At 59.7% G+C, this 109,926-nt stretch carries 119 protein-coding genes and 1 tRNA gene (2 of these 120 only partly in view); 21 read left to right on the top strand and 99 right to left on the bottom strand.

Going from position 1 to position 109,926, the window contains the following annotated elements; genetic code table 11:
* On the bottom strand, positions 1–466 hold the 5' portion of the coding sequence (locus MTP39_RS02140) for a Cof-type HAD-IIB family hydrolase (RefSeq protein WP_005922828.1). The gene continues 356 nt to the left of window position 1, outside the view; the window shows 466 of its 822 coding nt (coding positions 1–466); its start codon is at positions 464–466; the stop codon falls past the left edge of the window.
* 57 nt (positions 467–523) lie between these two features.
* Here MTP39_RS02140 and MTP39_RS02135 point away from each other — a divergent pair, with 57 nt between their 5' ends.
* Complete coding sequence (locus MTP39_RS02135; RefSeq protein WP_249241255.1) at positions 524–691, top strand: hypothetical protein; 168 nt, start codon at positions 524–526, stop codon at positions 689–691.
* Positions 692–1,007: 316 nt separating this feature from the next.
* On the top strand, positions 1,008–1,151 hold the full coding sequence (locus MTP39_RS02130) for a hypothetical protein (protein WP_179859742.1): 144 nt from the start codon (positions 1,008–1,010) through the stop codon (positions 1,149–1,151).
* Between the two features lie 147 nt (positions 1,152–1,298).
* Here MTP39_RS02130 and mscL read toward each other — a convergent pair whose 3' ends face one another.
* The 5 genes from mscL to MTP39_RS02105 all read right to left on the bottom strand — a co-directional run bounded on the left by mscL (position 1,299) and on the right by MTP39_RS02105 (position 6,399).
* A complete protein-coding gene (gene mscL, locus MTP39_RS02125; protein WP_249241254.1) occupies positions 1,299–1,748 on the bottom strand; it encodes a large conductance mechanosensitive channel protein MscL in 450 nt (149 codons plus the stop codon).
* Positions 1,749–1,963: 215 nt separating this feature from the next.
* The gene (locus tag MTP39_RS02120) at positions 1,964–3,013 is read right to left on the bottom strand and encodes a hypothetical protein (RefSeq protein WP_249241253.1); all 1,050 of its coding nucleotides are present in this window, start codon (positions 3,011–3,013) and stop codon (positions 1,964–1,966) included.
* A gap of 87 nt (positions 3,014–3,100) precedes the next feature.
* Positions 3,101–3,328, bottom strand: a complete 228-nt coding sequence (locus MTP39_RS02115) for a DUF1653 domain-containing protein (protein ID WP_044960207.1) — start codon at positions 3,326–3,328, stop codon at positions 3,101–3,103.
* Between the two features lie 73 nt (positions 3,329–3,401).
* Positions 3,402–5,219 (bottom strand): molecular chaperone DnaK, encoded by a 1,818-nt coding sequence (dnaK, locus tag MTP39_RS02110; protein ID WP_249241252.1) that lies wholly within the window; start codon positions 5,217–5,219, stop codon positions 3,402–3,404.
* Between the two features lie 82 nt (positions 5,220–5,301).
* Positions 5,302–6,399, bottom strand: coding sequence for an SseB family protein (locus tag MTP39_RS02105; RefSeq protein WP_249241251.1), 1,098 nt, complete (start codon positions 6,397–6,399; stop codon positions 5,302–5,304).
* Between the two features lie 311 nt (positions 6,400–6,710).
* On the opposite strand from MTP39_RS02105, the gene MTP39_RS02100 reads away from it, so the two are divergent.
* From MTP39_RS02100 to tatC, 5 genes are all read left to right on the top strand, one after another.
* The gene (locus tag MTP39_RS02100; protein ID WP_330221066.1) at positions 6,711–8,450 is read left to right on the top strand and encodes an ABC transporter ATP-binding protein; all 1,740 of its coding nucleotides are present in this window, start codon (positions 6,711–6,713) and stop codon (positions 8,448–8,450) included.
* Positions 8,447–10,222, top strand: a complete 1,776-nt coding sequence (locus MTP39_RS02095; RefSeq protein WP_249241250.1) for an ABC transporter ATP-binding protein — start codon at positions 8,447–8,449, stop codon at positions 10,220–10,222. Before MTP39_RS02100 ends, MTP39_RS02095 begins: the two co-directional genes overlap by 4 nt.
* A 257-nt stretch (positions 10,223–10,479) precedes the next feature.
* Positions 10,480–11,055 carry a twin-arginine translocase TatA/TatE family subunit gene (locus MTP39_RS02090; RefSeq protein ID WP_249241249.1) on the top strand — a complete coding sequence of 192 codons (576 nt, stop codon included), beginning with the start codon at positions 10,480–10,482 and terminating at the stop codon, positions 11,053–11,055.
* Positions 11,056–11,156: 101 nt separating this feature from the next.
* Positions 11,157–11,354 (top strand): twin-arginine translocase TatA/TatE family subunit, encoded by a 198-nt coding sequence (gene tatA / locus MTP39_RS02085; RefSeq protein ID WP_015537270.1) that lies wholly within the window; start codon positions 11,157–11,159, stop codon positions 11,352–11,354.
* Between the two features lie 2 nt (positions 11,355–11,356).
* Positions 11,357–12,166 (top strand): twin-arginine translocase subunit TatC, encoded by an 810-nt coding sequence (gene tatC / locus MTP39_RS02080; protein ID WP_249241248.1) that lies wholly within the window; start codon positions 11,357–11,359, stop codon positions 12,164–12,166.
* A gap of 154 nt (positions 12,167–12,320) precedes the next feature.
* On the opposite strand, the gene MTP39_RS02075 is transcribed toward tatC, so the two are convergent.
* A complete protein-coding gene (locus MTP39_RS02075; RefSeq protein WP_249241247.1) occupies positions 12,321–14,582 on the bottom strand; it encodes a glycogen/starch/alpha-glucan phosphorylase in 2,262 nt (753 codons plus the stop codon).
* Between the two features lie 186 nt (positions 14,583–14,768).
* On the opposite strand from MTP39_RS02075, the gene MTP39_RS02070 reads away from it, so the two are divergent.
* Together MTP39_RS02070 and MTP39_RS02065 are read left to right on the top strand one after the other, a co-directional pair.
* Complete coding sequence (locus tag MTP39_RS02070) at positions 14,769–15,626, top strand: AraC family transcriptional regulator (protein WP_249241246.1); 858 nt, start codon at positions 14,769–14,771, stop codon at positions 15,624–15,626.
* A gap of 120 nt (positions 15,627–15,746) precedes the next feature.
* Positions 15,747–16,004, top strand: coding sequence for a heavy-metal-associated domain-containing protein (locus MTP39_RS02065; RefSeq protein ID WP_249241245.1), 258 nt, complete (start codon positions 15,747–15,749; stop codon positions 16,002–16,004).
* Between the two features lie 279 nt (positions 16,005–16,283).
* Here the strand turns inward: MTP39_RS02065 and MTP39_RS02060 are convergent, their stop codons facing one another.
* The 5 genes from MTP39_RS02060 to MTP39_RS02040 form a co-directional block, all read right to left on the bottom strand.
* Positions 16,284–16,991, bottom strand: coding sequence for an LrgB family protein (locus MTP39_RS02060; RefSeq protein WP_249241244.1), 708 nt, complete (start codon positions 16,989–16,991; stop codon positions 16,284–16,286).
* Positions 16,972–17,304 carry a CidA/LrgA family protein gene (locus MTP39_RS02055; RefSeq protein ID WP_256468840.1) on the bottom strand — a complete coding sequence of 111 codons (333 nt, stop codon included), beginning with the start codon at positions 17,302–17,304 and terminating at the stop codon, positions 16,972–16,974. The genes MTP39_RS02060 and MTP39_RS02055 overlap by 20 nt, the downstream gene beginning before the upstream one ends.
* Positions 17,305–17,554: 250 nt before the next feature.
* Positions 17,555–17,779, bottom strand: coding sequence for a hypothetical protein (locus tag MTP39_RS02050; protein ID WP_249241242.1), 225 nt, complete (start codon positions 17,777–17,779; stop codon positions 17,555–17,557).
* Between the two features lie 10 nt (positions 17,780–17,789).
* A complete protein-coding gene (locus MTP39_RS02045; protein ID WP_249241241.1) occupies positions 17,790–18,320 on the bottom strand; it encodes a hypothetical protein in 531 nt (176 codons plus the stop codon).
* An 81-nt stretch (positions 18,321–18,401) separates the two neighbouring features.
* Positions 18,402–18,833, bottom strand: coding sequence for an RrF2 family transcriptional regulator (locus MTP39_RS02040; protein WP_005922796.1), 432 nt, complete (start codon positions 18,831–18,833; stop codon positions 18,402–18,404).
* 236 nt (positions 18,834–19,069) lie between these two features.
* Between MTP39_RS02040 and cysK the strand changes: the two genes are divergently transcribed.
* The gene (gene cysK, locus MTP39_RS02035; protein ID WP_005922795.1) at positions 19,070–20,002 is read left to right on the top strand and encodes a cysteine synthase A; all 933 of its coding nucleotides are present in this window, start codon (positions 19,070–19,072) and stop codon (positions 20,000–20,002) included.
* Positions 20,003–20,489: 487 nt separating this feature from the next.
* On the top strand, positions 20,490–21,440 hold the full coding sequence (locus MTP39_RS02030; RefSeq protein ID WP_249241240.1) for a tRNA dihydrouridine synthase: 951 nt from the start codon (positions 20,490–20,492) through the stop codon (positions 21,438–21,440).
* A gap of 177 nt (positions 21,441–21,617) precedes the next feature.
* On the opposite strand, the gene MTP39_RS02025 is transcribed toward MTP39_RS02030, so the two are convergent.
* Positions 21,618–21,863, bottom strand: a complete 246-nt coding sequence (locus MTP39_RS02025; protein ID WP_005921243.1) for an IreB family regulatory phosphoprotein — start codon at positions 21,861–21,863, stop codon at positions 21,618–21,620.
* Between the two features lie 164 nt (positions 21,864–22,027).
* On the opposite strand from MTP39_RS02025, the gene MTP39_RS02020 reads away from it, so the two are divergent.
* Positions 22,028–22,435, top strand: a complete 408-nt coding sequence (locus tag MTP39_RS02020) for a holo-ACP synthase (protein ID WP_249241239.1) — start codon at positions 22,028–22,030, stop codon at positions 22,433–22,435.
* Positions 22,436–22,575: 140 nt separating this feature from the next.
* Complete coding sequence (locus MTP39_RS02015) at positions 22,576–22,926, top strand: type II toxin-antitoxin system PemK/MazF family toxin (RefSeq protein ID WP_005921241.1); 351 nt, start codon at positions 22,576–22,578, stop codon at positions 22,924–22,926.
* A gap of 214 nt (positions 22,927–23,140) precedes the next feature.
* Here the strand turns inward: MTP39_RS02015 and MTP39_RS02010 are convergent, their stop codons facing one another.
* The 4 genes from MTP39_RS02010 to MTP39_RS01995 form a co-directional block, all read right to left on the bottom strand.
* Positions 23,141–24,514, bottom strand: coding sequence for a sigma-70 family RNA polymerase sigma factor (locus MTP39_RS02010; protein ID WP_249241238.1), 1,374 nt, complete (start codon positions 24,512–24,514; stop codon positions 23,141–23,143).
* A gap of 51 nt (positions 24,515–24,565) precedes the next feature.
* The gene (gene ymfI / locus MTP39_RS02005; protein ID WP_249241237.1) at positions 24,566–25,573 is read right to left on the bottom strand and encodes an elongation factor P 5-aminopentanone reductase; all 1,008 of its coding nucleotides are present in this window, start codon (positions 25,571–25,573) and stop codon (positions 24,566–24,568) included.
* A gap of 242 nt (positions 25,574–25,815) precedes the next feature.
* Positions 25,816–26,316, bottom strand: coding sequence for a nucleoside deaminase (locus tag MTP39_RS02000; protein WP_249241236.1), 501 nt, complete (start codon positions 26,314–26,316; stop codon positions 25,816–25,818).
* 13 nt (positions 26,317–26,329) lie between these two features.
* The gene (locus MTP39_RS01995; protein ID WP_249241235.1) at positions 26,330–26,719 is read right to left on the bottom strand and encodes a CPBP family intramembrane glutamic endopeptidase; all 390 of its coding nucleotides are present in this window, start codon (positions 26,717–26,719) and stop codon (positions 26,330–26,332) included.
* A gap of 200 nt (positions 26,720–26,919) precedes the next feature.
* Here MTP39_RS01995 and MTP39_RS01990 point away from each other — a divergent pair, with 200 nt between their 5' ends.
* Positions 26,920–27,777, top strand: coding sequence for a DegV family protein (locus tag MTP39_RS01990; RefSeq protein ID WP_249241234.1), 858 nt, complete (start codon positions 26,920–26,922; stop codon positions 27,775–27,777).
* 73 nt (positions 27,778–27,850) lie between these two features.
* On the opposite strand, the gene MTP39_RS01985 is transcribed toward MTP39_RS01990, so the two are convergent.
* From MTP39_RS01985 to MTP39_RS01950, 8 genes are all read right to left on the bottom strand, one after another.
* Entirely contained in the window at positions 27,851–28,624 is a 774-nt protein-coding gene (locus MTP39_RS01985) for a TSUP family transporter (protein ID WP_154252098.1), read from the bottom strand.
* 159 nt (positions 28,625–28,783) lie between these two features.
* Entirely contained in the window at positions 28,784–29,773 is a 990-nt protein-coding gene (locus MTP39_RS01980) for a dipeptidase (protein ID WP_249241233.1), read from the bottom strand.
* A 15-nt stretch (positions 29,774–29,788) separates the two neighbouring features.
* Positions 29,789–33,085 (bottom strand): DEAD/DEAH box helicase, encoded by a 3,297-nt coding sequence (locus MTP39_RS01975; RefSeq protein WP_249241232.1) that lies wholly within the window; start codon positions 33,083–33,085, stop codon positions 29,789–29,791.
* Between the two features lie 279 nt (positions 33,086–33,364).
* Positions 33,365–34,543, bottom strand: coding sequence for a GGDEF domain-containing protein (locus MTP39_RS01970; protein ID WP_249241231.1), 1,179 nt, complete (start codon positions 34,541–34,543; stop codon positions 33,365–33,367).
* Between the two features lie 189 nt (positions 34,544–34,732).
* Positions 34,733–35,122: a metal-dependent transcriptional regulator gene (locus MTP39_RS01965; protein ID WP_249241230.1), complete on the bottom strand. Its 390-nt coding sequence runs from the start codon at positions 35,120–35,122 to the stop codon at positions 34,733–34,735.
* A 206-nt stretch (positions 35,123–35,328) separates the two neighbouring features.
* Positions 35,329–35,883 (bottom strand): Fe-S-containing hydro-lyase, encoded by a 555-nt coding sequence (locus MTP39_RS01960; protein ID WP_249241229.1) that lies wholly within the window; start codon positions 35,881–35,883, stop codon positions 35,329–35,331.
* Between the two features lie 13 nt (positions 35,884–35,896).
* The gene (locus MTP39_RS01955) at positions 35,897–36,736 is read right to left on the bottom strand and encodes a fumarate hydratase (protein WP_118658383.1); all 840 of its coding nucleotides are present in this window, start codon (positions 36,734–36,736) and stop codon (positions 35,897–35,899) included.
* A 15-nt stretch (positions 36,737–36,751) separates the two neighbouring features.
* Complete coding sequence (locus MTP39_RS01950) at positions 36,752–37,924, bottom strand: NAD(P)-dependent malic enzyme (protein ID WP_249241228.1); 1,173 nt, start codon at positions 37,922–37,924, stop codon at positions 36,752–36,754.
* A gap of 263 nt (positions 37,925–38,187) precedes the next feature.
* Here MTP39_RS01950 and MTP39_RS01945 point away from each other — a divergent pair, with 263 nt between their 5' ends.
* Positions 38,188–39,351: an FKBP-type peptidyl-prolyl cis-trans isomerase gene (locus MTP39_RS01945; RefSeq protein ID WP_249241227.1), complete on the top strand. Its 1,164-nt coding sequence runs from the start codon at positions 38,188–38,190 to the stop codon at positions 39,349–39,351.
* 664 nt (positions 39,352–40,015) lie between these two features.
* Here MTP39_RS01945 and pgsA read toward each other — a convergent pair.
* From pgsA to MTP39_RS01680, 53 genes are all read right to left on the bottom strand, one after another.
* Positions 40,016–40,615 (bottom strand): CDP-diacylglycerol--glycerol-3-phosphate 3-phosphatidyltransferase, encoded by a 600-nt coding sequence (pgsA, locus tag MTP39_RS01940; RefSeq protein WP_249241226.1) that lies wholly within the window; start codon positions 40,613–40,615, stop codon positions 40,016–40,018.
* 20 nt (positions 40,616–40,635) lie between these two features.
* Positions 40,636–41,961 carry a 30S ribosomal protein S12 methylthiotransferase RimO gene (gene rimO, locus MTP39_RS01935; RefSeq protein WP_249241225.1) on the bottom strand — a complete coding sequence of 442 codons (1,326 nt, stop codon included), beginning with the start codon at positions 41,959–41,961 and terminating at the stop codon, positions 40,636–40,638.
* Between the two features lie 506 nt (positions 41,962–42,467).
* The gene (locus MTP39_RS01930; protein WP_249241224.1) at positions 42,468–42,971 is read right to left on the bottom strand and encodes a regulatory protein RecX; all 504 of its coding nucleotides are present in this window, start codon (positions 42,969–42,971) and stop codon (positions 42,468–42,470) included.
* On the bottom strand, positions 42,972–44,147 hold the full coding sequence (gene recA / locus MTP39_RS01925) for a recombinase RecA (protein WP_249241223.1): 1,176 nt from the start codon (positions 44,145–44,147) through the stop codon (positions 42,972–42,974).
* A 115-nt stretch (positions 44,148–44,262) separates the two neighbouring features.
* Positions 44,263–45,234, bottom strand: coding sequence for a N5-glutamine methyltransferase family protein (locus MTP39_RS01920; RefSeq protein ID WP_249241222.1), 972 nt, complete (start codon positions 45,232–45,234; stop codon positions 44,263–44,265).
* Positions 45,228–46,175: a DUF1385 domain-containing protein gene (locus tag MTP39_RS01915; protein WP_249241221.1), complete on the bottom strand. Its 948-nt coding sequence runs from the start codon at positions 46,173–46,175 to the stop codon at positions 45,228–45,230. Before MTP39_RS01915 ends, MTP39_RS01920 begins: the two co-directional genes overlap by 7 nt.
* A 131-nt stretch (positions 46,176–46,306) precedes the next feature.
* On the bottom strand, positions 46,307–47,731 hold the full coding sequence (locus tag MTP39_RS01910) for a sensor histidine kinase (protein WP_249241220.1): 1,425 nt from the start codon (positions 47,729–47,731) through the stop codon (positions 46,307–46,309).
* Between the two features lie 144 nt (positions 47,732–47,875).
* On the bottom strand, positions 47,876–48,580 hold the full coding sequence (locus tag MTP39_RS01905) for a response regulator transcription factor (RefSeq protein ID WP_249241219.1): 705 nt from the start codon (positions 48,578–48,580) through the stop codon (positions 47,876–47,878).
* Positions 48,581–48,597: 17 nt separating this feature from the next.
* Positions 48,598–49,911, bottom strand: coding sequence for a hypothetical protein (locus tag MTP39_RS01900; protein WP_249241218.1), 1,314 nt, complete (start codon positions 49,909–49,911; stop codon positions 48,598–48,600).
* 670 nt (positions 49,912–50,581) lie between these two features.
* Complete coding sequence (gene rplQ / locus MTP39_RS01895) at positions 50,582–50,923, bottom strand: 50S ribosomal protein L17 (RefSeq protein ID WP_005934891.1); 342 nt, start codon at positions 50,921–50,923, stop codon at positions 50,582–50,584.
* 27 nt (positions 50,924–50,950) lie between these two features.
* A complete protein-coding gene (locus tag MTP39_RS01890; protein ID WP_249241217.1) occupies positions 50,951–51,907 on the bottom strand; it encodes a DNA-directed RNA polymerase subunit alpha in 957 nt (318 codons plus the stop codon).
* Between the two features lie 111 nt (positions 51,908–52,018).
* The gene (gene rpsD / locus MTP39_RS01885) at positions 52,019–52,621 is read right to left on the bottom strand and encodes a 30S ribosomal protein S4 (RefSeq protein WP_112121783.1); all 603 of its coding nucleotides are present in this window, start codon (positions 52,619–52,621) and stop codon (positions 52,019–52,021) included.
* Between the two features lie 20 nt (positions 52,622–52,641).
* Positions 52,642–53,052, bottom strand: coding sequence for a 30S ribosomal protein S11 (gene rpsK / locus MTP39_RS01880; RefSeq protein ID WP_005921825.1), 411 nt, complete (start codon positions 53,050–53,052; stop codon positions 52,642–52,644).
* Positions 53,053–53,066: 14 nt separating this feature from the next.
* Positions 53,067–53,438: a 30S ribosomal protein S13 gene (gene rpsM, locus MTP39_RS01875; RefSeq protein WP_005921827.1), complete on the bottom strand. Its 372-nt coding sequence runs from the start codon at positions 53,436–53,438 to the stop codon at positions 53,067–53,069.
* A gap of 82 nt (positions 53,439–53,520) precedes the next feature.
* On the bottom strand, positions 53,521–53,634 hold the full coding sequence (rpmJ, locus tag MTP39_RS01870) for a 50S ribosomal protein L36 (protein WP_005921832.1): 114 nt from the start codon (positions 53,632–53,634) through the stop codon (positions 53,521–53,523).
* A gap of 35 nt (positions 53,635–53,669) precedes the next feature.
* Complete coding sequence (gene infA / locus MTP39_RS01865; protein ID WP_005937979.1) at positions 53,670–53,921, bottom strand: translation initiation factor IF-1; 252 nt, start codon at positions 53,919–53,921, stop codon at positions 53,670–53,672.
* A 496-nt stretch (positions 53,922–54,417) separates the two neighbouring features.
* Positions 54,418–55,209 carry a type I methionyl aminopeptidase gene (gene map, locus MTP39_RS01860; protein ID WP_097782922.1) on the bottom strand — a complete coding sequence of 264 codons (792 nt, stop codon included), beginning with the start codon at positions 55,207–55,209 and terminating at the stop codon, positions 54,418–54,420.
* A gap of 2 nt (positions 55,210–55,211) precedes the next feature.
* Positions 55,212–55,844 (bottom strand): adenylate kinase, encoded by a 633-nt coding sequence (locus MTP39_RS01855; protein WP_249241216.1) that lies wholly within the window; start codon positions 55,842–55,844, stop codon positions 55,212–55,214.
* 122 nt (positions 55,845–55,966) lie between these two features.
* Positions 55,967–57,262: a preprotein translocase subunit SecY gene (secY, locus tag MTP39_RS01850; RefSeq protein WP_249241215.1), complete on the bottom strand. Its 1,296-nt coding sequence runs from the start codon at positions 57,260–57,262 to the stop codon at positions 55,967–55,969.
* A gap of 1 nt (position 57,263) precedes the next feature.
* Positions 57,264–57,704 carry a 50S ribosomal protein L15 gene (gene rplO, locus MTP39_RS01845; protein WP_005921848.1) on the bottom strand — a complete coding sequence of 147 codons (441 nt, stop codon included), beginning with the start codon at positions 57,702–57,704 and terminating at the stop codon, positions 57,264–57,266.
* Between the two features lie 20 nt (positions 57,705–57,724).
* Entirely contained in the window at positions 57,725–57,910 is a 186-nt protein-coding gene (rpmD, locus tag MTP39_RS01840; RefSeq protein ID WP_005921851.1) for a 50S ribosomal protein L30, read from the bottom strand.
* A 14-nt stretch (positions 57,911–57,924) separates the two neighbouring features.
* Positions 57,925–58,425 carry a 30S ribosomal protein S5 gene (gene rpsE / locus MTP39_RS01835; protein WP_249241214.1) on the bottom strand — a complete coding sequence of 167 codons (501 nt, stop codon included), beginning with the start codon at positions 58,423–58,425 and terminating at the stop codon, positions 57,925–57,927.
* A gap of 19 nt (positions 58,426–58,444) precedes the next feature.
* Positions 58,445–58,804 (bottom strand): 50S ribosomal protein L18, encoded by a 360-nt coding sequence (gene rplR, locus MTP39_RS01830; protein ID WP_005921856.1) that lies wholly within the window; start codon positions 58,802–58,804, stop codon positions 58,445–58,447.
* Positions 58,805–58,822: 18 nt separating this feature from the next.
* Positions 58,823–59,374, bottom strand: coding sequence for a 50S ribosomal protein L6 (gene rplF / locus MTP39_RS01825; protein ID WP_212791861.1), 552 nt, complete (start codon positions 59,372–59,374; stop codon positions 58,823–58,825).
* 17 nt (positions 59,375–59,391) lie between these two features.
* Positions 59,392–59,790 carry a 30S ribosomal protein S8 gene (rpsH, locus tag MTP39_RS01820; RefSeq protein ID WP_005921861.1) on the bottom strand — a complete coding sequence of 133 codons (399 nt, stop codon included), beginning with the start codon at positions 59,788–59,790 and terminating at the stop codon, positions 59,392–59,394.
* 112 nt (positions 59,791–59,902) lie between these two features.
* Entirely contained in the window at positions 59,903–60,088 is a 186-nt protein-coding gene (locus MTP39_RS01815; RefSeq protein ID WP_005921866.1) for a type Z 30S ribosomal protein S14, read from the bottom strand.
* Positions 60,089–60,105: 17 nt separating this feature from the next.
* Positions 60,106–60,651 carry a 50S ribosomal protein L5 gene (gene rplE / locus MTP39_RS01810; protein WP_112090933.1) on the bottom strand — a complete coding sequence of 182 codons (546 nt, stop codon included), beginning with the start codon at positions 60,649–60,651 and terminating at the stop codon, positions 60,106–60,108.
* Positions 60,652–60,668: 17 nt separating this feature from the next.
* Positions 60,669–60,983 carry a 50S ribosomal protein L24 gene (gene rplX / locus MTP39_RS01805; RefSeq protein ID WP_015537247.1) on the bottom strand — a complete coding sequence of 105 codons (315 nt, stop codon included), beginning with the start codon at positions 60,981–60,983 and terminating at the stop codon, positions 60,669–60,671.
* 13 nt (positions 60,984–60,996) lie between these two features.
* Positions 60,997–61,365: a 50S ribosomal protein L14 gene (gene rplN / locus MTP39_RS01800; protein ID WP_005921875.1), complete on the bottom strand. Its 369-nt coding sequence runs from the start codon at positions 61,363–61,365 to the stop codon at positions 60,997–60,999.
* A 43-nt stretch (positions 61,366–61,408) separates the two neighbouring features.
* A complete protein-coding gene (gene rpsQ / locus MTP39_RS01795) occupies positions 61,409–61,666 on the bottom strand; it encodes a 30S ribosomal protein S17 (protein ID WP_005921877.1) in 258 nt (85 codons plus the stop codon).
* Positions 61,667–61,678: 12 nt separating this feature from the next.
* Positions 61,679–61,864, bottom strand: a complete 186-nt coding sequence (rpmC, locus tag MTP39_RS01790; RefSeq protein ID WP_005921879.1) for a 50S ribosomal protein L29 — start codon at positions 61,862–61,864, stop codon at positions 61,679–61,681.
* Positions 61,854–62,294 carry a 50S ribosomal protein L16 gene (gene rplP / locus MTP39_RS01785; protein ID WP_005921880.1) on the bottom strand — a complete coding sequence of 147 codons (441 nt, stop codon included), beginning with the start codon at positions 62,292–62,294 and terminating at the stop codon, positions 61,854–61,856. The genes rpmC and rplP overlap by 11 nt, the downstream gene beginning before the upstream one ends.
* Positions 62,294–62,998 carry a 30S ribosomal protein S3 gene (rpsC, locus tag MTP39_RS01780; protein ID WP_005921881.1) on the bottom strand — a complete coding sequence of 235 codons (705 nt, stop codon included), beginning with the start codon at positions 62,996–62,998 and terminating at the stop codon, positions 62,294–62,296. Before rpsC ends, rplP begins: the two co-directional genes overlap by 1 nt.
* A 12-nt stretch (positions 62,999–63,010) precedes the next feature.
* Positions 63,011–63,346, bottom strand: coding sequence for a 50S ribosomal protein L22 (gene rplV, locus MTP39_RS01775; protein ID WP_097785327.1), 336 nt, complete (start codon positions 63,344–63,346; stop codon positions 63,011–63,013).
* An 18-nt stretch (positions 63,347–63,364) separates the two neighbouring features.
* Positions 63,365–63,631: a 30S ribosomal protein S19 gene (gene rpsS / locus MTP39_RS01770; protein WP_005921883.1), complete on the bottom strand. Its 267-nt coding sequence runs from the start codon at positions 63,629–63,631 to the stop codon at positions 63,365–63,367.
* A 17-nt stretch (positions 63,632–63,648) separates the two neighbouring features.
* A complete protein-coding gene (gene rplB, locus MTP39_RS01765) occupies positions 63,649–64,479 on the bottom strand; it encodes a 50S ribosomal protein L2 (RefSeq protein WP_112090935.1) in 831 nt (276 codons plus the stop codon).
* A gap of 77 nt (positions 64,480–64,556) precedes the next feature.
* Positions 64,557–64,853: a 50S ribosomal protein L23 gene (gene rplW, locus MTP39_RS01760; RefSeq protein WP_005921885.1), complete on the bottom strand. Its 297-nt coding sequence runs from the start codon at positions 64,851–64,853 to the stop codon at positions 64,557–64,559.
* Complete coding sequence (gene rplD, locus MTP39_RS01755; protein ID WP_005921886.1) at positions 64,853–65,476, bottom strand: 50S ribosomal protein L4; 624 nt, start codon at positions 65,474–65,476, stop codon at positions 64,853–64,855. Before rplD ends, rplW begins: the two co-directional genes overlap by 1 nt.
* Before the next feature lie 14 nt (positions 65,477–65,490).
* Positions 65,491–66,123 (bottom strand): 50S ribosomal protein L3, encoded by a 633-nt coding sequence (gene rplC / locus MTP39_RS01750; protein WP_005921887.1) that lies wholly within the window; start codon positions 66,121–66,123, stop codon positions 65,491–65,493.
* A gap of 97 nt (positions 66,124–66,220) precedes the next feature.
* Positions 66,221–66,532, bottom strand: a complete 312-nt coding sequence (gene rpsJ / locus MTP39_RS01745; protein WP_249241213.1) for a 30S ribosomal protein S10 — start codon at positions 66,530–66,532, stop codon at positions 66,221–66,223.
* Between the two features lie 1,102 nt (positions 66,533–67,634).
* Positions 67,635–69,389, bottom strand: a complete 1,755-nt coding sequence (locus MTP39_RS01740; protein ID WP_055185966.1) for an Rqc2 family fibronectin-binding protein — start codon at positions 69,387–69,389, stop codon at positions 67,635–67,637.
* A 131-nt stretch (positions 69,390–69,520) separates the two neighbouring features.
* Positions 69,521–70,297: a Nif3-like dinuclear metal center hexameric protein gene (locus MTP39_RS01735; protein WP_249241212.1), complete on the bottom strand. Its 777-nt coding sequence runs from the start codon at positions 70,295–70,297 to the stop codon at positions 69,521–69,523.
* Between the two features lies 1 nt (position 70,298).
* A complete protein-coding gene (locus MTP39_RS01730) occupies positions 70,299–70,958 on the bottom strand; it encodes a class I SAM-dependent methyltransferase (RefSeq protein ID WP_249241211.1) in 660 nt (219 codons plus the stop codon).
* The gene (locus MTP39_RS01725; protein WP_249241210.1) at positions 70,959–71,213 is read right to left on the bottom strand and encodes a DUF1858 domain-containing protein; all 255 of its coding nucleotides are present in this window, start codon (positions 71,211–71,213) and stop codon (positions 70,959–70,961) included.
* A 105-nt stretch (positions 71,214–71,318) separates the two neighbouring features.
* Entirely contained in the window at positions 71,319–72,197 is an 879-nt protein-coding gene (locus MTP39_RS01720) for a YitT family protein (RefSeq protein ID WP_249241209.1), read from the bottom strand.
* Between the two features lie 112 nt (positions 72,198–72,309).
* A complete protein-coding gene (locus MTP39_RS01715; protein WP_154252122.1) occupies positions 72,310–72,990 on the bottom strand; it encodes a P-II family nitrogen regulator in 681 nt (226 codons plus the stop codon).
* A gap of 30 nt (positions 72,991–73,020) precedes the next feature.
* Positions 73,021–74,571 (bottom strand): DUF1538 domain-containing protein, encoded by a 1,551-nt coding sequence (locus MTP39_RS01710; protein WP_249241208.1) that lies wholly within the window; start codon positions 74,569–74,571, stop codon positions 73,021–73,023.
* 441 nt (positions 74,572–75,012) lie between these two features.
* Complete coding sequence (locus tag MTP39_RS01705) at positions 75,013–76,503, bottom strand: lipopolysaccharide biosynthesis protein (protein WP_249241207.1); 1,491 nt, start codon at positions 76,501–76,503, stop codon at positions 75,013–75,015.
* Between the two features lie 28 nt (positions 76,504–76,531).
* The gene (locus MTP39_RS01700) at positions 76,532–77,086 is read right to left on the bottom strand and encodes a M48 family metallopeptidase (protein ID WP_249241206.1); all 555 of its coding nucleotides are present in this window, start codon (positions 77,084–77,086) and stop codon (positions 76,532–76,534) included.
* 1 nt (position 77,087) lies between these two features.
* Positions 77,088–78,005 (bottom strand): DMT family transporter, encoded by a 918-nt coding sequence (locus MTP39_RS01695; RefSeq protein ID WP_249241205.1) that lies wholly within the window; start codon positions 78,003–78,005, stop codon positions 77,088–77,090.
* Positions 78,002–78,544 carry a hypothetical protein gene (locus MTP39_RS01690; RefSeq protein ID WP_249241204.1) on the bottom strand — a complete coding sequence of 181 codons (543 nt, stop codon included), beginning with the start codon at positions 78,542–78,544 and terminating at the stop codon, positions 78,002–78,004. The genes MTP39_RS01695 and MTP39_RS01690 overlap by 4 nt, the downstream gene beginning before the upstream one ends.
* Positions 78,545–78,692: 148 nt before the next feature.
* Positions 78,693–79,976, bottom strand: a complete 1,284-nt coding sequence (locus MTP39_RS01685; protein ID WP_249241203.1) for a glycoside hydrolase family 10 protein — start codon at positions 79,974–79,976, stop codon at positions 78,693–78,695.
* Positions 79,973–80,473 (bottom strand): conjugal transfer protein TraD, encoded by a 501-nt coding sequence (locus tag MTP39_RS01680; RefSeq protein ID WP_249241202.1) that lies wholly within the window; start codon positions 80,471–80,473, stop codon positions 79,973–79,975. Before MTP39_RS01680 ends, MTP39_RS01685 begins: the two co-directional genes overlap by 4 nt.
* Positions 80,474–80,599: 126 nt before the next feature.
* On the opposite strand from MTP39_RS01680, the gene MTP39_RS01675 reads away from it, so the two are divergent.
* Both MTP39_RS01675 and MTP39_RS01670 read left to right on the top strand, forming a co-directional pair.
* Complete coding sequence (locus tag MTP39_RS01675) at positions 80,600–81,019, top strand: hypothetical protein (RefSeq protein WP_249241201.1); 420 nt, start codon at positions 80,600–80,602, stop codon at positions 81,017–81,019.
* A gap of 77 nt (positions 81,020–81,096) precedes the next feature.
* A tRNA-Ile gene (locus MTP39_RS01670) sits at positions 81,097–81,170 on the top strand.
* A gap of 50 nt (positions 81,171–81,220) precedes the next feature.
* Here the strand turns inward: MTP39_RS01670 and MTP39_RS01665 are convergent.
* From MTP39_RS01665 to MTP39_RS01650, 4 genes are read right to left on the bottom strand one after another with little or no spacing between them, the layout of a single operon-like run.
* Positions 81,221–83,011, bottom strand: a complete 1,791-nt coding sequence (locus MTP39_RS01665) for an ABC transporter ATP-binding protein (protein WP_249241200.1) — start codon at positions 83,009–83,011, stop codon at positions 81,221–81,223.
* A gap of 13 nt (positions 83,012–83,024) precedes the next feature.
* Positions 83,025–83,750 (bottom strand): YggS family pyridoxal phosphate-dependent enzyme, encoded by a 726-nt coding sequence (locus MTP39_RS01660; protein ID WP_249241199.1) that lies wholly within the window; start codon positions 83,748–83,750, stop codon positions 83,025–83,027.
* Positions 83,751–83,755: 5 nt separating this feature from the next.
* Positions 83,756–84,316: a TIGR01440 family protein gene (locus MTP39_RS01655; RefSeq protein WP_249241198.1), complete on the bottom strand. Its 561-nt coding sequence runs from the start codon at positions 84,314–84,316 to the stop codon at positions 83,756–83,758.
* Positions 84,317–84,331: 15 nt separating this feature from the next.
* Complete coding sequence (locus MTP39_RS01650) at positions 84,332–85,645, bottom strand: SMP-30/gluconolactonase/LRE family protein (protein WP_249241197.1); 1,314 nt, start codon at positions 85,643–85,645, stop codon at positions 84,332–84,334.
* Positions 85,646–86,001: 356 nt separating this feature from the next.
* Here MTP39_RS01650 and MTP39_RS01645 point away from each other — a divergent pair, with 356 nt between their 5' ends.
* Both MTP39_RS01645 and MTP39_RS01640 read left to right on the top strand, forming a co-directional pair.
* Positions 86,002–89,760: an Ig-like domain-containing protein gene (locus tag MTP39_RS01645; protein WP_249241196.1), complete on the top strand. Its 3,759-nt coding sequence runs from the start codon at positions 86,002–86,004 to the stop codon at positions 89,758–89,760.
* Between the two features lie 32 nt (positions 89,761–89,792).
* Complete coding sequence (locus MTP39_RS01640; RefSeq protein WP_249241195.1) at positions 89,793–91,034, top strand: leucine-rich repeat domain-containing protein; 1,242 nt, start codon at positions 89,793–89,795, stop codon at positions 91,032–91,034.
* 123 nt (positions 91,035–91,157) lie between these two features.
* On the opposite strand, the gene MTP39_RS01635 is transcribed toward MTP39_RS01640, so the two are convergent.
* Positions 91,158–91,922, bottom strand: coding sequence for a glycosyltransferase family 32 protein (locus MTP39_RS01635; protein WP_256468831.1), 765 nt, complete (start codon positions 91,920–91,922; stop codon positions 91,158–91,160).
* Positions 91,923–92,156: 234 nt separating this feature from the next.
* Here MTP39_RS01635 and MTP39_RS01630 point away from each other — a divergent pair, with 234 nt between their 5' ends.
* Together MTP39_RS01630 and MTP39_RS01625 are read left to right on the top strand one after the other, a co-directional pair.
* Complete coding sequence (locus MTP39_RS01630) at positions 92,157–92,843, top strand: response regulator transcription factor (RefSeq protein ID WP_097779093.1); 687 nt, start codon at positions 92,157–92,159, stop codon at positions 92,841–92,843.
* A gap of 19 nt (positions 92,844–92,862) precedes the next feature.
* Positions 92,863–94,395, top strand: coding sequence for a sensor histidine kinase (locus tag MTP39_RS01625; protein WP_249241193.1), 1,533 nt, complete (start codon positions 92,863–92,865; stop codon positions 94,393–94,395).
* Positions 94,396–94,468: 73 nt separating this feature from the next.
* Here MTP39_RS01625 and MTP39_RS01620 read toward each other — a convergent pair whose 3' ends face one another.
* The 16 genes from MTP39_RS01620 to MTP39_RS01545 form a co-directional block, all read right to left on the bottom strand.
* Complete coding sequence (locus MTP39_RS01620) at positions 94,469–94,630, bottom strand: hypothetical protein (protein WP_005921947.1); 162 nt, start codon at positions 94,628–94,630, stop codon at positions 94,469–94,471.
* Positions 94,627–95,592: a pectinesterase family protein gene (locus MTP39_RS01615; protein ID WP_249241192.1), complete on the bottom strand. Its 966-nt coding sequence runs from the start codon at positions 95,590–95,592 to the stop codon at positions 94,627–94,629. Before MTP39_RS01615 ends, MTP39_RS01620 begins: the two co-directional genes overlap by 4 nt.
* 93 nt (positions 95,593–95,685) lie before the next feature.
* Positions 95,686–97,980: a serine/threonine-protein phosphatase gene (locus MTP39_RS01610; RefSeq protein ID WP_249241191.1), complete on the bottom strand. Its 2,295-nt coding sequence runs from the start codon at positions 97,978–97,980 to the stop codon at positions 95,686–95,688.
* Positions 97,981–98,162: 182 nt separating this feature from the next.
* Entirely contained in the window at positions 98,163–98,441 is a 279-nt protein-coding gene (locus MTP39_RS01605; RefSeq protein WP_005921956.1) for a DUF4160 domain-containing protein, read from the bottom strand.
* Entirely contained in the window at positions 98,425–98,697 is a 273-nt protein-coding gene (locus tag MTP39_RS01600) for a hypothetical protein (RefSeq protein ID WP_005921958.1), read from the bottom strand. Before MTP39_RS01600 ends, MTP39_RS01605 begins: the two co-directional genes overlap by 17 nt.
* 35 nt (positions 98,698–98,732) lie before the next feature.
* Positions 98,733–100,202, bottom strand: coding sequence for a glutamate--tRNA ligase (gltX, locus tag MTP39_RS01595; RefSeq protein ID WP_256468830.1), 1,470 nt, complete (start codon positions 100,200–100,202; stop codon positions 98,733–98,735).
* A 157-nt stretch (positions 100,203–100,359) separates the two neighbouring features.
* On the bottom strand, positions 100,360–100,803 hold the full coding sequence (locus tag MTP39_RS01590; RefSeq protein WP_249241190.1) for a DUF6773 family protein: 444 nt from the start codon (positions 100,801–100,803) through the stop codon (positions 100,360–100,362).
* Positions 100,804–100,806: 3 nt separating this feature from the next.
* Complete coding sequence (locus MTP39_RS01585) at positions 100,807–101,004, bottom strand: helix-turn-helix transcriptional regulator (protein WP_015537233.1); 198 nt, start codon at positions 101,002–101,004, stop codon at positions 100,807–100,809.
* Between the two features lie 157 nt (positions 101,005–101,161).
* Complete coding sequence (locus MTP39_RS01580) at positions 101,162–103,471, bottom strand: ATP-dependent Clp protease ATP-binding subunit (protein ID WP_249241189.1); 2,310 nt, start codon at positions 103,469–103,471, stop codon at positions 101,162–101,164.
* Positions 103,472–103,492: 21 nt separating this feature from the next.
* Positions 103,493–104,188, bottom strand: coding sequence for a hypothetical protein (locus MTP39_RS01575; protein ID WP_055186650.1), 696 nt, complete (start codon positions 104,186–104,188; stop codon positions 103,493–103,495).
* Between the two features lie 60 nt (positions 104,189–104,248).
* Positions 104,249–105,469, bottom strand: coding sequence for a DUF5711 family protein (locus MTP39_RS01570; protein WP_249241188.1), 1,221 nt, complete (start codon positions 105,467–105,469; stop codon positions 104,249–104,251).
* Positions 105,466–106,227 (bottom strand): tRNA pseudouridine(38-40) synthase TruA, encoded by a 762-nt coding sequence (truA, locus tag MTP39_RS01565; protein WP_249241187.1) that lies wholly within the window; start codon positions 106,225–106,227, stop codon positions 105,466–105,468. Before truA ends, MTP39_RS01570 begins: the two co-directional genes overlap by 4 nt.
* 270 nt (positions 106,228–106,497) lie before the next feature.
* Positions 106,498–107,313 (bottom strand): energy-coupling factor transporter transmembrane component T family protein, encoded by an 816-nt coding sequence (locus MTP39_RS01560; RefSeq protein ID WP_249241186.1) that lies wholly within the window; start codon positions 107,311–107,313, stop codon positions 106,498–106,500.
* The gene (locus MTP39_RS01555; RefSeq protein WP_005921980.1) at positions 107,313–108,227 is read right to left on the bottom strand and encodes an energy-coupling factor transporter ATPase; all 915 of its coding nucleotides are present in this window, start codon (positions 108,225–108,227) and stop codon (positions 107,313–107,315) included. The genes MTP39_RS01560 and MTP39_RS01555 overlap by 1 nt, the downstream gene beginning before the upstream one ends.
* 14 nt (positions 108,228–108,241) lie before the next feature.
* Positions 108,242–109,081 carry an energy-coupling factor transporter ATPase gene (locus MTP39_RS01550; protein WP_249241185.1) on the bottom strand — a complete coding sequence of 280 codons (840 nt, stop codon included), beginning with the start codon at positions 109,079–109,081 and terminating at the stop codon, positions 108,242–108,244.
* Between the two features lie 111 nt (positions 109,082–109,192).
* Positions 109,193–109,926, bottom strand: partial view of a class I SAM-dependent methyltransferase gene (locus MTP39_RS01545; protein ID WP_249241184.1) — the 3' portion only. Its footprint extends 142 nt past the window's final position; the window shows 734 of its 876 coding nt (coding positions 143–876); the start codon falls outside the window, past its right edge — the gene reads right to left on this strand; the stop codon is at positions 109,193–109,195.

The raw sequence follows: 109,926 nt of genomic DNA, 5'->3' as shown, positions 1-109,926 counted from the left end.
TAAGCATCTTGCACACAGGGTAGTTCACATAGGACGCCAGATCGTCCACATGGATCATGGGCAGCTTGGTGGTAAAGCACTCCTTGTTGGCCCACTCGTCCTTGTCTCGCTCGCAGACGATGCCTTCGCGGTTATAGGTCAGGATGGCAATATCCTGCGCGGCGGCAAAGGCGCACAGCTCGGGCACAAGGGCGGGGTCCAGCGTCTTTTCCACCAACGTTTCGCCGGTGCGGCAATCCACGATCTTGCCGCCGTTGTAGGACAGGATGCAGCCGCCCTTTTTGTCCAACCCCAGCTCCTCAGCCAGCGGCTGGATGCCGGCGGTGGGCCGGCCGGACGCCAGCACGATGGTGACGCCTTTTTCAATGGCGGCGTCCAGCGCGGCGCGGGTGCGCGGGGTGACGAGTTTCTGGTCGTTGGTCAGGGTGCCATCCAGATCCAACGCCAGCACTTTGATATCAGACATATTTAAAAGATCCTCTCATTATAGAAGTATATCTCAGCTTGCTCTTTCTATTGTACAATGAAAAGCCCCCTGCTTGCAACCCTTGCGGGGCGGTTCGGTGCAAAAAGTGGCCCTGTGGCGGGCGTTACCGGCAGATTTTACCCGCTTTGCCCGGATTCCGCTTCCACCACCACCTCCATCCACGAGATCTACCACAAGCTGGCTGAGCTGACCAAGGTCCAGTAAGCGTTCCTGATTTTCCGTTTCCCTTCCCACTCCACTTTTCCACAACCAAACCGCAAAATGTGCAAAACCCTCCCTGCCGCAAGCGCAAAGACTGCGCCCGGCAGGGAGGGTTTTGTTGTAATGCGGCGAAAAATGTGTTACAATGGATTTACCGCCGTAAGGCGGTGAAAAGGTGCTGTGTCGAAAACGCAGGCGGCTGCTCTTACCGACAGGAGTTTGTTCCACGGAGACCCATGGAATGAACGGAATGCCGAGGGGCAGGCTTATTTTGAAGTCATCCCCTTACTTGTAGCATTACGAGGAAGGGGGGAGTTGCATGACCTTGTCGGAAGTGATGCTGTTGCTGACTTTGTTGGCGACAGTGGCAGCGTTGATTGTTGATGTAGTAAACACTACATTTGACATCGCGTGGAAGATTTCTCATGACAAATCGAACGATGACAACAAGAAAAGCAAGTAACCGCCTTCTGCTTCCCCAAGCGAACGGTCACTTGCTTTCTTTACTCTTAGGAACAAGCGATCGCCGGTAACGGGTAGCCGTTTGCCGACCAGCGCCTTTTCTACTCCTATTATAGCGCATCTGCGCCAATTGTCAATGCTGAAAGCTTCAGGCCTTCATTTCGGGAAAGCCCTCCAGCTTGGAGGTGCAGTGGGGGCAGCGCACAGCCTTGATAGAGATCTCACTCTGGCAGTAGGGGCACACCTTGGTGGTGGGCTCCTCCGGTGCGGCGGGCTCTTCGGGCTTTCTGTGCAGGGAGTTGACGAACTTGATCACAATGAACAGCACAAAGGCAACGATGAGGAAGTTGATGATGGAGTTGACGAACTCGCCGATCTTGATGCTGGAGCCGCCCAGACCAATGACCACATCGGAAAAATCCGCCTTGAAGAACAGGCCGATCAGCGGGTTGATGATGTCCTCCACCAGCGCGGTGACAATGGCAGTGAAGGCACCGCCGATGACAACGCCCACGGCCATGTCCAGCACGTTGCCGCGCATGGCAAACGCTTTGAATTCTTCAAAGAACTTTTTGATGCCGCTTTTTTTCTCTTCCATAGATAAGCTGCTCCTTCTTTTCCCCTTTTTTACCGCAAGGGGTTCTTTTATTTTTATAATAGCGTATTGCGCGTCGATTTGCAAGAGTAAAGCAGCCCCTTTTAAAGCAGCCCCTTTTATAGAAAATAAAAAGCAGCCTCTGTTGTGAAAAAACGCTCCCGGAAAGTCTGCGGACTTTCCGGGAGCGTCCTATTCAAAAATAGTTTTCCGCTGATTTATGCTGCGGGCTGCTCTGCCGCTTGTTCGGCGGGCTGCTCGGCTGCGGGCTGGGGGTCAGCGGTCACCGTAATGGTGCGGCTGATGCTGCCGCAGGAGTAGTTGCCCCCTGCCTTGGCGGTCTGGGTGTAGGTACCGGGCTCGGTGGGCACACTGCTCATTTTGCTGCTGAACCACAGGAAGGTCTTTTTCTTATAGGTGTAGCTTACCTTGCCGTTTTCAGCCACCTGTCCGTCCGAAATGACCTTGGCGGTCAGGTCGGCGTTTTGCAGCTGGGAGACGGTCATGCTGGACGGGGCATCCGCTGCCCAGCTCAGGCTGACGTTTTCGGTCTTGGGCTTGATCTTGAACATGGCAAAGCCGGCGGCGTTGATATCGCTGCTTTCCAGCGCAATGGCACTGGCAAAGTACTTGCCGCTGTCCTTGGGCTGCTCGTCCAGATAGATGCGGCTCAGCGCGCCCTCGGGCAGATACTTGCGGATCAGGCTCAGCGCAAGCTTCATACCGTTGGAAACGTTCTTCACGGTGGTCAGATAGCTGGCCGGGATAAAGAAGCTTACGGTGTCCAGCACCGACACTACCTCGTCCGCGACCCGCAGCAGTACGCTGACATCGTTGCCGTCGATCAGCTGCTTGAGGTAGCTGTATACGTTGAATTCCTCGGTCTGATCCGGGGTCTGGGACATCTTTTTGGGCAGAGGGATCAGCTTGAGCAGGGTGCGCAGCTTATCCGAGATCATCAGGGTCACATAGCCGTAGGCTTCGCCGCTGGTGCCCAGCACCACAGCGATATACTGGGTGTTTTCGGGCCGGGTCTCCACCTCCAGCTTATAATCGGAACCATAGACAAGGTTGCCGGTCGCCCGGATGCGGATGCTGACGATATCATTTTCATCCTCTGCCGCGCTCAGCGCTGCGGCATCGGGCAGTTCCTCGCTGACAACAGCGGTGCTTTCCGGCTGCTGCGCTGCCGCCGAGGCGGGCATTGCCAACACACCAAGCATCATGCTGACCGCGAGCAGGAGCGAGATCCATCGTTTGGCCTTCATACGAAAACCTCCTTTGTTGTTTGGTATCATACTCACATTTTACCGCAAAATAATCCTAGGGTCAATAACGGGATTCAAGCCGGGACCTCACTCTCCGATATAGGTAAAGCGGGGCTGGGTAACGCCATCCCGGGTCACGGTCTCCAGCCACATGGCGGCGGGGCGTACCCACAGCCCGCCCTCGCCGTACAGGGCGCGGTACACCACCATTTCCTCCTCGGTCTCGCTGTGGCGTGCTACGCCCAGCACCTGATATTCGTTGCCTTTAAAGTGGCGGTAGCGCCCGGGGCGCACCGGATATTGCAGTTCCTTCATGATCGTTCCTTTCTGTTTTTGCAAAAAAGGCTGCTGCGCCGGGCGGGTGCAGCAGCCCACAAACCTTATTATATTACAGCGTGCTGTCCGTTCCATCGCCGGGGGTCTGCTCGGCAGAGTACAACAGCATCAGGTGGTTGGCCGAGGCTTCCAGCTGGCTCTTAGCCTGCCGCAGGGCGGCTTCCTCGGTCTCGTTCATCTTTTCGGGCTTATCCTTGCGCAGGCAGTGGCGCAGGTTGGCAAGGTCGGCCTTCACGCGGGACTTTTCGTCCTTGTCCAGCTCCTTTTTGCACTTGGAAAGTGCTTCATCTACCTTGTACGCCAGCACCTCGGCCTGATTGTGCAGCTCCAAGCGCTCCTTGCGGCGGCTGTCCTCGGCCTCGTAGGCGGCGGCGTCTGCCATGGCGCGCTGGATCTCGTTTTCGGAAAGGTTGGTGCTGCCGGTGATGGTGATGTTCTGCTCCCGCCCGGTGGCAAGGTCCTTGGCAGATACCTTCACCACGCCGTTCACGTCGATATCAAAGGTGACCTCGATCTGGGGCTTGGACGAAAAGCTTGCCCGGATGCCGTTCAGCTTGAACTTGCCCAAAGACTTGTTGTCCCGCGCAAAGTGGCGCTCGCCCTGCAAAACGTTGATCTCCACGCTGGTCTGCATGGGACGGGCGGTGGTAAAGATCTGGCTCTTGCGGGTGGGAATCATGCTGTTGCGGGTGATCAGCGGGGTGGCGACCCCGCCCAGCGTCTCGATGGACAAAGTCAGCGGGGTCACATCCATCAGCACCAGTCCCTGCGCTGCCGCGCCGGTGGCACCCGCCAGCTTGCCGCCGCCCTGCAGCAGTGCACCCTGCACCGCTGCGCCCATGGCGACGCATTCGTCCGGGTTCAGGCTGTGGCTGGGTTCCTTGCCCAGCAGCTCCCGCACCTGCCGCTCCACGGCGGGCATCCGGGTGCTGCCGCCCACCAGCAGCACCTTGCCCAGCTGGCTGGCAGAGATGCCCGCATCCCGCAAGGCATTCTGCACCGGGGTCACGGTGCGGGACAGCAGATCGCCGGTCATCATCTCGAACTGCGGGCGGGACAAAGCGATATCCAAGTGATGCGGCCCGTCCTTGCCCACCGTGATAAAGGGCAGGTTCAGCTGGGCAGAGGGCGCACTGGAAAGCTCCTTCTTGGCTTTTTCCGCTTCCTCCTTCAGCCGTCCCATGGCGGCGGGGTCGCGGGTCAGGTCGATGCGGTCAGACTTTTTGAACTCTGCCACAGCGTACTCCACGATGCGCTGGTCAAAGTCATCGCCGCCCAGATGGGTGTCGCCGCCGGTGGCAAGCACCGTAAAGGTGCCGTCCTCGATCTCGATGATGGACACGTCAAAGGTGCCGCCGCCAAGGTCGTAGACCAAGATCTTCTGCGCAGCTTCGTTGTCCAAGCCGTAGGCCACAGCGGCGGCGGTAGGCTCGTTGATGATGCGCAGCACGTTCAGCCCCGCAATGCGGCCTGCATCCTGTGTGGCTTTGCGCTGGCTGTCGTCAAAGTAGGCGGGCACGGTGATGACGGCCTCGGTGACGGGCTCGCCCAGATAGCTTTCGGCGTCCCGGCGGATCTTGGCAAGGATCATAGCGCTGATCTCCTGCGGGGCAAGGTCCTTGCCGTCAATATGCGCCCGGTAGTCCGAACCCATGTACCGCTTGATGCTGGAGATCGTGCGCCCGGAATTCGTGGCGATCTGGCGCTTTGCCGCGCCGCCCACCAGACGCTCGCCGTCCTTGGTAAAGGCCACCACGCTGGGGGTGGTGCGCTCGCCCTCTGCATTGGTGATGACCACGGGCTTGCCGCCCTCCACCACTGCCACACAGGAATTGGTCGTACCCAGATCAATGCCGATCACTTTGCTCATACTGTTTCCTCTGTTTCTTGTCCGCCGTGTCTGCGGGCTGATTTTTCTCCAGTCTATCTTACCGGACGGCTGTGACCATTTTTTAGTCCAATTGTAAAGATTCTATGTTATATGCCGCCGGAGCCGCGGGCGGCTCGTGGGTCAGCTCGTAGAGCAGCTGTTCCGCTTCCTGTAACCAGCGGTCGGCGTCCGGCTCGTGCTCCCGCTGCAAAATGGTAAAGGCCTGCTTTGCTTCTGCCGCCTGCGCCAGCGCCTTTTTGCGGGAGGTGTAGCGGGTCTCGTACTGCGCCAGCCGCAGACAGACCCGGGGCGTGTACTCGATATCCGGCACCGCTGCCGCGTTCTGCCGCGCCCGGCGGTACCACAACAGCGCCTTGCCGTTGTCACCCCGGGCGGCGCAGTCGTCGCCAAGGTTCAAAAGGGCGATGGGTTCTCCGCTTTCGGCAGCAGCTTTCCACAGCTTGCGCGCCTGCGCAGCGCTTTTGGGCACGCCACGCCCCTGATACAAGCACTCGCCCAGCAGCGATAGCCCGGCAGAATTTCCCTGCTCGGCGGCTTTCTGGTAGCACTCTGCCGCTGCCGCCCAGTGTCCGGCGCGGGCGGCCTCCTTACCGGCTTCGGCCTCCTCTGCGCCGGGACCCTCCGGGGTGTGGCCTGCGTGCAGCAGACCGTTGAGCAGTGCACCGTCCAGCGAGGCGGAATTGCTCCACGGGTCCAGCACCACGCCGTCGATGCCCGGGGTGTCCAGCGCCAGCTGCATGGCTTGTTCTAAGGTGCGGTCAGCCATGGGGCGGCTGCCGGTGCTGCGGTCTGCACCGGCAGCTGCCACCGAGGTAAACAGCGGCAGCCAGCAGCGCCCCTTATCGTTGCGCAGCGTCCACAAGGCAAGGCCATCGGCCTTTTCTGCCGGGATGGGGTGCTCCATCCACGGGGCGGGCGCGCCCTGCGCCGAAAGCGCCGTCTGCAGCGGCACCAGTACATGGGTCTCCAACTCCAGCGCATAGTTCAAAGCGCTCATCAAAGACCAGAAGCTTTCCTCGTTCTGCCCCTTGTACAGCCCCTGCACTGCCTGCTCGATGGCCGGGCAGCCGGTGCCGCGCGGGCTGTACACCGGTGCGGTGCGGCTGCGGCGGCTGCCCACCGGGCGGAAGCGTACCCCGCCGTCTGTTCGTCTTGCCATTGTTTTCACCATACTTCCCTATCAATCTCAGCCCTAAGGTGTATCTGAAAACAAAGAAAATGACGAATATTTCGCAAGCACAAGCGGGATTTAAGGCAAACAGCCGCAGGAATCCTTTGTGGATTTCAAGGCTGTTTAACGCAAAATCCAGCTGTGTTTGTAGAAATAGACTAAATTTTCGACTTTTCAGATATACCATAGTATAACAGGATTTGGCAGCTTGTACAATGCAAAACACAGCTGCGGCACTGGATTTTCAGTATACATCGCGTTATAATAAGGTGTATTTTGACCCCGAAGGAGGAATTTTTTTGAACCGGATGCTTGGCTACCTGAAGGGCTACAAGCGCGAAAGCGTGCTTGCACCGCTCTTTAAGATGCTGGAAGCCACCTTTGACCTGTTTGTGCCGCTGGTCATGGCGGATATCGTCAATGTGGGCATTGCAGCACATGACCTGCATTATATTCTGGTGCGGTGCGGCCTTTTGCTGCTGCTGGCTTTCATCGGCCTTACCTGCAGCCTGACCGCACAGTATTTTTCCGCCAAGGCGGCGGTGGGCTACTCCACCGCGCTGCGGCATGCTCTGTTTGCCCATATCCAGAGCCTGAGCTTTTCAGAGATGGATACGCTGGGCACCAGCACCCTCATTACCCGCATGACCAGCGATGTCAATCAGGTGCAAAGCGGGCTTAACCTGTTTTTGCGCCTGTTTCTGCGCAGCCCCTTTGTGGTTCTGGGCGCTATGGTCATGGCCTTTACGGTCAACGCCCGGGCGGCAATGATCTTTGTAGTCACCATCCCGCTGCTCAGCGTGGTGGTGTTCGGCGTGATGGTGATCACCCGGCCGCTGTACAAGACGGTGCAGACCCGGCTGGATCGGGTGCTGGGCCTGACCCGCGAGAACCTGACCGGCGTGCGCGTGGTGCGCGCCTTTGATAAGGAGCAGAGCGAGATCGACCGCTTTGAGGACGCCAACGCCCTGCTGACCGGGATGCAGCTGCACGTCGGCCATCTTTCAGCGCTGATGAACCCGCTGACCTATGTGCTCATCAACCTTGCCATCGTGGCGCTGCTGTATGTAGGCAGCATCGAGATCAACGTGGGCGGCATGGCCTCCGGTGATGTCATTGCGCTGGTAAACTACATGAACCAGATCCTTGTGGAACTGGTAAAGCTGGCGAACCTCATCGTGCAGATCAGCAAGGCGCTGGCCTGTGCAGGCCGTGTGCAGGCGGTGCTGGATACAAAACCCGGCATGACCTTCCCGGCCGAGCTGCTGGGCGAAGTGGCTGAGGACAAGACCGGCGATGCCGTGCGCTTTGACCATGTAGGTCTGACCTACGCCGGGGCAGGCGCACCCAGCCTGACCGATATCAGCTTTACCGCCAAAAAGGGCCAGACCATCGGCGTCATCGGCGGCACCGGCAGCGGTAAATCCAGCCTTGTGAACCTCATCCCGCGCTTTTACGATGCCACCGAGGGCAGCGTGGAGATCTTTGGCCGCCTGGTGCAAAGCTACCCCCGGGACGCTTTGCGCGGCAGGGTGGCGGTGGTCATGCAGAAGGCGCAGCTCTTCGGCGGCACCATCCGCTCCAACCTTTTGTGGGGCAACAAGGACGCCACCGATGCCGACCTGTGGGCAGCGCTGGAAACGGCACAGGCCGCAGACTTTGTGCGTGCAAAGCCCCTTGGGCTGGACGAGCCGGTAGAGCAGGGCGGACGCAACCTTTCCGGCGGACAGAAGCAGCGGCTCACCATCGCCCGTGCACTGGTGGGCAAGCCGGACATTTTGATTTTGGACGACAGCGCCAGCGCACTGGACTACGCCACTGACGCCGCCCTGCGCAAGGCACTGGCGGCGCTGCCCGGGGCACTGACCGTGTTCATCGTCAGCCAGCGCGCCGCCAGCTTGCAGCACGCCGACCAGATCTTGGTGCTGGATGATGGTCATCTGGTGGGCATCGGCACCCACAGCGCACTGCGCAGCAGCTGCCCGGTGTACGAGGAGATCTACGAGAGCCAGTTCAAGAAAGGGGAGGCAGAAGCATGAGTGCAAAAGCAAAAAACAAGCTGACCCCGCAGCAGCGCAAGGCCACCCTGAACCGGGTGCTGCACAAGATACGTCCGTACAGCGCCTTTGTGGTGTGCAGCCTGCTGGTGGCGGCAGTCAGCGTAGCCGCTCAGCTGTATATCCCCATCCTGTGCGGTGACGCCATTGATAAGATGCTGGGCAGGGGCAATGTAGACCTTGCCGGGGTGCTGCGCATTGCGGCAAGCATTCTTGTGGTAGCCGGTGTGGCTGCCCTTGCGCAGTGGCTTTTGAGCGTGTGCAACAACCGCATTACCTTCTCGGTCAGCCGCGACCTGCGCAACGAGGCGCTGCGCAAAATTCAGACCCTGCCGCTGTCCTATCTGGACAGTCACCCCTCCGGCGATATCGTCAGCCGCATGGTGGCAGATGTGGACACCTTTGCGGACGGTCTATTGATGGGCTTTACCCAGCTGTTCTCCGGCATTCTGACCATCTTTGGCACCCTGCTGTTCATGCTGCGGGAGAACGTGCCCATCACGCTGGTGGTGGTGTGCATCACCCCGCTGAGCCTTGTGGTGGCGGGCTTTCTGGCAAAGCGCAGTTACGGCTACTTCCAGAGCCAGAGCACCGTCCGCGGCAAACAGACCGCGCTGGTCAACGAGATGATCGAAGGCCAGAAGGTGGTGCAGGCCTTTGGCCATGAAGCCGAAAGCCTTGCCGCCTTTGACGCGGTGAACGGACAATTACAGGAGGTGAGCCTGAAGGCCATCTTTTTCTCCAGCCTGACCAACCCCGCCACCCGCTTTGTGAACAACATCGTGTACGCAGGCGTGGGTCTTGTGGGTGCGCTGTACGCCGTGCGCGGCGGCATCACCATCGGCCAGCTGAGCGTTTTTCTGAGCTACGCCAACCAGTATACGAAACCCTTCAACGAGATCTCGGGCGTTGTCACCGAGTTACAGAACGCACTGGCCTGCGCCGCCCGGGTGTTTGAACTGCTGGACGCCGAAGATCAGATGCCGGAGGCCGAAAACGCCGCTGTGTTGCAGCCGGACGGCCATGTGCAGTTACAGGATGTTTCCTTCCGCTATCTGCCCGACCGCCCGCTCATCGAGGGGCTCTCGCTGGACGTGCAGCCCGGCCAGCGCATTGCCATCGTAGGCCCTACCGGCTGCGGCAAGACCACCCTGATCAACCTGCTGATGCGGTTCTATGATGTGAACAGCGGCAGCATCAAGGTGTCCGGCACCGATATCCGGGATGTGACCCGCGCTTCCCTGCGCGGCAGCTACGGCATGGTGCTGCAGGACACATGGCTGCGTGCCGGTACGGTGCGGGAGAACATCGCCTACGGCAAGCCGGACGCCACCATGGACGAGGTGATCGCCGCCGCCAAGGCTGCCCATGCCCACAGCTTTATCCGCCGTCTGCCCGATGGCTACGACACCATTATTGCAGAGGACGGCGGCAACATCAGTCAGGGACAAAAGCAGCTGCTCTGCATCGCCCGCGTGATGCTCTGCCTGCCGCCCATGCTGATTCTGGACGAAGCCACCTCCTCCATTGATACCCGCACTGAGGTGCGCATCCAGAAGGCTTTTGCCCGCATGATGCAGGGGCGCACCAGCTTTATCGTGGCGCACCGTCTTTCCACCATCCGGGAAGCAGATGTTATCCTTGTGATGAAGGACGGCCACATCGTGGAGCAGGGCAACCATGACCAGCTGCTGGCACAGGGCGGCTTCTACGCCAAGCTCTACAACAGCCAGTTTGAGGGCGTGCAGACCTGAGAGCGCTGTTGTATCCTATCCATACTGTAATAACGAGCAATGAAAATTCGTTTTGTTAAATAAAATGGGCTAAATTGGCGCTTGTTCATAGAATGTTAATAATAAGTTAACATTCAGTACACCACTTTTCGGTATACATAGGGCAACAAAGGCGCGCAGTGCGCCGAACCCCCGCCAAAAAGGGCAAAAAGGCGCAGACCGCTGTGGTGTGCGGCGGTCTTGGAAATGCCCTTGGTACAGGAAAGGAAACGTTACTTATGAAAATTGGTTTTTGGGAACTTATCGTCATCGTCATTGTGGCGTTTGTGTTCATCGGCCCGGACCAGCTGCCTGTCTACGCAAAGAAGATCGGCAAGATGCTCCGCGAGCTGAAGAAATACACCGGCGCTGCTTCTGAAGAGATCCAGAAGAATGTGGTGGAGCCGCTGAACGAGATCCAGGCACCCCTGAAAGAGGCTGTTGCCCCCCTGACCGATATCAAAAAGGATATCGACAGCAGCATGCGGGACGTGACCAAGAGCTTTACCGGCATTGGCAAGACCAGCAAAGAGGAAGCCGCCAAGAAGCAGGCTGAGACCGAGGAGGTCACCGACCTGACCGAGGATACCGTGGAGGAGCTGCCCGAGCAGCCCGCCGAGACCCCGGCTGAAACGGTGGAGACCGCCCCCACTGAGGTTGCCGAAACGGCGGAAGCCCCTGCTGAAAAGCCGGAGCAGCCCGCTGCCGAGGCTGCACAGCCTGCTGCCGAGCCGGTGGCTGAGCCCGTGCAGGAAGCCCCTGCCGCAGCCGAGGAGGCTGCTGAAGCTGCACCCGCTGAAGAAGCAAAGGTGTAAGCGCCCCTACTTATTGATGGATGCACCCGCGCCCGCGGTTGCCAGATACATTTTGTAATACGCCCGCCACGCGGCGCGGCAAGAAAAAGGAGAACTTTATTATGCGTATTGGTACTAATGAGCTGCTGATCATTCTGGTTGTCGTTCTGCTGATCTTTGGACCCAAGAACCTGCCGAAGCTGGGCAAGATGTTCGGCAAGACCATCAATGGCTTCAAGAAGGGCATGGAGGACGAGGACGCCGAGCAGTCCGAGGAGACCGTGAAGAAGGCTGATAAGAAGGACGAAGACGAGGAGTAATTGTGGCTACAAACAAAAAGCGCAAAAAGAAAGCCGAAGTCATGGCAGAGGACGGCAGCATGACGCTGACCGGCCATCTGAAAGAACTGCGGAACCGGCTCATCATCTGCGCGGTGGTGTTTGTGGTGGGCGTGGTGGTCTCGCTGGCGTATGCAGACCGTCTGATCGATCTGCTTACCGCCATGGGCCGCGACTATTACCAGTTCGTGTCCATTGCCCCGCAGGAAAAACTGATGCAGTATTTCCGGGTGTCCATTCTGGCCGGTGTGGTGGTAACGGTGCCTGTGGCCTTTTACAACATCTACGCCTTTGCAAAGCCGGGCCTGAAAAAGAGCGAGAGCACCTTTTTCAAGCTGGTCATGCTGCTGGGTCTGATTTTGTTCTGCGTGGGCGTGCTGTTTGCCTATAAGCTCATGATGCCGTTCATGCTGCGGTTCCTCAGCACCGGCATCGAAGGTGCAGAGTACATCCAGACCACGACCAGTATTGAGAGCTACGTCAACCTCTGCCTGACCATGTTCATCATCTTTGGCTGTGTATTTGAGATGCCGCTGATCACCATCATCCTTTCCAAGATGGGCATCATCAACCCGCAGATCCTCAAGCAGGTGCGCGGCGTAGCCATCGTGGTCATCTTCTTCATCGCTGCCGTGGTCACCCCGCCGGACATCGTGTCCCAGTGCATGGTGGCACTCCCCATGGTGCTGCTGTACTTTGTCAGCATCTTCCTGAGCGGCATCTTCTACAAGCCGCACGATACGGACGAGGATGACGAGGACGAAGAAGAGGAAGAAGCGGAGAGCAAGGACTGATCCCGCTTCCGTTCCGGTTTTCATCAACTGAATCAAACGCCGCTGCACAGCTGTGCAGCGGCGTTTCTTGTTGGTGCGGAAAGAAAAAAGCTGCCGCACAGCTTTGTGCAGCAGCCTATGAGAAAATAAAGGAGAAACGCGGTTTAAGGAACGCTTACTTGCCCAGATGCCAGATGTCGCGGTCGTACTCGGCAATGGTGCGGTCAGAGGAGAACATGCCCGCCTTGGCAATGTTCACAAGGCACTTGCGCCGCCAGCCCATGGGGTCGCAGGCGTAATCGCTGAGCGCCTGCCCTTTGCGCACAATGTAGGCGTTGAAGTCCGGCAGGGTCTGGAACCAGTCCTTGTGGATCAGCTCGTCATGCAGGCGGGTCAGGTTTTCGGCATGACCGGCGGCCAGCATCTCCGGCCCGGTCAGGAAGCTGATGGCGCGGCGGATGTTGGCATCGCCCTCCACCCACTGGGCGGGGTCGTAATCGCCCACGGCGTAGCGGTGGATGACCTGATCGGAGGTCTGGCCGAAGATATAGATGTTCTCTTCCCCCACCTGCTGGCTGATCTCCACGTTGGCACCATCCATGGTGCCCAGCGTCAGCGCGCCGTTCAGCATAAACTTCATGTTGCCGGTGCCGGAGGCCTCCTTGGAGGCAAGGCTGATCTGCTCGGACAGGTCGCAGGCCGGGATCAGCTTTTCGGCGGCGGTGACGTTGTAATTCTCCACGAACACCACCTGCAGCCACTTGGACACCTCCGGGTCTGCGGCGATGACCTTGGAGAGGGTCAGCAGCGCATGGATGATGTCTTTTGCAATGGTATAGGCGGGAGCGGCTTTGGCACCGAAGATGCTCACCAGCGGAGCAGCGGGCAGGTGTCCTGCCTTGATCTCGTAGTACTGGTGGATGAGGTACAGCAGGTTGAGCTGCTGGCGCTTATACTCATGCAGACGCTTGGACTGGATATCGAACACTGCATCGGTGTTCACGCGCACCTTCTGGGTGTGCAGCAGCCAGTCGGCCAGCGCTTCCTTGTTGGCCTTTTTCACGGCGGTCAACTCGTTCAGCACCGTTTCGTCGTCGGCAAAGGCCAGCAGCTTTTCCAGTTCGGCGGCGTCCTTGCAGAAACCGGAGCCGATGTGCTTTTCCAGCGTAGCGGTCAGGCGCGGGTCACATTCCAGCAGCCAGCGGCGGAAGGTGATGCCGTTGGTCTTGTTGTTGAACTTTTCCGGGTACAGCTCGTAGAAGCCGTGCAGCTCGGAATTTTTCAAAATTTCGGTGTGCAGTGCCGCCACGCCGTTGGTGGAGTGGGTGAAGTGGATGTCCATGTGTGCCATGTGCACCCGGTCGTCCTTGTCGATGATGGCAAGGCTCTCGTCCTCGGTGCGGGTGCGTGCCAGCGCATCCAGCTTTTCAATGATGGGCATCAGCTGCGGCACCACGGCATCCAGATAGGCGCGGGGCCACTTTTCCAGTGCTTCGGCCAGAATGGTGTGGTTGGTGTAGGCGCAGGTCTTGGTGACGATCTCCACGGCCTCTTCAAATTCGATGCCGCGCTCGCCCAGCAAACGGATCAACTCCGGGATGACCATGCTGGGGTGGGTGTCGTTGATCTGGATAGCGGCGTAGTCCGCCAGATCATGGAAGTTGCAGCCCCGGGCGGCGCACTCAGCCAGAATGAGCTGTGCACCGGCAGAAACCATCAGGTACTGCTGGTACACCCGCAGACGGCGGCCTGCCTCGTCGGAATCGTCCGGGTAGAGGAAGAGGGTCAGGTTCTTATCAATCGCGGTCTTGTCGAAGGCAATACCGTCATGGACGATGCTCTCGTCAATGGTATCAAGGTCGAACAGGTTCAGGGTGTTGGTGCGTCCCTCGTAGCCGGTGACCGCCAGCTTGTACAGCCGGGCGGTGTACTCCTTGCCGGCCAGCTCCACCGGGTAGGTGGTGTCGGTCTTTTCCGCCCAGCTGTGGGCAGTCAGCCACGGGTCGGGCTTTTCGTTCTGCACACCGTCCTCAAAGGACTGATGGAACAGGCCGAAGTGGTACCGCAGACCCACGCCGTCACCGGGCAGGTTCAGTGTTGCCAGTGAATCGAGGAAGCAGGCAGCCAGACGGCCCAGGCCGCCGTTGCCCAGAGAAGGCTCCGGCTCTACCTCTTCAATATCGGAAAGGCGCTTTCCCGCAGCAGCCAGCGCAGACCGGGCTTCATCGTACAGCCCCAGATTGATGAGGTTGTTGGACAGCAGCTTGCCAATGAGAAATTCGGCGCTGATATAGTACAGCTTGCGCCCGGTGACCGGCTGCACGCGGTCGGCGCTCTTCTGCCGCACAAGTTCCAGCAGTGCCAGATACAGCTCCTGGTCGGTGCAGTCTGCCAGCAGCTTGCCGGTGATACTCTGTAACGTTTCGGTAAAGCTCATAAAAGCATCCTCCTTTGCTAGGGTGTATCTGAAAAGTAGAAAATTCAGTCTATTTCTTTGTTTTCAGGTACACCTTACGGAAAACAGGTTTGACATCTGTACTTCAAGATATACCACATAGAACGTTCAAAATCTTGCCTAAAGAGTGCAAACTGTGGTACAATCCTATCATCAGGGGGTGAGACGATGCAAAATCAGGCTTCTTTGCAGGAGACTAAACAGCACGGTGCCGTGCGCTTTCCGTTCAATTTGTACCCCTGCACCATTCCGGGGGATTTTCAGCAGGTAGCACTGCACTGGCACGAGAGCATGGAGCTGGTCTTTGTCAAGCAGGGCATGGGGCTGGTACAGGTGGGCGCTGTGACCTACCCGGCCTACCGGGGGGATATCTTTATTTTTGCCCCGGGCACGCTCCACGCACTGCGGCAGGCAGAGGGGCAGCGCATGGAATACGAAAACATCATCTTTGAGCCGGAGCTGCTGGGCGGCGCAGAGGACCTTTGCGCCGAGAAATATCTGCTGCCGCTGCAAAGCGGGCGGCTTTTGCTGCCGGTGCGGCTGACCCCGAACGATTTGTGCTATCTGCAAGCCGCCGCCTGCCTGCGGGAGCTGGAGGATGCCAACCGCGCCAAGCGCCCCGGCTACGAGCTGCTGGTAAAAGGGGCGCTGCTGCGCTTTCTTGCCCTGCTCATTGCGCAGGGCAGGCAGTGTCTCCCCACCGAAACTGCCGACACCCAGCGGCTGAAAGCGGTGCTGCAATGGCTTTCGGCGCATTATGCCGAGCCGCTCCGGGTGGCCGATGCCGCCGGAGTCTGCTCCTTCAGCGCCAGCCATTTTATGCGCTGGTTCCGGCAGATGACCGGGCAGAGCTTTATCGCCTTTCTGAACGAGTACCGGCTGAACACCGCCGCCGAGGCGCTGCAAACCACGGACGAGACCGTGCTGACCATCGCCTCCCGGTGCGGGTTTGAGAACCTCTCCTATTTTAACCGGGCGTTCAAGGCGCATTTTGGTATGACCCCCCGGGACTACCGGAAAAAATAAACAAGGTGCTTGACAGCTGCGGCTGTATGGCGTATGATGTGGGCAGCGGCTTTTCCCGGAGTGAAAAGTTAGTTAGTTCAAACTGTTATTTATAAGATATTCCTGAAAGAAGGTATAAAAATGATCCAGACGACCGTAGAAGTAGACGGCATGGCGTGTTCCATGTGCGAAGCCCATATCAATGACGCCGTGCGCAATGCGTTCCCTGTGGAGAAGGTCTCGTCCTCTCATGCCAAGGGCAAGACCGTGATCCTTTCCAAGGAACCGCTGGACGAAAACGCGCTCCGCGCCGCCATCGAAGCCACCGGATACCATGTGGGCACCATCCACAGTGCACCGTATGAAAAGAAGGGGCTGTTCTCTTTTTTCAAAAAGTGAGCACTGTCCCCCGCCGCTGCTAGCTGACTGCAGAGGTACTGCTGTACATCATTCTGCCGCAGGCCCACCGCAACATCATCCCTGAGCTGCATCGTCCGCTCCATGCAGGCGCGGCAGAAGAAGGCCGTGGTCTTTGCCCCGGCAAAGGCCGCATAAAACTGATATTTACTAACCATTCTTCTTTTCACCTCTTTTTTGTTTTCCCCCCACAGAGAAACACCCCCGGCAGCCGTTGCGGTTGCCGGGGGTGTTTCTGTATCTTTAGATTTGCACTCGGTTTTAGTGGACAAAGCCCACGAACACCGGGCAGAGCACGGCGGTCAGCACACCGGCTACGGCAATGGAAAGGCCGCTCATGGCACCTTCCACCTCGCCCATCTGCAGCGCCTTGCTGGTACCCACGGCATGGGCTGCCGTGCCAAGACCCACGCCCTTGGCGATGGGGTCGGTGATGTGGAACACCTTGCACACGGTCTCGGCCAGCAGTGCGCCCACGATGCCGGTGACGATGACGATGGCACCGGTCAGGGCGGCAATGCCGCCCAGCTCTGCGGCCACGTCCATGCTGATGGCAGTAGTCACCGACTTCGGCAGCAGAGTAGCGTACTGCTCCTTGGTCAGGTCCATTGCCAGCGCCAGCGCAAAGGCGCTGCCCAGACTGACCAGCGTGCCCACCGAAATGCCCGCGATGATGGCGGGCGCGTTCTTTTTGAGCAGATCCAGCTTTTCATACAGTGGGATGGCCAGCGCCACCGTGGCGGGCAGCAGCAGATAGCTTACCGGTGTTGCGCTGGTCTTGTAGTCCCCATAGGGGATATTGCACACCGACAGAAAAACGATGACGAAAATACTGCCCAGCAGCAGCGGGTTAAAGATGGCCTTGCCGGTCACCCGGTTGATGAGCACACCCAGCCCAAAGGCTGCCAGCGTAAGCAGCACGCCCCATGCCGCCGAGCCGGTCAGAAAATCATTCAGCAGTTCCGTCATGTTCAGCCTCCTTTTTGCTGCGGGCGGTCAGCGCCTGCGTGGTGCGGCCTGCGGCCGCCATCACCAGCACCGTCACCGGCAGAATGGCGATCAGGATGGGCAGCAGCAGCTGCCCCATCTCTGCCCACAGCTCCATGATGCCCGCAGCGGCGGGCACGAACAGTAGCGGAAAAATACCGGTCAGGTAGGTGCCGGTCTCCTTGACCTGCTCCAGCTTTACAACACCGGTGATCATGGCTGCCAGCAGCAGCACCAGACCGTACACGCTGGCAGGCACCGGCAGCGGCAGCACCGCGTGCAGCACCTCGCCCAGAAAACAGAACGCGAGAATGCGCCCGAACTGAAAAATATACTTCGTGTCAGAACTCCCCTTTCTGGTCTTATAAACGTACAGACAACGGGCTTTTGCCCGGAATTTTCTGCTTCACACAAGGTAACAGTATACCGCGGACTGCCCGCTCCATCAACCGTGAATCTTGCCAAGAAGTTCTACACCTTTTGCGCAGAACTGTACAAAAAAACGCACCGGTGCAATTCCGGTGCGCAAGCAAATCATATTTTCATTAAGCCGAAAACGCCGGACGCACCTTCTCAGGTGAAACGCCCTCCTGCGCAGCGCGTTCGCGCTCGTAGGTCACCCGTGTTACTTCTGTAATAAACGCTTTTTCCTTTTCGTCTGCCGTTGCCCAGTCGATACGGAACTTGCGGCACATCTCAAAAAAGATTTCATAATATTGCTTATCGTTCCCCGCATCCTTCATATAAGCACTGCACAGGTTTTCTTTCATGCTCAATCCCTCATTTCAAATAACTGAAAAAAATGTGCTTTGCCGCTTCACCCTGTATCAAAAATCGCGGTGCGCCGCCATCAAAAGCAGGCAGTTCTATCCCGCCAAAGTCATCCTGATAATGGGCGGCCAGCGCATCCGTTTTTGCTTCCAGTATCACATCTCCGCCAAAACCATGATCTATTGACAGCTTTATGCCGTAAGCGATCATCAGTTTTCCAATTCCACTGTACTTACGTTTTGCACCTGCCAATGTCGGATTGCTCTCCGGCTGGCTTTCCATATAAACTACCCGGACAACGAGAGCTCTTTCCAACACCTCATACATTCCCAGTGCAATCAGTTCTCCGTCTGCCGTTTCCACTGCATATTTTTCATAAAGGGACGTCTCAATATACTCGCTCGTCCAGTCTGTCTGCCAGACAGGTTTTTTCTTCGTTCTTTCTGCATCTGATCGCTGCATCATCCGAATGATGACCGATATTTTATCTCCGTCTTTCAATTCGATATACGGTTCAAAAATCATCGTATCACCTTCCATTTACAGTTTATCATTTTAACGAAAAGGTTGCAAGTGTTCTTCCTATAAAAAACGCACCGGTGCAGTTCCGGTGCGCAAAGTTCAGATCACATAATCGTTGCCGGCCTGATCCGGCAGGGCAAGGTCTGCCAGTGTGATCTTGCCGAAGTAGTCCGAGATCAGGTCGTTGAGTCCCTTCCACATCTCGTAGGTGCGGCAGTTGGCCATCCGGGCGCAGGCAGAAGCGCCGGGGGTCAGGCAGCTTACCGGGGCAAGACTGCCCTCGGTGAGCATCAGGATCTCGCTTACCGTGTACTGATCCGGGCTGCGGGTCAGCCGGTAGCCGCCGCCCTTGCCGCGCAGCCCCTCCAGAAATCCGTTCTGCACCAGCACCTTGAGGATGTTCTCCAGATACTTTTCCGAAATCTCCTGCCGGGCGGCAACTTCCTTTAAGGGAACATATTTTTCAGACTGATGCTCCGCGAGGTCGATCATCACCCGCAGCGCATAGCGTCCTTTGGTCGAAACGATCATGATCCGTACTTCCTTCCGGTTAAATTTTATTATAACCCATTATACAACAGGGTAAATCACTTTTCAATCCCACATTTTTTCAAAAACCCCTTGACAAGCAGAGAAAACAGGGCTATAATGCCATCAAACCCACAAACAATGTTGGTTTAAAGGTTTAGAGGGAATCGCAGCCGGGCACACCGGCACAAGACAGGGCTATGCACCCCGTAACGATATCAGAAAGAGGGACAAGTATTATGAGCAAGATCTATACCGCCGCAGATCAGTTGATCGGTCACACCCCGCTGCTGGAGCTCAGCCATATTGAGAAGGAAGAGCAGCTGCCCGCCCACGTTATCGCCAAGCTGGAGTACTTCAACCCCGCCGGTTCTGTGAAGGACCGCATTGCCAAAAAGATGATCGATGACGCCGAGGCCAAGGGTCTGCTGAAGGAAGGCTCCGTCATCATTGAGCCCACCTCCGGCAACACCGGCATCGGTCTGGCTGCTGTGGCAGCTGCCAAGGGCTATCGCATCATCATCGTAATGCCCGAGACCATGAGCGTGGAGCGCCGCCAGCTGATGAAGGCCTACGGTGCCGAGCTGGTGCTGAGCGAGGGTGCCAAGGGCATGAAGGGTGCCATTGCCAAGGCCGATGAGCTGGCAAAGGAGATTCCCAATTCCTTCATCCCCGGCCAGTTCGTGAACCCCGCCAACCCGCAGGCACACATCGAGACCACCGGCCCCGAGATCTGGGAGGATACCGATGGTAAGGTCGATATCTTTGTGGCAGGCGTTGGCACCGGCGGCACCGTGACCGGCGTTGGCAAGTACCTCAAGAGCAAGAACCCCGATGTCAAGGTGGTGGCTGTGGAGCCCGCTTCCTCCCCTGTGCTGAGCAAGGGCACTGCCGGTGCACACAAGATCCAGGGCATCGGCGCAGGCTTTGTGCCGGACGTGCTGGACACTACCGTCTATGACGAGATCATCGCCGTGGAGAACGACGATGCCTTTGCCACCGGTCGTCTGATCGGTCACAAGGAAGGCGTGCTGGTGGGCATCTCCTCCGGTGCTGCCGTCTGGGCTGCCATCCAGCTGGCAAAGCGCCCGGAGAACGCCGGTAAGAACATCGTTGTTCTGCTGCCCGATACCGGCGACCGTTACCTGTCCACCCCGCTGTTTGCGGAATAATTTCAAAAAAACTCTCCTCTCCCGCTCTGCACCCCGCAGGGCGGGAGTTTTTGTTATACCCCCTCAGGCTCACTTCGTTCGCCAGCTCCCCCAAGGGGACGCCAACCCTCTCAGTCATCGCTGCGCGATGCCAGCTTCCCCGAAGGGGGAGCTTTTTGCGGTGGCGGCAAGCTTTCTCATTGTACCTAATGCTTTAGCGACAGGGCTAACGGCGTGCGCCCTCTCAGTCACCTGCAGTGACAGCTCTCCCAAAGGGAGAGCCAAGTGCACTTCCGGGAGCTTTCTCATAGCACTTAATGCTTTAGCACTGAACTTTACGGCTTGGCTCTCCCTGAGAGGAAAGACTTCCCCCGCTCCGGGGGAAGATGTCACCGCAGGTGACAAAAGGGGGAACCTGGCGCGGGAGCGCCTGAGAGGGCGTGCCCCCTTTCCCCACGCCGGATTTTATGCTACAATACCGGTAACAAAAACGTTTGGAGAAACGCCCATGCTTTATTATGCCGCCCCCATGGAGGGCTTCACGGACCGGGTCTGGCGGCAGACCCATCAGAAATGGTTCGGCGCACAAGGCGCTGCCGACCGCTATTATGCGCCGTTTATCTCCCCGCCGGAGAACCGGGTGCTCATAAAAAAGAAGATGGCAGAGCTTGCCCCGGCGGCAAACCCCGGTGCGCCGGTCATTCCGCAATTGCTGGCGAAGGACGGCGAGCTGGCCGCGTGGATGATCGAGCAGCTGCGGGCGCTGGGCTATACCGAGGTGAACCTGAATCTGGGCTGCCCCGCCGGGACGGTGACTGCCAAGGGCAAGGGCTCCGGGATGCTGCGGGACCTTGCCAAGATGGACGCCTTTCTGGACGGGGTGTTCTCCCACGCTGAAGGGCCTGTCTCGGTCAAGACCCGGCTGGGCGTGGAAAAGCCGGAGGAGTTTACAGCCATTCTGGAAATTTATAACCGCTACCCCATCTCGGAGCTGACCATCCATCCCCGGGTGATGCGGCAGCAGTATCGCGGGCAGGCCGACCGCGCCGCCTTTGCGGCTGCGCTGCCACGGTGCACCATGCCGGTGTGCTATAACGGCGATGTGACCACCGCCGCCCAGCTCCACACGCTGGAAGAAGAGTTCCCCGCCCTGTCCGGCATCATGGTGGGGCGCGGACTCATCGCCGACCCGGCGCTCTTCCGCAAGGCGCGGGGCGGTGCACCCGCCACCAAGGAGGAGCTGCGGGGCTACCTGACCGACCTGTACCACGGCTACACCGAACTGTTTGGCAGCGCGGGCTGCGCCATCAGCCGGATGAAAGGGCATTGGTTCTACCTCATCCACTGCTTTGCCGGGGCAGAAAAGCTGGAAAAACAGCTGAAAAAGCTGCGGGAGCCGTGGGAGTATGAGGTGGTGGTGAACCAGATCTTCACCCTGCCGCTGGTGGAAAACAATTAAAATGTGCTCCGCTTTGCTCTGCACATACTCAGCGGAAATCATATTTATAATTTCGTGTTTGTCGCACTCTGCGGAGTGCTCCAAACACATTTTCACGGGTGGGGTCGCAGAGGGAAACTGCATCTGCAATAAAAAAGCCCGCCGTCTTGCAAGACAGCGGGGCTGAAAAGGACCGTATTACACGTTAAGATAGCTGCGCAGCATAGCCTGCAGCAGGTCATCACGATCCACCTTGCGGATCATGGCACGGGCATTCTTATAGGTCGTAATGTAGGTAGGGTCTTCGGACAAGATGTAGCCCACCAGCTGGTTGACCGGGTTATAGCCTTTTTCCTTCAAAGCATCGTACACCTGTTGTACGATTTCGTGGATCTCATAGTCCTTTTTATCGTGGATAGAGAAAATCGCGGTTGCGTCTCCCACGCAATACACCCCCTTCAGTTGAAACTAGTCCCATTGTACACGAAATGCGCCGAAACTTCAAGATAATTACGCTGGATTTGCACATCCTGCACAAAATTTCCAGCAATGTTCCGGCAAGATGAACGATGTCCGGGCGGCATTCTGCCCGCGAAAGGAGCCTTTGTATGCTTTACGGCATCGGCTGCGACCTGTGCAGCCTTTCCCATCTGGAAAAAAGCCTTTCCTCTGCTCACGCGGCGGCCTTTGTGCGCCGGGTGTACGGCCCGGCTGAACAGGCGGCGCTGGGGCTTTGCGAAGCCTCCCCCGCACCGCTGAACGCCCACCGCCTTGCCAGCGCCGCCGCAGATTTTGCCGCCAAGGAGGCCTTTCTCAAGGCGGCGGGCACCGGTCTGCGGGAACCTTTTTCCCTGCGGGAGATCGAAGCCGTCCGGCAGGAAAACGGCGCCCCGGCCTACCGCTTCAGCGGGCAGACCGCCGCATGGGTGGCGCAGCACCGGCTGCGCGCCCGGCTCTCCCTGAGCCACGAAGGCGGCATGGCGCTGGCCTTCTGCACGCTGGAAGAGGAAAGCTGACCACCCTTTGTGCATACAATGGAATATCGCCCCCGCACTGCATAAGCCGCACCCTGCCTGCGCATACTGAGAGCAGACAGGATGCGCCGGACGCATCACATAGCGGGGCACATCCTCCAGACAAACAGGAGGGAGATTCCATGGAGGTACACAGAGGAGAAGTTTTCTACGCCGATCTTTCGCCGGTGGTGGGCTCGGAGCAGGGCGGTGTGCGCCCGGTGCTGATCGTACAGAACGAGATCGGCAACCGGCACAGCCCCACCGTGATCGCAGCGGCCATTACATCCCGGCTGGACAAGACCCGCCTGCCCACCCATATCAACATCCGGGCGGCAGACACCGGCCTTGCCAAGGACAGCGTGGTGCTGCTGGAGCAGATCCGCACGCTGGATAAGCACCGCCTGCGGGAGCGCGCCGGGCAGATCACCGCCGCCGACCAGAAGCGGGTGGATCAGGCACTGGACGTCAGCCTTGGGCTGAGCTCGTACTGAAAAACGATTTGGAATGCGCTCCGCTGTGCTCTGCGCATCATCAGCGGAAAAAAGATTTTTTAATTTGGGGTTCTGAAAAGCCTGCGGGCTTTTCAGAACCCCTTTTTCACGGGAGGGGTCGTAGAGGAAAACGGCATTTGCAGCTTCTCTCTATGCCCTATGAAAAAAGGGATAGCAGACCCCACGCGGGTGTTCTGCTATCCCAAAATTCATATTACTCGATCAGGCCGTTGAGCAGGGTCAGGCACTTGCGGCTGTGCAGCTTGCGGATGGCCTTGGCTTCGATCTGGCGCACACGCTCGCGGGTGACGCCGAAGTCGCGGCCGACCTCCTCCAGCGTGCGGGGACGGCCATCGTCCAGACCAAAGCGCAGGCGGATGACCTTCTCCTCGCGGGGGGTCAGGCTCTTGAGCGCCAGATTGATCTGCTGTGCCACCATGGCGCGGTCGGCTGCCTTGCCGGGAGCTTCGGCGTTTTCGTCGGCAACGAAATCGCCCAGAGAGGAATCCTCTTCCTCACCCACAGGGCTTTCTAGGCTGGCAGGCTCCTGTGCCATGCGCTGGATCTCGCGCACGCGCTCCACGCTCATGTCCATGGCCTTTGCCAGCTCTTCCGGGGTGGGCTCGTGACCGTTCTGGTACACCAGCTGGTTGGTGGCCTGACGCATCCGGTTGATGGTCTCCACCATGTGCACCGGGATGCGGATGGTACGGGCCTGATCCGCGATAGCGCGGGTGATGGCCTGACGGATCCACCAGGTAGCGTAGGTGGAGAAGCGGAAGCCGCGGTCGCAATCGAACTTCTCGGCAGCCTTGATCAGGCCGATGTTGCCCTCCTGAATGAGGTCAAGGAAGGCCAGATTATGACCGACATGCTTTTTGGCGATGGACACCACCAGACGCAGGTTTGCCTCGCTCAGGCTGCGGCGGGCGTTCAGGCCGTCGCGGCGGGTCTTGAGCAGTTCCTGACGGCGCTCCTCGCTCAGGGGGCCGTTCTCCACGGCTTCCATGGCCTTTTCCTCGTCTGCCTTTTCCTCGGCATCCTCGGCGGACTTTTCGCCGTCCTCGTCCAGATCCTCGGTGTAGCTGCGGCTGTTCTCGTCCTCTTCAAAGGAGAAGCGGGCGCTGTTCTTCTTGATGTACTCCGGTGCGTCGTACTTCTGGCGGTCTGCCTGCAGAATGTGTGCAGCCTCGGCACCGGCATGGATGCGGCGGCTCAGCTCCACCTCCTGCTCGGCGCTCAGCAGCGGGATCTGACCGATCTGCTTGAGGTAGTTCTTCACCGGGTCGTCCAGCAGCTCATCCATGGCAGCCTTCAGGTCTGCCGGGTTCTCCTCGGCATCCTCTTCGTTCTCATCGGCAAGGCCCATGTCATCGTTGTTGTTCTCGGCGTTCTCCACCTCAGCAATGATGCTGTCCACGTCCAGACTCGGCTCGTTCTCTTCCTCCAGGATCTTGATGCCGCGCTCTTCCAGCAGGGTGTAGAGGGTGTCTACATCCATGCGGCATTGTGCCGCCAGCGCCTTGGCCTCCTGTGCAGAGAGGGTGCCCTCGCCCTTAGTCAACAGTTCCTTCAAAGTCATGCCCATTTTTTCTCTCCTTCCCACTCCGGGGAAAATTCTGTAATATCGCCCTGTGCATCAGATCACAAGGCCGCCGTTCACCCCGAACACCTGTCCGGTGATGTATCCGGCATCCTCGCCGGCCAGAAAGACCAGCAGCTTTGCAACTTCTTCCGGGGTGCCCAGCCGCCCCACAGGGGTCTCCTCGGCCAGCGCCGCCTTGTCCTCGGCGGTAAAGGCCGCCATCATGTCGGTCTCGATGACCCCCGGCGCTACGCAGTTCACCGTGATGCCGCTGGGGCCTTCTTCCTTCGCCAGTGCCTTGGTCAGGCCGATGAGCCCGGCTTTCGCAGCGGAATAGTGCACCTCGCAGCTGCCGCCGGTCTGGCCCCACATACTGCTCACGGTCAGGATGCGGCCCTGCTTGCGGCGGATCATGCCGGGCAGTGCCAACTGGCACAGGTGGAACGCACCGCTCAGGTTCACGTCCAGCATCCGCTGCCATTCCTCCGGGGTGATGTCGGTAAACAGCTTCTGCTGCGCGATACCGGCGTTGCACACCAGCACATCCACCCTGCCCATGGCCTGTTCCACTGCATGGAACGCCAGCTCACAGCTGGCGCGGCTGGCTACATCGCACTGGATGGCGATGCACCCGGGCAGCTGCTGCTCCAGCGCAGCGGCTGCAGCGGCGTTCTGGTGGTAGAGCACCGCCACCTGATACCCTGCTGCCGCAAAGGCGCGGGCAGCGGCAGCACCGATGCCCCGGTCGCCGCCGGAGATCAGCACCCGGCGCACCGCAGCGGGTGCTGCAGGGGCAGGCTGTTCTTTTACAGGCTCCGGCGCAGGCTCTTCGGGCTGCGGCGGCGCAGGCGGCTGTGGCTCTGCGGGCTTTTCCAGCGTGATCACCCGGGTGGGCTCGTCCACCACAGGCGCTGCCGGTTTTTCCAGCGTCATGATGCGGGTGGGTTCGTCCACCACCGGCTCCACCGGCACCGCCGGCTTTGCAGCCGGTGCGGCAAGGGGCTCCGGCGCGCTCTCTTCCTCCGGCACCTGAAAGGTCAGTTCAAACTCGTCCTCGTACAAGAGTGTATCCCTCCTGTTCGGTATCCTCGGCTTGGCGTAAGTGCGCCCAGCCGGAAAAACCCTGTTCCCATCCCCAGACAGTGCATCGTTCCGTTCGTATGTCCGGCAAAGGTCCGGTGCTTTGGCGTGCCTGCCTGTACTTACGATGGGTTTCGACAAGATTCCATTGAATAATATACCACAATCCAGCCCAAAAAGAAAGTGGGAACTGCAATTTTTTACGCAGTTCCCACTATTTTTCCTTATTTTCCCCTGTTTTCGGACACCGGGGGCTTCCAGCGGGGTCTGCCCGCCCGCTTTTCCCGCAGGGAAACAAAAAACGCCTGCAAAAGCTGCTGCGCCTCGGCCTCCCGCAGCCCCTTTTCCACCACCGGATGGTGGTTGAAGGGCAGCGCAAACAGGTCGGTCACCGAGCCGCAGCACCCGGCTTTGGTGTCGGCAGCGCCGTACACCACCCGGCGCAAGCGGCTGTTGATGATGCCGCCCGCGCACATGGGGCAGGGCTCTAAGGTAACGAACAGCTCGCACTCCCACAGCCGCCAGCCGCCCAGCGCCTTGCAGGCGGCATCAATGGCCAGCAGTTCCGCGTGGTGCAAAGCGTTTTTCTCGGTCTCCCGGGTGTTGTGCGCCGTAGCCACCACCTCGCCGTGCCGCGCCACCACAGCGCCCACCGGCACCTCGCCCAAGGCGGCGGCTTTGGCGGCTTCTTCCAGCGCAAGACCCATCAGTTCAAAATCGGTCATGTATTCCATCCTCTCATCCCATCGCCAGCACCAGCAGATTGTTTGCACTGTGCAGCAGTATCCCCGGCCAGAGATGTCCGGTGCGGTCGGCAAGCCACCCAAGCCCCAGCCCGCACACCAGCGCATAGACCATGGCGGCGGCGCTGCCGTGCTGCAAGGCGAACAGCACCGCCTGCAACAGAATGGCCTGTCCCCTGCCCAGCAGCTGCGCCCGGTGCTGCACCGCACCCCGGAACACCCCTTCCTCCGCCAGCGGAGCCAGCAGGCAGACCCGGAAAAACCGCGCTGCGCCGCCGGGCGGCGCGGGGAGCAGCACCGCCAGCGCCTTGCCCGCCAGCAGATACCCCACCGCCCAGCCAAAGGCTGAAAGCAGTGCGGCGGTGCGGGGGTTCAGCTTGTGCATGGTCGGTCTCCTCCTGCTGTGGTTCGTTCCCGGTTATAGTACCATATCTGCCGCCGGGTGCGCAAGGTTTCGGCGTTCTGTCGTGGCAAATTTATGCAAAATATTGACACATCGCCCTAAATGGTGGTATAATAATTTCCAACCTTTTTAATAAAAGCGTTGCGTATACTGTATTTTACCGGTAGACCGGAGGTATTATTATGATCCGTATCCTCACCGATTCCGCGTGCGACATCCTGCCCGCCGAGGCGCAGCAGCTGGGCGTGACTGTGATCCCCCTGAATGTGACGCTGGAGGACGGCACCGTCCTGCGGGACGGCATCGACATGACCCCCAGCGAATACTATACCCATCTGGCAGCCTGCCGCAAGCTGCCCACCACCAGCCAGCCCAGCCCGGAGCAGTTCGAGCGGCTGTATCTGGATGCCGCTGCCGCCGGGGACGAGGTGCTGGGCATCTTTTTGTCCGATGCGCTGTCCGGCACCGGTCAGTGCGCCAGACTTGCTGCCGACCTTGCCAACGTGGACAATGTGGTGTTCGTAAACACCGAGAACGTCTGTCTGGGGCAGTCTTTGCTGGTGCGGCTGGCGGTGCAGCTGCGGGACGCCGGCAAAACCATCACCCAGATCGCTGCCGATCTGGAAAAGGCCAAGCAGCACCTGCATCTGGTAGCTGCCGTGGACGATCTGAAGTACCTGCGCAAGGGTGGCAGACTGTCCGCCGCCGCAGCTGTGGCGGGCGGTATGCTGGGCATTAAGCCCATCCTCGCCGTCATGGAGGGCAAGGTGGCACTGGCCGGTAAGGCGCGCGGTCTGCCCGGCGTGTATGTGGCACTGTTCAAAAAGATCGACGAGATGGGCGGCATCCACCCGGACTATACCCCGCTGCTGGGCTACACCGTCAACCACCGGGAGCTGCAGCCGCTGCTGACCTACCTGCAGGACAACCTGCATCTGGACGCACCGCTGGTGCGCCAGATCGGCTGCGTCATCGGCACCCACACCGGCCCCGGCGCATTCGGCATCGCGTTCTTTGATAAAGAGCTGGTGCTGGAATAAAACCTATGTATAGCTAAAACAAGTCGGACAGCCCGCGGGCTGCCCGACTTGTTTTTTACCCGTGAAAATGCCCTTACAGCACCGCGTCCGAGATGAGCTTGCCCAGCAGCAGAACCAGCACCACCAGCATCATGGGGCGGATGAAGCGGGCACCCTTTTTCAGCGCAAAGTGAGAGCCCAGCAGGTTGCCCAGAATGTTGCTGATGGCACAGGGGATGCCGATGTGGAACACCACCAGACCGTTCATCAGGTAGGTGAACAGGCTGGCGTAGTTGCTGGCCAGATTGAGCACCTTGCCGTTGCCGTTGGCGGTGCGCAGGTCAAAGCCCATCAGGGTGGTAAAGGCAATGATGGCAAAGGTGCCGGTGCCCGGGCCCATAATGCCGTCGTACAGGCCGATGCCCAAACCGATGGCCAGCGCCAGTAAGATCTTTTTCAGGTCCAGCGTGCCGTCGTCCCGGTTCTCGTCCGGCAGGTTGCGCTGCCACAGGATGATGACCGCCGCCACCGGCAGGATGATGAACATCATGGTGCGCAGCATCTCATCGCTGAGCAGCAGCACGATGTGCGCGCCCAGCGCACTGCCCGCAAAGCTGCCGATGGCCGCAAGAACGCCCACCTTCACGTTCATGGCACCGCTTTTGAAAAAGCTTGCCGTGGCAAAGGTGGTGCCGCAGGCGGCGCTGAACTTGTTGGTGGCATAGGTGTAGTGGGGCGGCAGCCCGGCGAACAGATAGGCAGGCAGACTGATCAGCCCGCCGCCGCCGGCTGCCGAATCCACAAAGCCTGCAAAGCCGGTCATCAGCATGAGAAACGCCATCATCCACGGCGAGATCGTGATACCCATTGTTATAATTCCTCTTATCTTTCCAAGTCGTTTGTTCTTTTTCAGGGGACGCGCGCCTCAGACCATATAAAACCTCCCCTCGCAGGGCAATACACAGCCCGGGATACCCGCGCACAGCAGGGCATCTCCGGGCACTTTTTGCAATTTTAGAAGTTATTATTACAGATTGTTTTTAAAGAAGCGATATGCGTTGCGCCAGTAGATGGCCTCTACCTCGTCCTCGGTAAAGCCCTCGCGGCGCAGCGCCTCGGCCAGCAGCGGCATATCTGCCGCCGTTTCCAGCTCGTGCTGACCACCGATGCCGTCAAAATCGCTGCCAAGGCTGATGACCTCAATGCCGCCCACCTGCTTGAAGTGTGCCGCGTGCTTTGCCAGCCGCTCCACCGTGCTGCGGCAAAGCTTCGGGTGTGCCGAGTCTGCGTCCACAAAGGAAGCGCAGTAGTTCAGCCCTGCAATGCCGCCTTTTTCTGCCAGTGCGCGGATCATCTCATCGGTCAGGTTGCGGTTGTGGGGCGACAGGGCACGGCAGTTGGAGTGGCTTGCCGCAAAGGGGCGGGTGCTGTGGTTTACGATATCCCAGAAGCCCTTATCGGAAAGGTGGCTCACGTCTGCGGTGATGTGCAACCTTTCCATCTCCTCCAAAAAGGCAAAGCCCCGCTCGGTCAGGCCGGTCTCAGTGTTCGGTACCAGCGGCCCGCCGGGGTTTGCGTTGGGGGCTGCCAGCTCGTTGGGGTAGTTCCATGTCAGGGTCATCATGCGCACGCCCAGCTCCTGCAGCCGCCGCAGCACGCCCAGACTGCCCTTGCAGCAGCCACCCTCTTCCACCGTCAGCATGGCGCTGAACTTGCCCTCGGCGCGGTTGCGCTCAAGGTCGGCAGCGGTGTACACCGGGGCGATCTTTTCCGGGTAAGCCGCCATGAGCCGCTTGAAGATGTCAATCTCCTCCAGCACGCTTACCAGCGGGTCGGCTCCGGGTGCGGGGTCGGCCAGATCCACATAGGCCGCAAAGCATTGCAGCAGATAATCCCCCTGCCGCAATTTTTCAAGGTCGATATGCAGATCGTTGTGCAAAAAGCTTTTGGGTGCGCCCGCCTTTTCGGCGCGGCGCAGTTCGTACAGGGTATCGCAATGCAGATCCCAAACCTTCATGATGGATACACTCCTTTATGCTTCTTCTCCCAGCAGCTGCAGCAGCTGTTCGGGGTTCATGGACAGGATCGCGCCGTCTGCCCCGCCGGTAACGGTGTCGGCCAGCGACTGCTTGGCCTGCTGCAGCTCCACGATCTTTTCCTCAATGGTGTCCTGCGCGATCAGCCGGTACACCTGCACCGGGTTGCGCTGACCGATGCGGTAGGCGCGGTCGGTGGCCTGATTCTGCGCGGCAAGGTTCCACCACGGGTCGTAGTGGATGACGATATCGGCGGCGGTCAGGTTGAGGCCCGTACCGCCCGCCCGCAGCGAGATGAGAAAGACGTCCGCCTCACCCTGATTGAACCGGCGCACCTGCTCGGCGCGCACCGGCTTCGGGGTGGAACCTTGCAGGGTGAAGTGGCTCACCCCGGCTTCGTCCAGCCGCTTTGCCAGCAGCTCCAGCATAGAGGTGAACTGGCTGAACAGCAGAATGCGGTGCCCGCCCGCCACTGCCTCGGTGACAAGTTCCAGACAGGCTTCCAGCTTGGCGCTGCTGCCGGTCCAGTTGTCCGCCACAAGGCGCGGGTCGCAGCAGATCTCCCGCAGCCGCATCAGCACGGCAAACACAGTCATCTTGTCCTCCGGCTTTGCCGCCCGCAGCTTTTCGCGGGCGTCCACCACCGCTGCCAGATACAGCTTGCGCTGTTCCGCTTCCAGCTCGACGCGGCGCAGATTCTCGGTTTTGGGCGGCAGCTCCCGCAGCACCTCCGACTTCATGCGCCGCAGGATGAAGGGCCCGGTGAACTGGTTCAGCCGCCGCACGGCGTTAGCATCCTCGTCCTGCACGATGGGCTTTTCAAACCGGGCGCAGAAGGTCTTGTAGGGGGGCAGATACCCGGGCATCAAAAAGGAGAAGATGCTCCACAGCTCGCCCAAGCGGTTTTCCACCGGGGTGCCGGTCAGGGCAAAGCGCACCCGGCTGTTCACCCGGCACACCGCCTTGTATTTCTGGGTGGTGTGGTTTTTGATGGCCTGCGCTTCGTCCAGAATGCAGGCGTAGAAGCTTTGCCCGGCATACAGTTTTTCGTCCCGGCGCAGCAGATCGTAGCTGGTGATGACGAGATCCGCCTGCGCCCACCCATCGACCAGCGCGGCGCGGTGGGCGGCATCGCCGTCCATGGCAACGCTTTGCAGCTGCGGGGTGAACTTCTGGCATTCCTCCTGCCAGTTCAGCACCAGCGACGCCGGGCAGACGATGAGGCTGGGCAGGTGCTGCCCGCCCTCCTTCATGGCCAGCAGGTAGCTGAGCACCTGCACCGTCTTGCCCAGACCCATATCATCGGCCAGAATGCCGCCCATGCCGTAGCCGTCCAGTGTACGCAGCCAGCGGTAGCCGTCCCGCTGGTATTTGCGCAGGGTCTTTTGCAGGGAGAGCGGCGGGGTATACTCGCTGTCCCGCACGGCGTGGAAGCTGCGGCTGATGCGCCGGAAAGCGTCATCCCGGTCGAACCGCAGGCCGTTCTGCCCCGAAAGCGCCCAGTCCAGCGTGGGGGCGCGGTAGAGCGGCAGGGCGGCGTGGCCGTCCTTCAGCTTTGCACCGGAAAGTTCCAGCGTGTCGTTCAGCTCGTCCAGTCCTTCCAGACTGTCGTCCAGCCGCAGCAGACTGCCGTCCCGCAGGCGGTGGTAGCGTTTTTTCTGGTGCAGAGACTGCAAAAGCTCCCGCAGCTCCTCCACCGGGAACGCGCCGGTGTCCACTTCCAAATCCAGCACGCTGCCGTGCACCGACACCCCTACCGAAATTTTAGGCGGGGCGGCCTGTAAGTTGCGGAAGGCATCGGTCTGGTACACCTCGCCCATGGCCAGCAGGGCGGGGATGCCCTCTTCCAGCAGCTGGAAAAGCGCCTCCTCCCCGGAAATGCTGTAATGCCCCGGCTTGCCGGTCTCGGGTTCCAGATAGGTTTCCAGCAGCCGCTTTGCCCGGTTCTCGGTGCGGGCGTCCCGCAAAAGATCCGGCGGCACCGGCTCGCCGGGGGCTACCCTGTCCTCGCCGTAGAGAAAGACCGGGTACGCCGTGACGGTAAGCCCCCGGTCGGCATCCAGATAAAACTGCACCACCGGTTCCAGCGGGATCTGGTTCAGCAGCAGCCGGTCGGGGTCCACGATGTTGACCCGGTTGCCCAGCTCCGGCAGCACATAGCTGCAAAAAGCGGCGGCATCCGCGCTGGTAAAGAACAAACTGCGCCCGCCAAAGGTCTCCAGCACCGGCAGCACCCGGCGGCACTCCTCCCGCTGCATCCGCCAGAGGGTGGTTTCGCCCAGCAGATAGGCATAGTCCAGCCCCTGCACCCCGCTGAGCGCCGGGGTACAGCTTAGCTGCACGCCGCCTTTGCGGCGCTCCACCTTCAGGCTGATGACCGGCAGTCCCTCTTTAAGGGTGTAGCCGCCCACGACGCCCTCGGCGGCGTAAAGCTCCACAAGGGCATCCAGCCCCTCGCCGGTCAGCGGCAGACCGCCCGCCGGGCCTTTCTCCCAAGCGGAGCGCACCGTGCCCTCGGCTTCAAACGCCTGCCGGGCGCTCACCTGACGGCGCAGCAGCCGCAGCAGCTGCTGTGCGTCCGGGGCAAAAGCGTCCCACCGGTGCACAAACGCCAGCGATTTCCCGTAGCTGACGCTTTCGCCCTGCTCGATCGCCTGCAAAAGCTGCGGGATACTTTTTATCAGATACTGCCGCCCGCCGATGCCGTCCGAGACCCGCAGCCGCAGCCAGATACGGCCATTGTGCGGCGTAAGCTCCGGTTCCAGCAGAGCAAAGCCGGTGCGCTGGGCGGCGTTCTGGGGCTGGGGCTGCGCATCCTCCCGCTGGTAGCGCTTCAGCAACAGCTGGGCATCATAGTCGGTCTCCGGCTCTTCTCCCCGCCACTTGCGGCCGAACAGCATATCCAGCCCGGCGCTGTAACTGTCCTTGCGGGGTTCGGTGCTCAAGCCCGCCACGCCCCGCTGCACCCCGGGGATGCTCTCCGGCTTTTTTTCCGGGGCAGGCGGGTTCTTTTCCGCGTCCTGCAGCAGCAGCGCACCAATGTGCTTACAGTAGGTGCCATCGCCGTTCTGGTTATAGGGGCAGTCGCAGGAGGCGCTGACAAAGCTGCCGTTTTCCCGCAGCCAGACCTGCGTATAATAGCAGTCCGGCCCGCTGCCCTGCACCAGTGCTGTCAGGTGCCGCACCCCGTCCTCGTTGGTGGTGCAGCTGCTTTGCAGGATGCGCTTGCGGTACTTCTGCGCCCGCTCAAAGATGCTTTTGCCCAGCAATGCGCGGATCTCCTGTGCGTCCATGTGGTCTCCCTCCCCTGTGCTGTCGCGGTTCCAGTCTATTCTATAAGAATACCGCGTTCCATCCCGGGATGCAAGGGCAGAAGGGTAAAAAACGTTTAGAAAACGCCGAGCGGGACGATTTGGAATGCGCTCCGCGTTGCTCTGCGCATCATCAGCGGAAAAATTATTTTTATATAGAGCAATACCGGAGCGTCTGCGGACGCTCCGGTATTGCATTTTTCACGGGAAAAGCCGTAAAGGCAAACGGCATTTATCGTGTTATAGTAAGGTCACAACCGTTCAGCCCTGTTTTTCTGCGGGGGCTGTGCCGCGCTTGCGGGTCTTGAGGTGGTACATCTCCTGATCGGCCTTATCGATCAGGTCGTGCACGGTGGCGATGTCCGGCTCAAGGCGGGCGCAGCCGATGCTGATCTCGATCTGATAGGGCTTGCCGGAGGCGGCGTTGGCGGCGTCTAGCTCTCGCTGGATGGAGGCGATCAGGGTGCGCACCTCCACGCTGTTGCAGCCGCAGGCAATGCAGAATTCATCGCCGCCGTAGCGCGCCAGCACACCGTTATAGTTGGCGCACACCTTTTTCAAAATGCCCGCCAGCAGCACCAGCGCGGCATCCCCCTCCAAGTGGCCGTATTCATCGTTGATGTGCTTGAAGTGATCCATGTCCATCATGAGGAAATGCAGCGAGCGGTTGGGATGACGGCGGTAGTAGGGCAGCTCACTTTCCAGATAGCGCAGTGCCACGATGCGGTTGCTGACGCCGGTCAGGGTATCCACCGTGAACTTGGTCTGCAGCACCAGCACATACACGCACACCAGCCCCAGCGTAATGCCGCAGCACAGCAGCCCGCGCCCAGGCAGCCAGCCTTGCAGCAAAAAGCCTGCCGCCGGCGCAAGCGCGAGCAGCAGCAGGGTTTTCAGTTCCTCTTTGGGTGTTTCCTGCTTCCAGTGGCTCAGCGTCCAGCTGCAGCGGAGAAAGGCTGCTGCCAGATAGGCAAGCCCCACCAGCTTCGCCCCCCAGAACAGGGTGCTGCCCCGCAGCCCCTCTGCGTCCAGATAGCAAAAGCCGTTTTCGTCCCGCGCCGTCAGCAGCACCAGCAAAAGCAGTGTCACCGGTGCGGCGCTGAGTGCCAGCCTGCGGCCGTCCTCCATCCATGTACGCCCCAGCTCTGCCTCCACATACAAAAACACCAGCAAGCAGCAACACGCCGCCAGCAGATAAAACAAAATACTGCCCCCGGCGTTCAGCCGGTAGGTCAAGGGGATGCCCAGCTCCTCCCACGCGCCCAGCTGCGCCAGCGCACTGCTATAATCTACGATCGTCAGCGCCCCGGCAAACCACAGCAGCGCCGTAAACAACCGCCCGGGCAGGCTTTTATCCCGCATTTTCTGCTGCGCCCGCAGCAAGACCGCCAGCGTGACCAGACAGAACCCACTGACCTGAGTATGGGCAATCGCATCCATGCCGCAACGCTCTCCTTTACCCTAGGGCGGCTTTGCGCCGTCCCGACCCTTTCCGTTCTACCAACGTTCCTTTTTCGCACAGACCCATTGTACCAAATCCATAACAAATATGCAACGCAAACCGAAAAAATTCATACAAAAAAAGACACCGGAACGTCTTTCGGCGTTCCGGCATCTTTTGAAATCATATTACTTTGCCTGCGGATGGGTGGCATCGTTGCGCAGGGCGCTTTCGCGGATCTTTTCCAGCGTCTGCTCGCTGAGGATGTGCTCTGCCTTGCAGGCGTCCTCGGCGGCGGTCTGCTCGTCCACGCCCAGCTGCACAAAGAAGTGGGTCAGCAGCTGGTGGCGGCTGTAAATGCGCTGAGCGATCTCCAGCCCGGGCTCCAGCAGGGTCAGGTTGCCTTCGCCGTCCACCGCGATATAGCCGTTCTCCCGCAGCTTTTTCATGGCGATGCTCACGCTGGCTTTGGTAAAGCCCAACTCATTGACAACATCAATGGAGCGCACTTTGCCCATACGCTGGCTCAGCATCAGGATCGTTTCAAGATAATCTTCTGCGGACTGGTGGATCTGCATGGTTTGTCCGGCCTCCTGCCTTATTCCCTCTGGGGGATTTTTCCGACAGAGTATTTGTACCCTCTGTCGTATGTTAAAGGATATCACACTTTTGCGGTTGATGCAAGTAATTCGCAGCAAGTTTGGTTAAACTAACCATATTTTTCTGCACAGAACTGCTGTTTTGCCGTTTTTGCACTGCCCCTGTTTTGTGCAAAGGGTGCAATTTACAGCGTAGCCAGATAGGCCGCAGGGCCTGCCTCGTACAGATCGCCGCCGTGTGCGTCCAGCACAACGGTCAGGGGCATATCCTGCACGGTCAGGCGGCGCACCGCCTCACAGCCCAAGTCCGGCCATGCGATCACTTCCAGCGTCTGCACGCTTTTGGCCATCAGTGCACCGGCACCGCCCAGCGCAGCCAGATACACCGCGCCGTTGCGCACCACAGCCGCCTTGACGGCTGCGTCCCGCTTGCCCTTGCCGATCATGATCTTGTTGCCAAGATCCAGCAGCCGGGGGCTCATGGCGTCCATGCGTCCGCTGGTGGTAGGCCCTGCCGAGCCGATGACCTCGCCCGGGCGCTCCGGGGTGGGGCCTACATAATAAATGGCGCTGCCTTCCAGATCAAAAGGCAGGGTCTCGCCCTTGTCCAGTGCTTCCATCATCCGCTTGTGTGCCTGATCCCGGGCGGTGTACACCACACCGGAAAGCAGCACGGTATCTCCCGCTTTCAGCGGGGCCAGCTCCTGCGCGGTGCAGGGGGTCGTCAGTCTGTATTCCATTCTTCTCCCCTCCTTACAGCTCCGCACTGGCGCGGCGGGTCACATGACAGGAAACGTTCACAGCCACCGGCAGACCCGCCACATGGGTGGGCATCTGCTCAATGGCAAGGCCAAGGCAGGTAGTCTTGCCGCCAAAGCCCTGCGGACCGATGCCCAGTGCATTGATGGCGGTAAGCAGTTCCTGCTCCAGCTGGGCGTAGTATGGGTCGGGGTTGGGGATGTCCAGCGGGCGCAGCAGCGCCTTTTTGGCAAGATACGCCACCTTGTCAAAGCTGCCGCCCACACCGATGCCCAGCACAATGGGCGGGCAGGGGTTGGAGCCCGCCAGCTTTACGGTATCCACCACGAACTTTTTAAAGCCCTCCACGCCGTCGGCGGGCTTGAGCATCTGGATGCGGCTCATGTTCTCGCTGCCAAAGCCCTTGGGTGCCACCGTGATGCGGCAGCCCTCGCCGTCCACCAGATGCACCGTGATGGCCGCCGGGGTGTTATCGCCGGTGTTGCCCCGGCGCAGCGGGTCGGCCACGATGCTTTTGCGCAGATAGCCGTCCGTATAGCCCCGGCGCACGCCCTCGTGGATGGCGGCTTCAAAGCTGCCGTCAATGTGCACATCCGTGCCCAGCTCTACGAACACACAGGCCATGCCGGTGTCCTGACAGATGGGCAGGTCTTTTTCCTTTGCAGCGCCAAGGTTCGACCACAGCAGGTCTAATGTGTTCTTTGCCAGCGGCCACGGCTCTTCTTCCCGTGCCTTTTCCAGCGCGGCCTGCACGTCCTGCGGCAGCTGGGTGTTGGCCTTGATGCAGAGCTGCGCCACCGTATCTGTAATGCTCTGTGCGGAGATCGTTCTCATGCCTGTGTCCTCCGCTTACAACCGTGCCACGCCGGTCTCGCGGGCAGCCTTTGCCACGGCATTTGCCACAGCCTCGGCCACGCGGGGGTCGAACGCGCCGGGGATGATGTTCTCCTCGCTGCGGTCGGCATCGGTGATGAGGTCTGCAATGGCGTAGGCAGCAGCCAGCTTCATCTCATTGTTGATATCCCGGGCGCGGACGCTGAGCGCGCCCTTGAACAGGCCGGGGAAGCACAGCACGTTGTTGACCTGATTGGGGAAGTCGCTGCGGCCGGTAGCCATCACGCGCACACCGCCTGCCTTGGCTTCATCCGGCATGATCTCCGGGGTGGGGTTGGCCATGGCAAAGACGATGGCGTCCTTGTTCATGGTCTTGCACAGCTCGGTGGTCAGGATGCCGGGCTTGGACACGCCGATGAACACGTCGGCGCCCTCCAGCGCTTCCTTCAGGCCGCCCTTGACCTGACGGGGGTTGGTCACCTCGCCCAGCCAGTTCTTGTGCGCCTCGGCGCTGTTGCAGCCCTTGTACAGGGTGCCGAACTGATCCACCGCCACGATGTCCTTCGCACCGGCGGTCATCAGCATCTTGATGATGGCGGTACCGGCAGCGCCGGGGCCGTTCAGGACGATGTGTACGTCCTCCATCTTCTTATTCACCACCCGCAGGGCGTTGATGAGGGCAGCGGTGACCACGATGGCGGTGCCGTGCTGGTCATCGTGGAACACGGGAATGTCCAGCTCCCGCTCCAAGGTCTCCTCGATCTCAAAGCACTCCGGGCTCTTGATATCCTCCAGATTGATGCCGCCAAAGGTGGGCGCAATAGCCTTGCAGGCGGCGATGACGCTGGCAGCGTCGTGGGCGTCGATGCAGATGGGGAAGGCATCCACGCCGCCGAACTCCTTGAACAGCACGGCCTTGCCCTCCATGACAGGCAGACCAGCTTCCGGGCCGATATCGCCCAGACCCAGCACGGCAGTGCCGTTGGAGACAACGGCCACCATGTTGCCCTTGAAGGTGTACTTATACACATCCTCCGGGTTTTCCTTGATCTTGCGGCAGGGCTCTGCCACGCCGGGGGTGTAGGCGGTGGACAGGTCATCGCGGGTGGCAACCTCCACCTTGCTCACGATGCCCACCTTTCCCTTGTGGGTCTCGTGCATTTCCAGAGCTGCTTTATTGTAATCCATGGTTTTATCCTCCAATTTCAGCAAAAGGCTTTCCCCTGCAGGGAAAGGCTCATACAGTTTTATTGTAGCAGAACCGCCGGGGTATTTCCACCGGTTTTGCGGCATTTCCCGTCCCAAAGCGGGCAAAAGTGATACCTGTGCCGGGTGACATTTGTGGAATTTTCGCAAAAATCTTTTCTTTTCGCATTTTTCCGTTATAATAGGATGGTATGATATTTGCATTCTCCGTGAAAACGGTCTGCTATTTTTAGGAGGTATCTCTTTTGAAACGCATTACCAAGATCCTGTTGTGTGTGCTGTGCGCGGTGGCTGCTGTGCTGTGCGTAGCTGCGGCCTGCTTTATGCTGCTCAAAAAGCAGAGCGGCACCACGTCATCCTCTGCCGCATCCGGCGCAAGCGTGTCCGTCTACGGCAAGGTGTCGGATTTCGACTACGCCAGCTTCGATTATTCTGAGGGGCTGGACGATAACGGCCACTGGACCGGCATCCGCGCACTGGACTATGTGACCCTGCCGGAGGATGTATCCGCGCTGCCGCTTTCCAAGGCCGATATCGAGCCCACCGAGGCCGAGATCCAGACCCAGATCGACACTTTGCTGAACCAGTACGCCACCACCCAGAACATCACCGACCGGGCAGCCCAGAGCGGCGACACCGTGAACATCGACTATTCCGGCGCAGTGGATGGCGTAGCCTTTACCGGCGGCACCGCCACCGGCTACGACCTGACGCTGGGCAGCCATACCTTTATTGACGGCTTTGAGGATCAGATCATCGGCCACAACATCGGCGACGTCTTTGATGTGACTGTTACCTTCCCGGAGGGCTACGGCGACTCCACCGACGCCGAGGGCAACACCATCACCCTCAGCGGCAAGGAGGCCGTGTTCAGCGTGACCCTGAACGCCATCACCCAGAGCGTTGTGCCCACCCTGACCGACGAGTGGGTGGAGACCAATTTTGCCGCCAGCGACGACCTGCACACCGCAGACGCCCTGCGCCAGTACTTTGACAGCGCCCTGTACGCCAACAATCTGGACACCGCCGCGATGGACTATCTGCTCACGAACTCCACCTTTAAAGAAGTCCCCACTCAGATCACCAGCTACTACATCCGTATGTTCCTGAACTACCACTCTCAGCTTGCCGCTAAGTACGGCATGGAGCTGGACGCCTACGCACAGGCCAAGGGCTACGCCGATGCGGACGCATTTCTGGCAGATTCCGATGCCTACTTTGAGCATCTGGCAAAGCAGGATCTGGTTTTTCAGGCCATTGCGGAGCAGCTGGACATCACCCCCACACAGGAGCAGCTCGACAGCGCCAACAGTTCCTACGCCGACACCTACGGCGCACAGCGCAGTATGCTGAACGCTTTGCAGCTGGCGGTGCTGGACAAGGTGGAGGAAAGCGCCGTGCTTTCCTGACAGTGCGTCGAAAAACGATTTTAAATGGCTTCCGCTACGCTCTAGCCATATTCAGCGGAAAAATTATTTTTAATAGAGCAATGCCGGAGCGTCTGCGGACGCTCCGGCATTGCATTTTCACAAGAGGGGGCGTGGAGGAAAACGGCAGATGCCGCGCCGCTTTCTGCGAAAGCGCGGCGGGCGTGCCCGCTCCCCCGGGGGGAGCTGTCGCGCAGCGACTGAGGGGCTATAAATGGAGAAGCGAAAAAAGCGTTAAAGCGATAGCGCCGACTGGCGCAGCGCTAGCTTTTTTGTGCTTCGACTTCTTCTTTAGGATTGTCAAGGGCGAGTAGCCCTTGACGACGGGTTGCGGCACCCAGCATCCGCTTCGTGCCTTGGGCGGCACTCGCGTCTTGCTGGCCGCTGCCCCAACAACTGCTCCCTGTTTCCGCCGCTGGCGGCGGTCGCAGTTGTTGCGTTGCGGGGTGGGTGGAGTCCAGAGGTAGGGAGGGGGGAATCGGAACACCCCTCCCTACCTCTGGCCCAGCGGAGCGTCTTTGCACGCTGAAAGCAAGCAGAAGCTTTCCCCCAGCGGCGTTGCAGATGAATTTTCCGCTGCATTTTCTCCTTACAAAGCAAAAGGCCGCTGCACGGTGAGGTGCAGCGGCCTTGGTTTTCCACATTTTTACTTCGCAGTGTTGATAAAGCTGCGGTTGTCCCACAGGTACTTGATGCCGGAGATGGCGGTCACAGCGGCCACCAGCCAGCACAGGGCAATGGAGACCACCACCACGATGGAAACGCTTTCCAGCGTGCCGCGGTAGCTCAGGGCAGTGCCGAAGAAGTAGAAGATGATGCTCAGCATCTGCAAGACGGTCTTTACCTTGCCCCACATATTGGCGGCGATGACCTTGCCGTCCTTAGCACCAGCAGCCACCATGCGCAGACCGGACACTGCAAACTCGCGCGCCAGAATGATGCACAGCACCACGGGGCTGCACACGCCGTCCCGCAGCATGTAGATGAAGGCCACCGTGGTCAGCAGCTTATCGGCCAGCGGGTCGGCAAACTTGCCGAAATCCGTGACCATGTGCCACTTGCGTGCCAGATGGCCGTCCAGATAGTCGGTAAAGCTGGCAGCGGCAAATACGATACCGGCCAGCAGGTAGAAGGTGGGGTTGAAAGTGCCGTCTACAATGCCGTCCAGACCGGTCAGGGACACAAAGATCATGAACACCGGCACCAGAATGATGCGGGTCAGGGTAAGTTTATTGGGCAGATTCATAGGTTTTATCCTCCAATTCGTTATTTTACGACCGTACCATACAGATCGTAAAGGTCGCTGTCCTCTACCAGCACATCATAGAACTGGCCGGGGTACAACGGTTCCTCGCTGGAAACGCAGACGCAGCCGTCCACCTCCGGCGCATCGCCGGTGGTACGGCAGAGGTACAGGCCGTTTTCCTCGTCGATGCCGTCACACAGAACGTGCACGGTCTGGCCCACCTTTTCGGCCTGCTTCTGCGCCATGATGCCGGTCTGGATCTGCATCACCAGCTCGGCGCGCTTGTCCTTGACCTCCTGCTCGATCTGACCGTCCATCTTGGCAGCCACGGTGTTCTCCTCAGCAGAGTAGGCAAAGCAGCCCAGACGGTCGAACTGCACCTCCTTGACGAAGTTGCACAGATCCTCGAACTGCTCCTCGGTCTCGCCGGGGAAGCCCGCGATCAGGGTGGTGCGCAGGGTGATGCCGTGGATCTCGCGGCGCAGCTTGCCGATCACCTCCAACAGCTCCGCGCGGGTGGAGCGGCGGTTCATGTTCTTCAGGATGGTATCGTTGCAGTGCTGGATGGGCAGGTCGAGGTAGGGCACCACCTTCTCGTTGCGCTTCATGGCGGCGATGAATTCATCGGTGATGCGCTCCGGGTAGGCGTACATGATGCGGATCCATTCCAGCCCCGGCACCTTGTTCAGCTTATCCAGCAGCTCACAGATGCTGCCGGGCTTGCCCCAGTCCTCGCCGTAGGCAGTGGGGTCCTGCGCCACAACAATAAGCTCCTTCACGCCCTCACCCGCCAGCCAGCGGGCTTCGGCAACGCAGTCGGCCATATCGCGGCTGTGCAGCGGGCCGCGGATGCCCGGGATGGCGCAGTAGTGGCAGCGGTTATTGCAGCCCTCGGCAATCTTTAAGTACGCATAGTGGGCGGGCGTGCCGATGACGCGCTTGCCGCCCAGCGGGAAGTCCTTTTTGGCACCGTAGCTTTCCAGGTGATCCTCGCCGTGGAACAGCCGCTCCACGATGGTATCAATGGCCTTGTTGGAGGCGCAGCCCACAACGGCGTCAACCTCGGGGATCTCTTCCTCGATCTGGCTGCGGTAGCGCTCGGCAAGGCAGCCGGTAACGATGACCTTCAGGTTCGGGTTCTGCTGCTTATAAGCGCAGGCTTCCAGAATGTTTTCAATGGCCTCGGTCTTGGCGCTCTCGATAAAGCCGCAGGTGTTCACAAGAATGACATCGGCTTCGGCCAGATCGGCCACGGTCTCGTGCCCGGCAGACAGCAGGATGTGCACCATCACATCCAGATCCACCTGATTTTTCGGGCAGCCAAGGGAAATACACGCAATTTTCATAAGGGATGATACTCTCTTTCTCTTTTGAGGGATGCTTTTGATTTTTTACGATTTAAGGATTTAAAATGCGCTCCGCGTTCGCTTTGCGCATCATCAGCGGAAGAACTATTTTAAATTTCGGGTTACAGGAAAGTCTGCGGACTTTCCTGTAACCCATTTTCACGGAGAGAGGTTTGGAACGAACTCCCTCAGTCAAAACCTGTCGGTTTTGCCAGCTTCCTCGGAGAGGGAGCCTTTGGCATGGCGGGAAAGCTTCTTATTGCACTTGAGACTTTAGCACCGAGGGCAGCGGCGTGCGCCCTCTCCGTCATCGCTACGCGATGCCACCTCTCCCAAAGGGAGAGGCAAGAGCACGCCCAGAAGCCTTCCTATTAAACATAATACTTTAGCAACGGGCTTTAAACCTTGGCTCTCCCTGAGAGGAAAGACTTCCCCCGCTCCGGGGGAAGATGTCGCCGTAGGTGACAAAAGGGGGAATCTGGCGCGGGAGCGCCTGAGAGGGCGTTTTATTCCTCCTCCACCCTGCGGATGGCTTCTTTGATGGTGGGGTAGGCAAAGCCGCGGCGCTGCAACGCGGCCACCACAAGGTCTCGGCGGCCGATGGCAAGCTTTTTACGGTAGCGGCTGTCCACCAGCGCGGCGGCGGCTTCCAGCTCCGGGTCATCGCCGTCCTCCGGGGCGTAGACCGCTTCCAACGCCCCTGCTACCTCGGCGGGAGCAAGCCCCTTCTGGCGCAGGCTCTGGGCGGCGGCGCGGCGGCTTTTGCGGGCAGCCAGCAGACTGTGTGCCCGTGCTTCGGCGTAGCGGGCATCGTTCACATAGTCCAGCTGCACCATCTCGGCCACCGCGGCGGCAGCAGCGGGCTCGGTATAGCGGCGGCACAGCCGCTCATATAGCATATTGGCAGAGACCTCCTGCCCGGCCAGCGTTTCCAGCGCACTGGCCCGCGCCTTGGCGGGGTCGGCACACTTTTCCGCATCCGGGCGGGGTCGGCGGCGGTAGAAGGCCATTTAGTCCTCCACCATGATGTCCAGCTCGCTCTCGCTGCTGCGGGTGGGTGCCTTGACCACCGGCTCCTTTGCGGCGGCGGGCTCGGCGGGCTTCTCCACTGCGGCGGCGGCGCGGCCTGCCGGGCGGCGGGTGGCGTACAGCTTATCGGCGTTGGCGCGGATCTGCCCCTCGATGTCATTGGCGATCTCGGGGTTATCCTTTAAGAACTGCTTGGCGTTGTCGCGGCCCTGACCCAGACGGATATCGCCGTAGTTGAACCATGCGCCGCTCTTCTGCACGATGCCCAGCTTGACGCCCACGTCAATGAGCTCGCTCATTTTGGAGATGCCCTCGCCGAACATGATGTCGAACTCGGCCTCACGGAACGGCGGAGCTACCTTGTTCTTGACGATCTTGGCGCGGGTGTGATTGCCGATGAACTGGCCGGAGGAGTCTTTCAGGCCCTCCACGCGGCGGATGTCGATACGCACTGAGGCGTAGTATTTCAGGGCGCGGCCGCCGGTGGTCACCTCCGGGTTACCGTACATGACGCCCACCTTCTCGCGCAGCTGGTTGATGAACACGCAGACCGTGTTGGTCTTGCCGATGACGCTGGTCAGCTTGCGCATGGCCTGACTCATCAGACGTGCCTGCAAGCCCACATGGCTGTCGCCCATCTCGCCCTCGATCTCGGCGCGGGGCACCATGGCAGCTACCGAGTCCACTACGATGGCATCAATGGCACCGGAGCGCACCAGTGCTTCGCAGATCTCCATGGCCTGCTCGCCGGTGTCCGGCTGGCTGACCAGCAGGTTGTTGATGTCCACGCCCAGTGCCTCGGCATAGGTGGGGTCCAGTGCGTGCTCAACGTCGATAAAGGCCACCTCGCCGCCCTTCTTCTGGGCTTCGGCAAGGATGTGCAGTGCCAGCGTGGTCTTACCGCTGGATTCCGGGCCGTACACCTCGATGATGCGTCCGCGCGGCACACCGCCCACGCCCAGCGCCAGATCCAGCCCCAGACTGCCGGTGGAAATGGCATCCACCTGCATGGAGGCGTTGTCGCCCAGTTTCATAACGGCGCCCTTGCCGAACTGCTTTTCGATCTGCGCCAGCGCCGTAGCCAGCGCGTCCTTCTTGGCTTCCGGCTCGGTCTTTTGGGTGGCCGGTGCAACGTTGTTGTTCTGATTTTTTGCCATAGCCTGCTGCTCCTTTATCCTTTGGGCCCGCAGAGGGCGGGCTGTCCTTCGCTTTCCTTCTTAGTATAACACAAAATCAAAATATTACAACAAGAAGTTGTTTGTTTTTTCCAATTTATTTTGGGCGGCGGGCAGTCACGCAGCGGTCGTTGCCGCCAAAGTCCTGAATGCAGCGGATGTCTGCCCAGCCGTACTCCGCCAGCAGGGCGGTTACGGCTTCCCTCTGCTGCCAGCCGATCTCCAGCACCAGCGCCCCGCCGGGGCACAGCGCATTTTGGTAGTGCTGCGCCAGCGCCCGGTAGAACACAAGGCCGTCCTCCCCGGCTTCCAGCGCCATGGCAGGCTCCTGCGCCACCTCGGGCTGCAGCTGCTCCATCTCGGCGGCGGTCAGGTACGGCGGGTTGGAGACGATAAGTTCCAGCTGCCCCTCCGGCAGGGTCTCCCAGTAGGTGAACAGGTCGCCCTGCACCGGCTGCACCGCGTAGGCGGGCTTTTTGCCTGCCCGCAGGGCGTTCAGCGCCGGGCCCCAATCAAAAGAAGGAGCATCTGCCTGCTCAAGGGCAGAGGGTTCCAATACGTTCTCGGTCTGTCTGCCCTGCCCGGTCAGAGCGCAGCGGGCATTCTTTTCCAGATAGACAAAGGCCGCCGGGCTTTTTTCCACGCAGGTCACCTGCGCAGCGGGGCAGAAGCGCTTGACCCCCAGCCCCAGACAGCCTGTACCGGCGCAGAGGTCCAGCACCCGGGGCGCTGCGATGCCCACAAGGGTCTCGGCAGCGGCCTGCGCCACCACTTCGGTATCTGCCCGGGGGCAGAGCACCCCGGGACCCACCGCCAGCTCAAAGTCTAAAAAACTCCAGCTGCCGCAGAGGTATTGCAGCGGCTCCCGCGCGGCGCGGCGGGTGCAGAGCACTTCCAGCGCCGCCGCCTGCTCTGCGGTCAGCGGACGGTCGGAAAGGCGCACGTCCCGCCCGGTGGCCAGCCGGAACAGCTCCCGCGCGTCAAAATCCGCGTCCGGGCAGCCTGCGGCGGTCAGCCGCTGCTCCACCTCCCGCACCGCTGCGCGTGGGAGCATTGCTTCGTTTACCATTTGCCCTCCTCCGGGGTCTCGGGCAGCACGGGGGTAACGGCTGCAATGGCCACCTCGATCATGCTGTCATCCGGCTCAAAGACGGTGAGATGCTGCACCCAGATGCCCGGCTGCCGGATGATACGGGTGGCGATGTTATCCGACCGACCGCACCACTTGAGCAGCTCGTAGCTGATGCCCATGACCAGCGGCAACAGCAGCAGCTTGCACACCACCCGCAGACCAATACTGCCCCACGGCAGCACGCTGTACAAGAACACGCTGACGATGACCACCAGAATGAGGAAGCTGGTGCCGCAGCGGGGGTGGAAGCGGGTGTACTTGCGCACGTTCTCCACGGTCAGCGGGTCGCCCGCCTCGTAGCAGGCAATGGTCTTGTGCTCTGCACCGTGGTACTCGAACACGCGGTGGATCTCCTTCATTTTGGAGATCGCCACCATATAGGTCAGGAAGATGGCCACCTTCAGCACGGCTTCCAGCACCACCTTGCCCCAGCGCCCCAGCGGCAGCAGACGGTTCACCCCGCCCACAAGGAAGGTGGGCAGCACGGTGAACAGCAAAATCGCCAGCAGACCGCCCAGCACCGCCGCCACGGTCATCAGCGCATTCTCGGCTTTTTCGCCCAGATGCTCTCCCACCCATTTTTCAAAGGCGGTCTCCTCCTCGGCGGGGTCGTAGTCATCGCCCATGCTCACCTGTGCCGAGTACATCATGTAGCGGTAGCCCACGATCATACTCTCGATCATGGCAATGGCACCGCGCACCAGCGGGATCTTCGTCCACACCCCATGGGTGGGGGTGGGGTCGAGCTTGGTCTCAATGGTGCCGTCCGGTTTGCGCACGGCGCAGCACATCTGCTTGGGGCCGCGCATCATGATGCCTTCCATCAGTGCCTGCCCGCCCACGCTGGTCTTAAAGCGTTCCTTTTTAGGTTGATTCATTGGTTTCTCCCGATATCCGCCCCTGCCGCTTGCAGCAAAGGACGGTCTTTTTGTATTTTATCCGGGGCATATCCCCGAGCAAAGCTCATTTTAGCACACAAATGTGACAAAATCTGTGTTTTGGGTGCTACTCATGCCTTGTGGTACAGCGGCAGACCCAGCGTGACCACCGTGCCACGCCCGAGAGTGCTTTTGATATCCAGCGTACCGTCCAGTGCGGTCATGATAGAATCCACCAGCGCCAGACCGATGCCGCTGCCGCGCACCGAGTTGCTGCCCTTGTAGAACTTGGTCTTTACGTTTTCCAGATCCTCCGGCGGGATGCCGCGTCCCTGATCGATGATCTCCACAAAGGCTTTGTACTCCCCTGCCCACAGCTTTACCGTGATGCGTCCGCCGGGGGCAGAGTATTTGATGGCGTTATCCAGAATATTGATGAACACCTGCCGCAGACGGTCGGGGTCGGCGTAGACAGGGATCATCTCCTCCGGCTCGGTGTAGTGGAGCAGCAGCCCCTCCTGCCGGATGCGCGCCTCGCAGAAGAGCACCGCATCGGTCAGCTCTGCCACCAAGTCCAGCGGCCGGCACTCCATGCGGATGCGTCCGTTCTGCAGGCGGCTGAAATCCAGCAGCTCCTCCACCATATTGTTCAGCCGCCCGGTCTCGTTGTTGATGATCTCCAGCCCCTTGCGGTAGTTCTCATCGGTGGGGTCATCCAAGGTCATCAGGGTCTCCACCCAGCCCCGGATAGAGGTAAGCGGTGTGCGCAGTTCGTGGGACACCGAACTGATGAACTCGTTCTTCATCTTCTCGGTCTCTTCCAGTCCCTCGGCCATCTGGTTGATGGTGCCGCGCAGCCGGTCCACCTCGTCGTGAGGGTCGCCGGTCAGGGGCAGACGCACATCCAGCTCGCCCCGGGCGATGCCGGCGGCGGTGCGCTCCACCTGCCCCAGCGGCACCACGATGCCCCGCACAAAATACAGCCCGGACATGACCGTAAACAGCAATATTGCCACTGCAATGAATCCGCTGACGATAACGGCGTTTTTGACCTGCCGCTCCACCAGCGCCAGACTGGTGACCAGCCGCAGCGCAGCCACGTCCTCGGCGTCGTAGGGCACCAGCGAGCAGGCCGCCATGACCATCTCGCCGGACTGAGTGCGGTACACCGCCACGCCCAGACCGTCCGGTGCGCCAAGCGCCTGTTCAAAATCCTTACTGCTGACGATACCCTCCGCGTCCGTACCGCTGGAAGAGGCGATGACGCCGCCGTAGCTGTCCAGCAGCATGAACTCGTATTTGTCCTTATCGGCAAACTGTTCCACCATGCGCCGCAGCGCCAGACTGCGGCTGGCGGCGGCGCTCTGGGCGGTATCGCCGGTATACATTTTCAGCTGACCGGTCACCGAGGAGAACCGCCGGTACATGATCTGCTGCACACTGCCGTAGTAGCTGCGGGTATAGCTGTACAGAAACATCGCTTCGGCCAGCAGCACCACCAATACGGTGATAAGCAGGTTGCCCCGCAGCCAGCGGCGGGTGATACCGCTTCGCATAACAGTGTCCTCCTTTCGGTGAGTATAGACGATTGGAAATGGTCTCCGCTTGCGCTCTGACCATTTTCAGCGGAAAGCTTATTTCAAATTTCGCGTTTGTCGCGGCCTGCGGGCCGCTCCAAACGCACTTTCACAGAAGGGATTTTATTCTTCCCACCGGTAGCCGTAGCCCCACACGGTCATGATGTGGGTGGGGTGGCTGGGCTCGTCCTCCACCTTCATGCGCAGGCGGCGGATGTTCACATCCACGATCTTTACATCGCCGAAGTAGTTCTCGCCCCAGACCCCTTTCAGGATCTTTTCGCGCACCAGCGCGGTACCCGGGTTGCGGAAGAACAGCTCCATGATCTGGAACTCCACCTGCGTCAGCTCGATGGGCTGACCGGCTTTCAGCAGCACGCGGCGGTTCTCGTCCAGCACAAAGTCTCCGCTGGTCAGGGTACCCAGCGGGGTGTTCCCGTTGCTGTCCTCCTCCTTGGTGCGGATGACCCGGCGGCACAGCGCCTCCACACGCGCCATCAGCTCGCTGACGCTGAAGGGCTTGGTCATGTAATCGTCTGCACCGATGGACAGGCCGCGGATCTTATCCTGCTCCTGCCCCTTGGCGCTGAGGATGATGATGCCGATCTGCTGGTCGGTGCGGCGGATGGTCTCGCACAGCGAGAATCCGTTCATGCCCGGCAGCATCACATCCAGAATGGCGGCATCACAGCCGGGCTTCTGCGCCAGCAGCGGTAGGGCAGCTTCGGCGCTTTCGGCCTCCACCACCTCCATCCCCGCATGGCGCAGGTTCAGGGCGATCATATCACGGATATTGGCTTCATCTTCTACAACAAGCACTCGTACCATGCTGCATCCTCCATTCCTTAATTCAGCAGATACAACGCCTTGGAAAGGCGGTAATTTGTATCGGCAAGCAAAACGCCCGGGCCCATTCTGGCCTGCACCTGACGGGACGCCACCACGCCAAGCCTTGTCCAGCCGGTGGAGTTGGCCGAGGTCCTTGCCAGCCGTACCGTCAGCACCAGCTGATCCTCGTCTACGGTGCGCAGCTCCACCGCGCCGTCAAATTCCTCGCTGTCGGTCAGTTTCAGGTTGCCCTCCCACTCGGCGGGCAGTTCGATATAACAGTTGGTCTCCTCGTCCAGCAGACCAAAGCTTTTTTCCGGATGTCTGCTGGTGTAGTCCATCCAGACGATAAAGTCCATGCGGCGGCTCTGGCTCAGGTTCAGCAGACCCGCCTCGTCCGGCTGGGTGGGGATCTCCACGATGCCGTCCCCATCCAAGTCCCGGCTGACCAGCGTGGGCACGTTGCGCAAAGAGGCGTTATACAGCCGCTGGCTGCTGATCCTTGTGGCGGGCACCATCTGCTGGCTGTTCTCATCGTAGCACAGCAGCACCGAGGCCAGATTGTTGCCGGAAATGCCGGTCCAGCCGTCCAGCACCAGATAGTGCCGCCCGTCCGCGCCTGCGCCCGCCGCCACCGAGGCACAGCCGGAGAACTTATCTGCGGAAAGGCCGTTGACTGCCACCTGCCGGAAGCTGCCCTTGCGGTCCGCGGTCAGCAGCTCGATCTGCACGCTGCCGTCCTCCTGCGTGGACATCAGGATCAGATCCTCACTGCTGCCGCCGGTGATATTTTCCACCAGATACTGCTCGTATTGCTGCTCCAGAATGGTGGACAGGGTGCCGTCCTGATAGGAATACACCGCCAGATAGTGGTCATTCTGGGCGGCGGTATAGCCCACCACCAGCTGGCAGCTGTCTGTATCCTGCAATTGGGCAAGGCTGACGTTCTCCACCGTTTCGGCAAGGCCTTCCACGCTCTGGCGCACCTGCCAGCTTCCGGCGTCGTCCCGCTGCAAGATAGCCATGCAGACGTTGGCGGTCTGGGCGGTGGTATACAGCACCGCCGCATCCTGCTGGCCATCGCCGTCCAGATCTTGCAGCACAAAGGGAGAAAGCAGTTCACCCTGAATGGGATACTTCAGCTGGGCGCTCTCCCCCAGCCAGTCGTTCAGGGCAGTTTGCAGCGCGCCGTAATCGCCGGAAAGTTTCGGGGCACGCAGCAGCTCCTCTACCTGTGCCTTTTCGTTGGCCGGCAGCAGCGTCTGGCAGCTGCACAGCACAAAGCACAGCAGCGTGCACAGCACCAGCCGCAGCCTGCGGGTTCTGTTCATACCGGTCAACCTCCTTCCGGGCATAAAAAATGCTATTTTCAGTATACCACACTTTGCGGATACAAAAAAGGGGGTGCTTGTGCGCGGGACGATTTGGAATGCGCGCCGCGTGCGCTTTGCGCATCATCAGCGGAATAATTATTTAAAATAGAGCAATGCCGGAGCGTCTGCGGACGCTCCGGCATTGCATTTTCACAGGTGGGGTCGTGGAGGAAAACGGCATTTGCAGCGCCGCTTTCTGCGAAAGCGCGGCGCTGCAAGGAGAGTGGGCTTGCCCTCTCAGGCGCTCCCGCGCCAGCTCTCCCAAAGGGAGAGCCAAGCCGTAAAGTTCGTTGCTAAAGTGTCAGGTACAATGAGAAACTCTCTGGCAGTGCTCTTGGCTCTCCCTTTGGGAGAGCTGTCAAGCCCGACAGGGCTTGACTGAGAGGGCGCACGCTGTTAGCCCTGTCGTTAAAATTTCAAACATAACAAGAAACTTTACCGCTATGCCAAAGGCTCCCTCCCCGAGGGAGCTGGCAAAACCGTCAGGTTTTGACTGAGGGAGTTAAACGCTCCCCCTTTTGGAATCCATCGCGCAGCGACTGAGGGGGTAAACCACAAAAAAAGAAACCACTGCACAAAAGCTGTGCAATGGTTTCTTTGGTTACTGTATCAAACAGTCAGAGCAGGATCAGACGAGCTCCAGAACTGCCATCTCAGCTGCGTCGCCGCGGCGAGCGCCGATCTTGATGATGCGGGTGTAGCCGCCGTTGCGGTCAGCGTACTTGGGGCTGATCTCATCAAACAGCTTCTTTGCAACATCTTCCTTGGTGATGTAGGCGTAGACCTGACGCTTGGTGTGCAGGTCGCTGGCCTTGCCAAGGGTGATCATCTTCTCGGCCATGGAACGAACGTCCTTAGCGCGAGTGACAGTGGTCTCAATCTTGCCATTCTCTAACAGGTAGGTAACCATAGCGCGCATCATAGCGTTGCGGCTGTCGCTGGTTCTACCGAGCTTTCTGGTACCGGGCATCCCGTTTCACTCCTTAAATTATTTTAGTTATTCGTCATCCGTGTTCAGCTTGAAGCCGAGGGAGTCCAGCTTAGCCATGACTTCCTCCAGGCTCTTGCGACCGAGGTTACGGACCTTCATCATCTCGTCCTCGCTCTTGCTGACCAGATCTTCCACCGTGTTGATCCCTGCGCGCTTCAGGCAGTTGAAGGAACGCACGCTCAGATCCAGCTCTTCGATGGTCATCTCCAGAGCCTTCTCCTTGTCGTCGTTGGTCTTTTCTACCATGATCTCAGCGCCGGCGGCCTCGTCCGACAGGTTGACGAACAGGTTCAGGTGCTCGGTCAGCACACGGGCAGCCAGAGAAACGGCTTCCTGTGCGTTGATCGTGCCATCAGTCCAAACCTCAATGGTCAGCTTGTCGTAATCAATAGCCTGTCCAACACGGGTGCTCTCGACGTTATAATTCACCTTGAGCACAGGGGTGTAAATGCTGTCAACGGGAAGGGTGTTGATATCGTTCTTCTCGATGATAGCCTGTTTGTTGCGCTCTGCGGGCACATAGCCGCGACCCTTGTCGAAAGTCAGCTCCATAACGAGCTTGGCACCCTCGCCCAGAGTTGCAATGTGCCACTCAGGGTTCAGAATTTCGATGTCGTCGCCCTGCTTGATGTTGTCAGCAGTGACCTCACAGGGACCAACTGCCTCAACACGCACTGTCTTCGGACCCTCGGTGTACAGCTTTGCAGCGATACCCTTCAGGTTCAGGACAATTTCGGTAACGTCTTCCTTGACGCCCTCAATGGTGGAGAACTCGTGGACCACACCGTCAATCTTGACGCTGGTCACGGCGACACCGGGCAGAGAGGAAAGAAGCACACGACGCAGGCTATTGCCCAGTGTGATGCCAAAGCCACGCTCCAGAGGTTCTGCCACGAATTTACCGTAGCGGCCGTCCGGGGACAGGCTTGCCGTTTCGATCTTGGGACGTTCAATCTCCATCATATCTATGCCCTCCTTGTCAAACCGGTGTTTCCACCGGCCCATTATTGAATTCTTTCAAAAAAGAATGCGAAAGCGTACCATCCAAAAGGAAGGCACCGCCTTCTTAATGGATTACTTGGAGTACAGCTCGACGATGAGGTGCTCTGCGACTTCGTAGTCGATATCGCTGCGCTCGGGCAGCTTAGCGACAACGCCCTTCAGAGAACCGGTCTCGCGGTTCAGCCATGCGGGCAGAGCCACGACGGGAGCCTCGGCACCGGTCAGCTTTGCAAACTTTGCAGAGCTGCGGCTGGACTCGCGCACTTCGATCACATCGCCAGCCTTCACCTGGTAAGAGGGGATGTTGACCTTCTTGCCGTTGACGGTGAAGTGAGCGTGAGACACCAGCTGACGAGCGTCGCGGCGGGTCTGAGCAAAGCCCAGACGGAACACGACGTTGTCCAGACGGCACTCCATGATCTGGAGCAGGTTCTCACCGGTCTTGCCGGGGCGAGCCTCTGCCTTCAGGTAAGCGTTGTGGAACTGCTTCTCCAGAACGCCGTAGATGAACTTGACCTTCTGCTTCTCCTTCAGCTGAGATGCGTACTCAGACTGCTTCTTGCGGACGTTGCCATTGGAGTTGCGGGTGGTATTCTTCTTTGCATAGCCCATGACCGCAGGAGAAATGCCCAGGGCCTTGCAACGCTTTGCGATAGGCTGCGTATTCTTTGCCATAATTCAATTTCCTCCTTCGATCAGACACGACGGCGCTTCGGGGGACGGCAGCCGTTGTGGGGGATGGGAGTCACGTCCTTGATCAGGGTGACTTCCAGACCGGTAGCCTGCAGCGCACGGATAGCGGACTCGCGGCCAGCGCCGGGGCCCTTGACGTAAACTTCAACAGTCTTCATGCCGTGCTCGATCGCAGTCTTAGCTGCGGTCTCGGCAGCGGACTGAGCTGCGAACGGGGTGCTCTTGCGGCTGCCACGGAAGTTCAGGGAGCCGGAGGAGCACCAAGACACTGCATTACCCTGCAGGTCGGTGATAGTAACGACAGTATTGTTGAAGGTAGACTGGATGTGAGCCTGACCAGCAGCAATGTTCTTGCGCTCTTTCCGCTTCATGCGGACATTTGCGCCCTTCTTGGCGTTATTTGCACTTGCCATTTCTCAAATCCTCCTTACTTCTTCTTGTTTGCGACAGTGCGCTTGGGACCCTTGCAGGTACGAGCATTGGTCTTGGTGCGCTGGCCGCGGCAGGGCAGATTCTTGCGATGGCGGGTGCCACGGAAGGACTGGATCTCGACCAGACGCTTAATGTCCAGAGCCACGTTGCGGCGCAGGTCGCCTTCAACGAGGATGTTAGCCTGATCGATGTAGTCACGGATCTTAGCCTCTTCGTCCAGAGTCAGATCCTTGACGCGGGTATCGGGGTTGATGCCAGTTGCTTCCAGGATCTTGTTAGCAGTGGTCTGGCCGATACCATAAACGTAGGTGAGACCCACCTGAACGCGCTTCTCGCGGGGCAGGTCAACGCCGGCAATACGTGCCATAGTAGTTTCCTCCAAAAATCATCCCATGTCAGTGTCGGGGTCTGCGCCGGGACTCTACGCACTTGACCCCCAGGCGCCCGAATTAGCCCTGGCGCTGCTTGTGCTTGGGGTTCTGGCAGATGACCATCACGCGGCCTTTGCGGCGGATGACCTTGCACTTTTCGCAGATGGGTTTCACGGAAGGCTTGACCTTCATGATGTTGAACCTCCTTTTGGTTGATGCCCTGACGCTTATTTGGAGCGCCAGGTGATGCGGCCCTTAGAAAGATCATAGGGCGACATTTCCACGGTTACCTTGTCCCCGGGCAGGATACGGATGAAATTGGTCCGCAGCTTGCCGGAGATGTGCGCTAAGAGGATGTGACCGCTGGGAGTGAGCTTCCCGGTGTTCTTATCCTCGCTCAACATTTCCACCTTAAAGATGGCGTTGGGCATGGCTTCACGCACAATGCCTTCGATCTCGATGACGTCTTCTTTAGACAAGCTATTTGCCTCCTCATTGGATCTGCTCAGTTTGTCATAATTGAGCACCGGTGCTCCCGCTCCAAAAAAACAGAAAGCACTGCATTCTTCCGTGCCTGCGCCCGTTTTTGTGCAGTTTGCCGCTTCTTTTTTCAAGAGCTTTCACGCCGATTCCCAGACGGACAGGTGGCGATGAGCGCCACATACTTCATCTCCTGCGGCACAAAATCCGCAAAACGGGCAGACTAAGCCTGTCCGTCGAGGAAGTATCTGGCTTCCACAGCCATTTATAGATTATACACCTTTTGTTGTCAATTTGCAAGAGGTTTTTTCCGTATTTCCGATAAAAAATTATTCTGTATAAAAGCTCTTTTCTGCCCCGTCCGGCTTTCGCGTTTCTCCACCGTGAAGGTGAAACTTTTTCACGAAAACTTGTCACAATTGCACAAATTGCAGGGGTGAAAAGAGAAAGGAGCCGCCACACATCATCTGTGCAGCGGCTCCTTTTAATGGTTGCTTACTTCAGGCTGAAGGTGGCCGGGTCAAAATCCGGGTCATCCCAGCTGCGGGTCATGATCTCGGTGCGGTCCTTCAGGATGGCGATGGAGTGCTCAAAGTGAGCAGCCAGTCCGCCGTCCTTGGTCTTGACAGTCCAGCCGTCGCTGAGCTGCTTGATCTTGTAGTCACCCTGACAGATCATCGGCTCGATGGCGATGGTCATGCCGGGCACCAGACGGGGCCCGCGGCCCTGATGGCCGTAGTTGGGCACCTCGGGATCCTCGTGCAGCTCCTTGCCGGTGCCGTGACCCACAAAGTCACGCACCACAGAGAAGCCCGCGTCCTCGCAGTAGCTCTGCACGGCATAGCCGATATCGCCGATGCGGTTGCCCGCCACGGCCTGTTCGATGCCCTTGTACAGAGAAGCCTTGGTCACCTCCAGCAGGCGCTGGGCTTCCAAGTCCACCTTGCCCACCGCGTAGGTGCAGGCGTTGTCGCCGTTGAAGCCGTCCACCTTGGCACCGGTGTCGATGCTCACGATGTCACCCGGGCGGATGACGATATCATGAGAGGGGATGCCGTGGATGACGGTATCGTTCAGGCTGATGCAGGCTGTGCCGGGAAAACCGTACAGACCCTTGAAGTTGGGAATGCCGCCGTGCTTCACGATGAAGTCGTAGATCAGCTTGTCCAGCTCCCAAGTGGTCATGCCTGCTTCGATGTGCTCTCCGCCGTACTTCAGGGCAGCTGCGCTCAGGGCGTTTGCCCGGCGCATACCGTCCAGCTCTTTTGCATTTTTGATCTGGATCACGCTTATGCCTCCAAAGCCTTCATGACTTCAGCCGTAGTCTCCTCGATGGAGGGGCAGAACTTGATCTCTGCCAGCTTGCCGCGGGTGCGGTAGAACTCCACCAGCGGCTCGGTCTGCTCATGGTAGGCTTTCAAACGATCCAGCACGGTTGCGGGCTGGTCGTCCTTGCGGATGACGGTCTTGCCGCCGCACAGGTCGCAGACGCCCTCCACCTTGCTCTTCTTGTTCAGGATGTGGTAGCTTGCGCCGCACTTCTCGCAGACGCGGCGGCCGCTCATGCGTTCCACGATCACGTTGTCCTCAACCTGCAGCTCCAGCACCTTGTCGATGCGGATGCCCATGGTCTCGATGGCCTCTGCCTGCGCAATGGTGCGGGGCACGCCGTCCAGAATGAAGCCGTTGGCGCAGTCAGCCTGTGCCAGACGCTCCTTCAGGATGCCGATGATGACTTCATCGGGCACCAGCGCGCCGGCGTCCATAAAGCTCTTGGCCTTCAGGCCCATCTCGGTGCCCTCCTTGACAGCAGCGCGCAGGATGTTGCCGGTGCTGATGGAAGGGATGTTCAGCTTTGCGCAGATGATCTCGGCCTGCGTGCCTTTGCCTGCGCCGGGTGCGCCCAACAGGATCAGATTCATAGGATCGCTTCCTTTCTTATATGTTGCGTTATAGAAACATACCGTACAAAAAGCAAAAAAGCACTGAAAAGTATGAGCGTACTCTCCTTTCCAGTGCTTTCTTACATCTTTATTGCTTCAGATCAGCCAAGGAAACCCTTGTGGTTGCGCATGGTCATAAAGCTATCGAGGCTGCGGGTGGTATCCAGTGCCACACCAACCACGATCAGCAGGCTGGTACCGCCCAGCTGAATGCTCATACCGGTCAGGTTGCCCAGAATGATCGGCAGTACAGCCACCGCAGCCAGGAAGATGGCACCGATGAGGGTGATCTTGTTCAGGGTGCGGGTGATGAAATCGCTGGTCGGCTTACCGGGACGGAAGCCGGGGATCGAGCCGTTGTTGCGGCGCAGATTGTTGGCGATCTCAACAGGGTTGTACTGGATGGCCACATAGAAGTAGTTGAATGCCAGGATCAGCAGCAGGTAGATCACAACGTACAGCCAAGAGGTGTAGTTGAAGGTATGGAAGAACGCATACCAGACCGGGTGAGCGGTCTGATCGATCTGCAAAAAGCTGCCGATAGTGCCCGGGATGGACACCAGTGCCGAAGCGAAGATGATGGGCATGACGCCGCTCATGTTCAGCTTCAGGGGCAGGTAGCTGTTCTGGCCGCCCATCTGCTTCCGACCCACCACACGCTTGGCGTACTGGATGGTGATGCGGCGCTCTGCGTTGGTCATGACCACCACAAAGACCACAGCGACCAGTGCCAGAATCACCAGAACGGGCAGCAGGATATAGAACTGCGGCTCGCCGGCCGCTGCGCGGGTCATCAGACCCGTCACAGAGGTGTACAGCGAGGACCAGTTGGAAACGATGGAGGCGAAGATCAGAAGGGAAACACCGTTGCCGATACCCTTGTCATCGATCTGCTCGCCCGCCCAGGTGATCAACTGAGCACCTGCAACGAAGGTAGCAATGATGACCACAGCGGCGAACACGCCGACTGCGCCGGAAACATACTTCAGTGCACCCATATTGCGGATCACGAAGTAGTAGCCAATGCTCATGATCAGTGCGACCACGGCACCGGCGTACCGGTTGATCTGCTGCAGCTTCTGCTGGCCGTCTGCTTCCTTTGCCAAATTTTCCAGCGCGGGAATGGCCACAGTCAGCAGCTGCACAATAATAGAGGCGTTGATATAGGGTGTCACACCTAACGCGAAGAGCGTGCATCTTGCCAGTGCGCCGCCGCTCATCATATTGAGGTACGAGAGCATATCGCCGTTTGCAAACATCTGCGTCAGTGCAGAGCCGGAAACGAACGGCACGGGGATGGCACAGCCAAGACGGTAAACCACGAGGATCGCCAGCGTGAACAGAAGACGATTTTTAAGCTCGGGGATCTTCCATGCGTTACGGAATGTCTGGAACACCTTACATCACCTCAGCCTTTCCGCCTGCCTTCTCGATTTTCTCTTTGGCAGAAGCGGAATAGGCTGCGGCCTTCACGGTCAGAGCCTTGGTCAGCTCGCCGTTGCCCAGAACCTTAACGCCGTCCAGGGTCTTTTTGACCAGACCCTTAGCCTTCAGAGCCTCGGTATCGACGACATCGCCGGCATTGAAAGCAGCCTCCAGGTCAGCCACGTTGACGATGGCGTACTGGGTAGCAAAGATGTTGTTAAAGCCAACCTTGGGCAGGCGGCGTGCCAGAGGCATCTGGCCGCCCTCGAAACCAGCGTGCTTCACGCCGGAACGGGCCTTCTGGCCCTTGCTGCCGAAGCCGGCAGTCTTGCCATTGCCGGAGCCAATGCCGCGGCCCTTGCGGGTCACAGGCTTATTGGCGCCCTTGCTGGCGTGCAATTCATGAAGCTTCATTGTGCGTATACCCCCTGCTATTAGGCTTCGGTGACGCTGAGCAGGAAGCCGATCTTTGCGATCTTGCCCTGCGTAGCGGCGTTGTCAGGCTGAACGGTAACGTCGCCCGGCTTCTTCAGGCCCAGAGCCTCAGCGGTAGCGATCTGCTTAGCGCCGCGGCCGATCAGGCTCTTCTTCAGCTCGATCTTGAGCATCTTATCTGCCATGGTTAGTTACCTCCTTAACCCAGAATTTCTTTCACGGTCTTGCCGCGCTTCTCAGCGACAGACTCGGCGCTGACCAGACCGCACAGACCTGCAAAGGTAGCAGCAACAACGTTGATGGGGTTGTTGGAACGCATAGACTTCGCACGAACGTCCTTGATGCCAGCAGCCTCAATGACGGCACGCACGGGGCCGCCGGCGATCATACCGGTACCGGGTGCAGCCGGCTTGAGCAGAACAGCGCCTGCGCCGTACTTGCCGACGATCTCGTGGGGGATGGTGGTGCCCTTCAGGGCAACCTTGTGCATGTTCTTCTTGGCAGCGGCCTCACCCTTGCGGATAGCCTCGGGAACTTCACCGGACTTGCCGATGCCGTAGCCGATGCTGCCCTTGCCGTCGCCAACGACAACCAGAGCAGCAAACTTCATGACGCGGCCGCCCTTGACAGTCTTGGAAACGCGGTTGATAGACACAACCTTGGTGATCATGCCGTCGTCTTCACGGTTTCTCATAGCCATAATGTGTTTCCTCCTCTCATTACAGCTTCAGGCCGCCCTCACGGGCGCCATCAGCCAGGGCCTTAACACGGCCATGATAAACGTAGCCACCACGGTCGAACACGACCTCGGTGATGCCCTTTTCCAGAGCCTTTGCTGCAACCTTCTTGCCGATCTCAGCAGCGGCCTCGACGTTGCCGCCGTTGCCGTTGAAGTCCTTGTCCATAGTGGACGCCGACACCAGAGTAACGCCCTGCTCATCATCGATGATCTGAGCGTAGATGTGCTTGGCGGAGCGGAAAACATCCAGGCGAGGACGTGCTGCGGTGCCGCTGATCTTGTTGCGAACGCGGCGATGACGACGAAGACGAGCTTCGTTCTTGTCGATCTGCTTAACCATTGTCTTTCACTCCTTACCTTATTTCTTGCCCTTACCGGCCTTGCCTTCTTTGTGCTTGACGACCTCGCCAGCGTAGCGGATGCCCTTGCCCTTGTACGGCTCAGGCGGCTTCTTGGCGCGGATCTCTGCAGCATACTGGCCGACCTTCTGCTTGTCGATACCGGTAACAGAGAAGTGGTTGGGATCCTGCCACACAATGGTGCAGTCCTCGGTATCGGGGACGTTCACCTGATGAGAGAAGCCCAGGTTCATGACCAGGTTGGAGCCCTGCTTCTGGCAGCGCATACCAACGCCAACGATCTCCAGCTTCTTCTCGTAGCCGTTCACAACACCGTTCACCATGTTGGCGATGTTGGTACGGGTCAGGCCGTGCAGGCTGCGGGCCTTGGGTTCGTCATTGGGGCGGGTAACCAAAACCTCATTGCCCTCGACCTTAACGGTCATCAGGGGATGATAGTTGGAATTCAGGCTGCCCTTGGGGCCCTTGACGGCGACAGTGTGTGCTGCCTCATCGACAGTGACAGTGACACCGGCAGGAATGACGATGGGTTTTCTTCCAATTCTCGACATTGTCTTTTACCCCTTTCTTACCACACGTAGGCCAGGACTTCGCCGCCGACGTGCTCAGCACGTGCAGCCTTGTCAGTCATGATGCCCTTGGAGGTGGAAATGATCGCGGTGCCCAGGCCCTTCATGACCTTGGGCATATCCTCGCAGTTGGTGTAGATGCGCAGGCCGGGCTTGGACACACGGCGCAGGCCGGCAATAACGGGCTCGCCGTTTGCCTGATACTTCAGGGTGACAACGATGGTGCCCTGAACAGTGTCGTTCTTGACCTGCATACCCTTGATGTAGCCCTCGTCAACCAGAATCTGGCAGATAGCCTTCTTCATGTTGGAAGCGGGGATCTCCACAGAAGGGTGTTTGGCAGTGCTAGCGTTGCGGATGCGAGTCAGCAGGTCCGCGATAGGATCAGTAATCTGCATTTGCCACTAACCTCCTTAGATTAGCTCTCATTTGTTTTATAATGATACCGCCCCGAAACAAGTTGTTTGCCCCGGGGCGGATATCCGACATTCTATCCAGCCCTCTGGTAAATTACCAGGAAGCCTTCTTCACGCCCGGGATCTCGCCCTTGTAGGCCAGCTCACGGAAGCACACACGGCACACGCCGTACTTGCGCAGCACGGAGTGGGGACGGCCGCAGATGCGGCAGCGGGTGTATGCACGGGTAGAGAACTTAGCAGGACGAGACTGCTTCAGCTTCATAGACAGTTTAGCCATTTTACAAATCTCCTCCCTTAGTTGTTCTCTGCGAACGGAGCGCCCAGAGCCTTCAGCAGCTCCTTGCCCTCCTCGTCAGTCTTTGCGGTGGTGACGAAGCAGACATCCATACCGCGGACTGCATCGACCTTCTCGAAGTCGATCTCGGGGAAGATGATCTGCTCCTTGATGCCGCAGGCAAAGTTGCCGCGGCCGTCAAAGCCGTTGCCGTTGATGCCGCGGAAGTCGCGCACACGGGGCAGAGCCACGTTGAAGAAGCGATCCACGAACTCGTACATACGCTCACCACGCAGGGTGACCTTGCAGCCGATGGGGGTGCCCTGACGCAGCTTGAAGTTAGCAACGCTCTTCTTGGCACGGCAGACGACTGCCTTCTGGCCAGTGATCTGGCCCAGATCCTTCATAACTGCTTCCAGGATCTTCTCGTTTTCCTTGGCTTCGCCGCAGGCAACGTTGATGACGACCTTGTCCAGCTTGGGGATCTGCATAACGCTCTTGTAACCGAACTTGGAGTTCAGAGCAGGAGCAATTTCATTGACATACTGTTCTTTCAAACGAGCCATTGTTCCTTACTCCTTTCTTACAGCTCAGCGCCGCACTTCTTGCAGACGCGAACCATCTTGCCGTCCTTTTCGACGTGGCCCACACGCACGGCCTTGCCGCACTTGGGGCAGACGGGCATGACCTTGGAAGCGTAGATAGCGCCCTCGGCCTTAACGATGCCGCCCTGCTCGCCCTGACGGCGGGGCTTGACGTGCTTGGTAACCATGTTCTGGCCTTCAACGATGACCTTGCCTTCAGCGGGGCTGACCTGCAGGACCTTACCAGTGTGGCCCTTGTCCTTGCCGCTGATGATCATCACGTTGTCGCCGGTTTTAACATGAAGATTATTCATTTTTAAAACCTCCTTACAGCGATTCCGGAGCCAGGCTCAGGATCTTGGTGTAGCCGGCATCACGCAGCTCGCGAGCAACAGGTCCAAAGATACGAGTACCCTTGGGGTTCTTGTCGGCCATAACGATAACGGCGGCGTTCTCATCAAAACGGATGTAGGAACCGTCGTCGCGGCGCACGCCATGCTTGCTGCGCACGATGACAGCCTTGACGACGTCGCCCTTCTTAACGGAGCCGCCGGGGGCTGCCTTCTTGACAGAGCAGACCACGACGTCACCAATGTTTGCGTATCTCTTGCGGGTGCCGCCCAGCACACGGAAGCACATCAGCTCCTTGGCACCGGTGTTGTCGGCAACTTTGAGATAAGTTTGCATCTGAACCATATCAGATATCTCCTTTCAAACTGTTCAAAGCAGCGGGCAAAGATTACTTTGCCTTCTCAACGATACGGACCAGGCGCCAGCGCACATCCTTGCTCAGGGGGCGGCACTCCATGATCTCAACACGGTCACCGATACCGCACTCGTTCTGCTCGTCACGAGCCTTGAACTTCACGGTACGCTTCAGGATCTTCTTGTACAGGGGGTGCTGCACGCTATCCTTAACGGCAACCACGATGGTCTTATCCATCTTGTCGGACACGACAACGCCGACGCGGGTCTTTCTCAGATTACGTTCTTCCATCGTTTAACCTCCTTACTGCTTCTCAGCCAGAACGGTCATCACGCGGGCGATGTCCTTCTTGACTGCTTCGATGCGGCCGGGGTTCTCCAGCTGGTTGATGGCATGCTGGAAGCGCAGGTTAAACAGCTCAGCCTTCAGATCTGCCAGCTTGCTGGTCAGCTCTGCGGTCTGCATTTCGCGGAGTTCATTAGCCTTCATTGGTGCCATCCTCCTTCACGGAGTCCTCACGGACAACAAATTTGCACTTGATGGGCAGCTTGTGCATAGCCAGACGCAGAGCCTCGCGAGCAGTTGCCTCATCGACATCTGCCAGCTCGAACATCACGCGGCCGGGCTTCACGACTGCAACCCAGTATTCGGGAGAGCCCTTACCGGAGCCCATGCGGGTCTCAGCGGGCTTTTCAGTCACGGGCTTATCGGGGAAGATCTTGATCCAAACCTTGCCGCCACGCTTGATGTAACGAGTCATGGCAACACGGGCAGCCTCGATCTGCTTGGAGGAGATCCATGCCGGCTCCAGAGCAACAAGGCCGTACTGACCCTGGCACACCACGTTGCCGCGGGTAGCCTTGCCGGTCATGCGGCCGCGCTGAACGCGGCGGTACTTAACACGCTTAGGCAGTAACATTACTTGTTGCCTCCTTCCTTCTTAGGAGCGGTCTTTGCGCTCTTGAGGACCTCGCCCTTGTAGATCCACACCTTAACGCCGATGCGGCCGTAGGTGGTAGCAGCCTCTGCAAAGCCGTAGTCGATGTCGGCACGCAGGGTCTGCAGGGGGATGGTGCCCTCGTGGTAGCTCTCGGTGCGGGCGATATCAGCGCCGCCCAGACGGCCGGAACACATTGCCTTGATGCCCTTTGCGGGAACGGTTGCGCGATCGCGGGGGCTCATGGCATTGCGCATGCACTGCTTCATAGCACGACGGAAGGTAACGCGGTTCTCCAGCTGACGAGCGATGTCCTCAGCAACCAGCTGTGCGTTGGTGGAGGGGCTCTTCACCTCGATGACATTGACGATAACGGTCTTGCCATACTCCTTGGTCAGCTTGTTCTGCAGGGCGATGCGCTCTTCGCCGCCCTTGCCGATGACCATACCGGGCTTAGCGCAGTAGATGTTAACATTAACGCGAGGAGCGGAAGTGGAAGGATCCACAGTGCGCTCGATCTCGATCTTGGGGACGCCAGCGTCCTTCAGCTGAGCCTTCAGCTCAGTGCGGATCTTGTGATCCTCGACGAGGTTATCGCTGAAATCCTTCTTGGAGGCAAACCAGCGGCTGTCCCAGTCTTTAATAACGCCGACACGAATGCCGTGCGGATTTACTTTCTGGCCCATTGTTTTCCCTCCTTACTCTTTCTCTTTCAGAACAACGGTCATGTGGCTGGTGCGCTTCAGGATGCGGTAGCCGCGGCCCTGTGCACGAGGCATCATGCGCTTCAGCGTCGGGCCGGGGCAAACAAAGCACTCGGCGACGTAGAGGTTGTTCTTGTCCATATTGAAGTTGTTTTCCGCATTAGCGGCTGCAGACTTCACCAGCTTCAGAAGGGGCTCACAAGCTGCCTTCGGGGTGTACTGCAGGATTGCCAGCGCTTCGTCCAGGGGCTTGTTACGGATCAGATCCATAACGATAGACACCTTACGAGGACTAATGCGGGCATAACGAAGAATTGCCCGAGCTTCCATGTTGTGTTCCTCCCTCTATTACTTAGAATTACCAGTGTGGCCCTTGAAGGTACGGGTGGGAACGAACTCACCCAGCTTGTGGCCAACCATGTCCTCAGTCACATACACAGGCACATGCTTGCGGCCGTCGTGGACGGCAAAGGTGTGACCAACGAATTCAGGGAAGATCGTGGAGGCACGGCTCCAGGTCTTGATGACCTGCTTCTTGCCGGAAGCGTTCATCGCTTCAACGTGCTTCATAAGAGCAGCCTGGACGAAAGGTCCTTTTTTAATGCTTCTACCCATTGTCTTAAACTCCTCTCTTACTTACCTGCACGCTTCACGATCAGCTTATCGGAGCGCTTATGATGCTTGCGAGTCTTGAGACCCAGAGCGGGCTTGCCCCAGGGAGTCATAGGACCGGAGTGACCAACAGGTGCGCGGCCCTCGCCACCACCGTGGGGATGGTCGCAGGGGTTCATAACGGTACCACGGCTGCCGGGACGCACGCCCATGTGGCGCTTGCGGCCTGCCTTGCCCAGGTTGACGTTCTCGTGGTCGATGTTGGAAACCTGACCGATGACTGCGGTGCAGTTCACGGGCACGTTGCGCATCTCACCGGAGGGCAGACGAACCAGAGCGTAGCCATTCTCCTTAGCCATCAGCTGAGCCATGTTGCCAGCGGAACGAACCAGCTGAGCGCCGCGGCCGGGATACAGCTCGATGTTGTGGATGATGGTACCGACGGGGATGTTCTCGAAGGGCAGGCAGTTGCCGGGCTTGATATCGGCAGACTTGCTGCTGACGACCACGTCGCCCACCTTCAGGCCATCGGGAGCAATGATGTAGCTCTTGACGCCGTCGGTGTACTCGACCAGAGCGATGAATGCGCTGCGGTTCGGATCGTACTCGAGAGTCTTGACGGTAGCGGGGATATCGGTCTTCTGACGCTTGAAGTCGATGACACGATACTTGGTGCGGTTGCCGCCGCCCTGATGGCGGACGGTGATACGACCGGTGTTGTTGCGGCCGCTGTGCTTCTTCATGGGCTCCAGCAGGCTGCGCTCAGGAGCGACCTTGCTCAGGACGCTGTAATCCGTGACGGTCATGCCGCGGCGGCCCGGAGTAGTGGGGCCATACTTTTTGATAGCCATTGTGCTATTCTCCTTTGTTTATCTTATGAATTATTATCGGGGTCATATCCCCATAGAGGAACCCTCGGCGGGTTCTATCAGACCATGCTGTTGAAGAACTCGATCTCCTTGGAGTCCTTGGTCAGGGTCACGATAGCCTTCTTGGATGCAGCGGTGTAACCAGCGTGCATACCCTGACGGCGGAAGCGGCCGCGGACGGAGACGGTGTTCACCTTAGCGACCTTGACGCCGGGGAACAGAACTTCAACTGCCTGAGCGATCTCGACCTTGGTAGCATCGGTAGCGACCTTGAAGGTGTACTTCTTGTCAGCGATGCCAGCCATGGAGTTCTCGGTAATGACCGGCTTCAGGACGATATCATGTGCGGTTTTCATTAGCCAAGCACCTCCTCGAGCTTCTTAGCTGCGTCGACGCTGATGATCAGCTTGTCGGCGTTCAGCACATCGTAGGTGTTCACGCTGCCTGCGAAGGTGGTCTTGACACCGGCGATGTTGCCAGCGCTCTTGACGAACTTTGCATCGACAGTCTCGTTGACCAGCAGGTTCTTCTTGCCGGCGCCCACAGCGTTCAGCATAGCGACCACAGCCTTGGTCTTGTACTCGTCGCAAGCGAACTTGTCAACCACGACCATGTTGCCATTGGCAGCCTTGTCGGACAGGACGCTCAGCAGAGCCAGGCGCTTGACCTTGTTGTTGATGTGGTAGTTGTAGCTGCGGGGCTTGGGGCCCAGAGCAACGCCGCCGTGGGTCCACTGCGGAGCACGGATGGAACCCTGACGAGCGTGGCCGGTGCCCTTCTGACGCCAAGGCTTCTTGCCGCCGCCGGAAACTTCCATGCGGATCTTGGTGTTCTGGGTGCCCTGACGCTGGTTGGCCAGGAAGTTCACCACAGCAATGTGGACAGCCTTCTCATTCGGGGTGATACCGAACACGGCGTCGGAAAGCTCGATCTCGCTAACGTGCTGACCGTTCATATCGACTACATTAAACTTTGCCATTGTAGCTTTCCTCCTTACGCCTTGACGCTGTTGGCCAGGGTGATGATGGTGCCCTTGGAACCGGGGACCGCACCCTTGACAGCGATCAGATTGTTCTCGGTGTCAACCTTGACAACGGTCAGGTTCTGCACGGTAACGCGCACGCAGCCCATGTGGCCGGGCAGGCGCTTGCCGGGGAACACGCGAGAGGGGTTGGAAATAGCGCCCATAGAACCTGCATGACGTGCCACCGGGCCAGTGCCGTGGCTCTCACGCAGACGGTGCTGGCCAAAGCGCTTGATAACGCCCTGGTAGCCCTTGCCCTTGGAAACGCCTGCAACGTCAACCTTGTCGCCTGCTGCAAAGACGTCAGCCTTCAGGATGTCGCCAACGTTCATTGCGGAAACGTCGTCCAGACGGAACTCACGCAGGGTCTTCTTGGGGGCAACGTTTGCCTTCTTGAAGTGACCTGCAGCTGCCTTGTTGACCTTCTTGGCGGAAACCTCGCCGAAGCCCAGCTGAACAGCCTGATAGCCATCGCTCTCGACAGTCTTCTTCTGCACGACGGTGCAGGGGCCTGCCTCGATGACGGTGACGGGGATAACCTTGCCGCTCTCATCGAACAGCTGGGTCATACCGACTTTCTTGCCGATAATGCCTTTAACCATTTTCTTTTCCTCCTGTAAAGGTTATTGGTTGGCAGCGCACGTCACTGCCAACATGACCCCTCGGGAAACGAGGGCATCGAATTTGATCGTGTGTGGTTTACAGCTTGATCTCGATGTCCACGCCAGCGGGGAGCTGGAGGCTCATCAGAGCCTCGACCGTCTTGTTGGACGGCTTCAGAATGTCGATCAGACGCTTATGAGTGCGGCTCTCGAACTGCTCGCGGCTATCCTTGTACTTGTGGGTAGCGCGCAGAACGGTAACGATCTCACGATCGGTGGGCAGGGGGATGGGGCCGGACACGCGAGCGCCAGTGCGCTTTGCGGTCTCCACGATCTTCTCTGCTGCGGCATCGATCAGCTGAGCATCATAGCTCTGCAGACGGATTCTGATTTTCTCTTTGACTGCCATTGCTTACGCCTCCTGAAAAATTGTTTTTGCCCTAGGCGAGCCGATAAATTGCTCTACACAGTTCCGGGTGTTCCTCGATTTGGCACTATAAAAACCGGTGAACCGCATGGCAGTTCTCCCGGAAACATATTAGCAAATCAAATCCGAACATTGGTTCCGCCCGTTTCGCAGAGGAGTAACTTCTCTGCCGAGGGAACGTATTCCATCGCTGTCAGTAATTTTTTCGCCCGGTTCTAAGATCGGACATACTCCGCGGAAATAACCCATCGCAGCTATCGCCGGATGACAACCTCCCGCATCAACGCATATCGCTGGCCTGCACGACTTGTATCGCACAAGCCTTTTGCAGCCGAGAGATATTTTATCACATCTTCGTCTATTTGGCAAGTGTTTTTTGCAGAAAATTACGATTTTTCTTTTTTATTTTCTCTGTTTTGTCAATAGCCGCATTTTCTGTGCAAGATGCACAATCTCAACGCTTTTTGCCGGTGGAAAACTCCCCCACTCTCCTTTGCAGCATCAGTATGGGCGGGAAAAGCGGGGGTTATACATATTATATAGGGAACTCCCTCAGTCAAAGCCTTGCGGCTTTGCCAGCTCCCTCTGGGAGGGAGCCTTTGGCATGGCGGGAAGGTTTCCGGCTGAAGTGTAAAGCTTCCGGGCGTGACAGCTCCCCCTCGGGGGAGCTGTCGCGCAGCGACTGAGGGGCTTTAAATGGAGAAGCGAAAAAAGCGTTAAAGCGATAGCGCCGACTGGCGCAGCGCTAGCTTTTTTGTGCTTCGACTTCTTCTTTAGGATTGTTAAGGGCGTGTAGCCCTTGGCCCGTTGCGGGGTGGGTGGAGTCCAGAGGTAGGGAGGGGGGAATCGGAACACCCCTCCCTGCCTCTGGCCCAGCGGAGCGTCCCTGCCCGCTTGCGACAAGCAGAAGCTTTCCCCGCAGCGCCGCGCTTCCGCAGGAAGCAGGCGCTGCAGCTGCCGTTCTCCTCCACGGCTCCTCCCGTGAAAATGGACTACCGGAGCGTCCGCAGACGCTCCGGTAGTCCGAAATAATAAATGTTTTTTCCTTAGCTTATGGCCAGAGCAAAGCGGAGGCCATTTCAGATCATTTCTTCTTCAGCTGCTCTTCCAACCCCTCGCGCGGGGTGATGTAGACGGTGGTGTACACCTCGTACAGCACCATGCCGGGCTTGGCGCCGTTGGCTTTCCAGATGTTCTTCACCTCGGTGGTGTCCACTGCCACCTTGGCACCGGTGCCTGCCTTGTAGGCGCTGGAATGGATGACCGCCAGCTCCGCAGCTTCCTGCTTGGTGGTGTCCGGAATGTCCTCACCCCGGCTCATGACCACAACATGGCTGCCGGGTGCTTTCTGTACATGGAACCACAGGTCCTTGCCCCGGGCGGTGTGCAGGGTGAGCTTGTCGTTCTGGGCGTTGTTGCGGCCTACCAGGATCTCAAAGCCATCACTGGAGGTATAGCGCAGAAAGTCCGCAGGCTTCTGCTTTTTGTCCCGCTGCTTGTAGTATTTCAGGTAGCCCTGATTTTTCAGCTCCATGCGGATCTCGTTCAGCGCAGCCTCGCCGGAGGCGCTTTCCACTTCGTAGAGCACCGTTTCCAGATAGGCGATCTCTTTTTCGCCCTCTGCCAGCAGGTCTACCAGCATCCGGGCGGCGGTCTGCTTCTTTTTGTAGTTCTTGAAGAAGTTCTGGGCGTTCTGGCTGGGGCTGAACCGCAGGTCCAGCGGGATGGTCACCTCTTTGCCCTCGTCGTACCAGTTGGGCACGGTCAGACTCTTCATGCCCTTTTGCGCCAGATAGAGGTTGGCAGACAGCAGCTCGCCGTACAGGCGCAGCTTTTCGCTTTTGCCGCTGGCGGCAAGTTCCTCCTGCCGGGCAGCCTGCTTGCGCAGGGCGCGGTCGTACATATTGTGTACCGCCTTGTGCAGCTCCTTGCTCTTGGTGCGCAGACGCTCGGCGCGGTCCTTCTCGGCGTAGTAGCCCTCCAGCATCGCGTTGAAGGACGGCCACTCCCGGACGGTGTACTGCTCGCCGTACTGCTGCGGACGGAAGAAGGTATACTCCACCGGCTTGCCGTCCGGCGCAGTGACGCTGCACGGACAGCCGCCCTGCGCGTGCAGCTCCTTCAGCTCGTCAATAGCAGCCATCAGGCTGCGCTTCTGGGCATCGGTCAGCTCATTGGCGGGCAGATGCTCGCCGTCAAAGGCGCGCCATGCCGCCTCGCGGCAGACCACCGGCCCAACGCCGGCCACCGTCTTGTTCAGGGCATCCGCCACCGGCAGCTCCCGCTGACAGGCCGCTGCCACGATGGATGCGCTGCTCACCAGCAGAAAATCCGGCCGTGCGGGCTTGGGGGGCGTGGTATAGGGCAAGCCCGGCAGCAGCTGTCGGACATCGCTGTCCTCAAAATCCACCCGCTTGAGGGCGTCGATAATTTTGCCGCTCTGCACCAGCACAAGGTTGGAGTAGCGTCCCATCAGCTCAGCACACAGGGTATTGCGCACAAGGTCGCCCATCTCGTTGGTGCACTGAAAATCAAAGTAGACGATGCGGTCGCCCGGCTCCATGTGCACATCCAGCAGTCTGCCGCCGGTCAGGTGCTTGCGCATGAGCATACAGAAGGAGGGCGGCGTCTCGGGGTTTTCAAAGGTCTCCTCGGTCAGGCACACCCGGGCAGAGCCGCTGCGGGCAGACAGCAGCAGCGCATAGGTATCGGTGCGGGTGCGCAGGGTGATGACCAGCTCATCCCGGGTCGGTTCAAAAATTTTTGCGATCTTGGCATCGGTCAGGGTGGCTTTCAGCTCCGCTGCCGTCAGCGCCAGTGTCGCAGCATCCAGTGCCATAAATGTTACCTCGTTTTATCTATAACCCTCTCAGTCGCCTGCGGCGTTGCCAGTTTTTCGGTTTATGCTGAAAGACCTCCCCCTTTCGGGGGAGGTGGCATTGCGCAGCAATGACGGAGAGGGTTCTCTTTTTATAAATAAGTATACGGGTCGCGGTTGTCGGTGCTTACCAGCACCTCCAGCTCCGGCAGGGCGGCGCGCAGGGCAGATGCCACGGCGGCGGTCACAGGGAATTCGGTGGCGTAGTGTCCCGCCGCGATCAGGGAAAGCCCCAGCCGCTTGGCGTCCAGTGCATGGTGGTGGTTGGCTTCGCCGGTCAGCAGACAGTCCGCACCCTCGGCGATGGCTTCGGCAAACAGACTGCCGCCCGCGCCGCTGATGACCGCCAACCGGCGCACCGGCTTTCCGGTGTCGGCAAACTTCACCTGCACCGCTGCGCCGGTATCCGGCGCGTTGCACAGCGCCGCCAGCTTGTGCTGTGCCAGCGCGGCCAGTTCTGGTACGGTGATGGGGTCGATGTCCCCCACCCGGCCGCAGCCATCTGCAAAGGCGGTGCGCTGCCGGATGCCGAAAAGGTCGGCCAGCACATCGTTCACCCCGCCCTCGGCGGCATCCAGATTGGTGTGCATACAAATGGCGGAAATGCCCGCCTGCACCAGCTGATAGGGCACATCGGCAGGGCACAGCCGCTTGAGCGGGTCAAAGATGACCGGGTGATGCGCCACGATGACCGTGCACTGCTTTGCCGCAGCTTCTGCCACCACTTCCGGGGTGATATCCAGCGTCACCAGCACCCGGCGCACATTGCCGCCGCAGTCCACCAGCAGGCCGGGGTTATCCCAGTGCTCTGCCAGTTCCGGCGGGGCAAGCCGCTGCATTACTTCGTATACCTGCTGTACCGTGGTCATTTCAGTTTCCCTCTTTCAGAATGGCATCCATCTCTGCAGCAAGCGGGCTGCCGTCCGGCACGCCCAGCCGCATCCGGGGCAGCTTCGCCCGCTGCCATGCGGCGTAGCCCGCGCCCTCCGGCCAGCGGGCGGTATCTCCCAGCAGACACTGGGTAAAGGTGGGCTCGGTCACCTTGCCGGTGTACTCTGCCGCCATCACCGCATACCAGCGGCCTGCGGCCTGCACCGGGCGGTCTGCCACAAGGGCAAAGCCGTGCTGCCACAGCCAGCGGCGCAGCTCGCTGTGCCGGGTGGCGGGCACCATGACAAGGCGCGGCCCGCCCACAGCGGACACCCACGGCGCTTTTTCGATGATCTCCCATGTGGTCTGTGCCGACACACCCGCCAGCACAATGCTGCCCACCTCCCCGGCAGACAACACAGAAAGACCGTCGCCGAGCCGAAGCTCAGCGCGGTCCAGACAACCTGCATTTTCCAGCGTCTGCTTTGCCTTGGCCAGCGGGCCGGGGCGCAGGTCTGCCCCGATGACCTTCGGGTACTTACCCGAAGCCGCCAGCACCGCCGTCAGCTTGCCGTGGTCGCAGCCGATGTCCGCCACCGGCTGCCCCGGGCGCACCAGCTCTGCCGCTGCGGTCAGACGCGCATCCAGTGTGGGCAGCACTCAGGCCTTCTTGGCTGCCAGATGGGTGTTCAGCTTCTCCAGCAGCTCGTCGCAGTTCACGCCGTGCACCTCGCAGGCCTCCTCGATGGTCTCGCCACGAGAAGCCGGGCAGCCCAGACAGTGCATCCCGATCTCCATAAAGTAGGGTGCGGTGGTCTGGTCCATATCCAGAATGTCGCCGATGATGGTATCGCGGGTCACCTGCTTGGGTGCGGTGTGCTGCTCCTTCTTGAGCATATTGAAAATATCAAACATGATAGCTTTTCCTTTCTGTTTCGGGTGAGATACAGTATAACCTACTGTTCCTCTATACTATACCCCAAACCGGGGCAGTTTTGCAAGAGCCTTGGGGAAATCCGCTCACTGCTCCGCCTGATAGTCCTTTTCCAGCGAGAAGCCGCGCCCGCTCACCTCGGTAACGTGGCTCACGATCATAAAACAGGTGGGGTCGATGGCGTGCGCCAGCTTTTCCAGTCTTGGCAGCTGCCGGTTGGAGACCACGCTCAGCAGCACCGACTCCGGCTCCCGCAGGTAGCCGCCCTCGCCGTGCAGGATGGTCACGCCGCGGTCCAGCTGCGCAAAAATAGCCGCGCAGATCTCGTCGGACTTGGCGCTGATGATCTTTACCTCGGTACGGGTGGTGCCCAACATGAGCACCTTGTCCAGCACGACCGTGTAGATGATCGCCATCACCACGCCGTACAGGGACTGCCGCACCGGGCTGAAGGCCGCCTGCGCAGCCAGAATGATAAAGTCGAAAACCATCATGGTGCTGGACACCGGCAGGTGGAACCACTTATTCAGCACCAGCGGGGGAATGTCCATGCCGCCGGTGGAGGCACCGGCGCGGATGGTGATGCCCAGCGAGATGCCGATGCCAAAGCCCGCGAATACGGTGTTCAGCACCAGATCATCGGTCAGTACAAGCTTGCCCAATAAGTGCTCCCACAGCGCCATAAAAAAGGGACTGAGCACCGTGCTTGCCATGGTGTTCAAGGCAAAGCGGCGTCCCAGCACCCACCAGCCCAGCAGCAGCATGGCCACGTTGACCACGAACAGCACCGCGGACACCGGCAGGCCGGTGACCTTGTTGAAGGCCAGTGCGATACCGGTGGCACCGCCGGTAATGAGGCCGGAGGGCATCAGAAATAATACCACAGTCAGCGCATACATCGCGTTGCCCACCACGATGGACAGTGCGTTGAAGAGCTGCTGTTGCTTGTGTGTTAATTGCGTCATCTTCATCTTCCTTTGTTTATCGTTGAAGTATCCTCTACTATGATAACGAAAATATCCGCATTTATCAAGCCTTCGGCGATAAATGCGGATATTGGGGTCAATTTTTAAGGGGTCACAGGGCGGCTTCCGGCTGAGCTTCGTCCTCCTCCATCAGTCGCAGACCGGCGGTATCGGTCACCGGCAGCGAGAACACGATGGCACCCGCCTTGGGGTTTGCACCCTCCATGATGGCTTTCATGATGGTGTTTTTCTGGCTGGTGCGGCTGACAATGAGCACCAGCTCCTTTTCGTTCACCAGCTCCACGCCCAGAAAGGCGGCTGCCCCCTCCATGCCGGTGCCCTTTGCGTGGATCACCGTGCCGCCGCCTGCACCGGCGGTGCGGGCAGCGTCCATAATGGAGCCGGTGTAGCCCTGATTTGCCACCACCAGCAGCAGTTCATAGCGGGTATCCTTCAAGGTGCTCTCCTCCTTCCATGTAAGGGGCTGGTGCTCGGTAAGGAACATCAGCGCCCGTTTGCCGCCGATGCTGCTCAGCGGCACAATGAACGCAATGCCGGTGCCCGGCACATCGATCTGCATTTTGCGGCGCAGATCCTTCTGGATCTTCTGCCAGCTTTCTGCCGTTACCACAGCCAGCAGCACCGCCTTTTCGGTCTTTTCCAGCCCAAGGGTGGAAAGGGTCTCCTGCACCGCCGTGCCGGAGCCCACGGTGCGCATACTCACCGTTACGCCGTGGCTTTTGTACAGCTGCAAAAAGCCGTCGGTAGAGCGGCGGTCGGTGATGGTGATCATCAAAAACAAACTGCTCACGTTCTGCCTCCTTTACAGCTCAATAATGGCGTCATCCGGCAGTTCTGCAAACACGGTGGCAAGCACCGCAGCGGGCTGCGCCGTGCGTGCCTTGCGGGTGCGCAGCTGCGCCACCAGACCCATCATCTGCACGGTGATCAGCGGGGTCATGGCGACCATAGCCACCACACCGAAGGCATCGGTGACGATATTGCCGCCCACCGCCACGCAGGCACCCTGCGCCAGCGGCAGCAGAAAGGTTGCGGTCATGGGGCCGGAGGCCACACCGCCCGCGTCAAACGCGATGGCGGTGAACAGCTTGGGCACCACAAAGGAGATGCTGATGGCGAACACATAGCCCGGCACAAGGAACCACAGGATGGAGATGCCGGTCAGCACCCGCACCATGGCAAGACCCACCGAAATGGATACACCGGCGGAAAGCGCCAGACCCATGGCCTGCGCCGAGATGGCACCATCGGTCACCTCTTCCACCTGCTTGTTCAGCACATAGACCGCAGGCTCGGCCTTTACGATGAAGTAGCCGATGAGCATCCCGATGGGAATGATTGCCCAGCGCATCCCGCTGCCTGCCAGCACCTGACCCAGATAGTTACCGGCGGGCATAAAGCCCACGTTTGCGCCGGTCAGAAAGAGCACAAGGCCGATATAGGTATACGCAAGACCCACGCCGATGCGCCCCAGCGTGCGGCGGTCCAGCCGCAGGGCGATGAGCTGAAATGCTCCAAACATCAGCACGATGGGCAGCAGCGAGCGGGCGATCTCTGCCAGATAGGTGGGCAGACCCTCCCGGAACAACTGCCACAGCTCCACCGAGTCTGCCACCTCCGGCAGAATGGGCGGGATGTAGGTGCTGTCCGCTGCGCGGAACGCGATGCCCAGCGTCAGCACCGCCAGAATGGGGCCGATGGAACACATCGCCACCAGACCAAAGCTGTCGTCCGCCGCGTGGCGGTCGCTTCGGATAGCAGAAACGCCCACGCCCAGCGCCATGATAAAGGGCACGGTCATGGGGCCGGTGGTCACGCCGCCGGAGTCAAACGCCACGGCAAGGAACTCCTTGGGCACAAAGGCCGCCAGCAGAAAGATAAGCCCATAGAACAGCACCAGCAGCTTTGGCAGCGCAATGCCGATAAGCATACGCAGGAAGGCAAAGACCAGAAACAGGCCCACGCCCGCCGCCACCGAAAGGATCAGGGTGCCGCTTGGAATAGAGGGCACCTGATCTGCCAGCACCTGCAAGTCCGGCTCCGAGATGGTGATAAGGAAGCCCAGCAAAAAGCCGAGCACGAGGATGAGGGGCAGCTTGCGGCTGCGGGTGATGACTGCACCCACCCGCTCGCCCATGGGGGTCATGCTCATCTCTGCACCCAGAGTAAAGAACATGATGCCCACCACGATCATGGCAGCGCCCAGCAAAAAGCACAGCAGGATGCTGGGCGATACCGGTGCTACCGAGAAGCAGAGCACCAGCACAATGGCCACAATGGGCAGCACCGCCTGCAGCGCCTCCAAAAGCTTTTCCCGCAGCTTGGGGAGCGATCGTCTGAGAATGATGTCCACCGCCTTTCGTCTGTATCCTGTTTGTACACTTTTGTACAAGATATATTTATAGTATACGTTTTTGAGGCTATTCCGTCAATCCACAGAAGGAAAAAACTTGAGCAAGTTCCATAAATTGTAAAAATAATTGCTTGTCCGAAGCGAACCCTCTCAGGCGCTCCCGCGCCAGCTCCCCCGAAGGGGGAGCCAAGGTCTGTGGCTCGTTGCTAAAGTATTAAGTGTAATGGGAAAGTTTCCGGCAGTGCTCTTGGCTCTCCCTTTGGGAGAGCTGTCACCGCAGGTGACTGAGAGGGCGAGCCCGCTCCCCCGCAGCGCCGCCGCTTCCGCAGGAAGCAAGCGCTGTAAATGCCGTTTTCCTCCACGACCCCTCCCCATGAAAAGGGAATCCCGGAGCGTCCACAGACGCTCCGGGATTCCGAAATCACAAATAATTTTTCCGCTTTACGCCTTTTTCGGCTTCAGCCAGCCGTCCACGGCGGCTACCAGCGCCTTGCCCCGGCGTCCCAGCAGGCGGGGCAGCAGCACCCGCGCCATCGCCCATACGCCCGCAAAGTTGTACAGGATGACCGCCAGCGTGATCAGTCCCGTCCACAGTCCGTACAGCGGCGGCTCTGCCAGCAGCACAAAGGCTTCAAACACCAGCACGGCGGCGTTTGCCAGCACCCGCGCAGGGTGGACGTGCATCCCGATCATGCGGCGGGCGTCCACCGCGCGCAGGGTGAACACCAGCGCAAGGCCAAGGAAGGACGCATAGGTCGCGCCCACAGGCCCCCACAGCTTGATGAAGAAGTAGTTCATGATGCAGTTGCTGATAGCACCCGCCATCATGGTGACCATGCTGCGCTGCGACTTTTTGGTCACCACATAGACGCTGTTCATAAACTGGTTAAAGCAGCTGCAGGTGGAAGCCAGCACAAGGAAGGGCACAAAATGCCATGCGTAATAATAGTTGGACTTCATGACGTGCATCACCGGGCGGCACAGCCAGATAATGCCCGCTGCGCAGCAGAACAGCACGCTGGAATAGGTGCGGAAGATCTGGGTAAAGAACCGCGCACGCCCTTCCTCCTCGGTGACGGCGGAAAGCTGCCACGCATCGTAGAAGATCAGACCCAGCGTGGTCAGGATGGTGGGCAGGAAGTAGCCGGTGGAAAGCAGGCCGCTCCATGCGTTGCCGGTGCGCCCGTCCAGCCCTTCGCACATTTCGCGCACAAAGAACAGGTCGGAGGCGTTGATGATCCAGAAGCTGATCTGCGCCGGGATCATGGGCAGCGAGAAGTTGAGCATCTGCCGCCACAGCTTTTTGTTGACGCCCTTCAGCTCCACATAGTTCCACAGCCTGCCGGTGAACAGCAAAAACAGCACGCTGGTCAGGTCACCGCTGATAATGGCCAGCAGGTAGCCGTTGGCGCCCCACTTGAAGCCCACCAGATACAGCACATAGAACGCCATGGTCGCCACGGTGCACAGCACGCCGTCCACTGCCACAAGCTTATTCCACTGGCGGCTGCGCACGAACTGGGTGCACAGGGTGCGCAGGCAGCTCATGAGCACATAAAGGTAGATCAGCAGGCCGTACTGCGCCATATCCGGCAAAAACTGGGTAATGGGCCAGCACAGCACCAGAATGCCAAAGCCGCCCAGAATGGTCAGCAGACCGTTGGTGAACACCTGTTTTTCGCTGTTGCCCTTGTCCAGACCAAAGCGGATGATGGCGTTGGACATGCCCATGGACACAAAGGGGATGAGCAGATTGGCATACTGGCTCAGGATCTTGGACAGACCCAGATCCGAGATCTCCGCCATGGCGTAGGTCAGAAAGGGCTGTACGATCAGGGTGAGCAGCTTGGATGAAAAGCTGGAGATTGCAAAGATCAGGGTATTGCCGGCCAGTTTGGAATATTTATCGCCGGTCTTTTTTTCGTTTTCCAAGGGAATTTCCCTCCGTTTTTACGATAGATTATCTTTTCAGCAGCTCCCGCCGGGCCTTCCAGTCCGGCAGCAGCTTTTCCACCTCTGCCCAGAAGGCTGGGCTGTGATTCAACTGCAAAAAGTGGCAGTACTCGTGTACTACCACATAGATCTGCGCCGCAGGGGGCTGGTTATACAGCTGCAAGGCAAAGGTGATCTGCCGCTTGCCCGGGCAGCACACGCCCCAGCAGCTGGTCATGCTGCGCACTTTCAGGATGGGCTTCTGCCCGCCCAGCACCCCGGCAAAGGCCGGGTAGACCTTATCACTCATGGCGGTAAAGTGCGCCAGCGCCGTGGCTTTATCCGGCAGGTCGGCGTTATCCTTGTTGAGCTTCGTGATGTTCTTCACCCGGGTATCCCGGATCCACTGGGCGTTTTGCAGCACAAAACGGTCAGCCTGCTCCAGACTGGCCGTCAGGGGGATGCTTACCATCACGGTGCCGTTGCTGCGCACCCGCAGATGCAGCTGCTTTACCTTTTTGCGCACCAGCTCGTACTGGATGCCCTCCACGCTGCGCAGCTGGGCGCACGGCTTTGCCGGCATCTCAGGCCTTGCTCCGCATCAGGCGGCCAAGGGGCAGCTGCGCCAGCACCACGGCGGCAAACAGCAGCACGCAGCCGGTAGATTCCCGGAAGGAAAGGTTCTGGTGCAGCAGCAGCCAGCCGCCCAAAGCGCTGAACACGCTTTCCAGACACATGATCAGGCTTGCCACGGCGGGGTTCAGGTCCCGCTGCCCCAGAATCTGCAGGGTGTAGGCCACGCCGCTGGACATCACGCCGCAGTACAGGATGGGCCCGGCAAAGGCGACGAACTCTGCCATGGCAGGCTGCTCGAACAAAAACGCCGCCACGGTGCTTTCCACCGACACCACAAAAAACTCCACAAGGCTCAGGCGCACACCGTCCATCTGCGGGGAGAAATGATCCACCGCCATGATCTGGAAGCTGAACAGCACCGCGCACAAAAGCAGCAGCCAGTCGCTGCTCTGGATGCTGCCAAAGCCGTCCTTCATGCACAGCAGGTACAGCCCCACCACGGCAATGGCCATGCTCACCCACAGCTGTGCGCTGCCCTTGCGCCCCAGAAACAGGCCGAACACCGGCACCAGCACCACATACATAGCGGTCAGAAAGCCCGCCTTTGCGGTGGAGGGGTCCAGCGTGATGCCCAGCTGCTGCGCCGCGCTGGCCAAAAACAGCAGCGTGCCGCACACAAGCCCGGCTTTCAGCAGCAGCTTGCGCTCTGCCGTCGTCTTAGGCTTGCCGTCCGGCCTGCCCTGCCGGTGGTGCAAAGCGTCAAACGCTTTGACCGTTGGGATCAGCACCAGAACCGCCATCCAGCTGCGCCCCGCCAGAAAGGAGAACGCGCCCATGCCGGAGCCGGCGCTCTGTGCCACAAAGGCTGTGCCCCAGATCAGGGCGCACAGCATCAGCAGCATTGAATTTTTCGTCTGGTTCGTCATCCGGCAATGCCCTCCACCTTCATCAGGCCGTACAGGTAATACCGGCTGGAATCATAGGAGATGGTCACGCGGTACTGCGCCGCCGGGTCCAGCCCGGAAATGGTGCAGCGGTAGTCGGTGCCATCGGTCTTGACGTAGTAGGTGCTGTCCGGCACATACGCTGCGCCGCCGTCCACCTTTTTCCACAGTGCCACCTTGAACTTCTGGGTGCCCTCGGCGGTGCCGCAGGCCATGATGTTCACACTGCCGCCCGGCACGGTAAAGTAGCCGGTGTTGCGGCTCCAGATGCCATTGAATACCGCATACAGGCAGCCGTCTGCGGTGGCGGTGGCATACTTTGCCGAGGCATCCGCAATGCCCTGAATGATCAGCGGGTCGGTGGTGGATTCCGCCCAGCGGGTGGTGTCCTCCTCCTGCACTTCCTCGGAGTGGCCTGTTATCTTCTGCGCCACCTTTTTCAGGGTATCCTTGCAGCCGGTCAAGCTGCACACCATAACCGCCGCCAGCAGCAGTGCCAAAAGCTGTTTTTTCATCTTCATAGCTTTCCTCATAGAAACAAAGAAACTTTTCTTTTTCGTGCGTCTCTGCCAACGGGCAGATACAGGGTAAGTATACCGCATTTTGCCGCTCTGCACAAGATACCTATCTTTATTTTGTGCGGTTTGCCGCCTGTTTCTGCACAAATTTTTACCCATTCAGCGCCCGCAGCGCCGCACACTCGGCCTCGGCCAGCGCGGGAGCCTCCGGCCCGAACAGACTGCCGTAGCGGTACAGTGCCCAGCCGCCCGCCATCTGCTGCCGCAAGTCCTTTACCTGTGCCGCCAGCGCACTGCCGGTGCTCCAGCCGGATACGCTGTCCGGGTTCGCGCCGCCGTCCCCGGTGCCCACCCGGTACGCGCCCAGCCCGAAATACAGTGCCACATCCCCCGCCCGGGGGTAGGCAAGCCACGCCGGGACGATGTTTTCAAAGGCAAAGCGGGTGCTGCCGGAGTGCAGGGTAAAGCCGTAGCCCCAGTACACCTGCGGGCAGAGGTAGTCAATGACCTTTTCCTCCCCGCCCGCCGCCAGCCACGCGGTCACATCGCTGTATTGCTGGTCAAGGTCGTTATCCGGGTTGCCCTGTGGGCTGATGCCAAACCGCAGGGTAGGGTCTGCCGCCTTCACGGTGCGGTACACTTGTGCCACCAGCGCGGTAACGTTCTGCCGCCGCCACGCGGCAAGGTCGGCTGCGCCGCTTGCCGCAAACTGCACCGCGTCCACAGCGGCATCGGTGGTGGGGTAAAAGTAATCGTCGAAGTGGATGCCGTCCACCGGGTAGTTCTGCAAAAGCTCTGCCACCCCCTGCACCACATAGTCTGCGGCGGCGGGCACGGCGGGGTTCAGGTACAGCCCCTCCCCGGCGGTGCACAGCCAGTCCGGGTGGGTATTTGCCAGATTATTCTCTGCCAGATTCGGCGGCATCGCCGCCGAGGAGCGCAGGCGGTAGGGGTTGACCCACGCTTCCACCCCGATGCCCCGGCGGTGCGCCTCGGTCAGAAAGACATCCAGCGGGTCAAAGCCGGGGTCTTTGCCCTGCACCCCGGTGCACAGATGGCTCCACGGGAACAAACTGCTGCGGTACAGCGCATCCCCAAAGGGACGCACCTGCGCCAGCACGGTGTTCAGTCCCAGCCCGGCGCAATTGTCCAGCAGCTGCGCCGCTCCGGCGCGGAAGGTGTCCTCGGTGGAAAAATCCAGCAGCGCCCAGTCCAGATAGCTCACCCACACCGCCCGCCACTCCCCGGCGGGCAGGGCGGGGTTGGGTGCCGGGGGCGTATCCTGCCCGGAGGCAGCGGTGTGGTCTGCATCGCTTTTCTGCCGCAGATACCACCCCGCCACAGCACAGGCTGCTGCGCCCGCCCCGGCCAGAAAGGCTCTGCGGCCAAAACGGCGTTTTGCCTTGGCTTTAGACGTCCTGCGGCGCTGGGTCACAGGGTCTCCTCCTGCGTTTTATAGAGGGTAAGCCCCGCCCAGCCCCGGGCGCAGGTCAGCAGCACGAACATGATATTCGTCCAGAAGGCAAGGCCGCTCATGCCCGCGTACTTGGTCAGCATCCAGAACACCAGCCGCAGCACCTCGGCGGCGCTCACCAGCTGCAGCTGCCGCTGGATGGGTCTGCCGCGCTCATACTCCGTTGCCAGCAAAGCAGGCCACACCAGCGCCGAGCAGATATCCCCCGCCCAGCCGCTGGCACCCAGCTTGCTGAGCATCAGCACCACGAACACGCCGGTGTAGTTGCGCTTTTCCTTGGCCGGTGCGCCCTTTTGCGCCGCCAGAAACAGCACCGCGATGCCGGTAAGGCAGAATACGATCATTTCCAGCCCGGAAAAATCCATCCCGCCCAGCATGGCAAAGCCGCCCAGCATGGACACCGCCGCTGCCGCCAGCAAAAAGAAATACCATGTCTTTCGTGTAAATTTAAGCTTCATGAAGCCCCTCCCCCGGGCGTTTGCGCCCGGCTTGCAGAAAAATTTAAAAAGAATTGTAAATATTATAGCACAAACCCCTGCAGGTTGTGTTACAATAAGGAAAACTCTTTTGGGGAGGGTCTTTCCATGAACGCTGTCGTTTCCGTCTGTCTTTTAGCCTGTGCGCTGGGCATCATCGTGTACCTGCTCTCCCGGCGGGAGACAAACCGCCGCAGCCAGTACGGCCCCGCCGGCCTGTCCGAGTTCCGCACCGGCCTTGCACTGGACGAGTGCTTTGACCGTCTGGACACCCGCAGCGACTCAGACCTCTTTGCCTACGAGTGCCGCCGGGAGAATGACGGCAGCTTCATGCTGCACCTGACGCTGCACCAGCCCAGCCAGCAGCCGCTGGACACCTTGTACACCCTGCGGCTGGACCCCGGCCGCCAGACCGTGGTGACTTTGATCTTTATCCGGGAGGCCTTTGGCTACAAGGAGCCGCTGTTCCCGCCCGCCATGCTGGACGAATTTATGCTGCAAAAGCTGGATGCCCACCGCACCAAATGATTTTTGCGGAAAATGCTTTCCTTTTTGCGCGGTTTTTGTTATACTAGTGCGTGTTGCAGCAATGCAGCACCACATACGGGCCAGTAGCTCAGCTGGTCAGAGCTGGCGGCTCATAACCGCTTGGTCGCGGGTTCAAGTCCTGCCTGGCCCATACAGAAAAAAGACACCCTTTCGGGTGTCTTTTTTGTATTTCAGGCTTCTTTATTCCCCATCCTCTGCGGGCAGCTGGTTCCACAGGCGGTAGTAGATGCCCTGCTTTTCCAGCAGCTGGGCGTGGGTCCCCTCTTCCACGATGCCCTCCTCGCCCAGCACAAGGATGCGGTCATAGTCCTTGATGGTGGTCAGGCGGTGGGCGATGGTCAGGGTGGTGCGGCCATGAGCCAGCTTTTCAAGGCTCTGTCCCACAAGGATCTCGCTCTCGTTGTCCAGTGCGCTGGTGGCTTCGTCCAAAATCAGGATGGGCGGGTTCTTCAGGAATACCCGGGCAATGGCGATGCGCTGCTTCTGTCCGCCGGACAGCTTGACGCCGCGCTCGCCCACATAGGTGTCGTAGCCGTCCTTCAGCGCAAGGATGAACTTTTCCGCGCCCGCCAGACGGGCGGCGGCTTCGATCTCCTGCCGGGTGGCGCCGGGCTTGCCATAGGCGATGTTCTGCGCCACCGTGCCGCTGAACAGATACACGTCCTGCTGCACGATGCCGATATCCTGCCGCAGGCTCTTCAGGGTAACGCGGCGGATGTCCTGCCCGTCAATGAGGATGCGGCCGCTGGTCACCTCATAAAAGCGGGGGATCAGGTTGCACAGGGTAGTTTTGCCGCCGCCGGAGGCACCCACCAGCGCCAGACGCTCCCCCGCGCGGATGTCCAGACTGACGTCGTGCAGCACCTTGTTGTGGTCGTCCGGGTACTCAAAGCACACCTTCTCGAACCGGATCTCGCCGGGGCCGGGCTGCAATGGCACTGCGTCTGGGGCGTCCTTGATGGCAACCGGGGTGTCCATGATCTCGGCAAAGCGCTCGATGCCTGTCATGCCGCGCTGGAACTGCTCGGCAAACTCCACGATGCGCCGGATGGTGGCGATAAGGGTGGTGACGTAGAGCATATAGGCCACCAGATCACCGGCAGTAATTTTACCGTACACCAGCGACAGGCCGCCCGCCAGAATGACCACCAGATACATCAACCCGTCAAACAGGCGGGTGGAGGTGTTGAAGGCGCCCATGGCGTAGTAGCCAAGGGTCTTGATCTGTTCAAAGGCGCGGTTGCCCTTGGCAAACTTTTCCCGCTCCTCGTCCTCGGCGGCAAAGGCCTTGACCACGCCCTGTCCCAGCAGACTGTCCTCGATGGTGGAGTTCAACTCGCCGATCTGGACGCGCTGCTGGCGGAAGCGTGCCCGCAGACGTCCGTTCAGGTACACCGACACCACGCCCATCAGCGGCACACAGGCAAACACTGCCAAGGTCAGCGGGATGCTTGCGCGGCACAAAATGACAAAGGACGCCACGATCTTGATGCCCGCGATGAAAAACTCCTCCGGGCAGTGGTGGGCGAACTCGGTCACATCGAACAGGTCGTTGGTGATGCGCCCCATGATGGTGCCCACCTTGGTGTTGTTGTAGTAGGTGTGATCCAGCTGCAAAAGATGGTCAAAGGCATCCCGGCGCATATCCGTTTCGATATGCACGCCCATGATGTGGCCGATGCTGGACATATAGTAGCTGGCCGCGCCGTCGATGATGCGCAGCACAAAGTAGAGCGCCGCCAGCTTCAGCACGATGCCCGCCGTCAGGGTGATGCCCACCCCCATGGCAGAGTTGGTGATGATGCTCATGATCTTGGGCAGCACGATATCGCACAGGGTGGTCAGTGCTGCGCAGAACAGGTCAAGGCACAGCACCATCTTATAGTTTGCCAGATACGGCAGAAAACGCCGGATCAGCGCACCGCTGCTTGCGTGATGCGCCCCGGGGTCGTTGGTTTTGGTTTTCGGCATGATTCCTCCGTTTTTATCGTTGCTTTTTACTGTAATCCCGCTCACCGTAGATGGCGGTACCGATGCGCACAAGGGTAGCGCCCTCCCGGATGGCGTTTTCAAAATCACCGCTCATGCCCATGGAAAGGGTCTGCATCTCCACATTGCGGTAGCCCCGCTCCCCTGCCCGGACGAACAGCTGATACACCTGCGCCAGATACCGGCGGTTCTGGGCATCGTCATCGTTTACGGGCGGGATCGCCATCAGACCTTTCACCCGGATATGCTCCTGTGCGGCGGCGGTGTCCAGCAGCGGCCAGAGCAGCTCCGGCGCGGCACCGGTCTTGCTCTCCTCCCCGCCGATGTTCACCTCCAGCAGGATATCCTGCACGATACCGGCCTTGGCGGCTTCCTTCTCGATGGCCAGCAGCAGATGCTCGCTATCCACGCTCTGGATCAGGCTTGCCCGCCCCAGCACCTTTTTGATCTTGTTGGTCTGCAAGTGGCCGATAAAATGGCTGGGCTTGCCGCAGTAGGCACCGGCATCGTAGTTTGCGCACAGCTCCTGTACATGGTTCTCGCCGAACACATCAATGGGCAGGGCGGCACTGGCTGCAATGGTCTGCGCCGTGCGGGTCTTGCAGGCGGCGCACAGCTGCACCGCTGCCGGGTCGCGCCCGGCTTCCCGGGCGGCGGCTGCCATCTTTTCCCGGATCTCGGCAACGGCCTGCCGCATCTCTTCCAATGTTTTTTCTGCCATCTCGCTCAATCCTCCTCGGTATAGCGGGCGCGCTCGCCGCCGATCAGCTTCGGGCGGGTGTAGGCGCACAGAATGTTTGCTTCGCCAATTTTATTAAGGCTCAGCCGCACCGGCACTGCCACCCGCTTCAGATGCATCCCGATCAGGGTGCCGCCGATATCCATGCCCGCGTTGGCGCGGATCTCCTCCACCGCCACCGGGTCTTTGAAGTTTTTCCAGCAGGTAGTGGCCCAGCTGCCGCCCGCATGGGGACGGGGCACAACGCACACTTCCTCCCAGCCGTATTTTTCTGCGGCTTCCCGCTCAAGGATAAGGGCGCGGTTCAGGTGCTCACAGCACTGCGCTGCCAGCCAGATGCCTTTTTCTTCCAGCACCGGCGCAGCGCCCGCGTACAGCGCCCGGGCGGCTTCCAAGCTGGAATCCTTGCCGATGTGACCGCCCACCATCTCACTGGAAGAGCAGCCCACCACGAGCACATCTCCCTTTTTCAGCTTTGCCGCAGCCACCAGCTCGGTCATTGCCTGCCGCGCTTCGGTCTCGATCTGTTTTGCAAATGCTTCGGTCATACAAAAACACCTCGCTTATCGGTTTGCAGCCAGCAGGCTGTTTGCCCCTGCCGCACCGAAATATACTTTACTTTCCACCGGACACACCGCCGCGCAGCTGTCCTGTGCAAGGCCGGTAAAGGTCTGCTCCCAAGCCCCGGTGGCAAGGTTTACCGCTTCGGCGCAAGGAGCGTCTGCCGTGCGCCGGAACAGCCGCTCCTGCGTATTCTGCCCCGCCCGCAGGGCGATGCCCCGCAGCAGGGTGCTGTCCGCGTTCTTTTCCAGCCAGCCGCTGTGCGCCCAGCGGTAGCTGATGTACAGCGTGCCGTCCGTGTCCGCAGCCAATGCACCCGGGTAGCCCGGCAGACCGGCAAAGGCGGCGGTGCAGCCCCGTCCCCCGGCGGTCAGCTCCCGGGCAGCGGCATCCACCGCCCAGATGCAGCGGCTGCCAAGGTCGGAGACATACAGGGTGCTGCCGTCCGGGCTGAGCGCCAGACCGGCAGCGCCTGCCACCCCGCCCAGCACCTTTTCCACCGTGCGGGCGGCGGGGTCGTACACATACACGCAGCCGGTGGCGGTGTGCGCCAGCAGCTCAGTGCGCAGGGCGCTTTCCAGCCCGTTCTCCGCGCCTGCCGCCGCAGCCACTGCAAAGTACACCTTGCCCGCCGGGCTTACCTCCACGGCAGATACTGCCCCCAGCGGCGCACCGTCCAGCTGGGTGACCACCTGCTCCACCGCTGCGCCCCAGCTGTCGTGCTTGGCGCGGCACAAAGTTCCCCCGGCGGTGGTCAGCTGGGTCAGCCACACATCCCCGGCGGCGTCAAAGGCAAAGCCGGTCAGTTCCCCCTCCACGCTCAGGATGGCGGCAGCGTGCCCGCCATCGGTGCGCACAAGGTCGGTGGTGCGCTTTTTCAGGGCGGCACCGTTCCACGCAGCGGCATACAACAGACCGTCCTTTGCGCGGATGCAGTCCACGCCCTGATACTCCCCCAGCTCCAGCCGGGTCTTGCGGTCGGTGGAGACTGCTGTCTGCATTGTGCCCGTCTCCTGCCGGAGGTCGGGGGCTTTATAGGTCTGCGGCGGGGTGTCGATGGGACGGAAGCCCAGCGCATACACCAGCACCAGCAGAATGCCCACCCCGAACACCGTGCTGGCGGTGCGGAACCGCTTGAGCATGGCGTCCCGCTCGATGGCCATCTGGGCGGCATACTCTGCCCGGCGGCGCGCCGCCATGGCATTGGCGCGGTTGGCGCGGCGCATCCACCGGTCCACGAACAAAGCCACCCGCGGCCCCACCGTGAGGGACGCAATGGCCAGTATGAGCAAAAATTCGATCAGTCCGATTCGCATAAGCGCTTATCCTTATCTCTGAAAAACCTTGCGGACAGCGCACTGTCCTTTATCGCTAAAGTATAGCATTCCTGCGCAAAAAGGGCAAGCGGGACACACAGTTTGTTCCCGTTTCCCGTCTGCCTTTCCCGGGTACTGACAAATAGCACAGACCATCCAGCAGCATTTTGTGTTTTTCGCCCAAATTCCACCGCAGATAATTGACATTCTTCCGCACAGTTTTATAATATGTGTATATTCCATGAAGTGCAGCCTTCTCTTCTTGCGGAGTGTCTGCTGTATCAAAAAGGAGGAATGTACCCTACACGCTGTCCTGCAAGCAGGAACCATTGTTTTTTTGTAAGGAGGAATAGAACTTGAAAAAACGATTTATGGCATGGCTGTTAACGCTCGCCATGCTGCTCACTGTATTTTCGCCGCTGTCGGCGATGGCTTTTTCTAATAGCGGAGAATACACCCTTCCCGTTGATTCCTATATCACATATGGTATTCACGGTTATAGTGGACATACTGGTGCCGATTTCAAAGCTTCTATTGGTACCACAGTTGTTGCTTCCAAAGCGGGTACTGTTGTTACCGCACTTGATCGGGGCTGTCGAGGTTCTCACCGCCCCGGAAACAACTACGGCTGCTCCCTTGGAACCAACTGCCCCGCCTATAAGGCAAAACCCGGTAGTTACGGCAGCTACGCAAACTACATTGTGATCGATCACGGAAACGGTGTCAAAACCTATTACTGTCACCTCAAAACCGGCAGTTTTAAAGTTTCTGTTGGTGATCATGTAGAACAGGGAACGATTCTCGCAGAATCCGGTGTCGCTGGCAATACTACCGGCCCTCATCTTCATTTTGAAGTTCGTGATGGCGGCACCATCGTAGACCCGGAGGATTATCTGACCAACACCTATGTAGAGGGTGGCTCCAACAACCTCCCCAATCTGTGCGTGGACGTGGTGCAGGGCTGGCAGAATCACATTTATGTAAAGGGCTGGGCTTTTGACCCGGACTCCCCCAATGCAAAGGTGGCGGTGCACGTCTATATCAACAACGAGTGTCATGAGGTCATCGCCGACAAGTACCACGATCAGGGTCTGGACGATACATTTCACTGCGGCACCGATCACGGCTTTGCATTGGACATCCCGACCGATCAGACCGGTGAAGTCAATGTATCGTTCTATGCCATTGACGAGCAGGACGCCAACCAGCACAGCGAACCGTCTGACAGCTACTCTTCTTATAAGAACCCCACCAAGGTAACGATTACTTCGGATAAGACCGGTCCCACCATTACCAACGCCAAGGTCACGAATGTGGATTCCACCGGCTACACTGTCACCTGCACCGTAACCGATGCCAGCGGCGTGAACCGCGTGCAGTTCCCCACATGGACCGAAAAGAACGGTCAGGACGACCTGCTGTCCAACTGGGAAGTTAGCTCCAAGGCCAGCGGCACCCGCAACGGCAACACCTTTACCTTCCGGGTGAAAACTTCCGATCACAACAATGAATCCGGCGTATACCACACCCATATTTACGCCTACGATAACTCCTATCGCGGCAATTGTGCTGGCGCTGTAACCCTCACCGCCACCGTGCCGGTCCCCACTGTTGCAGTTACCGGCGTCAGACTGAATAAAACCAGCCTGAGTTTTACCGGCACCGGCTCTTCCCAGACCCTGACTGCTACGGTCTCGCCCAGCAACGCCACCAACAATACCCTTACTTGGAGTTCCAGCAACACCTCCGTTGCCACCGTTTCCAATGGCGTGGTCAAGGCAGTCGGTTTTGGTACTGCCACCATCACCGCCAAGAGCAACAACGGCAAGACCGCCAGCTGCACCGTGACCGTGAACCCCATCCAGCCCACCGGCATCAAGGCCACACCGGAAACTTCCACCCTGTATGGCCTGAACGGCACGGTCAAGCTTTCTGCTAATGTGATGCCCAGCAACGCCACCAATAAGGCCGTCACATGGAGTTCCCGCAACACCAGCGTCGCCACGGTCTCCTCGGACGGCACTGTCAAGGCTGTTGGCTACGGCACTGCCGTTATCACTGCAAAGACCGTGAACGGCCTTACCTCCAACTGCACCGTGACCGTGAACCCCATTGCAGTTACCGGCGTCAGCCTGAATAAAACCAGCCTGAGCTTTACCGGCACCGGTTCTTCCCAGACCCTGACTGCTACGGTCTCGCCCAGCAATGCTACCAACAAGACCCTTACCTGGAGTTCCAGCAACACCTCCGTTGCCACCGTTTCCAACGGCGTGGTCAAGGCGGTCGGTTTTGGTACCGCTACCATCACTGCCAAGAGCAACAACGGCAAGACCGCCAGCTGCTCCGTGACCGTGAACCCCATCCAGCCCACCGGCATCAAGGCCACACCGGAAACTTCCACCCTGTATGGCCTGAACGGCACGGTCAAGCTTTCTGCAAACGTGATGCCCAGCAACGCCACCAATAAGGCCGTCACATGGAGTTCCCGCAACACCAGCGTCGCCACGGTCTCTTCGGACGGCACTGTCAAGGCCGTTGGCTATGGCACTGCCGTTATCACCGCAACGACCGTGAACGGCCTTACCTCCAACTGCACGATCAATGTAAAGAAGGAGGAGGTCACCTCCCTTACCATCGCCACCAAGCCCACCAAGACCAACTACTATGTGGGCGATACCCTGAACACTGCCGGTCTGACTTTGAAGGCCGCCTATAACAACGGCACTACCCAGACCATCACCAGCGGCTTTACCTGCACGCCTACTGCATTGAGCACTGCCGGTGCGCAGACCGTTACCGTCAACTACGGCGGTAAGACTGCCACCTTCGCCGTGAATGTGCAGGACGTCACGCTGTCCGGCATTGCAATTGCTTCCAACCCCAGCAAGACCAGTTACTATGTGGGTGACACGCTGGATACCACCGGCCTGAAGCTGACTGCCACTTACAACAACGGCACCACTCAGACCATCACCAGCGGCTTTACCTGCACGCCTACTGCATTGAGCACTGCCGGTGCGCAGACTGTTACCGTCAACTACGGCGGTAAGACTGCCACCTTCACCGTGAATGTGCAGGACGTCACGCTGTCCGGCATTGCAATTGCTTCCAACCCCACCAAGACCAGCTACTTTGTGGGTGACACGCTGGATACCACCGGCCTGAAGCTGACTGCCACTTATAGCAACGGCACCACCCAGACCATCACCGGCGGCTTTACCTGCACGCCTACTGCATTGAGCACTGCCGGTGTGCAGACTGTTACCGTCAACTACGGCGGTAAGACTGCTACCTTCACCGTGAGCGTAGAACTTCCCGTCCTGCCTTTCGTCACGCTGACCTTTGACCCCACAGACGGCATTCTTGATCTGGCCGACACGCCGGAAAAGACCGTTTATCCCGGCGAGGCTTACGGCCGTCTGCCGGAGCCCACCGCAGACGGCATGGTGTTCCTTGGCTGGTACACCGAATCCGGCAAGCGGATCACCTCTCTTACCACCTGTGACCTCACCGGCGATGCCACCGTCTCTGCACGCTGGGCACTGGCTTCGGCTGAGGGCTGGAGTTTTGACGAGGCCACCGGCACCCTGACGCTGGACGGCTCCGGTGCCATGAAGGAATACACCTCGGCTGCCGAGGCACCTTGGTACAGCTACCGCGATTCCATTGCGCATCTGGTGGTCAAGAGCGGCGTCACCTCCCTGAGCAGCTACGCTTTTGTCGGCTTCCAGAATCTGGCAGATATCACCCTGCCCGACACCCTGCAGACCATTGGCACGATGGCCTTCTATGGCTGCGACAATCTGAACAATGTTACCATCCCGGCCTCTGTCCGCACCATCGGCTCCTATGCCTTTGCAGATGCCCTGAGCCTGTCCCGCATCACCTTTGCCGGCGATGCTCCCGAGTTCGGCACCGGCGTGTTTACCTTCCGTAAGCTGACGGCCTACTATCCCGTTTACGCCTCCGGCTGGGAGACCGTTGTGGACGGCCGTTACGATTTCGGCGGCAGCATCACCTGGGTGCGCAGCAGTGAAAGTCTGGCTGCCGAGGAGTCTGTGCTTCTCTCCGCAGCCGAGCCTGACGATGTTCTGGCTCTGGATTGGACCCTGTAAGCGGCCACTGCAACGAAAAGGAGTAATGTACCATGAAAAACAATAAATTTCTGCTCTGCATCGTGACAGTGCTGTTTGCCGCCTCCCTGCTGCTGACCGGCTGCTCCGATGGCCCGTCCAGTTCGTCCGGCTCTTCCAGCACTTCCGGTTCTTCCAGTTCCGGCAGCACCTCCGGCTCCTCCAGCGAGAGCACCGGCTCTTCCTCTGGCAGTGAGACCCCGGAACCCGGCAAGGTCACGTTGACCTACGAGGTCTCCGGCGGCACGGCCACCGTGACCGGCGTCCGCGGCAATCCTACCGGCACTGTGACCATCCCGGAAAAGACCCCGGATGGCGTCACCGTTACCCGCATCAACAGCTATGCCTTCTACAACAGCGATCTCACCGGCGTTGTCCTTCCCGACACCCTCACCTATATCGGTGACTACGCCTTTGCAGGCAGTGCGCTCAAGCAGCTCGTTCTGCCAAACAGCCTGAAGATCGTAGGCAAGGCCGCTTTCTCTGCCTGCCGTTCCATGACCACTGTGGTGCTGAACGGCGACCCTGAATATCAGGGCTCTGCGTCCACCGGTGTTTTTTCCGGCTGTGACCAGCTGCAGACCGTTACCATCGCCAACGGCCTTACCCAGCTGGGTGACGGGATGTTTGCCCACTGCACAAAGCTTTCTGCCGTGGTGCTGCCGGACACCCTGACCCGGATCGGTGAATCCGCCTTCTTCAGCTGCCACGCTCTGAAGCGCATCACCCTGCCCGACGCACTGACCATTCTCGACAAGAATGCCTTTGCGGACTGCAAGGCACTGCAAAGCATCCGCATCCCTGCAAAGGTGAAGTCTCTTTCCGCCAATACCTTTGTCAGGTGCCGCGCCCTGACCTCCGTCACCCTGCCCGATACCATGACCTCCATCGGCGATGGTGCATTCAGCGGCTGTATCGCACTGGAAGGGCTGGAGCTGCCGGGCAATCTGCAGCTGCTGGGTGCATCTGCCTTTGAAGGCTGCACCCACCTGAAGCAGATCGTTCTCCCGGAGGGCATCGGCACATTGGCTGAAAGCGTATTTCAGGATTGCTCTCAGCTGCAAAAGGTGTATCTGCCCCGGAACCTTTCCAAGGTATGCAACGGCGCATTCCGCTTCTCGCAGCCGCTCACCGTTTACTGGTCCGGCAGCGCAAACGACTGGACACGCGCAGGCATCTCCATCAGCCAGTATGGCAACGATGCCCTTGTAAAGGCCAGCTTCATTTATAATGCCACTCCGAATGCCCTGAAGTGACCCCTTCCCGAAATCTTCTATAATCCCTGATAAAAAGACCAGAGCGCTCAGCCAAACGGCTTGTGCAGCTCTGGTCTTTTTGCTTTGTCGCTATCCACCATTCTTGTGCGGCAGCTCCGGTTTTCAGGATCTCTTTTTCAGCATTCCCTCGACCCGGCTGCGCAAAGGACAGTACCATGTATAGTAGCGCTTCTTCAGCAGCCGCTGCAAAACGCGGCTGACCGTGCTGGGCTTCGGCTTCCAGCTCTCGGCAAAGCGGTGGATGGAGTAGGTATTGGGTGTTACCCGGAGCTTCCGGGTGTAAATATCCATCGGGCAGAAATACTCTGCCGGAAAGATCTCCATTTCCGCGATGCTCTGCCTTGTGCCGTCTTTGCGCACGCCCAGCGTCTGCAATACCTTTGTATTCCGCTCCGGGCAGGGCGTCAGGTCCGCGCTGCCGTCTGGCTTTATAAAATCCAGTGCATCGTAATCCCGCAGCAGCGCCTGCACCACCGGGTTGCCCTTGCATGCCCCGAGCCCCAGCCCGGTGGCTACCTCGTTGTTGTTCTGAAAGCCCATAAAACCGGGCAGTTCCAACAGCTCGTCCAGCGGGCGCACCAGCTCCACGTCCGTGTCCAGATAGACGCCGCCGTACTCGTACAGCACCGCCAGCCGCGCATAGTCCGATACAAAGGCATATCTCTTTGCCGCATACGCCTGCTGTGCATAGCGGTTTTGGCTGATCTCAAAGTTCTGCTCGTTCCACTCGATGATCTTGTAATCCGGGCAGTATTTCTTCCAGCTTTCCATACATTTCCGGTTCTCCGGGCTGATAGTCCCGCCGCCGAACCAGCAGTAATGGATGATCTTGGGAATGCTCATGGACGCTTCTCCTTTTTTCTGCAAATGCCCCGTTTGTTACGACCTTATTTTACAAAAGGGTCATTTTCTTGTCAAGTTTCCCCGGCGTATTTTGCAGCGCCTTTCCGTAAAAAGATTGCCGCCCCGCCGCCCGGTGTGGTATACTGGGTGCAGACGGTTTTGTTTTTCCAAACCATTCACTTAAAATTCACAGCTTTTTCCAATTCTTGCATTAAAATAGAGTTGTATACTGAGATATGATAGGAGGAGTCCTGTTTTATGGCAAAGATCCTGATCGTTGACGATGAGCCCCGCATCCGGGAGCTGATCCACGAGCATCTGCAATATTCCGGTTACGTCTGCGAGGAAGCCGGGGACGGCTCTGCGGCGCTGGCACAGCTGTCCGGCGGCGGGTTTGATCTGGTGATCCTGGACCTGATGATGCCCTTTATGGACGGCATGACCTGCCTGCGGGAGATGCGCGCCCGCCACATCAATACCCCGGTCATCATCCTGACCGCCCGGGGCGAAGAGTACGACAAACTGGCCGGGCTGGAAAGCGGCGCAGACGACTATGTGGTAAAGCCCTTCTCCCCCCGGGAACTGGTGGCGCGGGTGCGCGCGGTGCTGAACCGCACCATGCCACGCCCCACCGAGGCCGCCGATACCATGACTTTTGGCGAATTGACCATCGACACCGCCAGCCATACCGTGCGGGTGTCCGGCGAGGAAGTGGCCCTGACCCCCAAGGAGTTTGACCTGCTGGTATTTCTGGCCTCCAACAAGGGCATTGCCCTGAGCCGGGAAAAGATCCTGCAGAAGGTGTGGAACTACGACTACTTTGGCGAGGACCGCACCGTGGACACCCATGTAAAGATGCTGCGCGGCCATCTAGGTAAATGCCGCAGCTACATTGCTACGGTATGGGGCATCGGCTATAAGTTCGACCCCGATGCCGCCCGTTGACTGAAGGAGCGTGCGGTTCATGCGGCAAACCACCAAAGCACGGCATACCCTTGGCATCCGCGGGCAGCTGATGTGGTTTTTGTGCTTCATCTGCCTGTTTCTGCTGGGGCTGTTCTGGCTGCTGTCCACCCAGCTGCTGGAGCCTTTGTACACCAAACACATCGAGACCCAGCTCACCAATCAGGCCGACAGCATCGTAGCGCGGCTGGACGACGCCATTGCCGAGGGCAAGGTGCTGTCCAGCTGGTCTTTTGGGCAGCTTGCGGTCAACAGTGATTTTTTTGATAAGCTCACGCTGGAACTGTACACCAAAGGCTCTTTGAACAGTTTCTGCGTGGATATCTCGGACACCACCCTGCACACCATTTATAAGATCGAGAACCAGTCCTTCTGCAACCTGCACGGCACCTATCTTTCGGACTCTGCCAACAACGATAAGATCATTGCCACTGCCCTTGCCATGCGGCGCAAGTGCCGCAGTGTGGGCAGCTTTGTGCAGACGCTCAACCCGCCCCGGCTCTCCGGCTCGGCGCAGCTATTGGTAGGGCGCATTACCGCCGACGGCAGCTATACCGTGCTGGTGACCACCAGCCTTGTGCACGTTACCGAGGCCGGAAAGGTGCTCAGCACCCTGCTGCCGCTGGCAGCAGCGCTCATCTTCGGCTTTGCCATGTCGGCGGCGTGGTTGTTCAGCGAGTGGTTCACAAAGCCGCTGCGCCAGCTTTCCAGCGCGGCGCGGCAGATGGCGCTGGGCAACTACGCCGTACAGGTGGACAACCGCCGCAACGATGAGCTTGGCAACCTTGCCCGGGACTTTAACCACATGGCCGAGGAGGTGCAGCACGCGGTGCAGATGCAGCGCGACCTGCTGGCCAACGTCTCCCACGACCTGCGCACCCCGCTGACCCTCATCAAGGGCTATGCCGAGACAGTGCGTGACCTGACCGGCGACGACAAAGCCCACCGGGACGAGCAGATGAATATCATCGTGGACGAGGCCGACCGCCTGACCGCGCTGGTGTCCAGCGTGATGGAGCTGAGCAAGGTGACCAGCGGCACCTACAAGTGCGAGCGGGTGCACTTTGACATGGGGCAGCTGTGCGATGAAGTAAGCGAGCGCTACGACGCCGTCTGCGCCCAGAACGGCTGGCAATTGCAGCTGGAACTGCCGGAAGAAGAACTGCCGGTCTATGCCGACCCGGATATGATGCAGCGTGCGCTGCACAACCTGCTGGGCAACGCCATGCACCACATCGGCAAGGACGGAATCTTTATCCTGCGCGCCTTCCGCTGCTCTGAGGGCGTGCGGGTAGAGGTGGAGGACCACGGCCCGGGCATTGCCGCCGCCGACCTGCCCTATATCTTTGACCGGTACTACCGTTCCCGCTCGGACGCAGGCAAGCAGGGCACCGGTCTGGGGCTTTCCATCACCAAGGCCATCTTCCAGCAGCACAGCTTCCGCTTCGGCGTGCAAAGCACCGTAGGCAAGGGCACCACCTTCTGGTTCGTCATGAGCGACCTGCCCTATGTGGACGATTTTGAGGGCAAGTGAGCACCCCCTGTGATACAGAAAAAGCACCGGCAGTTTTCCTGATTTTCCAATCGGGAAACTGCCGGTGCTTTTATTATGTTCCGCTCTCTGCCGTATGGTAGATGCCAAAGGTGTTGTCCGGGGCGGGCATCTCCACCCGGGAGGCGCGGTCGTTCACCGCCCACATCATCGCGCCCATGGCACCCAGCACCACCAGAATGATGAGCCACTTTACTGCATTGGGTAATTTTTTCATCCTGTTATCCTTTCCGTAGTCTCCATGCGGCACTTCTGCCGGGCAGTGCGCAGCAGCACAGCGGCTTCGGCAGCCGAAAGCGCCTGCACCCAGCCGGGGCGCTCCCCTGCACCCGCGCCGGTGCTGCCTGCTTCGGCAAAGCCGGCCAGCGCCGTGTCGGTGCGGTCGTTCCAGCCGGCAAAGCCTTCCGGTGCAATGTGCGCCCCAAGGCGGCAGTCCAGCACCGCCGTTTTGCCGGTAGGCCGCCACGGTCTGCCCAGATACACGCTGCCCGCCGGGCAGTCCGAGACAAAATCGCAGTCCCAGAACACAAAGCCCAGCCCATCCGCCGCACCGGAGGGCGCGGTGACCCAGCTGTGCGCAAGGCCGTTGTCCACCGTGCGCAGGGTGCAGTGCTCAAACAGGGCGTCCGCCCCGCCAAAGATAAAATCAATGTCCCCGGCGATCTCGCAGGCGTGGTAATACTGCGCGCTTGCCCGGCGGGGTGCCAGCCCGCGCGGGCCCAGAAAGCCGTCCTTCTCCCGCTCTTTCTCCGGCAGAGGGGCGCAGAACAGGGTATCCTGATTGCCCAGCAGCCGCACCCGGCTGAACGCCGCCCGGGCGCTGTCCACATAGGCCGCGATGGCCTGCCCGACCTTCGCGCCGGGGCCTGCGTCGTTCTCGATGGTCATATCCTCCACCCGCAGCTTTTCGCCGCTGAAAAAGGTGGTGTAGCTGCGGAAGGTGTGGGTGGGCCGTCCGTCCGGGTGCGGCAGCTTGCCGCCGTCATTCCATACCAGCCGGGTGGCATCCATGCCCGCGCCCGCAAGGGTGATATCCTTTTTCTCACAAACCAGCTTTTCCCGGTAAATACCCGGCGCGATGCGGATGACCGCAGGGCAGTCGTAGGGCACCGCCAGCACCGCCTCGGAAATGGTGGTAAACTGTCCGCTGCCGTCGGGTGCAACGTTGATGGTAAGCATAAGCCGCCTCCTGTGCCCGGCACTGCCGGGCTGAAAAATATGCTTCCAGTATACCCCTCCTTCCCGCAAATTGCAACGGAAACTCTGCCGCCGTCACCCGCTCTTTTCCAGCCGGAGCACGGCGGCGGTGATATCGTCCGGGCGGCCGGTCTTTTGTGCGCGGATGCGGGCGGTCTGTACCAGCGTTTCGGCCAGCTTTTCCGGCGCATCTCCCGCCGCCGCCGAAAGCTCCACCTGCTTTGCCACCCAGCCCGCGCCGTCCACCAGTAAACCGTCCGATACCAGCACCGCGTAGTCCCCGGCGGTCAGGTGCACCACCCGGCTCTGTCCGTTCACCCCGCCCAGCACCCCCATGGGCAGGGTGGCCTCGCCCACGGCCCGCACCCGCCCGCCGTGCACCAGAAACCCCGGAGCAGCCCCGGCCTTGAACAGCCGCGCCGTGCCTGTGTATAAGTCCACGCTGATGAGGTCCAGCGTTGCGCCGCTCTCGTCCTCACTTTTCAGGGCCAGCGCCACGTTCACCAGCCGCGCCGCCAGCTCGGCGGTAAAGCCCGCCTTGAGCAGCCGGGCGGTCAGCTCTGCCGCCAGATTGCCGTCCACCGCCGCCGGGCGTCCGGTGCCCATGCCGTCACATAGGATCATCTGCGCCGCCGTGGGGCTGCAAAACTGCTGCACCGCATCGCCGGAAACCTCGCCCCGGGCGGCTGCGCTTGCCGCCCCGAACACCGCCCGCAGCGCCGGTCTTTCGCTGAACATCAGGGTGGTCATGCCCTTGCAGGAAAGCACCTGCGGCACCTCCAGCGTGCGGCGGCAGATATGCCCCACCTCTCCCGCCAGCGCTGCCAGCTCCTGCGGGGTGAACCGGGTGCGCGGCAGGGTAACGGCGGCATGGGTGCGGCCAAGGTCGTCCAGCGTGACGGCGCACTCCTGCGGCGGCGCACCCAGCCCGGTGAAAAATTCTGCCACCCGGCTGGATTTATAGGGCTCCGGGTCGCCGGGGCGTCCCAGCTGCTCGCTGAGCACCCCCAGCGCCTCGGCTACGGCGCTGTACTGCTCGGTCAGGGCGGTGCGCATGGCCTCGGAATGGATGCGCGCTTCCTTGCGGCTGCGGTACAGCGCAAAGCTGCGCCCCGCTGCCGCGCACAGCGCCGCCGGGTGGATGCAGCGGGACAATTGCCCGGGCAACTGCGCCGCTTCCACGCTGCCATTCTGTTCCAGCAGCGGGCGCAGCGCTTCCATGCCCGCCATGGTGGCAGTATATTCCTGCTTCCAGCAGGTCTCCCGCCGCCCGCAGTTAAAACAAAGAGTATCATGTACATTGTCTATGACCCAGCGGAAACCCTCCCGCCGCCGGGGCAGACCCTCGTAGACCGCGTTCACTGTCTCCGCCAGCGAGGAAAGGCTCTGCGCCACGGCTTCCAGCCGGGTGGACGCCGCCGCACTGCGGGCGGGCGCGGGGGCGTTCTCCCCGCTTTGTGAGGGTTCCGCTACCGGAACAAGCCAGCCGCCGGGCAGCAGACAGACCACCGCCATGCCGCCGCAGGCGCTGAACAGCAGCCCGAAGGCGTTTCCGGGCGGCTGCACGCAGAGCACCCCGGATACGCAGCCGCCCGCGTAGGCGGCAAGCGTCTCCACCCGCCGTCCGGGTGCCAGCACCGCTGCCGCTGCCGTGGCACAGCCAAGCCCCGCTGCCGCCGGGGCAAGGGCAGGGTCTGCCGCGCAAAGGGCTGCCCCCAGTACCGCGCTGCCGCTCAGGGCGGCAAGCCTCTGTGCCCGGCAGCAGAGTGCCAGCTCTGCGGCGGCACACGCCAGCACCCCGGGCGAGAACCACCCCCACCGCACACTGCCCAGCGCCGCCGCCACGGCTGCGCCCACCAGCAGCGTGCCCATGCCCGGGCGCTCCGGGGCAAATTTGCGCAGCCCGAAGCCGATGCCCGCCGCAAGCAGGGCGTCTGCCGCACTGTACAGCAAAAGGTCTGCCCCGCCGCTGCTGCCCAGCGCAAAGCACAGTGCCATGCCGGTCAATGTACCGCAGCCCGCCAGCGCGGCGGGTACAAACCTTTGCGGCAGCAGCCAGCGGGCTGCCACGGCTGCGCCCAGCGCACACAGCTGACACAGACTGCGCAGCGAGAGCGCCCCCAGCCCGTGGAGCAGCAGCCCCAGCGCCGCTCCTGCCGCACAGGGCGCAAAGCAGTCCTCTGCCAGCCCAAGGGTCAGCCCCAGTCCAAAGGGCATCAGCGCCCCGTACAGCACCGCCCAGCCGCCGGCAAAGCCGATGCCCACCGCCGCCAGCCGCCGCGCCGCCGGGCGCAGCATCGCCCGTGCCGCCAAAGGCGAAGGCTGCAGGCACCGCCCGTCCGAAGATAAAACACCCATCCGCTCTGTCATAAAAATCCCCCGCTTTCCGGCGGGGAGTTTGTTCTGTTCCCCGCACTGTCTGCATATACTGTAACGCGGGGCAGCGGCGCTTTTTGGCGCGGTGCATAGAACCGCCCCAAAGACGCCCAAAGACGCAAAAAAGCCCTGCGGCCGTCATTTTGCCGCAGGGCTTTGGGGGTATTTTCAACTGTTCAGCAGAAATAGCGGATCTCGCCAAAAAAGGCTGTCCATTTTTCGATCACTTCACCGCTGCGTGCTTCAATAACTGCCATAATGTTGCGCAGCACCCGGGGCGGGATCTGAGAGTTATTATTGCACAGGTAGCAGCCGCCCGCCTTGGTGATCCAGATCTTGGTGGCGTTGCTGTTGGGTGCTCCCTGTGCAACGTGCACATGGATCGGCTCCAGCGGTTCGTTCTCATTGGCCCAGAAGTAGACCCAGTAGGAACCAACCTTAAAAACCTGCGGCATTTTCCACGCCTCCTTCTTGGGAGAACTGCAAGATCAGGTGCGCGGTGGACTCCACGATCTTCTGATACCGCGCGATCTCCTCCGGCGTGAAGCCGTGCACCTCCTGCCAGTCATAGCCCGGCAGCCAGCACACTGCTGAGTGGAAACAATCTTCTGCATCCGGTTTTTCAAGGTACACCTTCACCCGGCCATCGGGCTTCATCTCGGAATGCACGATTTCGGTATCATCGTCCAATGTCATAAACGGGTACATCATAGGTTCCACCTCCCAGATCACTGTACTTATATCACTCAGCCGTTCAGCTTTGCAATGGCATCCTGCACGCGCTGCAGGGTCTTTTCGCGGCCCATCATGCAGGCAAGGTCGGTGCCGCCGCCGGGGGTGCGCTGCTTGCCGGAAAGGGCAATGCCCAGCGGGTAGAGCAGCCAGCCGTTCTTTTTGCCCAGCTCCTCAGCCTTCGCCTTGCAGGCATCGAACACGGCATCGCGGTCTGCAAAATCCAGTGCCTCGTCGCTCAGCACCGGCAGCAGGGCTTCCAGTGCTTCTTTTGCAGTCTCCGGGGTGGTCTTTTGCTTTTTGTTGGCGTACAGGCTCACGTCGTACTCCGGCATGGCGTCAAAGAAATCCAGCTGCTCGGGGATCTCGCCCAGCACCTCGCACCGGGGCTGCAGGTTTGCGCACAGCAGCTTTTTGTCAATGGCGCTGTGCACGGCGCTGTCGATCCACGGTTCGGCCTTTTTCTGGAACTCCTCGGGGCTCAGGCGGCGGATATACTCCGCATTGATGGCGCGCAGCTTGAGGGGGTCGAAGATGGCGGGGGACTTGGAGATGCCCTCCGGCGACCAGATCTTGACCAGCTCCGGCAGGGAGAAGATCTCCTGCTCGGCGTACTCGCCGCGGGGGCTCCAGCCCAGCAGGCAGATATAGTTCAGCACCGCCTCGGTCAGGTAGCCCTTTGCCACCAGATCCTGATAGCTTGCATCGCCGTTGCGCTTGGACAGCTTATTCTGGGCGTCCTTCATCACCGGCGGGCAGTGGATATAGGTGGGGATGTCCCAGCCAAAGGCCTGATACAGCAGGTTATACTTGGGGGTGGAGGACAGATACTCGCTGCCGCGGATGACGTGGGTAATGCCCATCAGGTGGTCGTCCACAACGTTGGCAAAGTTGTAGGTGGGCATCCCATCGGTCTTGATGAGGATCTGGTCGTCCATCTCGCTGTTGTTCACCTCAATGTGGCCGTACACCACATCGTCAAAGCCGGTCACGCCCTCGCGGGGGATCTTCTGGCGGATGACGTAGGGCTCGCCTGCTGCAAGGCGCTTTTCCACTTCCTCCTTGGGCAGCTCGCGGCAGCAGCCGTCATAGTGGGTCATTTCACCGGCAGCGCGCTGCTCGGCGTGCAGGGCCTCCAAGCGCTCCTCGGTGCAGAAGCAGTAATAGGCCTTGCCCTCTGCCACCAGCTGCTCGGCGTACTGCTTGAACATGCCCATGCGCTCGCTCTGCACATAGGGGCCCACGGGGCCGCCGATATCCGGGCCCTCGTCCCACAGAAGGCCGGTCTCCCGCAGGGTGTTGTAGATGACATCCACAGCGCCCTCCACATAGCGGCCCTGATCGGTATCCTCGATGCGCAGGATGAAGGCGCCATCCTCGTGCTTGGCCATCAGGTAGGTGTACAGGGCAGTACGCAGGTTGCCAACGTGCATATAACCCGTAGGCGAGGGTGCAAAACGGGTGCGGACTTTATTGCTCGGCATAGAAAAACGCTCCTTTATTCTCATGCAAAAAATTTGCGGATAGCTATGTTTTATTGTACTTATTCTGCGCAGTTTTGTCAATGCAGGATAATATCATGCACCCATGCAAAAAGGGGCTGCTGCATCAAATGCTGTGCAGCAGCCCCTTTTTATAATATTATTCTCCGTCCTTCGGGTCATCCAGATGCTCGCGCCGTTTGCGTGTCAATGCGGCGCACAGCTGCAGCAATGCAAAGCACAGGATGCCGGTAAAAACACCGGCAAAAACAGCACCGATCCAGTATCCATAGGAAAAACCGCAGATCAGCGTAACCGCCACCGCAGCCACCAGAGAATACACGGCATTGGCCGGGGCCTTATCCGAAAGGTGGCGATCCCACAGACCATTGCGCAGACACGCGACAACTATATAAATGCAGCCGATCATGAATACGACCCACTCTCCGGCGGCCTTGTCCGCAGCCCCGAACACCGTCTGCACGATCCACGCCGCCAAAAGGCTGCCCCACAGCAGCCAGAAGCCATTGCTTTCAATTTTGCGCAGGGTCTGCTCCTGCATCTCGTCCAACCGGTTTTTCTTGCTGTATAGTGAAAATTTCATAGTTCATTCCTCCCAGAACAGTTCATCCAGTGTCTTATCCAGAATTTTACAGATACTGCGGCAAAGGTTGATGGTGGGGTTGTACTCCCCTTTTTCAATGGCGTTGATAGTCTGGCGCGAAACCCCTGCCGCCTCGGCAAGCGCTCCTTGCGTCATATCCTTTTCTGCACGGGCGGCCTTTAATTTCAGGTTCTTCGGCATTGATATGCTCCTTTCCTGCCGGGTCGGCATTTGTTTTATCCTCTGGACATATAGTAGCATTTACCATTCTAAATGTCAAGTATATATTACAAAAAGTTTTTATGAGCAGACAAAAAGCACCCCAGCTGTTTCCAGCCGGGGTGCTTTGCGGTTATGATTATTTCAGTACAACTTCGCCGTTTTCATCGGCATCCACCACAAGAGTGCCGCCGGATGCCAGCGTGCCGTCGATCAGGCGCTCGGCGGCGGGGTCCTCCACCGCCTTGCGGATGGTGCGGCGCAGGTCGCGCGCACCAAAGCGGCCGCCCTGACTCTTTTGCACCAGTGCCTTGAGCGCTGCCGGGGTGTAGCTGTAAGCGATGCCCTTGGCCTCCATGCCGGGCTTGTACTCGTCCAGCATCAGGGCGGCGATGCCCTGCAGGGTCTCCTCGGTCAGGGGCTTGAAGGCGATTACCTCGTCCACGCGGCCAAGGAACTCCGGGCGCAGGAACTGCGCCAGCGCCTTGCGGGTCTTTTCCTCGCTGCGCTGGGCGTCGCTCTTGTTAAAGCCAAGGCTGCCCGCGCTCTGGTCGCTGCTGCCCGCGTTGGAGGTCATGCAGATGACCGTGTTGGAAAAATCCACCGTGCGTCCCTGCGCATCGTTGATCTTGCCCTCGTCCAGAATCTGCAGCAGGATGTTCATCACATCCGGGTGCGCCTTTTCGATCTCGTCAAACAGCACCACGCTGTACGGGCGGCGGCGCACCTTCTCGGTCAGCTGACCGGCTTCCTCGTAGCCCACATAGCCCGGAGGCGAACCGATCATGCGGGACACCGCGTATTTTTCCATATACTCGCTCATGTCCAGACGGATGAGCGGGTCAGGACCATCGAACAGCTGTTCTGCCAGCTGCTTGACCAGCTCGGTCTTGCCTACGCCGGTGGGACCCACAAAGATGAAGCTTGCGGGACGGCGGCGGCCGGAAAGGTCGGCGCGGCTGCGCTTGATGGCCTGCGCCACCAGATGCACGGCTTCGTCCTGACCGATGACCTTCTGCTTCAAAGCGGCTTCCAGCCCTGCCAGCTTGACGAACTCGGTCTCGCGAATTTTTACCGCCGGGATGCCCGTCCACAGCTCGATGACCTTGGCTACATCGTCCATGGTCACCTGAATTTCGCTGGCAGCGGCCTGCTTAGCGGGCAGCTCGGATTCCAGCTTGGCGATGCGGGTCTTGCGCTCGGCTACGCGCTCGTAGTCGATGGCTTCGTTCACATCCGCGCTTTCCATCTCGGCTTCTTCCTGCTTCAGGGCGTCCAGCTCCTTCTGCATCCCCAGATACTCGGAGATGACCGGGTGCGCCAGATTGCAGCAGGCGCAGGCTTCGTCCAGCAGGTCGATGGCCTTATCCGGCAGAAAACGGTCGGTGATGTACCGCTCGCTCAGGGTGACCACCGCCGAAAGCACCTCGGCGGGCACCTGCACATGATGGTGCTGCTCGTAGTAGCGCTTGATGCCGTTCATTACGGCAAGGGTGTCCGCCACGCTGGGCTCCTCCACCCGCACAGGCTGGAAACGGCGCTCCAGCGCCTGATCTTTTTCAATATACTTGCGGTACTCGGTAAAGGTGGTGGCACCGATGACCTGAATCTCACCGCGGGAGAGGGCGGGCTTTAAGATGTTGCCCGCGTTCATGGCACCCTCGCTCTCACCGGCAGAGGTGATGGTGTGGATCTCGTCGATGAACAGGATCACGTTGCCCGCAGCCTTTACCTCGCTCAGCAGACCCTTGACCCGCTGCTCGAACTGACCGCGGAACTGGGTACCCGCCACAAGGCTGGTGAGGTCGAGCAGAAAAATCTCCTTATCCCGCAGGCCGATGGGCACCTGTCCCTTGGCAATGCGCTCGGCAATGCCTTCCGCGATGGCGGTCTTGCCCACACCGGCTTCACCGATCAGGCAGGGGTTATTCTTCTGGCGGCGGCTCAAAATCTGGATGGTGCGGTAAATTTCGCGGTCGCGCCCGATGATATCATCCAGCTTGCCCTCCCGCGCCTTGCGGGTCAGGTTTTCGCAGTAGGTATCCAGAAACTTGCGCTTGGGCGGCTTTTTGCCGTTCTTGCGGTCGGCCTTTTTTTCGCCGTCCTGCTTCTCCGTACCGGTAAAGCCCAGCGGGAAGGTGGCATTGCTGCCGGGCACAAGATCCTCGTCCATGTTCTCCGCATCGGCATCCTCGCCGCTGCCGGACATATTCATCAGCATGGAAAGAGGGTTGGAATCGCCCAGCTCCTCCATCATGCTCTCCATGCGGTTTTCCATGTTATCCAGATCCTGCTCCGACATCCCGAATTGTTTCATCAGATCGTCCACGGGCTTGATGTGCAGCTCCCGGGCACAGTGCAGACAGTACCCCTCCTGCTTCATCTGACCATTCTCCATCCGCTGGATAAAGATGATCGCCGGACGCTTCTGGCATCGAATACAGACCATAGTTCCTCCTTGTCGCCCCTGTTACAAAAAGGGGTTGAACATATTAAACGCTTTATAGTAAAGACTGCTGTGCATCACAGTGTCGTTGAGCACATTTAAGTTGCCGCCGGTGATGACCACAAGCCCCCACACCACGCACAGCACGAGGTATAAGTCCAGCAGAGCGGTCATGCCGCCGGTCAGCCAGCCCAGACCCCGGTTCACCGTACCGATGACCGGGAGCTTATTCACCAGCCCCAGCACGGTGACCAGCATGCTGACCAGCAGCCGCAGCACCGCGTAGAACACAAAGAACAGCACCAGCATGATCACCGGGGTGAGCAGCGGCTGCAATACTTTTTCCACGATGGTATCGGCAAGCACCACGGCGTTATCTGCCAGCACAGCGTTGATGCTGCGCTCGCACGCCGCCACGATGGAGGCGCGGAAGCTTTCGGGCAGAAAGCCCGCGTACTGCTGCGCAATGCCGGAAAGGTTCACCACGCCGTCCTCCGAAAGGTGGGCGGCGATCTGGGTACGGAAGCCCCCGGCCAGCAGATTTTCAAACACCCAGCCTGCGCAGGCGGCAGAGAGCTGCCGTGCGCCCAGCAGGCTGATGAGGTTGCCGGACAGTTGCACGATGGACGCCAGAAAGCCCTTACGGGCGTAGCGTGCCATCAGCACCAGCCAGACCACCGTACATAGGATATCAAAAAGAAATGACGGATTCTTGAACATACCTTGTTTTCCCTGTTATAAAGATCATTTTCCCCGCAAAAATACCGGTTTCCCCCTCGTTCACCGGGCGCTGGAAGCCGTTTGCTCCGGCGGAGCGATCTGCTGCACCGTGTTGCCGCACAGCACCAGCAGCTGCTTACCCGCGATGAGCGCCTGCGGACGGACGGAAAGCTCCTGTCCCCACTGGTACACCCCGTCTGTGGCAAAGCATTCCACGCCGCTGTCGGTGAGCAGATAAAAGTTTTGCCCCCGGCGCAGGATCTGGTTTGCCGCAGGCACATTGCCGCTGTACTGCACGTTCAGATCTTTATCCAGCAGCACGGCGGTGCACACCTGCCCGTTTTCCAGCAGCAGGGCGGCGTTTGCACCGTCCTGCGAAACACTGACAAGGCTGCCGCCGCCAAGGTCGAAACGTCCCCGCTCGCCGCCGTCCGCACCGTACACCACGGCGCAGTTCTCATACACAGCCAGCACGGTGTCGTTGTTCAGCCAGCCCAGCCACTGGGGCACGCTGTCCCCGCTGCTCAGCTGCACCGGGTCGCCCTGCGCAAGGCTGAGCACAAAGAGGTTTGCCTGTAACTGCCCCGCACTGGAGGTGACCGCCGCCACCGCCAGACGGCGGCTGTCGGCGGCAAACGCCATCCGCACCGGGGTGCCCTGCGTGCCGGTCATATCCCAGTGCAGCTGCTCCGTCATGGTGGGGGTATACACGGTCAGCCGGGCTGTGCTGTCGGCAGAATCGGTAGCCACTGCCAGCGTGCCGGTGTCCGACATGGCGCACAGATAGATGCTGTTTTCCAGCGTTTTTCTGTACAGGTTCTGGGTGCGGCTTTCCACCCGCAGCTCGTTGCCGGAGCGGTTGTACAGCACAAAGCGGGTCTTGCCCGCAGCCAGCGCCGGGCGGGCGTAGCCGCTCTGGATGCCGGCAAGGCGGGTGCCGCCCAAGCTGTACACCACGCAGGCATCCTCGTCCATGGCTACAAAGCTGCCGGACATAGGCTGCACGGCCGTCAGCTCCCCAAGGCCGGTCTGCTGCGGCCAGCCCACCGCCGGGGACAGGGCGATATGCACCGTATCCACCAGATCCTTTACCCGGGCGATGGATGCACCCACCGCGCCGGTGGCAAACAGGGTGACCAGTATCAGCGCCGCCAGAAGAATCACGGTGCGGCGCAGACGGCGGCGGCGCACCCGCTGGCGCGCTGCCTCCAGATATTCCACCCGTCCGGCAGAAAGCGGCTCTCCGTCCGGGCTGCTGCCGCCGCGATGAAGCTTTTTCATGGCTGCTCCTCCTTTTCCGGGTAATCCACACACTTTAAAAACAAGCCCTTCGCGGGCAGGGTGGGGCCTGCCCGGCTGCGGTCCCGGCTTGCCAGAATGGCGGGGATGTCCGCCGCGCGCAGCCGCCCCGCGCCCACCTCGCACAAGGTGCCCGCCAGAATGCGCACCATATTGTACAGGTAGCCGTCGGCGGTCACTTCAATGTCCACCTCGTCCCCGCGCCGGGTGACGTGGCAGTCCGTGATGGTGCGCACGGTGTCCCCATGGGCGGCAGCAGAACTGCCCGCCGCGCACAGCGCCAGAAAATCGTGGGTGCCCATGAACTGCTGCGCCGCCGCCTGCATGGCGGCTTCGTCCAGCCGCCGGGGCACCCGGGTATAGTAGGCGGCGTCAAAGGGCGAGTCGATGGGGTGGTTATGGATGCGGTACAGGTAGGTCTTGGTATGGGCGGCGTACCGGGCGTGAAAATCCTCCGGCACGGTCTGCGCTGCAAGCACCCGGATATCCGGCGGCAGATGCTGGTTGAGCGCCAGCGGCAGCTTCTGGGGCGGGATGCGGGTATCGGCATGGAAGTTCAGCCGGAAGCCCAGCGCGTGCACCCCGGCATCGGTGCGGCTGCAGCCCTTGATATCGGGGCGGCTGCCCAGCACCGCTTCCAGTGCATCCTGAAAGGTGGCCGCCACGCTGCGCCCGTTGGGCTGCACCTGAAAGCCGCAGTAATTTGTGCCGTCGTAGGCAAGGGTAAGTAAAAAGTTCATAGTTAATATTTAGAATGGCCTCCGCTTTGCTCTGGCCATATTCAGCGGAAAAGCGTTTTTAATTTCGTGTTTGTCGCGGCCTGCGGGCCGCGACAAACACGTTTTCACCGGAGGGGCCGCGGCGAGAAGCATCCTCTTTCTTCTCACACTTTAGCGCTGTACTTTATGGCTTGGCTCCCCCTTTGAGGAAAGACTTCCCCCGCTCCGGGGGAAGATGTCGCGCAGCGACAAAAGGGGGAATCTGGCGCGGGAGCGCCTGAGAGGGCTTTTTTAGTAATTCGGGAACACCAGCCGGGAGGCAAGGATGACGGCAAAGCAGGCGATGCAGACCGCAAGGTCGATGTAGTCCTGCTTTTCGCAGCGCAGCACCTTCAGGCGGGTGCGGCCCGTGCCGCCACGGTAGCAGCGGCACTCCATGGCCATAGCCAGCTCGTCCGCGCGGCGGAAGGCCGAGATGAACAGCGGGATGAGCACCGGCACCAGCGCCTTGACCCGGTCGGTCATTTTGCCGGTATCCAGCTGCGCGCCGCGCGCTTTTTGCGCGTTCATGATCTTATCCGTCTCCTCGATGAGGGTGGGGATAAAGCGCAGCGCAATGCTCATCATCATCGCCAGCTCGTGCACCGGGAAGTGCAGCTTGCCCAAGGGCTTGAGCAGCTGCTCAATGGCATCGGTCAGCACGATGGGGCTGGTGGTGTAGGTAAGCAGACTGGTGCCCGCAATGAGCGCCATCACGCGCACCGCCATCAGCACCGCATAGCGCACGCCCTCGGCGTAGATGGTCAAAAACCAGAAATGCACCAGCGGGTCGCCCTCGCCGGAGACAAAGAAGAGGTTCAGCACCGCCGTGAACAGCACGATGGGCAGAATGGGTTTCAGGCTTTTGCCGATCATCTTGACCGGGATCTTTGCCACCCTGTACATGACCCCCAAAAAGAGAATGGACAGGGTAAGCCCCAAGGGGTTGGAGGCTGCAAACAGCAGCACGATATAAGCGACCGTCAGCACAAGCTTCAGTCTGGGGTCGAACCGGTGCACCAGACTGTTGCCCGGGAAGTGCTGACCGATGGTGATATCTCGCAGCATCAGACAGCACCCCCTTTCTGTGCAGCGCTGCGGGGCAGCACAAGGCTTTCCCCGGCATCGCGGCGGCGCTTTGCTTCCAGCAGGGTCTTGACCGCGTAGGGAATGGTGTACACGTCCGCCGGGACGTCCACCCCCATCTCCCGCAGCTTGAGGAAAATTTTAGTCACCTGCGGCACCGATAGCCCAAGCTCCAGCAGCTCCGGGGCGCGGGCAAAGACCTTTTCCACCGTGTCATACATGGCAATTTTCTTGTTGCTCATCACCAGCACGCGGTTGGCATACTTGGCGATATCCTCCATGCTGTGGGACACCAGCAGCACGGTGGTACCGGTCTTTTTGTGGTACTCCTTCACCTCGGAAAGGATATCGTCCCGTCCCTCCGGGTCAAGACCGGCGGCGGGCTCGTCCAGCACAAGGATGCGGGGCTTCATGGCCATCACACCCGCCACCGCCACCCGGCGCTTCTGACCGCCGGACAGCTCAAAGGGGCTGCGCTCCAAAAGCGCCGGGTCTAAGCCTACAAAGTCTGCGGCTTCGTGGACGCGGCGGTCTACCTCGGCTTCGTCCAAGCCCATGTTCTTCGGGCCAAAGGCGATGTCCTTGTAGCAGGTCTCCTCAAACAGCTGGTATTCCGGGTACTGGAACACAAGCCCGGTGAGGAAACGGAAATCCCGGATCTTTTCCGGGTCTGCCCACAGGTCGCGGCCATCAATATAAATTTTGCCGCTGGTGGGCTTGTTCAGGCCGTTCATGTGGGTGATGAGGGTGCTTTTGCCGGAGCCTGTCGCCCCGATGATGCCCACAAAATCGCCCTCTTCTACGGTAAAGCTTACGTCATCCAGTGCGGTCACTGCGGTGGGCAGGCCGGGGTTATAGACGTAGCTCAGGTGTTCTACCTTAATGATATCTGCCATTTCGTCCGCCCCCCTTACTGCAGCAGCTCATACAGCGCCTGTGCGCAGGCACCGGTGTCGATGATGCCCTCCGGCATCGGGATGCCGGCCTTCACCAGCTCGTCCCGCAGCTCGGCGGCCTGCGGCACGTCCAGATGCAGACTGCGCACCTTCTCGGTCTGGCTGAACACCTCTTTCGGGGTACCCTCCATCACTACATGACCCTTGCTCATCACCAGCACACGGTCGGCCTGTGCGGCTTCTTCCATATAGTGGGTGATGGACACCACCGTGATGCCCATGTTCCTGTTCAGGTAGTGGATGGTCTGCATCACCTGCTCGCGGCCGCGCGGGTCCAGCATGGCGGTGGCTTCGTCCAAGATCAGGCAGTCCGGGCGCATGGCAACCACACCGGCGATGGCCACACGCTGCTTCTGACCGCCGGAAAGGTTGTGGGGTGCACGCTCGCGGTATTCGTAGATGCCCGCCATCTTCATGGAGTCGTCCACCCGGCGGCGCATCTCGTCCTGCGGCACGCCGAGGTTTTCCAGCGCAAAGGCCACATCCTCTTCCACCACGGTAGCCACGATTTGGTTGTCCGGGTTCTGGAACACCATGCCCACGGTCTGGCGGATATCATAGAGCTTGTCCTCGTCTGCGGTATCCATGCCCTCCACATACACCTTGCCGCTCTCGGGCAGCAAAATGGCGTTGAAGTGCTTAGCCAGCGTGGATTTGCCGCAGCCGTTCGCGCCCAGCACCGCCACGAACTCTCCGCGCTTTACCTGCACGGATACGCCGTCCAGCGCGTAGCCCGGCTGCTCGGCATCGTAGCGGAACTTCAAATTTTCAGCAGTTAAAATCGTTTCACTCATGCTTTGTTTCTCTTTCTGGTGGTGCGCCCCTCCGAAAGGGGCTGTACCCCATTCTTAGCATATATCTATCTCAGTCACGGCTGTCGCCGTGACTGAGATAGTATTTTATTTTTATTCTTCCCAAATAGCGGTAGCACCGCAGGGCACCACGCCGCCGGTGGCAGATACCGGCAGACCGATCTCATCGCAGCTTGTCTTGCCGCCAAAGCGGGGCACCAGCGTGGTTTTGAGCATATACTCCATGACCGCCGGAGACAGGCCGGTGGTGTAGCTGTTGACCGCAAAGAACAGCGGGGTATCGCTGAGCACCTCTTCGCACTGGCTGATGAGGTCGTAGATGCAGTCCTCCAGCTTCCAGATCTCGCCGCCGGGGCCGCGCCCGTAGCTGGGCGGGTCCATGATGATGCCATCGTAGGTGTTGCCCCGGCGCTTTTCCCGCGCCACGAACTTGGCGCAGTCGTCCACCAGCCAGCGGATGGGCTTATCGGTCAGGTTGCTTGCCACAGCGTTGTCCTTACCCCATGCCACGATGCCCTTGGAGGCATCCACATGGCAGACGGTAGCGCCCGCAGCGGCACAGGCCAGCGTAGCGCCGCCGGTGTAGCCGAAGAGGTTCAGCACCTTCACCGGACGGTTCGCGGCGCGGATCTTCTGCTGGTACCACGCCCAGTTGACCGCCTGCTCCGGGAACACGCCGGTGTGCTTGAAGCCGGTGGGGCTGACGATAAGGGTCAGCTTATCCTCCCCTTCGCCGCAGCTGATCTTCCACTTTTCCGGCAGACGGCGGCGGTACTCCCACTCGCCGCCGCCCTGATTGGAGCGGTGGTAGATGGCATCTGCCTTTG

The organism is Faecalibacterium sp. I3-3-33, from assembly GCF_023347295.1.
In the GTDB taxonomy this organism is placed as follows: domain Bacteria; phylum Bacillota; class Clostridia; order Oscillospirales; family Ruminococcaceae; genus Faecalibacterium.
This window is presented reverse-complemented; position numbering and strand designations above follow the sequence as displayed.

What these genes read in the sequence shown, in the direction of transcription:
- MTP39_RS01815 (WP_005921866.1), bottom strand. Translation starts at nt 60,088, where the DNA reads ATGGCTAAACTGTCTATGAAGCTGAAGCAGTCTCGTCCTGCTAAGTTC.
- rplD (WP_005921886.1), bottom strand. Translation starts at nt 65,476, where the DNA reads ATGGCAAAGTTTAATGTAGTCGATATGAACGGTCAGCACGTTAGCGAG.
- cysK (WP_005922795.1), top strand. Translation starts at nt 19,070, where the DNA reads ATGAGCAAGATCTATACCGCCGCAGATCAGTTGATCGGTCACACCCCG.
- MTP39_RS02065 (WP_249241245.1), top strand. Translation starts at nt 15,747, where the DNA reads ATGATCCAGACGACCGTAGAAGTAGACGGCATGGCGTGTTCCATGTGC.
- MTP39_RS01585 (WP_015537233.1), bottom strand. Translation starts at nt 101,004, where the DNA reads ATGCCGAAGAACCTGAAATTAAAGGCCGCCCGTGCAGAAAAGGATATG.
- rpsJ (WP_249241213.1), bottom strand. Translation starts at nt 66,532, where the DNA reads ATGGCAGTCAAAGAGAAAATCAGAATCCGTCTGCAGAGCTATGATGCT.
- MTP39_RS01610 (WP_249241191.1), bottom strand. Translation starts at nt 97,980, where the DNA reads ATGACAGAGCGGATGGGTGTTTTATCTTCGGACGGGCGGTGCCTGCAG.
- dnaK (WP_249241252.1), bottom strand. Translation starts at nt 5,219, where the DNA reads ATGAGCAAAGTGATCGGCATTGATCTGGGTACGACCAATTCCTGTGTG.
- MTP39_RS01740 (WP_055185966.1), bottom strand. Translation starts at nt 69,389, where the DNA reads ATGGCACTGGATGCTGCGACACTGGCGCTGACGGCAGCGGAGCTGAAA.
- rpsQ (WP_005921877.1), bottom strand. Translation starts at nt 61,666, where the DNA reads ATGGAAGAACGTAATCTGAGAAAGACCCGCGTCGGCGTTGTCGTGTCC.
- MTP39_RS01700 (WP_249241206.1), bottom strand. Translation starts at nt 77,086, where the DNA reads ATGCCGGCAAAGCCGTGCGCCCAGCTGCGCAGCGTGGAGGGCATCCAG.
- MTP39_RS01625 (WP_249241193.1), top strand. Translation starts at nt 92,863, where the DNA reads ATGCGGCAAACCACCAAAGCACGGCATACCCTTGGCATCCGCGGGCAG.
- MTP39_RS02040 (WP_005922796.1), bottom strand. Translation starts at nt 18,833, where the DNA reads ATGATCGTTTCGACCAAAGGACGCTATGCGCTGCGGGTGATGATCGAC.
- MTP39_RS01970 (WP_249241231.1), bottom strand. Translation starts at nt 34,543, where the DNA reads ATGGATGCGATTGCCCATACTCAGGTCAGTGGGTTCTGTCTGGTCACG.
- rplQ (WP_005934891.1), bottom strand. Translation starts at nt 50,923, where the DNA reads ATGCCCGGTACCAGAAAGCTCGGTAGAACCAGCGACAGCCGCAACGCT.
- MTP39_RS01900 (WP_249241218.1), bottom strand. Translation starts at nt 49,911, where the DNA reads ATGAACAGAACCCGCAGGCTGCGGCTGGTGCTGTGCACGCTGCTGTGC.
- MTP39_RS02075 (WP_249241247.1), bottom strand. Translation starts at nt 14,582, where the DNA reads ATGAGCTTTACCGAAACGTTACAGAGTATCACCGGCAAGCTGCTGGCA.
- MTP39_RS01580 (WP_249241189.1), bottom strand. Translation starts at nt 103,471, where the DNA reads ATGGTCTGTATTCGATGCCAGAAGCGTCCGGCGATCATCTTTATCCAG.
- MTP39_RS01640 (WP_249241195.1), top strand. Translation starts at nt 89,793, where the DNA reads ATGAAAAACAATAAATTTCTGCTCTGCATCGTGACAGTGCTGTTTGCC.
- MTP39_RS02000 (WP_249241236.1), bottom strand. Translation starts at nt 26,316, where the DNA reads ATGACCGATTTTGAACTGATGGGTCTTGCGCTGGAAGAAGCCGCCAAA.
- rpsK (WP_005921825.1), bottom strand. Translation starts at nt 53,052, where the DNA reads ATGGCAAGTGCAAATAACGCCAAGAAGGGCGCAAATGTCCGCATGAAG.
- MTP39_RS02070 (WP_249241246.1), top strand. Translation starts at nt 14,769, where the DNA reads ATGCAAAATCAGGCTTCTTTGCAGGAGACTAAACAGCACGGTGCCGTG.
- MTP39_RS01950 (WP_249241228.1), bottom strand. Translation starts at nt 37,924, where the DNA reads ATGGATTACAATAAAGCAGCTCTGGAAATGCACGAGACCCACAAGGGA.
- gltX (WP_256468830.1), bottom strand. Translation starts at nt 100,202, where the DNA reads ATGCCGAGCAATAAAGTCCGCACCCGTTTTGCACCCTCGCCTACGGGT.
- MTP39_RS02120 (WP_249241253.1), bottom strand. Translation starts at nt 3,013, where the DNA reads ATGAAGGCCAAACGATGGATCTCGCTCCTGCTCGCGGTCAGCATGATG.
- recA (WP_249241223.1), bottom strand. Translation starts at nt 44,147, where the DNA reads ATGGCAAAAAATCAGAACAACAACGTTGCACCGGCCACCCAAAAGACC.
- mscL (WP_249241254.1), bottom strand. Translation starts at nt 1,748, where the DNA reads ATGGAAGAGAAAAAAAGCGGCATCAAAAAGTTCTTTGAAGAATTCAAA.
- MTP39_RS01695 (WP_249241205.1), bottom strand. Translation starts at nt 78,005, where the DNA reads ATGACGAACCAGACGAAAAATTCAATGCTGCTGATGCTGTGCGCCCTG.
- rpmC (WP_005921879.1), bottom strand. Translation starts at nt 61,864, where the DNA reads ATGAAGGCTAATGAACTCCGCGAAATGCAGACCGCAGAGCTGACCAGC.
- MTP39_RS02045 (WP_249241241.1), bottom strand. Translation starts at nt 18,320, where the DNA reads ATGGAAGGTGATACGATGATTTTTGAACCGTATATCGAATTGAAAGAC.
- rpmD (WP_005921851.1), bottom strand. Translation starts at nt 57,910, where the DNA reads ATGGCAGATAAGATGCTCAAGATCGAGCTGAAGAAGAGCCTGATCGGC.
- MTP39_RS01650 (WP_249241197.1), bottom strand. Translation starts at nt 85,645, where the DNA reads ATGCGAATCGGACTGATCGAATTTTTGCTCATACTGGCCATTGCGTCC.
- rplX (WP_015537247.1), bottom strand. Translation starts at nt 60,983, where the DNA reads ATGAATAATCTTCATGTTAAAACCGGCGACAACGTGATGATCATCAGC.
- MTP39_RS02060 (WP_249241244.1), bottom strand. Translation starts at nt 16,991, where the DNA reads ATGACGGAACTGCTGAATGATTTTCTGACCGGCTCGGCGGCATGGGGC.
- rpsH (WP_005921861.1), bottom strand. Translation starts at nt 59,790, where the DNA reads ATGCAGATTACTGATCCTATCGCGGACCTGCTGACTCGCATCCGCAAC.
- truA (WP_249241187.1), bottom strand. Translation starts at nt 106,227, where the DNA reads ATGAACTTTTTACTTACCCTTGCCTACGACGGCACAAATTACTGCGGC.
- MTP39_RS01655 (WP_249241198.1), bottom strand. Translation starts at nt 84,316, where the DNA reads ATGACCGAAGCATTTGCAAAACAGATCGAGACCGAAGCGCGGCAGGCA.
- MTP39_RS02135 (WP_249241255.1), top strand. Translation starts at nt 524, where the DNA reads ATGAAAAGCCCCCTGCTTGCAACCCTTGCGGGGCGGTTCGGTGCAAAA.
- MTP39_RS01905 (WP_249241219.1), bottom strand. Translation starts at nt 48,580, where the DNA reads ATGGTACGAGTGCTTGTTGTAGAAGATGAAGCCAATATCCGTGATATG.
- rpsE (WP_249241214.1), bottom strand. Translation starts at nt 58,425, where the DNA reads ATGGCTATGAGAAACCGTGAAGACGACGGCATGATCACCAAGGTTGTG.
- MTP39_RS01550 (WP_249241185.1), bottom strand. Translation starts at nt 109,081, where the DNA reads ATGAGTGAAACGATTTTAACTGCTGAAAATTTGAAGTTCCGCTACGAT.
- rpsC (WP_005921881.1), bottom strand. Translation starts at nt 62,998, where the DNA reads ATGGGCCAGAAAGTAAATCCGCACGGCATTCGTGTCGGCGTTATTAAA.
- MTP39_RS01620 (WP_005921947.1), bottom strand. Translation starts at nt 94,630, where the DNA reads ATGAAAAAATTACCCAATGCAGTAAAGTGGCTCATCATTCTGGTGGTG.
- rplN (WP_005921875.1), bottom strand. Translation starts at nt 61,365, where the DNA reads ATGGTTCAGATGCAAACTTATCTCAAAGTTGCCGACAACACCGGTGCC.
- MTP39_RS01920 (WP_249241222.1), bottom strand. Translation starts at nt 45,234, where the DNA reads ATGGTAAACGAAGCAATGCTCCCACGCGCAGCGGTGCGGGAGGTGGAG.
- MTP39_RS01725 (WP_249241210.1), bottom strand. Translation starts at nt 71,213, where the DNA reads ATGTTTGATATTTTCAATATGCTCAAGAAGGAGCAGCACACCGCACCC.
- MTP39_RS01665 (WP_249241200.1), bottom strand. Translation starts at nt 83,011, where the DNA reads ATGCCGAAAACCAAAACCAACGACCCCGGGGCGCATCACGCAAGCAGC.
- MTP39_RS01680 (WP_249241202.1), bottom strand. Translation starts at nt 80,473, where the DNA reads ATGAAGCTTAAATTTACACGAAAGACATGGTATTTCTTTTTGCTGGCG.
- MTP39_RS01615 (WP_249241192.1), bottom strand. Translation starts at nt 95,592, where the DNA reads ATGCTTACCATCAACGTTGCACCCGACGGCAGCGGACAGTTTACCACC.
- rpmJ (WP_005921832.1), bottom strand. Translation starts at nt 53,634, where the DNA reads ATGAAGGTCAAGCCTTCCGTGAAACCCATCTGCGAAAAGTGCAAGGTC.
- MTP39_RS01575 (WP_055186650.1), bottom strand. Translation starts at nt 104,188, where the DNA reads ATGTTCAAGAATCCGTCATTTCTTTTTGATATCCTATGTACGGTGGTC.
- MTP39_RS01910 (WP_249241220.1), bottom strand. Translation starts at nt 47,731, where the DNA reads ATGCGAAGCGGTATCACCCGCCGCTGGCTGCGGGGCAACCTGCTTATC.
- MTP39_RS01965 (WP_249241230.1), bottom strand. Translation starts at nt 35,122, where the DNA reads ATGCAGATCCACCAGTCCGCAGAAGATTATCTTGAAACGATCCTGATG.
- MTP39_RS01720 (WP_249241209.1), bottom strand. Translation starts at nt 72,197, where the DNA reads ATGACGCAATTAACACACAAGCAACAGCAGCTCTTCAACGCACTGTCC.
- rplO (WP_005921848.1), bottom strand. Translation starts at nt 57,704, where the DNA reads ATGAAGCTTCATGAATTGCACGCCAGCAAGGGCGCCAATAAGCCTGTG.
- rpsD (WP_112121783.1), bottom strand. Translation starts at nt 52,621, where the DNA reads ATGGCAAAGAATACGCAGCCTATCGCAAAGCGTTGCAAGGCCCTGGGC.
- MTP39_RS01985 (WP_154252098.1), bottom strand. Translation starts at nt 28,624, where the DNA reads ATGGGTATCACGATCTCGCCGTGGATGATGGCGTTTCTCATGCTGATG.
- MTP39_RS02130 (WP_179859742.1), top strand. Translation starts at nt 1,008, where the DNA reads ATGACCTTGTCGGAAGTGATGCTGTTGCTGACTTTGTTGGCGACAGTG.
- MTP39_RS01660 (WP_249241199.1), bottom strand. Translation starts at nt 83,750, where the DNA reads ATGGCAGAAAAAACATTGGAAGAGATGCGGCAGGCCGTTGCCGAGATC.
- rimO (WP_249241225.1), bottom strand. Translation starts at nt 41,961, where the DNA reads ATGAAAATTGCGTGTATTTCCCTTGGCTGCCCGAAAAATCAGGTGGAT.
- MTP39_RS02030 (WP_249241240.1), top strand. Translation starts at nt 20,490, where the DNA reads ATGCTTTATTATGCCGCCCCCATGGAGGGCTTCACGGACCGGGTCTGG.
- rplR (WP_005921856.1), bottom strand. Translation starts at nt 58,804, where the DNA reads ATGGTTAAGCAGATCGACAAGAACGAAGCTCGTCTTCGTCGTCATCGC.
- tatA (WP_015537270.1), top strand. Translation starts at nt 11,157, where the DNA reads ATGCGTATTGGTACTAATGAGCTGCTGATCATTCTGGTTGTCGTTCTG.
- MTP39_RS02010 (WP_249241238.1), bottom strand. Translation starts at nt 24,514, where the DNA reads ATGGGCATGACTTTGAAGGAACTGTTGACTAAGGGCGAGGGCACCCTC.
- MTP39_RS02095 (WP_249241250.1), top strand. Translation starts at nt 8,447, where the DNA reads ATGAGTGCAAAAGCAAAAAACAAGCTGACCCCGCAGCAGCGCAAGGCC.
- MTP39_RS02020 (WP_249241239.1), top strand. Translation starts at nt 22,028, where the DNA reads ATGCTTTACGGCATCGGCTGCGACCTGTGCAGCCTTTCCCATCTGGAA.
- MTP39_RS01560 (WP_249241186.1), bottom strand. Translation starts at nt 107,313, where the DNA reads ATGCTGCGAGATATCACCATCGGTCAGCACTTCCCGGGCAACAGTCTG.
- MTP39_RS01955 (WP_118658383.1), bottom strand. Translation starts at nt 36,736, where the DNA reads ATGAGAACGATCTCCGCACAGAGCATTACAGATACGGTGGCGCAGCTC.
- MTP39_RS01915 (WP_249241221.1), bottom strand. Translation starts at nt 46,175, where the DNA reads ATGAATCAACCTAAAAAGGAACGCTTTAAGACCAGCGTGGGCGGGCAG.
- rpsS (WP_005921883.1), bottom strand. Translation starts at nt 63,631, where the DNA reads ATGGGTAGAAGCATTAAAAAAGGACCTTTCGTCCAGGCTGCTCTTATG.
- MTP39_RS01890 (WP_249241217.1), bottom strand. Translation starts at nt 51,907, where the DNA reads ATGATGGAGATTGAACGTCCCAAGATCGAAACGGCAAGCCTGTCCCCG.
- MTP39_RS01930 (WP_249241224.1), bottom strand. Translation starts at nt 42,971, where the DNA reads ATGGCCTTCTACCGCCGCCGACCCCGCCCGGATGCGGAAAAGTGTGCC.
- MTP39_RS01590 (WP_249241190.1), bottom strand. Translation starts at nt 100,803, where the DNA reads ATGAAATTTTCACTATACAGCAAGAAAAACCGGTTGGACGAGATGCAG.
- MTP39_RS01980 (WP_249241233.1), bottom strand. Translation starts at nt 29,773, where the DNA reads ATGAAGGTTTGGGATCTGCATTGCGATACCCTGTACGAACTGCGCCGC.
- MTP39_RS01690 (WP_249241204.1), bottom strand. Translation starts at nt 78,544, where the DNA reads ATGAAGATGAAAAAACAGCTTTTGGCACTGCTGCTGGCGGCGGTTATG.
- MTP39_RS01735 (WP_249241212.1), bottom strand. Translation starts at nt 70,297, where the DNA reads ATGACCACGGTACAGCAGGTATACGAAGTAATGCAGCGGCTTGCCCCG.
- MTP39_RS01555 (WP_005921980.1), bottom strand. Translation starts at nt 108,227, where the DNA reads ATGGCAGATATCATTAAGGTAGAACACCTGAGCTACGTCTATAACCCC.
- rplP (WP_005921880.1), bottom strand. Translation starts at nt 62,294, where the DNA reads ATGTTACTGCCTAAGCGTGTTAAGTACCGCCGCGTTCAGCGCGGCCGC.
- MTP39_RS01960 (WP_249241229.1), bottom strand. Translation starts at nt 35,883, where the DNA reads ATGGAATACAGACTGACGACCCCCTGCACCGCGCAGGAGCTGGCCCCG.
- MTP39_RS01570 (WP_249241188.1), bottom strand. Translation starts at nt 105,469, where the DNA reads ATGAAAAAGCTTCATCGCGGCGGCAGCAGCCCGGACGGAGAGCCGCTT.
- MTP39_RS01600 (WP_005921958.1), bottom strand. Translation starts at nt 98,697, where the DNA reads ATGATGTACCCGTTTATGACATTGGACGATGATACCGAAATCGTGCAT.
- MTP39_RS01715 (WP_154252122.1), bottom strand. Translation starts at nt 72,990, where the DNA reads ATGATCACCATCACCGACCGCCGCTCTACCGACGGCTTTTTGCAGCTG.
- rplC (WP_005921887.1), bottom strand. Translation starts at nt 66,123, where the DNA reads ATGGTTAAAGGCATTATCGGCAAGAAAGTCGGTATGACCCAGCTGTTC.
- MTP39_RS01990 (WP_249241234.1), top strand. Translation starts at nt 26,920, where the DNA reads ATGATCCGTATCCTCACCGATTCCGCGTGCGACATCCTGCCCGCCGAG.
- rplV (WP_097785327.1), bottom strand. Translation starts at nt 63,346, where the DNA reads ATGGAAGCTCGGGCAATTCTTCGTTATGCCCGCATTAGTCCTCGTAAG.
- MTP39_RS02050 (WP_249241242.1), bottom strand. Translation starts at nt 17,779, where the DNA reads ATGAAAGAAAACCTGTGCAGTGCTTATATGAAGGATGCGGGGAACGAT.
- MTP39_RS01995 (WP_249241235.1), bottom strand. Translation starts at nt 26,719, where the DNA reads ATGCACAAGCTGAACCCCCGCACCGCCGCACTGCTTTCAGCCTTTGGC.
- MTP39_RS02090 (WP_249241249.1), top strand. Translation starts at nt 10,480, where the DNA reads ATGAAAATTGGTTTTTGGGAACTTATCGTCATCGTCATTGTGGCGTTT.
- MTP39_RS01675 (WP_249241201.1), top strand. Translation starts at nt 80,600, where the DNA reads ATGAACGCTGTCGTTTCCGTCTGTCTTTTAGCCTGTGCGCTGGGCATC.
- rplE (WP_112090933.1), bottom strand. Translation starts at nt 60,651, where the DNA reads ATGGCTCGTTTGAAAGAACAGTATGTCAATGAAATTGCTCCTGCTCTG.
- MTP39_RS01605 (WP_005921956.1), bottom strand. Translation starts at nt 98,441, where the DNA reads ATGCCGCAGGTTTTTAAGGTTGGTTCCTACTGGGTCTACTTCTGGGCC.
- rplF (WP_212791861.1), bottom strand. Translation starts at nt 59,374, where the DNA reads ATGTCGAGAATTGGAAGAAAACCCATCGTCATTCCTGCCGGTGTCACT.
- MTP39_RS01855 (WP_249241216.1), bottom strand. Translation starts at nt 55,844, where the DNA reads ATGAATCTGATCCTGTTGGGCGCACCCGGCGCAGGCAAAGGCACGCAG.
- pgsA (WP_249241226.1), bottom strand. Translation starts at nt 40,615, where the DNA reads ATGAATCTGCCCAATAAACTTACCCTGACCCGCATCATTCTGGTGCCG.
- rpsM (WP_005921827.1), bottom strand. Translation starts at nt 53,438, where the DNA reads ATGGCACGTATTGCCGGCGTTGACCTGCCCCGCGAGAAGCGCGTTCAG.
- MTP39_RS02015 (WP_005921241.1), top strand. Translation starts at nt 22,576, where the DNA reads ATGGAGGTACACAGAGGAGAAGTTTTCTACGCCGATCTTTCGCCGGTG.
- rplW (WP_005921885.1), bottom strand. Translation starts at nt 64,853, where the DNA reads ATGAAAACCGCACATGATATCGTCCTGAAGCCGGTCATTACCGAGAAC.
- MTP39_RS01975 (WP_249241232.1), bottom strand. Translation starts at nt 33,085, where the DNA reads ATGGACGCACAGGAGATCCGCGCATTGCTGGGCAAAAGCATCTTTGAG.
- MTP39_RS01630 (WP_097779093.1), top strand. Translation starts at nt 92,157, where the DNA reads ATGGCAAAGATCCTGATCGTTGACGATGAGCCCCGCATCCGGGAGCTG.
- MTP39_RS02105 (WP_249241251.1), bottom strand. Translation starts at nt 6,399, where the DNA reads ATGGCAAGACGAACAGACGGCGGGGTACGCTTCCGCCCGGTGGGCAGC.
- MTP39_RS02115 (WP_044960207.1), bottom strand. Translation starts at nt 3,328, where the DNA reads ATGAAGGAACTGCAATATCCGGTGCGCCCCGGGCGCTACCGCCACTTT.
- rplB (WP_112090935.1), bottom strand. Translation starts at nt 64,479, where the DNA reads ATGGCTATCAAAAAGTATGGCCCCACTACTCCGGGCCGCCGCGGCATG.